This is a genomic window from Ruegeria sp. 6PALISEP08 (assembly GCF_001238295.1).
GTDB lineage: Bacteria > Pseudomonadota > Alphaproteobacteria > Rhodobacterales > Rhodobacteraceae > Ruegeria.
In genome coordinates this window covers 115344-230686 of record NZ_LGXZ01000007.1, presented here as the reverse complement: position 1 = coordinate 230686, position 115343 = coordinate 115344, and the positions used below count along the sequence as shown (strand labels likewise).

Sequence of the window (115343 nt, the reverse complement as noted above, 5' to 3'; positions counted from 1 at the left end):
GCAGTTTCAAAAATGCGCGCCGCCTGAGGGGGGTAACAGCGGCGTTGGGATCGGATGAAAGCTTGAACCCGACCCCAATTCAATCAGATCTTCGCGCGAACCACTGCCCAGGCGTCATCCAAGGCGCCCTTGAAACGTTCAGTGGCAATATCAATCTCATCTTCGTTGATGATCAGCGGCGGCATAAAGCTCATCCGATCGCCAATCGCCCGCAGGTACAGACCCCGATCATGGGCAAAGTTCTGCACAAGCTCACCCACTTTCCAAGAGGGATCGAACGGTTCACGGGATTTTGCATCCTTCATCAGCTCGAAGCCGCAGAACAGACCGACGCCGCGCACTTCGGCCACCAGCGGGTGATCGGCCATCGAGTGGCATTTTTCGAGGAACCGGGCCGAAACCGCGCGGACGTGACCCACCAGATCGATTTCATCGTAAATATCCAGTGCCTCTAGACCGACGGCAGCGCCAACCGGGTGACCGGCATAAGTATATCCATGGCCAAAGGTGCCAACCTCGTCCGAGTTCTTTATCATGTCGGCATACATCTCATCCTTGAACATAAGGGCCGAGATCGGGAAGAACGCAGCGGACAGCGCCTTGGCGCAAGAGATCATGTCAGGCTCCAGCCCCCAGGTCTGTGACCCCCACATATTGCCGGTTCGACCAAAACCGCACACGACCTCATCGGCCAGGAACTTGATGTCATACTTGCGCAGTACCGCCTGCATTTCCCTCCAGTAGCCTTCAGGCGGCATCAGCGCCCCGCCACCCGAAATGGCCGGTTCGGCAAAAAAGGCCGCCACGGTTTCCGGGCCTTCCGCCAGGATCAGCTTTTCGAAATTCGCCGCCATCCGGGCCGAAAACTCTTCTTCACTCTCGCCGTCGATATGGAAACGGTAATAGTTCGGCAGCTCGGTGTGCTTGAACTCGGGCAGCGGCAGGCCGAACTTGGCATGCATGTGCGGTTGCCCCGACAGGGACACCGTCGCCACCGTATTGCCGTGATAGCCCCGCACCCGGCCAATGATCTTGCGACGCTGCGGCTCGCCACGGGCCGTGTTGGTGTACCACAGCAACTTGATTGCAGTGTCGTTTGCCTCGGATCCCGAGCACTGGAACATCACCCGGTTCATTTTGCCCGGCGCCATGCCTATCAGACGTTCACCCAGCTCGGCCACCCGCGGGTGCGAGCGGTTGTAGAAGGTTGGTGCAAAAGGCAGCACATCCATCTGTCGCTTGGCGGCATTCGACAATCGTTCGTTGTGATAGCCCAATGATACACAGCCCAGCCCGGAAAACCCGTCGATGATCTCTCGCCCTTCGCTGTCGTAAATGAACACCCCTTTACCATGCGTGATCATCGTCGGGCCGTCTTGGGCATGTTGGCGCAGGTTCGACTGAGGATGGACGTGGTGCGCCTTGTCCTGTTCGATCGCGCGTCGGGCGTCAACGTTCATGGGGATGCTCCAAATGAAAATCTGCCGGAACTTCACCTTTTTATTGACTGAATTTCAATTTCGAAGTTTTTTGGTTTTCGTGAATTTGATTCAGGCTAAAAACACATGAAACCGCTGCTCGATCTACGGCATCTGCAACTGATCCAGGCAATAAACGAAACCGGTCGGATCACCGATGCCGCCAAGAAACTGGGGGTCACACCATCGGCCCTGTCGCATCGCCTGCGCGAGGCCGAACGTCGGCTGGATGTGCCCCTGTTCACCCGAATGCACAAGAAACTGCGTCGGACACCGGCGGCGGATTACATGGCAATCGTGGCAGAACGCATCCTCACCGATCTGAGCCGCGCGGAAGAGGACGTGCGGCGCATGAATGCCAATGTGCAGCATGTGGTGCGACTGTCGGTCGAAGCCTACAGCAACTATCGCTGGCTGCCCTCCTTCATCAAATTTATGAAATCACGTACCGACGGGATCGATATTCAGATCATGGCTGGTGCGCGCAGTGATCCGCTGACCGGGCTTTTGAACCGGCATCTGGACATTGCGATTACCTCAGGCAAGGTGTCGCAGGCCGGACTCAGCAGCATCAAACTGTTTGACGATCCTCTGCTTTACATCATGCCGCCGTCACATCGTCTGGCAGATCGCCCATATGTGGAAGGTTCTGATATCGTGGGCGAGCCTTTCATCACCTATACCAAGATCCCCGAACCAGACAGGGAATTTGCGCTGTTGTTTCGCCCCACGGACAGCTACCCGAAATGGGCCGCGACCGTTGAACTGCCCGAGGCGATTGTCGAACTGGTTGCCTCGGATCTGGGCACAAGTGTGTTGTCCAACTGGGCGCTTCAATCCGCATTGAAAGAAGGTCGCATCGTTGGTGCCCAGGTTACTCAGGACGGGATTTCCGTGCCTTGGCACGCGGTGTTGCGCTCGGAGGATCTCGAAGAAGGAGATCCGATTTTACAAATCGCCAAGCTGTTGTCGGAATGGTGCGACCTGCCCGGCTGCGGGTTTCATATGAATTGAAGTCAGATCTATTGCAAACTTGTTCCCATTGATGCACGCGAAGGCAGACAGTGAGAGGACGTTGGCCCAATGCCAGGCCGAGGCGGGGCTTATTCCTAGTGATGCAGCCCGTGCGATTGAGGCTTTGTCGACCCAGCTGCTCGACAAGGATCAAATGCAGGCAGACATGCTGATCGTGGGTCGGCCCATCGTCGGACTTATTCAGCAGATGCGCACCACGCTTGGTGATCACGCCAAATACTTTCACTTCCGTGCAACGACGCAAGACATCATGGATACGGCTCTTGCGATGCAAATGAAGATCGGGCTCACAGAGATCGATATGAAGGTACAGCGGCTCATCACCATGTTGGATCGGCATATCGACCATCATGGTGTCACAATGATGATGGGGCGCACCAACGGTCAGCACGCCGTTCCGATGCGCTTCGCCACCAAACTACGAGTCTGGAAATCTGAACTATTGCGTCGACAGAATGCAATTGATGACGCCGCGCAACGCGGGTTGAACGTTCAGATCGGAGGACCGGTTGGCGATCTGAGAGCGTATGAAAATGATGATGGTATGCAAGTCAAAGAAGCGGTCGCCAAGGCTCTGGGTCTGAACGCGGTCGATCCACACTGGCAAAATGCAAGGGACGGAATGGCGGACATTGTGACAGCGCTTGGAACGTTATGTGCGACGATCTGTAAAATCTCGCACAACGTCAATTTGCTATCCTCAACGGACATAGCCGAGATCTCTGAAGGTCGTGAAATCGGCCGCGGCGCCTCATCCGCAATGGCGCATAAGCAGAACCAACGGGCGTCGGAGTTTGGCGAGGCTGTCGGAAGACTGGGCCGTCAACGAGCCGAGCAGATTGGCGAATTGACTTTGCACCAGCACGAGCGTTCCGGCGGCGTCTGGATTGGTGAATGGATTGTGGTGCCCGAGGTTTTTCTTTTGACATCCGGGGCCGTCGATTGGGCGGGAAAACTGTTTGGCAACCTTGAAATTGACACCGATTCAATGTGGCGAAAGCTACCTAAGTCGGCAACAAACACTGAAACCTTAATGCATTGAGACAACCTCTCGGGGCTGTGGGCGCACCGGTCCTTACAAGGATTTATTAATTGTCACTATTGACAATATACTTTACGTAGTTATTTGTCAGATGTGACAATAAACGAGAGAAAACCATGCCCCGCCCCAGCCTGAAAGACCAGCGATCAGAACAGATCCTTGATGCATATCTCACCTGTGTGTCCCGTTTCGGATTGGAGGGGGCAACCCAAGAGCGAGTCGCCACTGAGGCCGGCGTCAAACGACCCATCCTGCGTCACTATTTGGGCAACAAAGACCAGATGACCGGGGCCCTAATAAACCATGTTGTAGACAGGTTTGCGCAGGCGACAATCTCCCTTCGGGGCGCGTTAGAACCAACAGGCACGACAGCAGATCTGATCGATCTGCTGTTTGATAAATCTGTCCCCAATGATCCGCGTGTAATGCTGGCCTACCAGTCGCTTGTCACATCCGTCGCCAATCACCCGTCAATGCGACAACCCCTTGTCGACAGCCTGGAACGGTTCTTTGAGGTGATCGAAGTTGTCTTGAAACGGGCTGCCCCGGATGCCTCTGCCACACAGATCCGCGCAGTCTCTCAGGGGATTGCCGCTACATATGTGAACTTGGATTCCCTGACCCCGCTCAATCCGCCTGAAGCGTGGCGCGAGGAGCTGAAACAGGCGGCACAGATTCTTGCCGCCAGCTTGGGGACGACCGTATGAGCACCCGACGCCTTTTCAACTATACGGCTTTACCAGTTCTTTTGGTTGCGGCTGTACTGGGGCTCTACTGGGTTTGGGGTCTGCTGTTTCTGTGGTGGTTGGTGCCATCGATCATGACAGGCCAGACCGCGCTGGTCTTTGACATCACACGCGATCAGGACCCGATCCTTTTCTGGGCAGTGGCGATCATTTGGGCTGTGTTCGGCTTGATGATGATCGCGGCCAGCCTGTTTCCGACCTACGCCATCTGGCTTGTTTAAGAGGTTTGTAATGACCCGCATGTATCACCGCCTTCCCGTTGACGCCTATACATCACAAGATTGGTTCGACCGCGAACAACAACTGATCTTCTCGCGAACCTGGCGCTATGCCGGGTTGGCTGAGGATGTGCCGGAACCCGGTCATTTCATTTCGGTCCAGGCCGGGCTGAACAACATCTTTATCGTGATGGGGCGCGATCACCGTCTGCGGGCATTTCATAACATCTGCCGTCACCGTGGTACACAGTTGATCCGGGCTGTCGGGAAAACGCAAAAGGCGCTGACATGCCCCTACCATGACTGGACATACGACCTCGAGGGCAACCTTATTTCTATTCCCGATGAAGCAAAGGAATATCCCAATGGGGTCGACAAATCCTGCCTCGGCCTGAAACCCGCCAGTGTCGATATCTGGCGTGGTATGCTTTTTGTGCATCCTGATCCAAATCCGCCAAGCCTTGTTGAGTGGTTCGGTGCGGTTGATCCGCTGTTGGGACCACACAAACCGGAAGAGTTGGTGGAATATCCCGATGCGCGGCAAAGCTATGAGATCAAGGCCAACTGGAAGATCGTGGTCGAGAACTATATCGACGTCTATCACCTGAGCCATCTTCATTCGAACACGCTCCACATGTATGATCATGCACGGGCGGAATACGGCTGGAAAGGTCCGCATTATCACTTCTGGGAACCGCCGGCGTCTGATTATGCAAAGGATTTGGAGAAAAACCTGCCTACACCCCGGGCAATACCGGAACCCCATATTGGCGCCTGGGTGCCAATGCTGTTTCCCGGTATAGGGCTTGGCGCGGGCGAGGATAGCTGGAACATCTTCATTATCACGCCCTTGGGTCCTGATCTGACGCGCGTGGAAAACCGCACCAAACTGGCGAATGCCTCAGGGTGGGAATTTCAGAAACAGGAATGGAGCAGTTGGAGTTTCTGGAAGGATTTCGGCGGCCCGAAATATCCTGACAGCGACGCAATCGGCGAAGATGATCCAATGGCGTCAGGTGATTTCACAGCCGAGGACATATACGCCTGTGAGCAACAGCAAAAGTCTTTGACCAGCCCGTTTTTTGAGGTCGGCCCAGCCGCCAACGGAGAAAGCCCCGTTGTCAGACACCAACAAGCAATCCTGGACTTCCTTGAGACACAAGAGGCCGGAACTTAGCCAGATGCCTTGGGTCAATATCGGATCACTCCTTCAATTGACTGTTCGTACACCTCCATCCACTCCGGCAAATTTGGAAAGTAAATGAAACGCATTTTTGCAACCTTGATCGGTACGATCCTGGCAACCGGACTGGTCTTGGCCAGTCCGTCAGACGAACCCGAGGACCTGGCGGAGCGCTATCTCAATGCAACAGATGAGGCAGCAATCGCCGCGACTTGGAAAGACTGGCACCCGAAGGCAGTGCATACTGTCACAATCAAATTCGGGTTGGGTCAGCCAGATGAGACGTTTTCCTATCCAGTGGCCGATTGGGAAACACTTCCTGATTGGCATCAGGATCCCACAGTGGTCGACGCGAAGCAGGGATACAGGGAAACCAGGCGCAATGCGCCCACAATTGCCTCAGAAACCACCGAGGGCGGCACGCGTGTCACCGCCACGACCCGTGTTGAATACATTTGGGGTGGCACAACCGGAACGCTGAATCAGACGGATGAATTCCTCATCGTCTCTCAGGCCGGCCGGATGACCATCCGTGCGCTCGACACCACGCTTGATTATCGCTGAGGCTGCTATGAACCCCAATTTCTATTCCCTGAAAGTTGCTGAAATCCGACCTGAGATCAAAGGCAAGGCCACAAGCGTGACCTTTGATTTGCCTGAAAACCTGTCAGAGACGTTTCGCTGGCAAGCCGGGCAGCATGTGACCTTGCGCTTTCATCTGAATGGCAAAGAGCAGCGCCGTAGTTACACTATTTCCAACCCACCCGGTGCCCCGCTGCGCATCACGGTAAAACGGGTGGCCAAGGGGCTGGTTTCAAATCACATCGGAGACTACCTAAAGCCCGGCGATACGGTCGATGTCATGCCGCCATTCGGTCAGTTTTCCCTGACACCGGACCCAGTGAATCGTCGCACGCACTATTTCTTTGGCGCAGGCAGTGGCATCACGCCGCTTTTCGCAATGATCAACGCGGTCCTCAAAGAAGAACCTCATTCAGTGGCCCATCTGATTTATGGCAACGCTGATAGCGAGAGCATCATCTTTAGCAAAGAACTGGACAAGCTGAAAACAGATCATGCCAACCAGTTCACACTGCGCCATGTCCTATCCGCACTTTCGCTGTGGAGTTGGGTCAGCCCGTGGCGAAAAGGACGCGTGGATGCCGAAGCTATAAAGGCCGCCGTGACGGAAACCCCGCCTGTAGCGCAAGATGTCCAATACTGGATTTGCGGTCCCGGAGCCATGAATGCGGGCGTAAAGCAGGCGCTGATGGCGCTGGATGTACCCGCGAACCGCATTCACATGGAAAGCTTCGGAGGGACAGCAGTCACAGCGTCCAGTGTGACGGGTAACGCAGCTAATGCACAAGTTGAACTGGGCGGGGCGACACACGAGGTTCCTGTTGCCGCAGATCAAACGCTACTGAATGCAATATTGTCGGCGGGCTTAACACCACCTTTCAGTTGCCAGTCCGGAGTATGCGGCGCTTGCAAAGCGCGTCTAACAAAAGGTCAGGTCCATATGCATGCTCGAATGGCCCTTGAAGACAGCGATGTCACCCGAGGAGATATATTAACCTGCCAGAGTATCGCTACCTCAGATAAACTGAGCATTAGCTTCGACAATTAGAGGCGCGGTTCTAGTAATAAGTTCGCTACCAATTTCGACGAAAACTTAGTTTGAAAGCCGTAAGTTCGTGCGGCGTCGACGTGAATAAGTACCGGGGAATCCGTTTCAAATTGTCCGAAGTGATTGGCCTGTATCCGGTTTTGCCTCTTTCTCTTTGCGACAGACGCGATGCGTAAATAGCTGCCGTTGGTGCGCTGGCAACGAAAGTCAGTATCGTCCCGCTTAGCTACTTTTCGTAGGGCGCGAGCAGAACGTCTGGATTGCGGAATTGCAATACATCCAATTCGTATCGGATCGGTTGTAGTCTTGCAGCGCTTTTAGTGTCGGTGTCATTCCAGTCCCATCGGTTCACGCGTTTTTTCAAAGTGGATTAACTTCTTGAACCGAAAGGGCCGTACCCTTTAGACGCGGGATCAGGAGAAGCTGAGATGACCTTTGTAAGCTCATACATACCACAACAGCTGTGCGCGGATGATCGCGGCGCAGTGCTTTTTGACGGCTTCTCTTCGACAGGTGGACTAAGACCCGAGTGATCTAAAACCACCCTTTTTTGTCCGAAACAGGCCGTCTCTTTCCGAGGCGGCTTTTTCTTTTTCTGGAGCATAGACATGGACCATATCATCGAAACGCTGGAGGACGTCCTCCCGCACATTGTCCCCGACACCGGGATCTTTCATTTCGACCATGATGGATACTCGGTGATCAACTACCTCTACACGCTGGACAACACGTTCGACAGCGCAGTAGCCCGGGAATGCCGAGGGTTGAAATTTAACCCCGACAGCAAACTGATCGCTCGGCCGTTCCACAAGTTCTTCAATCTGGGTGAAAAGCGCCCGGTGCAGGAAGAGCCGTGGGATGCGTCTCATGCGGTTCTGGATAAGCTGGACGGCTCGATGATCCACCCGGCGATTGTCAGGGGTGAGATGGTGTTCATGACCCGGATGGGCATTGCCGCACAGTCCCGGGCTGCATGGGCTGTTGCAGGACCTGAGGTCAAAGCACTTTGCGCCGATATGATCGCGGCAGGTTTCACGCCGATCTTCGAGTTCACTGCGCCCGAGAACCGGGTGGTGCTGGCTTATGATGTTCCGCAGCTGACCTTGCTGGCGATCCGGCATATGTGGACGGGGGCGTACATGCCACACGCGGAGCTGGAGGCCATCGCCTTTCGGCACGGTGTTCCGATCGTCGCGCAGTTCCAAAGCGTCGAGGACCTTCATCGGTTCTGGACTGATGCGCAGGCATTGGAGGGTGTCGAAGGTTATGTCATCGCGTTCGAGGACGGCCACAGGCTGAAGATCAAAGCCGACGCTTATGTCCTGCGTCACAAGGCGCATTCCGGGTTGGCACACGAAAAGAACCTGCTGGCCTGGGTTGCAAAAGGTGCCCTGGACGATGTCTTGCCGTTACTGGCACCGGACGCCGCCGCGCAGGTTCAATCCTACCATGACGATGTCATGAAGGCGGTCGATGTGCAGGCTGGCGAGATTGACGCCTTCGTGTCTGAGCACCGGGACCTGGTGCGAAAGGACTTCGCGCAGAAGGCCAAGGCAGAGCTAAACCCAAGGAAAGGTCAGTGTAACCTGGCGCGCACCAGAAAGGCTTCGACCGTATCGCCGCCAAGGGCACGAATAGCTTCTAATCGGTGGAGACCTTCGATCAGCACGAACCTCTTGTTGTCCGCGCGTATTTGAATCGGGGTCTTCTGGCCGTTCTTCAGGATATCTTCCGCAAGCGTCAGAACTTTATTTTGATCAAGTGTTTTTGCACGCTTCACAGGCACATAGATCAAGTCGAGCGGGTATGGTTTTTTCTCCAGCATAAGTTACTTGTGCAACCTTTCGTGAGTTGGCTCGGATTCGGTATTCTCATCACAATCAAACACTTATACCTGCATCACAGAACAGACCGGACAGCGCAGCGCAGTTCCTGATGCATGATCCAGGTTGCCGGTTCATCCTCACTTTCGATGTGAGAAAACGCCAGGATCTGAGCAGCACCATCAGCCTGCGCCGATCCGGCTTCGGGAAGATCCAGCTCCAGATACTCCGCGATCAATAATCCGATTTTTTTGAAGACCTTGATGGACGCCTCGCGCGACGTGTACCCAGCTGCCTGAGAAAGGTGACCAATAGTCAATCCTTCCTTTCCTGCAATTGAAAGCGCTCTGAGCATTGTCACCTGCGCAGGAGTAAACCTGATCTGGCGCAAAGCCTCTGTATATTCCCTTTCGCTGGGAACAAGGGTGCCGGAGCTTCCCTCCAAACGGCGTTGGGTGCTGCGCTCCCTGTCACGCTCTTCGAGTATTTCTTTTAGAGCTTCGATAGCGATTGCCGGTGTTTCACCGACGGCATCAGCAATCATGGCTTGTGTCTTGGCCGGTGGCTTGGGAAACGCCCGCGCTACGCTGTTGCCACTCAAAATGCCAGCTTTTATCAGGTACTTTCCGAACTCTTCTTCAATAACTCCTGACACGTCAGCATTCCGCGACTTACGAACACTGCGATCCTGAAACGCTCTCTGCTCCAGACCTCGGGTTGACTTCTTTGGACTCCGAAGAGTCACGGGAGGGGCATTTTTACGCATCAAAGAAACACCATTATTGTTATTGCTGCGATGAGCACCACTGACACGATTATCAATTTGACCCCGTAGGACCAGCGACGCGCCTTATCGGCTTTGAGCTTTTTACCCAGATTCTCGTTAATCGAGTTAAGATTCACGGCTTCGTCCTTCCGGATTTGTCAGGAGATGTTGAATTCCAACAGCCTATTGTCTCGGTACATTTTCAGCGCATTTATTGTTCTGACGCTTGAAGGGTTGATTGCATTCCCATCCATCACCTCTTCGGTTCAAATGAGCGTTTGCTGGGATGATGATTGCCATGCATTTGTCTTGGTTCGCGCGGAAACCACGCTCGCATCTCCATCCAGAATAGGCGTCAGACGCGAGGTAAGCATGATCAGGAACGGCCACAGAGTCGCAACCGGTATCCGTTGCCCTGTAACCCCTGAGGCACTCCCAGCCATCCGCCCTGGTCCTGTCAGATAAGCGCCCGTTCTCAGGAACTTCTATTTCAACACAATCCTGGCCCTCTTTGCGAAAACCCCAGTTGCAATGTGTTTCCTGTACGCCAAATCGGGTTTCGACAAACCCGTTTTCAGGTAGAAACACTTCTTCACATTTCTCTTCGACACGTTGGAACAATCGATTGCACTTCCAGTGGTCGCCTGTTGAAGCGAGGTATGCATTTACAGGAACTTCTATTTCCTCACATAGATCCTCAGCACGCTGGAAACCATGGTTGCATGCCCAGCTTGAACCGTAAGAGTTGCCAGTCAAATATGCGTTTTCGGGTGGGTTTTCTCTTAGACAAGATCCCCCCCTGACTTCGATTCCGTCATCACAAACCAACTGATTGGCATTTCCAGTGTTTTGTGAACTTTCAGACGGTACCTGAGCAGAAAGTTGTGCTCCCAAAACCGATACAACTATAGTCAGGCTAAAACACGGAACACTTCGCGTAAGTACAATCGTAGTCAGAAAAAAATGAAGTCCGTTGTCTGATCTATCAGACATCAAACACGCAAGTTATGAGCCAAGTATTTTTCATGTATCGCCTTCTTTCCGGTGTTGGACACCGTCTGGAACTTATCATGTGACAAATGCCAACATTTACGAGTAACGAGTACATTCCGAACACCCCAGCAAAACCCGTTTTGTTGCTGAGCCATATGCTACGGTTTTCTTTAAGGCCATTGGTTCATCGAAGCCGGCAGCATCGCGGCAACAAGTACATTTCACCAATGCACACTTGTGGTTCCTAACCAACATAGAGTCAAGGACGGGATCTGTTGCAAACTTATCCCCATTGACGCGCGCGAAGGAAGACTGTGAGAAGACGCCGGTATAATTCAACCAAGAGCCTGTTCAGGGTTGGATGTGCCGCAAGCTTTTAGAACGGCCAGAGGCGGCGACTTACTGGGCACAACTATCCTGCGATCTCAGCAAACATCCGAAAGCCCGAGATCGTAGCGCCAGAGAATTGCTGCTTCCGGATCTTGTTGACCGCCTCAATGCCATCCAATGTGGCTGAGGTGGTTTCGACCGACTTAAACCCACACATGTGCCGAACACGCCGCGTGATGAACCGATGATCCTGTTCGATCATGTTGTTCAGATACTTGGACCTGCTTGTCTGTATTTTGGTTGGGCACCCAAATCGCCTCAGAATTCTGTTCACGTCTCGAATACCGGCCGCGTTAGCGCCGCTTTGTCGATGACGATCTTGCTCGGGATTCCATTTGCCGCGAACACGTATGTAAGTCTCGTCCATTCTTCAGGGCTTCTGTGTCGGGCGTTTCTTCAATTGCGCTCGCGCGGCGACCATGGGTGAGAATTTTACAACCCATCAGTTGAGAGTAGCGTGGTCAACTTGGACACCGCGCTCAGCCATGATTTCTTCGAAATCGCGATGTGACACCGCGTGCCGCAGGTAGAAGTACACTGCGTACAAAACCGCATCCCTGGGGAAATGGCAGCCTTTCAATGAGATCATGTTGAAACTTGTTCGAAATCTATTCGACGGGAACAAACGTCAGATCACGCATGTTCGTCAATTGGACTTCATAGGTTGCGACACATCCTTCCGAAGCCCAAAAAACCAGCGGGAACAAAGTCCGTCAACCAAACGCCATTATCCGCTTGAAAAAACTGGTGACCTTCCTTTTGCATGCCTTGCGCATCCACCGAAAGCACCACCGGTTTCCCATGACGAGCACCGACACTTAGAGCAGTCTCCTCATCCGCGGAAAGGTGAACTTGGTTTCGACCTTTGGCTTCTAACCCATTGGAAAAAATACTGTCCAAGTTTGATCGCGCCGTCCCATGAAAGAGAAGCTGCGGGGGTTTCAATGGGATAAGACCCAGATCAATAGCAAAGGAATGACCTTGGGCTGCTCTGATGCGGGACTTGTCTGGGCTCAGTGTAAATCGCTTTTTGTCGTTGCCGGAAACAATCTCTTCTAGTTCTTCGCGTGTAAGCTGACGGTTGGCTTTCTTGAGCCTCAGTAGCAAGTCGTTCACATCAGCCCAACCATTATGATCGAGTTTCAAGCCAATCGTTTCGGGCTTATGACGCAAAAGCATGCCGAGAAATTTGCTATCTCTACTCATTAAATTCCACCGGAATTACCGGTCCCTTTTGCTCTGCCGATTACGTAGATGGCTATCCAGCAATCTTGCTATGTCGGTTTTCCCAATCGGGTTTCGGCTAAGCAAGTAGAAAGTGTAATTAGGATGCAGCACGAGGCAATAAGGGCATCTTCCAAGATGCGTGCCCAAGTTTCGCTCCCGCGGCCAAGCTCATTGATCACGCTTGTACGGATGTTCTTCCAACAGAAATCGTCAAAAAATAGGCGTCCTTCAACTTGACCAAAGCAACAGGCTTGCCTTTAATGAATTCCCAGATTTCGCAATCCGTCAGTTTCCCAGCATGTGCAAAGACTTTTGGTCGAGACGGAAACTATTTCTGCGATCTTCATCGTGGGCGCAAAAAACCAATGTCGCGGACACCGCGTTGTCCGTGTGGTGTAGCGAAAGCAAGACGTGGATTCACAAACGAAGTGCAATTTCCGTATTAAAACAGATGTTTGCATGGAGGGTGGCGAGTGGGCCGTTGCAACCCTGACGTGAGGTTGGAAGAAAGTCACAAGATTGCCAAGTGGCACGAAGCCAACATGCCGGTGTCAGAGGTCGCGGATCGGCTGGATCGTGCGCCGTCGACGATCCATCACAAGCTGAAGCGCAATCACGACGATGATAAAGAATTGCCGGAGCTTAATAGGTATTGCGCGATACCCGCGCAAAACATGTTTACGTCGGCGGGCCATTCATCGAAAGATGATCGTGAATCCGAACTTGAAGGCCGCCATCGAAGAGCGCCTGAAGGCTGGTTGCCGCCTTGTGACAGCCCAGCGCCCGACCTTGATCGCCTCGCCGGGAGCTGCCGTTCTGCTCCGGAAAATTCCTGATTCAATTCAACGAAGTGCTGGAAAATCAGACATTCTGAGGTCAGAAGCGGTCGCTGGGTGATCCAAGAGGCAGCTACGGTTTGGAGCCCTACTGCTACGGATGCTGCAATCCGCCCAGATGCCAGAAAAACGCGGAAGGGGAAATTTGTCCTTGGCTCTCGAACAATCAGTGTACCGCAACTTTCAGCCTTGCAGCCATTCCTTCCAGGCCCTTACGTTTTCAGGGAATATACGACCTGCAAGCCGGAATTAAAAAACAAAGCCACGCTAAGCTTATTACTTTGCTTTATTGAAAATATGAACTCCCGGAGTTGCTCCTGTTGGGTCCCCGGCTTCGACAACGACTTCACCGCCAACGATCACGTAGTCCCATCCAGTCGCTTCGCGGAAAGGATCCGTATAGCGAGCATTATCTCGCAGGTTTTCGAGTTTGAAGATTACCAAATCAGCATCTGCTCCCTCCTTGACCCGACCTTTCTGTTCAAAAACGGGAGCAAATTCCGCCAGACGCGCCGCCGGTAAGTAGCTGCCACGCCGGAACGCCTCCATTGTGTCAAATACTTCCAGCTCGCGAACAAACCGGGCCAGAAGACGTGTGTATGAGCCTGCGCCATTGGGTGCTGATTTGATGCTGGAATCGAAAGTGGGCATTGCGTCGGTCGCCACCATCATATCTGGCCACTGCAAGGCTTCGGTCAACCATTCTTCCTTCATGTAATGGTGGATGATGCTGCTATCCGGGCGCTCCTCGCGAATGCGGTTCCAGCTTTCCTCGGTGAACCACTCACCTGTTTCCGCCCACTGCACGTCTTCGTAAGTGATGCCGAATATTGTTTGCCAATCCCGGTCAAAGACATCTGCCTTGATGGTGGTTGAACCCGCTGTGTACGGGAAAATCTCGGCACTGATATCGGCACCTTCGGTATTGGCTTCGTCTATGGCCGTAAGCCAGTTTCCGACATTTCCCATCGCATTGGCGTTGATGTGACAGATATGGAGTTTTACTCCGAGCTCCTGCGCAAGCGGCAGCAAATCCAGCAACGGTTGAATGTCGCCGTTGATCCCGCGTCGGATATGCGCCCAGACCACCGTGTCATTTTCGGCCGCAACCTCAAAGATCATCCGCAATTCTTCGTCGCTGATTGCGGGGGACATGTAATCCAGCAAAAAACCAATCCCGAGGCCGCCATTGTCGAGACCTTGTTGCAACAGAGTGCGCATCTCTTCGATCTGTTCGGGCGTCGCGATCTGACTGAAAGCGGCGCCCGGTACGGCCTGACCAGTTTCGGTCACAATCCACGGCTGATCCTTGCCCTCGATGACCTTGATGCGAATTGCAAAATGGCCAACGGACGATCCATAATTCGCCCGTGCCTGGCCACGAATGAACTCGCCATATTCGGCAACCGGCCACGCGCCTGCTTCAAGATCCAGCGAAGTGGTAACACCATCCTTGACCTGCAGGAGTTCCCCAAACGGGAAGGGCGAATGCGTGTGAAGGTCGATGAAACCCGGCGCAACAATATGGCCGGATGCGTCGATCTCGCGTTTTCCATTCAGATCGTCATCTGAGAGTGTGACAATTTCCCCATCCGCAATTCCGATGTTGAGAACTCGGTCACTTCCGGTTGCCGGATCCAGCACACGCCCATTTTCGATCACGAGATCGTAGCCGGAGCCCTCGGTCGCACGCTCAAACAGATCCGTTTGTGCAATGGACTGAGTGCCGGTCCAGGCCACGACGCTGGCAAAAGCAAGGAGTGCTGAGTTCCAAATTCCCAAGTTCATCAATAGCCCTCTGAAATTGAACAATCATTCTCATGTATTTTTTTACACAGTACCAATATGGCTGGTAATGCCAACCTAAAGCACTGACAAGGATGTGGATGTTCGACGTTTTGACCAAGCTATCTCGGTTGCCGAAACTCAAAAGGCTCAAATGTTGATCGAGCGCGCGTTTTATTCAAAACAGGTTCTCCTGGACGCAAACGGTTGAGCAATCGAGTTCCTTGCTCGCATCTCGGAGCACAACCCCTCTACGCAAACGTATAACGTCGTTGAACGTCGTCGTTTCCACGAGGTGCAACGTCGGTCTTACGGGACTGTCCCATTGGCGCTGATGTCAGACACAGCGTTGCATGATCCAGATCAACGCCACGATCCGCCGTGATTTCTTCCAGATCCCATTATGAAACACTGTAGCGCAGATGGAAGAAAACCGCGTCTAAGATCACGTCTTTCGGAAAATGCGCGCCCTTAAATGAGATCGTCACGGTATGCTCCTGTTATGTTCCAGCACGCGTTACCTGAACTGCATTCAGTCTGGCAGGTTGGGGATGGAGTTTGCGACAGATCCTACCTGGCGTCATTGAAACAGAAGTTCGAACATGACAGGCAAGGAAGGGTTTGACGGTACTGGCGAAGTGCAGATAAATCCTCATATGGCTCATCACCCTATCTTATGGACGTTCCGCCGCTGCCCGTATGCAATGAGGGCACGCCTCGCGTTGGCGAGTTCGGGTATCAAAGTCGAATTGCGTGAGGTTCGGCTAAAGGACAAGCCACTAGCCTTTTTGCAAACATCCGCGTCCGGAACGGTGCCAGCACTTCGCCTGCCAGATCAGGTTCTTGACGAAAGCCTGGATATCATGATCTGGGCGCTGGAACAAAATGATCCACGGCGTCTTTTGGACATGCCTCAGGAAGGGTGGGACCTGATCGCGGAAAATGATGGCCCATTCAAGGTTGCATTGGATCACACAAAGTATGCCACGCGGTATCCGGATGTTGACGAAACAGTAGAACGCAGGAAAGCGGCGAGCTATTTAGTCAGCCTCGACGAACGGCTGGCCGGGCAGTCCTGGATCTTTGGAAATCACCCAACCCTTGCCGATCTGGCACTTTTGCCCTTTGTCCGCCAGTTCGCCCATATAGACAGGGAGTGGTTTGACGCACAGGAATGGCCGAATTTGATTGCATGGCTGGATCGCTTCCTGGCAAGCGGAGCCTTCATGCACATAATGAACAAGTACTCACCATGGGCGGAAGGCGACGCGCCGCTTTGGTTCAGCGGCTAGACACAACATCGCGGACCGGCCCATTCCGGTCTCATGGGCATACATTGAGACGCCGCAGTGCCGCCCGTCGAACCAGCCGTACGCCGCAAGCGTGAGATCTAAGGCTCCAAAAACTCGCATAGCCTCAGTTGAATTGTAGGTCAGGCTATCCTTCGGGACCCAAACAATCCTGTGTCTTACCGTCGGCCTTCAATTTCTGAGCGAGCAAGCTCAGCTCTTTATAGATGATTCCTGCAGCCGGGTGCCAAGCGGCTACATCTTTCTCTTGTTGCGAGACGACAAAGGTGTCGCCTCGTGATGCGGGTCCGGTAAGCGCTCCCAACGGTCCATGGGCGGCAACATTCTCACTGGTGGCTTGAAGCAGCGTAGCGGTCAGTTGCTTTGCAATGTCATCAGGCACTCCCGCAGTAGCCCAGGCCTCACGCGCGATCGCCTGCAAAACCACGGTGAAGTTATTCGAAAACACGGCGGCCGCATGATAAAGGCTTTTGCTATCGGAATTGATCTGAAATGGGATTCCACCAATCTCAGCCAGAAAGTCTTTGACAAAATCCAAGGCAGATTCTTCGCCCTCAATGCCACAAAGTGTTCCCTCGAATTGCTGGATCGCGGTTGCCGGCTCTGCGAACGTAAGTACCGGGTGCACACTGGCAAGTCGCCAGGCTAACTTCTGAAGCGGCGCCATTTTATCTGCCGGATAGAAACCGCTACAGTGAAACGCAACTGGAGGCGGTTCATTGGTATCGTGTTGACCAACAACTTTTGCGAGTTCAGTTGCTGCAATTGAAATCTGAGAATCCGGCACCGCCAAAATCCACAGGTCAGCCGGTGCCAGGTCCGCATATTTCTCCACCGCTCTCCCCGTTCCCGCAATTTGGGCGGCGTTTTCCGCTGATCTAAATCGAGAACTCACTATGCCTTGAACCGAATACTTGGATGAGTGTCGCAAAAGGCCGAGGATGGTTTGACCCACGCGACCGGCACCTACAATATTTACTCTGACTTTTGCCATTCAATGCCTCCCAACCATACGCTCTTGCTTCCTTGTGGAACATCTAAGCGACAGACCGTTTCATCGATACCAATATATCCAAGACAACTACCTTCTGGAGCGGCCCTCTGCTGACATTGAGCGCCATCGCCAGATGCTGCGGATGCAGTTCGCAAAGCAGACATTGGCAATCAAATGACGTTTTTTTTGTCTAGAGCCTTAGTGCTACGCCCACGAGAAATGCCAGAACCAGATCGAAATCTCTAAACTCGCTAACCTCGGTGCTATCCGCAACGGGAGATTGCTGGTGCAGCATCAATTCGCATATGCGAATGGCCAAGCGCGCAATCTGCAAGTATCATTTCTGCGAAAGGCCCCAAGACCAAAGCGCCTATACTTGATCGGATGTAACTACTTCTTCTTATTGGTGCTTGTAAAAGCGCGCCAGTCTTCCTGTGGTGGCGTATCCAATAGAGTTTGGGCGCGGGTGATCATGGCGACTGAGGCAGGATCTCCATTTCGTGCGTGGTCAGCAGTCTCAAATGCAGCAACTGCCTTGTCGAACCGCCCTGCCCGATAGTGTGCAAGGCCCTGTTCATAGGCCTCTATCCAAGGAGATGATCCGTCAAACCCATCCGCCATTGAGATCAGTTCGTAAACCACCAGCTCTTCGATACGTCCAAATACCTTAAGGGTATCCAGCTCGCGCACTATAATTTTGTCAGCCGCCTGGTGTCTTGTTTCTGGGCCGATCAGGATTAACGTACCATACTCCTTATTGGCCCCCTCCAACCGGCTGGCAACGTTCACCACATCGCCAATTGCGGTGTAATTCAAACGCTGCTCCGATCCGATGTTTCCGACCAAAGCCTCGCCGCTGTTCAGCCCAATTCTGACGCGTAAAGGGTTGCCGGCGTCATCCTCAATTCCGGATTTTTCCAAGGCAGCGACAAGGTCCAGTGCTGCGCGACAGGCGTTTTCTGCGTGGTTGACATCCTTGCGCGGCGCCCCCCAGAACGCCATCACAGCATCACCCATGAATTTGTCGATAGTCCCACCGTTGTGAGTTATGGCCGCTGAGGCCGCGCTGAAGAAGGGTTCCATCAGTTGGACGATTTTGGGCCCAAGTTTCTCAGATAAGCCAGTGAAACCCCTAACATCACAAAACAGCACGGAGATTTGCTTGATGTCTCCGCCAGGCTGCAGCTTGATGCCCTCAGCAACCAACATGCGCACGAGATCGGTGGGAACGTACTTTCGGAATGCGGACAGGCCAGCTGCCATGCTGGCGGTTGCCGCAGAGAGATTGGCAAGCTCAGACAATTTTGAGGGTCTGCGCGAAATGCGTTCGACGTCAAAGCGTTCAATTTTGCCAAGGTCTTCGGCGATACGCGCTAACGGATTTGCGACAACACTTCGGATCAGCCAGATCGCCAGTCCGGTTGCGACAACGACCACAACGACCAGAACATAGATCAGGTTTATCAGTGTTTCGTCGATCCCCGAAAGAAAAGCCGATTCTGGAATGACCGTGGCAACACGCCAGCCATAGAATCCCAACGGCGTCAGTGCCACTGCGTAGGGCACGCCGTCGATGACGACGCGTTTCGTCAAACTGCCGGGGGCATTCGCTCCGGACTCACCCAATAGCCTTTCCCCCGAGATCATAGCGACTTCATACAGCTCTCCTTCACCCATACGCGCCGGATTGACCTCATCAGCTTCAGCATCGGGTACCGCAATGACTTTTCCATCAGCGTTCAGAATAAATGCCGCACCAAATTCGCCGGGCGCAAGCGTGGCAAGAAAGCGTGAAAGCCGGTCTGTTTCGATCGCAACGGCGAGAACACCTTGCCGCTGTCGGTTGACGTCAATCGGACCAACAAAAGCATAGATGGTTTTGTCACTCTCCGGGAGGTCGCGCGCTTCAATCCACCCTGCGGAATTAAGGCCTATGAAATTCTCAAACCAGGCATGATCGCGAGGGTCATAAGATGTTTCGGTAAACGTCCGCTCCTCGAACTGAATGTCACCCGGAATGAAGATGTAGCGGTCCCTCCGCAGCATCCGGTCACGAATGTCCTTGTCGATTTCAATCATCTCAAGTCCACCGTCACCTAGACGGTGTGACGCGAAAAAGTTTCCATCCGGCCAGCCGAAGAACATCCACGAGATATTCGGTTGCGCCTGCAATTGTGACAAAAAGACAAACTCTCGCTTGTCGGCCTGTCGCGTCGCGACAACGTTTTGGACAAAGATCGTTCGCACGGCTGCCCAGGCGGCCTCGGCCGACTCGAGCGTCACACCAACTTCGATACGCACGGTGTTTGCAATCTGACTGTTGATTTCTGCTGCGAGCATGCGGCTGTTATCGCGCGCTGTTGCCCACCATAGAGAATGGACAATAAACGTCGACACGCCGATAGACACGGCAACCAGAATTGAGACAGCGACGCCTACGCTAATTCGCATAAAAATCCTGCTTTCAAAGACATGTGCTTCAGTATTGATTTGGGAGAACGAGAAGAGCAAAGTTTTCTTAGAGCCAGTCCCGAAATCTCACGTAACTGTTAGGTGCAAGCCAAGGACTGTGTTGAAGCGGACACCCGAACATTATCCGCAGTACCTGACCTTTGCAATTTTTTCAGACACTTCACGCAGGCGGACTTGCGGCCCAAAGCAGCTGTCCACCGATAGCACAAGATGCTGCGATTGCATTCCGCATTGCTGCCGTTCGTGCAGCGCGCAGCATTTGGCTAGAGTCGGATGACCAGACCGCGGACAAAGCCAATACTTGCGACCTGAGATTTTCACAACAACGTCATCGAGATGCCAGACATCGCCTGGACGGCCCTGCCGCAGTCGCAAGTTTCGAGCAATCTGCGGTCCGAACTTGATCACCTAACGTGGGATCGTTTCGTAAGAAGCGTCGATACCACGTTGCAGCAGCATCTCTTCAACTTCGCGGAAGCTCAAATTGAAGCGGACGCACGGCCACACCGCGTGGGCGAAGATATGAGGAGGAAATCGGTGGCGCTTGTAGCTGATCGACGATGAATTCATCGATGTCACCTACTTCCAAATATGAGCAATCGAACGACGGTTAACGTGACAACACCCCAAAACTTGTTGAATATATGCAGTCTTAAGTTGCCCAAGCCAAACCAAAAAACATCGGTGCCGGGTCTGATGGGATTGCACGGCCAGGCACCTTGAGGCACGGTGTTGTCCAACCTGGAAGGATTTTCATGACCGCTGCAAAACCTGCCAACCCCTGGTTCATATTGCTGGGCCTTGCGCTTGGTGTCAGCATCTCCAATGCCTTTGGTCGATTTGCTTACGGTCTTATTCTGCCATCTATGAAAAGTAGTCTCGGCTGGAGCCTTACTCAATCGGGTTGGCTGAATACGGCCAATTCGATTGGCTATATAATGGGTTCAATTCTAACACTTTTCCTGATCCGGCATATTTCTCCGTCGCGACTATTCGCGGGTGGTACCGTGGCCACCGCACTGTGTCTTCTGCTGACTGGATTTGATGAGAGCCTCGTATTTCAAACTGCCTGTCGTACTTTGGTGGGATTGTTCGGCGCTCTTTCCTTTGTGTCTGGCGGCGTTCTGGCGGCATCACTGTTCCAGAATTGCGCCCGAAGGAATGCACTGGCCATCGCCTTGTACTTTGGCGGCGGCGGAGGATTGGGTATCGCGCTATGCGGCGCAACCCTTCCGACCATGCTGGACGTTTTCGGCCCCAAATCCTGGGACTGGGCGTGGATCGGACTTGGGTTGGCAGCTCTCGCCATTTGCCCATTTTCAATTTGGGCTTCCAGAACGTTGAACGAAACCAAGCATGACGCCGCGCTTCCTTCTATTCCTCCGGTGCGCAAGATGCTTGGCGAACTTGGTGGGTACGCACTGTTTGGAATGGGGTATATCGTGTACGTCACTTTCATTTCTGTCTGGATGAAAGAGCAGCATTCCAGCGCCCTTTTGACCGCCGCGACGTGGATGGTCCTTGGATTCAGTATTATGGCATCTCCCTTTATCTGGCGAGGCGTACTGGCCCGCTTTGCGTCTGGAACGCCATTGGCGCTGATCCTGATCGGAGTTGCACTTGGTTCAGCTCTGCCAATCCTCGTTCCAAATGGATATGGGTTGATTATGTCGGCATTCGTGTTTGGGTTATCGGTCTTTATGCCGCCCACTGCTGTAACCAGCTTTGTCCGCCAGAACGTGGGCCAACAGGACTGGGGTGCAACCATTAGCTTTTTTACAATTGTTTTCGCCGTCTCACAGGCACTGGGACCTATTGGGGCCGGCGTCATCGGCGACATAACCGGAGAAATAGGAGACAGCCTGATCGTGGCATCTGCCGTCCTGCTTGTGGGCGCTCTTTGTGCTGCTGTGCAAAAGCCGCTCAGGTCAGGGGTGGCGTAGTCGTCGTTATCAGAACCAGGCTGAGATACCGCGTTTCATTCCCCGCAGAAGGCCCAGTGGGAAAAGCCCGGAGGAAATGGTTGGACGCCCTCGTTCTGAGTGTCGGCCTTTAATTCTTGCTTGAACAACACTTACGGCCACCGTGCCCTGAATATCATCATTGAACGTGCATAGCTGATCGCGATATTGCGCAAGCAATCGCGCCGCAAGGGCTCTGTCGCAAACTTTGGTCGGTATGCTGTACCTCTGGGTGCTTTGATCCAATTGGTGGTTGGTCTGCGACGATGTTTAGGCGTGTCCGGTGATCGATTTCAAAAGTGCGCACTACCCACAAGCGGTGATCCTGTTCGCTGTCTGTTTCTACGCTCGATACGGCGTCTCGTACCGCGACCTGGAAGAGATTTTGACGGAAGGTGGTGTATCGGTCGATCATGTGACGATGAACCGCTGGGTTGTGAAGTACTCACCCGCAGCCGCGCGCGAGGCACAGAAACGGAAAACCAACACCGCTGAATCCTGGCGTATGGATGAGACATATTTCAAGACCTGTGGGGAATGGATGTATCTGTATCGTGCCGTAGACCGCGACGGGCAAACCCTTGACTTCATGCTTTCCGAGAAGCGAGACACGAAGGCTGCAAAGAAGTTCTTTGCCAATGCTTTGTACAAAAACGGCATCCCGAAACGGATCACCCTTGACAAAAGCAGAAGCAACGCAGCCGGGATCAAAGAGGTCAACAAGACCTTCAAGCGGCTGACCATCCCTGTCAAAATCGATACCGTTTGCTCAAATTACCTCAACAACATGATCGAACAGGATCACCGTTTCATTAAAAGGCGAACCCGCCCGATATTGGGCTTCAAAAGCTTCACCTCAGCTGTAGCGACAATTGCAGGGATCGAGACTGTCTGCTCCTGTAAAATTCGAGCATGCGCTACCAGAACTACGATCGACCTGACAGTTTGGGACAAAGATTGCGACAGAAACTTTGCTCATATCAAGAACTGGAGCGAACGGATGGTCCGACTCAATCGCATGCTGCCGTTACAATCATCTCGACCTTCAACACGTCGCGCGCCAATCTGGCTTCGCCACACGCACGAGCCGGCGCATGTCCTTCCGACACCCAGGCATCCCAAACTTCATTCATCTCGGCGAAATCCGCCATGTCGGCCAGCCAGATCACGCATTGCAGTATCCGGGTTTTATCGCTTCCTGCCTTGGCAAGAAGATCCTCAACTTTAGCGAGAATGTCACGTGTCTGGTCAGCGACCGTGGCTGCATCCGAAGTTTGCCCACACAGATAAGCAGAGCCGTTGTGCTTGACGATCCGGCTCATGCGCTGGCCGGTTTCGATTCGAGTAATCGTCATGTTGGAAGTCTCCTGTTAGAGGACCTTGCGGTCAAAGCGATCGATACGGAATGGCGATAAATTGAAACGGCTATGCCCGCCGGTGACCAAATCGGCCAGGACCTGACCGACCACGGGGGCCATCTGAAAACCGTGCGCCGAAAAGCCGAATGCGTGAAAGGCACGGGCAGCATTCACAGCCGGACCAAGGACTGGCAGATTGTCCGGCATATATGCCTCAAGCCCTGCCCACATCCGGTTGATGCTGGCCTTGTGCATGATCGGAAAGAACTCTGCTGTGGTCCGGCAGGCGGCAGCAAGTTTCGAATAATCCAACCGGGTACGATTGTTGGCGCGATCTGCAAAACCTTTGGCACCGCCACCGATCAGGACCGTGCCATTCTCGAATTGCTTAAAACTGAGCTGGCGACTGACCGCACCAACAACCGGCTTGGCGAAATGCGGCATCCGGGCCGTGATCATCAGCATCGGTGCCGCGTGGCTGAGCGGCACGTTGTCTCCGATCAATAACGCGATCCGGTCCGCCCAGGCACCCGCACAATTGACGACGGTTTCGGCCTCGTAGCGGTGTTGCCGACCTTGCGCCAGCCATACATTTCCGATCCGTCTGAGCCCCAGAACCTCTTCGCTTTCAACCACTTGTGCGCCTAAGTCTTCAGCCGCTCTGCGAAAGGCCGCCGTGGCCTTATAAGGGATCGCATAACCATCCAAATCCGAGATCACGCCGCCCACACAATCGGGATTTACATGTGGCAGACGATCCATCAATTCGGACCGGTCAATAATACGCTCGTGCGTGTATCCCGCCGCGCGCATCTTGTCCTCACGCACCTGTAGCGCGCCCAGATCCGCATCATCCACAGCAATATTGATCAGGGAATGACGACGAAAACCCGTGTCGTGCCCTAAGTCGTCATCCAGAGTCTGCCACATCTCCATTGATGTTTTAGACAGCGGCACTTCGGCCATATCGCGCCCCAAAAGACGCACGCCGCCAGCGTTGACACCCGATGCATGACGCCCGGCATAGTCTTTCTCGACCACGATCACGGATACTCCCTGACGCGCCAGATGGAATGCCGTGGCGCAGCCCTGTATCCCGCCGCCGATGACCAAAACATCCGCCTTCATTCCGCAGCTTCCACCTGTACTGTGTGGTACCGACTTAATTCGTCCAGCGTCAGCAAGCGCTGAGGGCTGCGCAACCGATAGTAACCAATCGTTTCGGGGTGCTCATCGCGCCACTGCGCCAATAGTCCGGCCACCACATGGCCACATTGCCGACCCTGACATGGACCCATTCCGCACCGCGTCAGGGCCTTCAGGGTGTTCGGGTCCTGCGCACCCTGGTCGAACCCTTTTCGCAAATCGTCCAGAGACTGCTCTTCGCAACGGCAGACTAGCGTTTCCGGGTCACGCGGCAGTCGCAATGCATCGGTCGGGCGATAGAGACAATCAATGAAACGCCGAAACGATTTTATCGACGATAAAACGGACAGATCTTTAACCGCCTTTTGATCTCGCTCGGCCCGCGAAAGATGGCCAAGACGGCGCAAAATATTCAATGCAGCCAGACGACCCTCGGCACGTGCGCCATCGGCACCGACAATGCCTGCACCATCGCCGGCCACTGACACGTGCTCAATCGAACTTTGCCCGAAATCATCCGCTGAAACCTGCCAACACATCTGTTCGGAATTCCACTGGTGATCCAGATCCATCGCCCGCGTCATGTTCAGATTGGGTTGCACACCGTGGTGCAGAAATACAGTGTCGGCGGTAATTTCGTGCTGCCTGCCTGCCGCAACGAACCTGAGCCCTTCAGCCTTATTGTCACCGACCACCTTCAACCGCTCGGCGACGGAGTGGATCGCAACACCTGAAGTGCGGATCTCTCGCAGCAATGCCAGGCCTTTGCGCAATTGACCTGAGTGTCGTAGTGCCCGGAGCAGATGCGGCGCAGCATCAAGGTAGTGCTGCCGAGGCGTGGTATCGACCAATGCCGTCACCGGCACTCCTAGACGCAGGTACTGTGCCACGATCAGATAGAGCAACGGGCCTGAACCCGCGAAGATGGCACCCTCGGCCACGATTGCATCTGACTTCAGCATCACCTGCGCCGCTCCGGCGGTCATGACGCCGGGCAAAGTCCACCCGGGGATCGGCATCGGTCGTTCCATCGCTCCGGGACACAACAGCATTTCTCGGCAGCGCAATTCTTGTGTGTTGCCTTCGTGAGAAAACAGGATGCGTCCGTCATCGCCCAAATGCCATGCATCCGCGCCGGTGAAATGCGTCAGGTTGACCTGTTCGAACTCGGAAATCAGGGCCGCTCCGGCGGCATAGTCCGCGCCGAGGGCGGCGACATCCGGAACCGGGCTGTTTGCGGCCGAACGGTATATCTGCCCGCCTGCCCTTGGCGCGCGATCCAGAACAGCCACCTGAACGCCTGCCCGCGCCAGTTCTATGGCGGCGCACATACCTGCCGGACCTGCGCCGACAATCGCACAGTCAAAGGCCTGCATCGTCCGCCTCTGACTCTTCTGTAATACGCTGAGTGGTGACGTTCATACCCTCAGACACTCGCCTCAGGCAGGCCTGTTGGTTCGGAAGACCGTCGATCTCCACCATACATTCGAAACAGACGCCCATCGCGCAATACGCGCTGCGCGCATCGCCTGACAGTGCCGCTCTCCGGGTTTCGACCTGACCGTTTACCGCCATGGCGGACCACACGGTCTGACCCTCGCGCGCGGCGACTTCCCAACCATTTATGGTCAGCGTCACCTGGTCACGGTCGTCATACTGCAAGGATCTGAACATTAGAGCATCTCCGTCGAAAAGCAGGGCAAGGCGCAGGGAGGAGCACGCCTTGCCCAGGTTCAGGGTTATTCGCCGATCTGATCGAGAATCCCCTGCCCCCATTCCTGACCAACGTCCTGCAGGACCTGCGGCCAGACCTGAGCGCGCACATGGGCTGCAGTGGCGGCAAGCTCTTCGTCGGTCAGCGAAACGATCGTGGCCCCGTTGTCGGCCAGCTTTTGTTCAAACGTGCTCTGATCAGCTTCGGCAGTTTCCCAGCGCTTGACCTCGAACTCCATCGCTGCCGTTTCCAGCGCTGCGCGATCTTCGTCGCTCATGTCAGCCAACGTGCCCGAGTTGATGATCATGTACCAAACTTCAAAATGCGTATTGACTGGAACATAAGCCGTGGTCACATCGCGGAATGAGGCATAGTACCCCTCGGCACCCGATCCGACGACACCGTCAACCACACCAGTCTGCACCGCTGTAAACGCTTCCGAAAACGGGATAGGCGACGAGATATAGCCCAATGCGTCGGCGGTCAGCTGAAAGCTCTTGATGCCCGGCACGCGGACCTTGATGCCCTTGGCTGAGGTTGGATCGCCTGGGTTCACAGCGTCGGTGTTCAGTGCCACGCCGCCGAAGTATACCGGATAGGCTGCCAGCATGGTGATGTCCTGCTTGGCGTAGAGATCTTTCATCGCGCCGTGGATTGCACCGCCCGGTCCGTAGATCTTTTTTGCCTCTTCCCAGTTCGCCGCCACATAGGGAAACGCCGAGATCTGCATGCGGCGATCAACGGCCGTGGCTGCGGGCTGAACGGCCATGTCGATGGCGCCAACTGAGATGCGCTCTTGCACCGAGGTATAGTCCCCCAGCGCCGAAGCTGGGAACAGGTTCAATTCAACCGAGCCATCCGTGACGGTGTTCAGCTCTTCTGCGAAGGCGCGCAACTCGTTGTCGATTGTTGCGCCCTGAGGACGGATATGGCTGATCTTCAGCGTATCCGCGGCAGCGATACCGGCGGTTGCCACAACGGCAGCGGCCATACAGGTGGATTTCAGAAAGTTCATCATGGATAAGTCTCCTCCGTGAGTGATGAAGTGGGTGGCTTAGTAGCCAAAGAAGCGGGGCAGCCACATTGACAGGTCCGGCCAGAAGCTGGTCAGGAACACCACGGGCAGATAGCCGAGCAGGATCAGGGTCATGGCGGGGCGGATCACCTTGGTGACCGGCACCTGCCCAATGCGTGCACCCAGATACAGGATCGAGGCATAAGGGGGGGTCACACCTCCCATTGCGGTGTTGACGCCCATGATCGCGGCAAACTGGATCGGGCTGACCCCGATCGCCTGCATCAGAGGCAACAGCAGTGGCGCAATCAGGATAATGGCAGTGACGTCATTGACGACCATCCCTACCAGGAACAGCAGGATGTTGATCAGTACCAGCAGCAGTGCCTTGTTTTCGGTCACTGAAAAGATCGCCTGCACGATGGCTTGTGGAATGCTTTCCAGTACAAACATCTGAGACAGGATCATCGAGAAGAGGATCATCAGCATGATCGCCCCGACCGACGTGGCGGCCTCTCTACCCGCACCTAAGAAGGTGCGAACGTCCAGTCCTTTGTAGATCAGGAACCCGACCGGGATCGCATAGATCACCGCCACGGCGGCGGCCTCAGTCGGGGTCATGATGCCACCGTAAATGCCGCCCAGAATGATCACCGGCATCAGAAGGGCGGGCGTGGCCTTGAAACCGCGCTGGGTTGCCTCGGACATGAAGGCCGCGCCTTTGAGGGGTTCGTTCAGTTTCAAGGGGAACCTGCGGGCCATACGGATGTTGACCGCAGAAAAGCTGGCCATGATCAGCAGGCCGGGCCCAAGCGTCGCCAGAAAACAGGCCAGGATCGACGTATCTGTCACCCAGCCATAGACAATCATGGTGACCGAGGGTGGGATCAGCAGACCCAGAAGCGAAGCATTTGCGATCAGCGCCGTTGCGTATTCGCGAGGATAACCTTGCTTCTCCATCTCTGGGATCAGCAACGGACCAATCGCTGCGACACCGGTCAGGCCCGAGCCCGAGATCGCTCCGATAAGCGCGCAGGACACGGTGGCGACAACGCCCAGCCCGCCTCTAAGGTGGCCGATGAAGATATTGACAAAATTCAAAAGACTTGCCGCTATGCCGGATACGGACATGATCGTTCCGGCCAGAACAAACAGCGGAATGGCCAGCAGCACAGGGTTTCCAAGCTGCTGGAACCCCCACAGCATGTTGCCCTTCATGACCACGTTACCGGCGAAATACATCACCATCAGACCGGCACCGAAACAATAAGGCAGCGGAACGCCCAAAGTCAGCAGAATGACCAAAACCAGTACGGCAAAAAGCGCGATCTCGATCATTTCAGACCTCCTTCAACGGCGGGTTCAGGAATGGGGGAAAACAAGGCGCGCAGATGCATCAGCAGATGCCTGGCCGTGAAGATCATCATCAGGACCAACCCGGCAAACAAAGCGACATCTACATAGAAAGTCGGCAGATACAGCGTCGGGCTTTCGCGCCAGACACGCATTGAGTATTTGGTGAAATCCCATGCCCAGGTTGTCAGCCAGATACCAACGATCAAGCTGATGACCTCACCTATGACCGCAAGAACCTGATGCTGACGTTCGGTAGACAGAAAGATTTCCAGCACATTGGCGCGAATATGTGTGTTTTCACGCGAAGCGTTGACCGCCCCCAACATGTATAGCCACAGGGTGGGATAAAGCAGGCTCTCCTCCAGCCCCATAACCGGAATTTCCAGCACATAGCGCGTGATCACTTGCACGAATTGCCCAAGAGCAACCAGGCAGATCAGCACTGTCAGCAGGACACTTGCAAAGCGCGTCATTTTCCCCTCCCACATGACGAATGCAGGCGGTGCATTCGTGGTGAGGAAGATCACGAGCTCGGGGCATTAAGTCAAAACGATTAAATTGATTGTTGAATAAAGTTTCTTTATGACTTGTTGAAAAATTGAGGATTAACAACAGCGCATGAATCTCAGTTTTCGCCAATTGCAGGCTTTTCGCGAAGTCATGCGGACAGGTTCCGTGTCTGAAGCCGCCCGAATCCTCGGACGGACCCAACCTGCCGTCAGCGCGCTGATTGCCAATCTCGAGGCCGAGTTGGACATCGCCCTGTTCCGCCGGCAACGCGGTAAAATGGCCCCTACCCCCGAAGCCCAGTACTTCATCACCGAGGCTGAAGCCGTTCTGGATCGGCTGTCGCTTTCAACCCGGACAATGCGCGAAATTGGGGCCCTGACAAAGGGGCGTCTGAACATAGCCTGCATGCCGGCGGCCAGCAGTCTTTTGATGCCACAGCTTCTGAGCGAATTCCTGTTGGACAAACCAGATGTACGCGCTTCTTTGATGATGCGTGCGTCACCAGTGATCGAGGAATGGGTTGCCTCTCAGCAATATGACATCGGATTAGGCGAAACCCCGAAACCCACAGCAGCGATTGATACCGTCGATTTCGACATGAGATGCGTGTGCGCGATCCCAAAGGGCGATCCACTGGCCGAGTTGAACGCAGTCGAAGCTGGTCATCTGTCGGGCCAACCAATGGCCGGGCTGCAAGAAGGACATCCTAACCTGGTCGCGACCCAGAGGGCATTCGAGAGTCAAAAAGCTCGTTTCGAACAACGGTTCGAACTTAGGACTTTCAACCCAGCATTGACCCTTGTGGAAAAAGGGCTTTGCTACTGTATCTGCGACCCGATTACTGCTGCTGGATACGTCAACATGCAGCCCGAGCCCAGGCCCGTCGTCTTCCGGGCGTTTCGTCCCCATGTCGTTCTAAACGTTTCAATCATGCAACCCGCGCATCGCCCCCCGTCGGCCCTGGCAAGTGAATTTGTCCAGCAGTTGGGGGCCGCTCTGGAGCGTATCAACAGACAGTTCTGAAAGGTGGTTCTGTTGCACTCTTTTGAGAACGATGACGTGTTTAGGCGAACGCAGTGGAGTTATGAGGCCAGTTCTGCGAATTGCTGAAACAACTCAACAGGCTCAAATCTTTGCAACAGAACCCCACGTCGGAACCTGCGGGCCCTTCAATCCAGACAAAATGTTTGCGACAAATCCAAGTGAATTGTATTTAATGGTCATTTTTTTGGTTTTTTGCACACTTGTTCAGATATAGTCCTACGGTGATTTTTTTGCCCAATTCCGCGCATCCGCCCCACAAGCCAAATGCGCTCGAACATGCTAGGCAAAATATGCCCGCCCTGCCCTGCTGGCATTCTCCGCTCAAAGAAGAACCGCGAGCCGCGTTGTGGGCCTGAAGAAGGTAAGACGCAGCGCATAGCACCTTCTCGAATGACATGTTTGGGTCTCGCAAGAGTACTCTTCAAAGAAAAATCCGCGCAGATGTCTGAACACTTCGCAATTCACTGATGCGGACCCACGCCATCGGGGCCTTCGAGAATTGGCCTGTGAACACGCGATAGTTTTCATGCTCTCTGTTCAAATGCGGAGCATCTCAAAAGGACCACGCGGCCTCAATGAACCGCGTCAGAGATGGCTTCAACAGACGGCATCTTTATTAACCACGCTGTGCGGAGTGAGAATGTGAATTTCAACGTCGGGAATAGAAACGGGCGCGGATGTGCTACCCGCGCCCGTTCAAATATCCTGTCAAAAAAACCTTACCCGTGGGTAAGATCATCTTCCTCGGGCAGAGCGTCAATAAACGCTGCAATCGCCTCTTCCAACGTGTTCCGATCAACCCGGGTAAAGTCGAGATCGTACCTCAGATCAAGCCGCCCGCTTGAAGCCGAGCATTTTGCGATCCCTGCCCTTCCGGACACCTGAAACGTTGTCTTTGCCCGGCGTGGCTTGCTGCCAGAATCTGAAGCGGTTTTTTTCGGAGCCCTGCTCTCTTGCTCGTTCAGAAAAGATCTGAGGATCTCAACTTCCCGGGCACCATCTCGATCCGGCTCACTCATCAGAGTATCGCTTACCCGCCGCACTAGCCCAGGCGTCGCGTCGAACTTACGCTTTAATTCCACACCAACGTTACGCGGAATGCCATTGGGATGCATCAGTACCTTGTCCAGCATCATCAGCAAACTGGCAAAAGACCGAATATAGCTGCGCTTGGTGTAACTGGCTGACTTGAACAACGTTGAAACCGCCTTGTCCACATCCGGGCAATCATTTGCCGGATCGTCAGCATAAGCCCGGGCCAGAGCACCCATTTCCGCGAAAGAGATATCCTTACGGATCAGGTTTTCATCCACCATGCGACGATAGCTGTTGTCGAGATCACTGGCCTCGGAAATACCTGCCGGGATTCTGGCGTATGCCTCTTCTCCGGTTTCTTCATACAACGCCTGATAAGCCGACAAACGGCGCATACCTTGAATCAGTTCAAACCGGCCGTCCGCCCGACGCTCAAGCCGGATTGGGTTGGACAACCCGATTTCCCGAATGGAGGCCTTGAGCTCATCCAATTCAGGATCTGGTCCTGGCTTGCGATCTCGCGTCAGTTTTTCGGACAGAACATCTGCTAAAACCACGTGTTCCGTCACCAAACCCTCGTTCCGCAATCTAACCAGCTCATGCGCAAGGCGGTCGTTTTCTGCGCGAATGGTTTGCTCAGTCGATTGTTGATCCCGGAGCGCGTCGGCGTTTTCAGAAATTGCGGCCGCCATAGGGCCACGCCGTTTCTCAAGGACCTTGTCCGGAACTTTGCCGACAGGAATGTCGTCCATTGCCGGTATGTCGATATCGAACATTCTGCGCTTGCGGCTCATGCGTCATCCTCCAGCTTGTCCCAGGCCGACAGCATGACGTCCCGGAATTCCTCATATACATTGTCAAAAGTCGAACGGGCGCGACGCCAGGTTTCCCGCGTCATTTCACGATAATCCATTTCGTAAACTGAACTGAGGAAGCGTCCGGACTGTTCAACTGCGCGGGTCATCTCAACCGGATGTTCTGCGACGTGCGCGCCGAAGACTTTCTTGAACGCCTCAAACATCGCGAAGTGCAGGGCGTTGCCGGGCTCGTAGCGCGTCAGCAAGAACCTCAACTCGCAAAATGTCTTTGGCAGCCCGATCTTACCCGTGGGTAAGGTTTTATCGAAACCGTAAGCAAGATCCTCCAACGCTTCGGCCAGCTGACCAATAAAGGACGTGGTGGAATCGTATTCCCAATATCCGGGGCCTGACGGGACATAAAGCATGTCGGCGGCAAACACCGCATTCATGGACTGATACCCAATGGCCGGAGGACAATCGAAAATGATCAGATCATAAGCATCATCCGGAATTTGATCCAGATACCGGGACACGGCCGCAAAAAACGACCACTCGGGGTTAAGGTGTCGATACTGCGCCGAGGCAAATTCGACGAAGGCTGCGTTGGCACAAGACGGAATGGCATCAATGGTCGACCACGACGTCTTTTTGATGAAGTCGCCAATTCGAAGATCACCCAGACCCATATCCGTAATTGCAGGCGGCAATTCCCGGTGGGGCAGGGCGGTTCCTGATTGGGCGGCTACGGACCGATTGTTCATACGTTCCGTTTCGCGGATAAGATCGCGCGCCATAATCCCCCAGACCGTGTAATCCTCGGTTACGTCTGTCAAACCCATCGAATGGCTCAGCGTCGCCTGAGGGTCAAAATCCACCACCAGGACGCGATACCCATCCAGAGCAGAAGCGTGCGCAAGATGCAGCGCCACGGTCGATTTGCCGGCCCCACCTTTGAAATTGGCGACAGCGGCCCGAATAGCGCGCTTGCCCTCGGGGCGCGGGGGCATCAGGGACTTTCGATTCACCTTGAGGCGTCGACGCAGCTCGTTCACCTCTTCCAGGCTGAACCACCGCTGACGTCCGTCGGGCTCCACCTCTCCGCCCGGCAAGGACGGATCTGCCGCCAGCTTGCCGCGAAAGGTCGACTGGTTGACCCGGAAGATCAGCTCGGACACCTCCCAGCTGGAAAATCGGCGGAGGGTCTTCTCCATCTCAGGGCTAAAGGTCTGCTGGCGAATCCAACCCTGCAGCTTGAGGGATTGGTTGCGCAATGCATTCAGGTCTTCGTGCGTGTACATGCCTCAGGTCTCATTGTTTGGAACGTTAAATTCAGTTCGTTTCTTATTTACGACCGATTTGCACTTTACGCAAAAGAAAATATGATGAAACTGTAATCTTACCCACGGGTAAGAAAACAAGGCGTTGAGGGGCCAAAATCGATTCGGGTGCATGGCTACGCCGCCCAGCGAATCTCATACCCCCATGCCCCGGCATTTACGGGGGCACGTAGGGCAAGAAACCTACATATAGGGGGACATAAGGGCCCGATAAGGGGACGAGCTGGATGTCCCCCTTCACCAGTAATTCACCAGATTCTTTTTCATTTTTTGATTTTAGGGTCAGCAATTTTCGCCCGGATTCAGACTCTTCTTGACAGAATCGAAGGTTTGGACGCTAATTAGGCCAAGATGACGAAAAGCGTTGGCAAACGGCGCGAACACGGCGGGGTTAACCCGTCTGAGGCAGATAGAGCGGTGAGAACGGGTATGCAGCTGGCGAAACCGGTCGGGCGGAATGCGGCGGCCATAAAATACGATATACTCTCTGCGCTAACCGTTCACGCGTTGTCCGGAGACAAACATCGACAACGCAGTATTCTGCGCATCATTGCCTTGATTACGACTCGGTATAACTGGCGGAGCAATGAATTGTCGATTGGGCGTGAGGAAATTGCACGCCTGTGGACAGTGAATGAACGGACAGTAAAGCGCGAAATGTCTAAATTTCGCGCATTAGGGTGGATAGCGGTCAAAAGACCTGCAGCTCGTGGACGAGTTGCTGTTTATGAAATTGATCTCAAGCAGATCATGATCGACACACAGGACATCTGGCCGGTCATTGGATCCGATTTTCTTGCACGCATGTCGGACGAGCCTGAGCCGGAAACAAACATCGTGCCATTCACCGCGAAACCCGGTCCCAGCGTTTCTGACGAGGCGGATGCGTGGACACAGGTGCAATCAATTCTGCATGGGCGTGATCCAGAACTGTGGGCCAGCTGGTTTCAGCATCTGTCCGAAACCGATCGGGCAGGGGGCTCTGTCACCTTGATGGCGCCGTCGCGGTTCATGGCTGATTATATCTCGCAAAAGTGGAGCCAACGCTTGCTTGCAGCCTATAGCCGGGTTGATCCCAGTATTAGAACGGTTCGTGTGGAATCCGCCGAGTAGATGGGGCGCACTGTAAGGCTGCGCGTCTAATGTATCATTCGGCGCCGGGCTCGGAATCTTCGGCCAGCCATTTGTAAACCAAAGCCGCGCGATCCGAAGAGCTGTTGTGAAGCACCACGTAAAAATCCAGCGGAGCCGATAATGTCTGCGGCAAGAGCTTGCACAGTTTTCCCGTACGGACCAATCCGGCCGTCAATCCTTCCCATCCCAAAACAGCCCCCATGTCATCCTGCGCGGCTTGTAGGGCGATGGTGTAATTGTTTACCCTGTGCCCGGATTTAAGCGACCCCGAATAGCCCAAGCCGGTGGCCCATTCCTGCCAGCCGGTCCAGCCGGTGCCCGGCGCATCCAGGTGGATCAGCGGAACGTTGGCCAGATCCTGTAAATGTTCGATTTTGTTTTGGCGAACAAACTGCGGGCTGGCCAAGGCCATGATCCGATCTCGGAACAGAACATGACACGTGCCGCGTTCCCGATAGGCGTCACCATAGCGGATACTGATATCACACTTTTGCGTGTCGTATCCCAGATCGGTGACGACCTGCGTGACAGAGATATGCCCGTAACTCTTCCAGAACCGCGCCAGGCGCGGTGTCAGCCACAGCGAACTGACGGCTGTACTGGATCGAATCGTGACGCCAGAACGATCATATTGCGATCGCAACTGCCTGAGCGCTTCGCTGATCCCTTCAAACCCGCGTTGCAGAGAGACCAGCAAATAGGCGCCGCTTTCGGTGAGTTCGACCCCTCGGTGGTGGCGGTGGAACAACGCGCAATTGAGTTCGACCTCCAACGCTTTGACCTGATGGCTGATGGCCGCGGGGGTAACGTTCAGTTCGCTTGCGGCCTGTTTGAAGCTGACATGTCGGGCCGCGGCCTCGAAACTGATCAGTGAACTGAGCGGTGGAAGTTCATATGGGCCAATGGGCAAGGTAGTCTGACCTGTATCTGGTGGTTTTAAGTTATTTTCTCTTTTTCAGGATTATTGGCATTAGCTGAATTTGCCCAGAGTGAATATTTTTGCAATTGCGATCTTGGCCCATGAGCGCAAGGATTTGCCCAAAGCAGCGCGTTTTGCGCAGAGTCCCGGTCAAATCGAGTGTCCGCCCCGCGGAACAACGTTGGCCGGGATTTCGGCGCAGCGGAAGAGGAGAATTCAAATGCAGTCACATGCCGAAGTTGTTGTTGTGGGGGGCGGCTGTGTCGGGGCCTCAATCCTGTACGGCCTGACCGAACATGGGTGCACCGATGCCGTGATGCTGGAGCGGACGACGTTGACCTCGGGCTCAACCTGGCACGCGGCGGGTCTGCTGGTGACTTTTGTGCGCTCGCACAACGTGTCGAAGATGACGATGGAAACCATTCGCATCTATTCTGAAGTCGAGGTAAAGATGGGCAGCTCGGTCGGTCTGCGCAAAGTCGGCCAGCTGCGCGTTGCAAACACCGAAAAACGCTGGGACGAGTTCCAGTCGTATATCTCGATTGCCGAAGCCGCTGGCGTGCCATGCAGGCTGCTGACCCCGGAACAGGTTGCCGAGGTTCACCCGCTGCTGAACCAGTCTGAAGATATCCGGGGAGGTATTCTGCATACCGAAGACGGCTATGTGAACCCAGCTGACATCACCATGGCGCTGGCGAAACTGGCGCGTGACGCAGGGGCGAAAGTTTATCAGAACACAGAAGCGCAATCTTATGAAAAGCTGGAGAACGGTCTTTGGAAAGTGACAACTGACAAGGGTGAAATCACCTGTAAGCATTTGATCTTTGCCACCGGCAACTATGCGCGCGAAAACGCGCGGCGGGTGGGGCTGGATCTGCCCTGTATTCCAATCGTGCACCAGTACTGGACGACCGAGACGGTGCCGCTGCTGAAGGAACGCCGCGCGCAGGGCCTGCCGGAGTTCCCGATCCTGCGGGATGAGGATTATGGCGCATATCTACGCGAGGATGTGGGCGGCATTCAGTTTGGTCCTTATGAATTCACCAAAGACCTCAAGCTGTTTGCCGAGGACCGCGTACCGCCTGATTTCGGGGCCGATCTGCTACCCGAGGATTTCGATGCGGTAGAAACCCAGTGGGAACGCGCCATCGAACGGGTGCCGACCTTGGGCGAGGTTGGTATCAAGGCCAACACCCGCGGTCCGTTTCAGATGACCCCGGACGAGCTGCCACTGGCGGGCCCTGCGCCGGGACACGAAAACCTGTGGCTGGCCGAGGGGATGCCGGGCGGTATTCTGTGGGGTGGCACAGTCGGCAATCGCCTGGCGAAATGGATCGTGAATGGCGATCCGGGTATAGACATGTCCGAACTCGACCCGCGCCGCTTTTCGGACTACGCCTCGAAACGCTGGACCATGGACAAGGTGCGCGAGACCTGGGGCACCCACATGGACGCGCATATTCCAGGAGAGGATTTCCCGGACGCGCGCCCGATGAAAACTGTGGGGTCCTATGATCTGCTAACCGCTCATGGTGCGGTCTGGACCAGCTTCAACGGGTATGAGTTCCCCCGCTGGTTCGCCAAATCGCCCGAAGAGGCGATCCCCGAGCACTCTTTCCGGCGCACCAACCATATGGAACTGGTGCAGGCCGAGGTGCGCACAACCCGCGAAGAGGCCGGGTTTATCGAAATGTCGCCGATGACCAAGTTCACCGTGCGCGGTCCCGGTGCCGCGAAATGGCTGGACGGTCTGATGGCCAACAAGCTGCCCAAAATTGGCCGCATGACCCTGTCGCTGATGTTGAACGACAAAGGCGGCATGGATGCTGAATACACCATCGTTCGGTATGCCGAGGATGATTTCTATCTGATCTCGACCCCGAATTGGCGGGCGTACAACTGGGACCAGTTGCAGCGCCTGATGCCCAAGGATGGCTCGGTCGTGATGGAGGATATCTCGGAACAGCTGGGCGTGATTGCTCTGGCCGGTCCAAAAGCACGCGAGATCCTGCAACCGCTGACCGACAACAACCTGTCGAACGAAGCCTTCCCGTGGTTGTCGGCGCAGATGGGTGAAGTAGGGTATGCCAAGGGCGTGCATCTGCTGCGCGTCTCTTACACCGGCGAACTGGGTTGGGAATTGCACCACCCCGTCGGCTACAACCGCCATCTTGTCGATCTGCTTCTGAAGGCTGGGGTGAAGCCGTTTGGTCTGGAAGCGCTGGAGTCCATGCGGCTTGAGAAATCCTATCGCGCGATCAACCGCGAGATTTGCAAGGATATGACGCCATACGAAACTGATCTGGGTCGCTTTGTTGCCATGACCGAAAAGGTCAATGGCGAGATGGTCGAGCGGGAGTTCATCGGCAAGGCTGCGCTGCAAAAGCAAAAGGAAGAGGGCGGTTACAGGACGCTGGTGACGCTGAAACTGCCGTTCTGCGAGACCTCGGTGATGTTTGATGAAGGTGTTTATGCCGATGGCAAGTTGATCGGGCGCGTCACCTCGGGCGGGTTCTCATATTACTGCAACCATGACATCGCGATGGCCCTGGTGCCACAGGACATGACAACGCCGGGCACGAAAATGCAGGTGATGGTTCACAATGAAATGCGCGATGCCGAGGTGATCGACATTTGCGCTGTCGACCCCTCCAGCGCACGCGCGCGGGCCTGAGAAGGAGAGCTGAAATGGCACAAGCAAGAGGACGGTCCGGCCGTGGCGGTGGGCGCGCGGCACGCGTTCAGGCCCGCACCAACCCACCCCCCGTTTATCTGTCGACCCTGAACCGCAAGATTGGACCGATCGATCTGCTGGGCCCCGAAGGGGTCGAGCGTATCCACAATGCCGCCATGACCATTTTGGAAACCACCGGCATTGAATTCCGCGATCCGGTAGCATTGGCTGACTGGAAAAAATTCGGCGCGAACGTGCAGGGCGAACGCGTCCGTATCGGGCGCGATATGCTGATGGACCTGATTTCGTCGGTGCCGTCGGAATGGTCTTATGCGGCACGCAACCCAGAGCGGTCTTTGCGGGTGGGCAATGAGCATTCGGTGTTTGCCAACGCCTATGGCGCGCCATTTGTCTATGATCTGGACGGTGTGCGTCGTCCATCGCAGCTGGAGGATGCACAGAACTTTTTCAAGATGAGCCAGATGAGCCAGTCGATGATGGTTCCGGGCATATTGCCGGTGGAACCGCAGGACGTTCCGGTTCCGCAGCGCCATCTTGAGCTTGTGCATGCCGCGCTGACTCTGACCGACAAGCCAATCAAGGGTTCGGTGTTGTCGGAACAGGCGGCGCGTGACTCGGTGGACATGACCCGGATCGTGTTTGGCGAAGAGTTTGTGGACAATAACGTGGTGATGGCCGCGCTGCTGAACTGCAACACGCCACTGGTCTGGGATGAGACCATGCTGGAAAGCCTGCGCGTTTACGCGGCAGCCAACCAGCCTTGCCTGCTGTCGCCCTTTGTACTGGCAGGGGCTTCGACCCCGGCCAGCCCGCAGGGGGGTGTGGCGCTGCTGATAGCGGAATCACTGGCGGGCATGGCTTACAGCCAGATCATCCGGCGGGGCGCGCCAATGGTTCTGGGTGTGGCGATCATGGGTGTGTCGATGAAAACGGGCGCGCCGATGATGGGGTCGCCTGAACCGGGTCTGATGAACCTGCTAGTAGGTCAGATGGCGCGGTTCTATCAGGTGCCGTGGCGGACCTGCACTATGTGGACCGGGTCAAAGTCGCCCGACATGCAGGCTGGTTTTGACACCGCCAACACGATGTGGCCGGTGCTGCTAGGCGGGGCGAACTATATCGTGCACTCAGCCGGTTTTCTGGAAGGGGCGTTGGGGGTCAGCTACTCGAAATGGGTGCAGGACACGATGCAGCTTGAAAACTTCCACCGCTTTTTCAGCGGGCTTCACGACGAAAATCTGGACTCGTTGCTGGACGACATCGCCCAGATCGGCCCCGGAGGGCATTTCCTGGGTACGGACCACACGCGCGAAAACCCGATGCATATGAACTTCTTGCAAAACAATGACAGTTTTGAACAGTGGGAGGCAGAGGGATCGAAAACGGCCGAGATTGTTGGCAATGAAGCCGCTCGGCGGATGTTGGACAATTATGTGCGGCCACCGATGCCTGACGATCAACGCGGCGCGCTGGACGAGTTTGTTGCCAAAAAGCGCCGGGAATACAGCAGTTAACCCCGACGTGGGCGCTGGCGCGCCCCGTTGCGCCACACAAGGACAGGATCACCTCGATGACGGAAATCTCGACGAAAACGCTCTCACTCGAAGAGGTCAGGGAATTGGCCAGATCGGTCCTTGTGGCGGCAGGCGTGGATGCGCGTGGCAGCGCCGTGCTGGCGGATATCGTCACCCGATCCGAACGGGACGGTCCCCGCAGTCACGGGCTGCGCATGTTGCCGGTTTATGTTCAAAGTTTCACCTCGGGATATGCCAATCCGGCGGCATCCCCCAAAGTCGAGCGTATCGCTCCCGGCGTTTTGCGCGGGGATGGCGACAACGGCTATTACCAGCTTGCTGCGGGCGTGGCGCGGGACGAGCTGATTGCGATGGCGCATGAAAACGGCATTGCCTCGTTCACCTGTGCCAACTGCCACCACCTGGCAGCGTTGCGTTTTGACACCGAGCCGCTGGCCGAGGCGGGGTTGGTGGCGCTGGGTGTCGTGAACTCACTGTCGATGGTGGTGCCGCAGGGCGGTGTGCGCCCGGTTTTCGGGACCAATCCGATGTCTTTCGCCTGCCCGCGCGAAGGGGCCGAGCCCGTTGTTTGGGATCAGGCGTCCTCGATGGTCGCTCTGATGGATATTCGTATGGCGGCGGCAGAGGGGCATGATTTGCCGCGTCCGGCGGGCCTGGCCCCGGATGGTCAGCCCACTGCCGATCCAGATGCCATTCTGGAAACCCGCAGCCTGTTACCCTTTGGTGAGCATAAAGGGGCCGCGATTGCCTTTCTGATCGAGGTTCTGGGCGCAGCACTCGCCGGTGGAACGCTATCGGTCGACAATGCCAAGCGTGTGGAGCATGGCGCCTTGAATATCAAAGGCGGGTCCACTCTGATCGCAATTGATCCCGCGCGCTTCGGGAACCCGGGTTTTGATGATTACGTCAAACGTATTTGTGCCGAAATCGAAGGCAACGGTACGGCCCGCGTTCCGGGTGACGGGCGGTTGAGAAACCGCGCCACTGCGCAGCAACAGGGCGTCGTTGTCAGCACGGAGTTGCTGTCGCAACTGCATGATTTGCAATAGGACCGCTTTTAGATGGCAAAGGTTGCGATTGTCGGCGGCGGTATCGTCGGTATTTCCTGTGCACTGGCGCTGCAGGCTGAGGGGCATCAGGTGACAGTGCTTGAGCCTAACACCGTCGGTGAGGGGGCCAGTTGGGCGTCATGCGGCTGCATAGCCGTAGGTGAAGTTGTTCCGCTGTCGCAGCCTGGCATGATGATGAAAGTGCCTGGGTGGTTGTTGGACAGTGAGGCACCTTTATCGTTGCGTCCAAGTTCAGCGTTGAAATTGTTGCCTTGGTTTGCGCGTTTCACAGCGAATGCGCGCCCATCAAAGATGCGTGCCATCGCGGCGGATCTTGCGCGGCTGACATTCTCGGCTACTGCGGATTTCAAGGCTCAGTTGGGGGATATCGGTCATCCTGAAATGCTGGTGGAACGCCCCATCATCAAGCTGTTTGATGATGACACTGACAAGGCGACCATGGGGGCTGCCTTTGATCTTGCACGCGAACTTGGGTGCACTATTGACGAAATTTCTGGTCACGAAGCCCATGAGCTTGACCCCGCCATAGCACCCGATTTCAAACATGCAGCGTTGTTGCGGGATTGGAGCTTTGTGACCGACCCCAAGCGTCTGGTCGAAGCCCTGCACCAGACGTTTTTAACACGTGGCGGCATAGTCAAACGGGCAGGGGCCGCGGGATTTGACCGCGAGGGCCGACAGGTGCGTTCAGTTAAGCTCACTGATGGAGCTGAGTTATCTGTTGATCAAGTTGTCTTGGCTGCGGGAGCGCGATCAAAAGGCTTGGCGCGTGATCTTGGTGTGCCAATCCGGCTGGAGGGCGTGGCGGGGTACTCAACCGCATTGTCAGATCCAGGCGTGGAACTGAAGCATACGATCTTCTACCCCAAAGGCGGGTTTGGCGTTACCCCTTATGACGGGGCTTTGGCCGTTGCCGGTACAATCGAGTTCGCCAGTTTGGATGCAGAGCCGAACTGGAATCGGGCCGACGTGCTTGTCCGACGGGCGCATCGCGTCTTGCCTGGTCTGAAAACGGAAGCTGCCGAGCGTCGTATCGGGTACCGCCCCTTCACCCCGGACACCAGACCGATCATAGGACGCAGCGATCGCCTGGATAACGTCCATTTTGCTACTGGCCATGGTCAGCTGGGGCTGACATTGGCGGCCACTACGGCCCGGCTTGTGGCGGACGATATGGCGGGGCGACGCCGTCACATCGATATTCAGGCTTTTTCACCCGACCGGTTTTCCTGAACCCGCATCGTACTGCGGTGATGCGTTTTGCAGGTGGAGATGCTTGGCCCAGACTGATGAAGCGCAGGGTATGCGGTGATGGTGTTTGTCGTACCAAATTGCGTCTTTGGGATGGGTATAACAAATTGCTGGATTTTGGATACAATATACGATACCCCATTATCAGAACACGATTCCAGGGGAACGCATGGTCGGAAAGCTGGCTGTCTTGATGGGTTTTTCCCATTGCGACTGTTTCTGCGCAGGCGGATGCAAGTGATGACGTCTTGTTCAGCGTCTCCTTGGATTTTTTCAGACCCACTTGTTCCGGTGGGTTCAACTTTGTCGAATTACGCCACCATGCGGGTTGTGCCGTGAACGCACCGGCCACCCGAAACAACGAGGAAGGTTATCAATAATGTCCCAGAATATCTTCACCGGCACCATGCCAGCCTTAATGACCCCATGCAAAGCCGACCGGACACCGGACTTCGATGCTTTGGTGAAAAAGGGCAAGGAAATGATCGAGGCGGGCATGTCTGCGGTGGTGTATTGCGGATCGATGGGTGACTGGCCGCTGCTGTCGGATGCAGAGCGGATGGAAGGCGTTGAACGTTTGGTCGACGCCGGCCTGCCCGTGGTCGTCGGCACCGGCGCCATCAACTCGAAATCTGCCGTGGCGCTGGCCGCGCACGCGCAGAAGGTGGGCGCGGCGGGGCTTATGGTCATCCCGCGCGTGCTGTCGCGCGGATCCTCTGTCGCGGCGCAGCGTAACCATTTCAAGGCGATCTTGTCCGCAGCGCCTGACGTTCCGGCCATCATTTACAACAGCCCGGTCTATGGTTTTGCCACACGGGCCGAGCTGTTCTTTGCCCTGCGGGCCGAGCACCCCAATCTGGTGGGGTTCAAGGAATTCGGCGGCAAGGATGACCTGCGCTATGCTGCCGAGCATATCACCTCGCAAGACGATCAGGTCACGCTGATGGTGGGTGTGGACACCGAAGTCTATCACGGCTTTGTCAATTGTGGTGCTACGGGGTCGATCACCGGGATTGGAACGGCGCTGCCGAAAGAGGCGTTGCTATTGGCTGCTTTGTGCCAAAAAGCAGCGGCCGGTCATGCCGAAGCCCGTCTGCGCGCGCGAGAGCTGGAAGAAGCCTTTGGTGTGTTGGCCAGCTTTGACGAGGGCACCGATTTGGTGCTGTATTACAAGCATCTGCTGGTGCTGAACGGGGAAGAGGAATACCTCCTGCATTTTGTTGAAACCGACGAATTGTCGGATGCGCAACGCAATTACTGCGAACAGCAATACAGCCTGTTCCGTACCTGGTTCGCCGACTGGTCCAGCCAGGGCGGGGTGATTGCTGAATGCATGTGATCGACAGCCATACTGGTGGGATGCCCACGCGTGTGATCCTGGATGGTGGCCCTGATCTGGGATCGGGGCCGCTGGCAGAACGTGCCCGCCGTTTGGCCACCGAGCATGAAGCGTTCTATAAATCGGTTCTGCTGGAGCCGCGTGGACAGCCCGGCATGGTTGGTGCGCTTCTGGTGCCTTCTGAAGACCCGGACTGCGAAACCGGGGTGATCTATTTCGATGCCGATGCCGTTCTGGGCATGTGCGGACATGGCACCATCGGGCTGGGGGTGACGCTGGCGCATCTGGGCCGGATCGCACCCGGTGCACACCGGATCGAAACGCCTGCTGGCTTGATCTCGATCGATCTGCTGGACGCCAATACTGTACGCGTCACCAATATCGAAAGCCGCCGAGTGCGGGCGTCGGTGTCGATTGAAGTTGCAGGCTATGGGCAGGTGACGGGTGATCTTGCTTATGGCGGGAATTGGTTCTTTATTGTCGACCCCAGCCCGATTGCGGTGGAGACCGGCAACATCCGCGCCCTGACAGATCTGACCATTGCTATCCGCGAAGCCTGTATCGCGCAGGGTTTGACCGGTGAGAACGGAGAAGACGTGGATCACGTGATCTTGCAGGGCGAATCCCCGTCGCAGGGCATTCACAGCCGCAACTTCGTGCTGTGCCCGGACAATGAATACGACCGATCCCCGTGTGGCACGGGCAGCTCGGCTCGTCTGGCCTGTCTGGCGGCGGATGGGGTGCTGGCGCCGGGGGAGGAGATCATACAGGAAAGTGTGATCGGCAGCCCCTATCGGCTGAGCTATCAACCCGGCCCATCTGGTGGGGTTATCCCGACCCTGACCGGTCAGGCGCATATTATGGCCGAGGGCAAATTGATTTTTGCGCAGAACGATCCGTTCCGCGGAGGGATCTACCTGTGACACGCCAAATCCGGGGACCGGTGTAATGCGGCCCCCGGACATGACGAAATAACTGAGAACATCTGGCCATGCAGCAAGACACTAAAGCGGATATTGTTGTGATCGGCGCGGGTATCGTCGGGATCAGCGCTGCGTTGGAACTGCAAAATCGCGGCAAGCAGGTTCTGGTGCTGGATCGCGAAGGTACCGGGGCAGGGGCGTCAAAAGGCAATGCCGGGGCGTTTGCCTTTACCGACATCGTGCCGCTCGCCACGCCTGGGATCATGCGCAAAGCGCCGAAATGGCTGCTCGATCCGCTGGGCCCGCTGTCGGTGCCACCCGCTTATGCGTTGAATATTGCGCCTTGGATGCTGCGGTTCTGGCGGGCCAGTTGGCGGGATCGCTATGCCGCTTCGCTGTCGGCGCAGGCCGATTTGATGGATTATTGCCGCGCGGCGTTGGAGCGTCAGATCAAAGAAGTGGATGGCGAGGCGCTTATACAGCGCGATGGTCAATTGCAGTTGTTCGAAAGCGAAGCCGAGTTCCGTGCCAGCCTGCCCACGTGGGACCAGCGCCGGGATCATGGCATCCCCTTTGATCTGCTGGACAGTCCGGATGAGATTGCCGATATTCAGCCCGGTTTGGATCGTCGGTTTACCCATGCAGGATTTACGCCCACCTGGATGAACACGGTCGATCCGGCCCGTTGGACCAGCCATCTGGCGGCTCAGTTCACCGCGCGTGGAGGTCGTGTTGAAGTTGCAGGCGTCACGTCATTGACGCCAACCGAAGCGGGTGTGCGCATGACGACGGCCAGCGGTGAAATTTCAGCCGGTCAGGCGATCGTGGCGGCCGGGGCATGGTCGCATCAATTGGCGAAGTCTCTGGGGGATCACATCCCTCTTGAGACAGAGAGGGGTTACAACACCACCCTGCCAGAGGGGGCCTTTGACCTGCGGACGCACCTGACTTTTGGTGGGCATGGATTTGTTGTGACACGGATCAATGGCGGTGTGCGTGTCGGCGGTGCAGTGGAACTTGGAGGGCTGAAACTGGCCCCGAATTACAAACGGGCCGACACATTGCTGGCCAAAGCCGGACGGTTTCTGCCCAAGCTGAATCTTGAAGGCGGCACCCAATGGATGGGTTTTCGTCCGTCGCTGCCTGATAGCCTGCCGGTCATCGATCGTGCGGCCCGCGCGCCGCAGGTTCTTTACGCCTTCGGCCACGGCCATCTGGGGCTCACTCAATCCGCAGGCACGGCAGAGCTGATCGCTGATCTGGCCATGGATGCGAAGCCAGGTCTTGACGTGACGCCTTATGCATCCACACGGTTTTGATCCGTAATGGGCGATAAAAATCATATCGACTTCCGGGGCGCTGGGCGCCTGTCACATACCATGACTGAGGAACCAAATGCGTAGCAGCAAAACGATACATGTGATCTCGGCCCATGCCGAAGGTGAAGTTGGGGATGTCATCGTCGGGGGTGTCACGCCACCACCCGGTGACACGATCTGGGCGCAGCGCAGTTTCATTGCGCAGGACCAGACGCTGCGCAATTTTGTCCTCAACGAACCGCGCGGTGGAGTGTTCCGTCATGTCAATCTGCTGGTGCCGCCAAAACACCCCGAAGCGGACGCAGCGTGGATCATCATGGAACCCGAAGACACGCCGCCCATGTCCGGATCGAATTCGATCTGTGTCTCGACCGTGCTGCTGGATGGCGGGATCATTCCGATGCAGGAACCCGAAACGCAAATGGTTCTTGAGGCCCCGGGTGGATTGGTCCGGGTGCGGGCGGAATGCAGCAATGGCAAGGCGCAGCGCATTTTTGTGCAGAACCTGCCCAGTTTCGCCGACAAGCTGTCAGTTCCGCTCGAGGTGCCGGGGGTAGGCGCGATCACCGTGGATACGGCCTATGGCGGCGACAGTTTCGTGGTGGTTGACGCGCAGGCGCTGGGCTTCGAAATCGCTGAACACGAAGCTCGCGATATTGCCCGGCTGGGCATAAAGATCACCAATGCCGCGAATGAACAGCTTGGGTTTTCGCATCCCGAGAACCCGGATTGGGACCATATCTCGTTCTGTGCCTTCTGCGGCCCGCTCAGTGAAACCGAAACCGGATTCACCGGAAAGTCTGCGGTGGCGATTCAGCCAGGCAAGGTTGACCGCTCGCCCACGGGAACGGCGGTGTCTGCACGGATGGCGCTGATGGCGGCGAAAGGGCTGATGAAACCTGGCCAGAGTTTCGAAGCGGTGTCGATCATCGGGTCCCGTTTCACCGGGCGGATCATCGACACCGCGCAAGTTGGGGATCGCGCGGCGATCATTCCCGAAATCAGTGGCCGCGGATGGATCACCGGCATTCATCAGCACATGCTGGACCCGGATGATCCATGGCCGGGTGGCTATCGCCTGTCGGACACTTGGGGTGTTTAAACACGCTGGTGCGTGTCCTGGCTGAGGTCCTGCAGATGCCTAATCTTCGGTTCGGCTTGGAAAAACTGTGAAAAATCGATAGGTCTGACCAAAACCCAGCAGGAATATTCGGACATGGCAGGAAAACGTGCGATCACCAAGCAAAGCTTACCGGATGTCATTGCTGATGATCTGCGCGAACGCATCCTGAGCGGTGAGCTTGCCGAGGGCGAAACCATACGGCAAGAGGCATTGGCCGAAGAATACGCTGTTTCGCGAATGCCGATCCGAGAGGCGCTTAAACGTCTGAATGCCGAAGGTCTGGTACAATGGGCCAACAATCGCGGTGGGTCGGTTACGAAACATTCGCTCAGCGAGATTGGTGAGATTTTTGATCTGCGTATCCTGATCGAAGTAGACCTGTTTCGACGGGCCATTCCAATTATGACATCGACTGACTTTGCGCGATGCGAGGAAATCCTGGCCCAGATGGAGGCGTCATACGACGAAAACGACGTGGGGACGTGGGGGATATTGAACTATCAGTATCACTCGGCGCTTTATGCTGCCTCGCAGCGGAAACTGACCAATGAGTTGCTGGATCGCGTCAGCCTTCAATCTGACCGGTATGTGCGGATGCACCTGAGTGTGATGAAGCAGCGCGAACCTGCCAAAAAGGAACATCGCGATCTGCTGCGGCTGGCGCAAGCGGGCAAGGTGGATGAAGCTTGCGCGCTGTTGGAAAGCCATATTCAACGCACCAAAGACCAACTTCTGGATATGATCGCTTCTAAACGCGCGGCCGAGGAGTCATGAGGTGGGGCTTGTAAGTCGGGTCATTTTGGATACAATATCCACAATCAGAAGATTCTGACAAACGAGGTCACAATGACATTCACCCCGCATGGTAAACATCTGATCGCCGGCAACTGGTTGGCTGGGGATGATTTCTTCGCGTCGCAGCCCGCGCATGGGCCGTCGCACCCGTTTTCGAAAGGGCGTATTGCAGATATCGATGCTGCCGCGCAGGCTGCGGAAGAGGCGTTCTGGAGTTTTGGGTATTCCACCCGCGAAGACCGTGCGGCCTTTCTGAATGCCATTGCGGATGAGATCGAGGCGCGCGCCGATGCAATCACCGAAGTCGGAACGCAGGAAACCGGTCTGCCCGAGGCCCGCCTGCAAGGCGAGCGGGGCCGGACGACCGGCCAGCTGCGCCTGTTTGCTGCACATATCCTGAACGGTGATTACCTGGACCGCCGCCACGACGCGGCATTGCCGGATCGCGCCCCCTTGCCGCGACCTGACCTGAAAATGATCCAACGCCCGATCGGCCCGGTTGCGGTGTTTGGCGCTTCGAACTTCCCGCTGGCCTTTTCCACGGCCGGAGGCGATACCGCTGCGGCATTGGCCGCCGGTTGTCCTGTCGTCGTCAAGGGGCACAGTGCCCATCCGGGTACGGGCGAGATTGTAGCCGAAGCTGTCCTTGCTGCTATCGCACGCTGCAACCTGCATCCTGGTGTGTTCAGCCTGATCCAGGGCGGCGACCGCGCCGTGGGATCGGCGCTGGTGCAGCATCCTTTGATCAAGGCCGTCGGTTTCACTGGGTCTCTGGCTGGCGGTCGTGCTCTGTTTGACCTCTGCGCCGCGCGTCCCGAGCCAATTCCGTTCTTTGGCGAACTTGGTTCGGTCAATCCGATGTTCATTCTGGATGCTGCGCTAGCGAACCGAGGCGAAGACATGGCCAAAGGCTGGGCCGGATCGCTGACCATGGGAGCAGGGCAGTTCTGCACCAACCCCGGCGTGGCCGTGATGTTGGCTGGCGAGGCCGCAGATCGTTTCGCCGACGTTGCACAGGCCGCCTTAGCAGAGGTTCCGGCGCAAACCATGCTGACGGACGGTATCGCTGATGCTTACCGCGCCGGGCAGACCCGCATCGCGGCAAGTGCTGGCGTTCAGGAGGTTCTGACTTCGGTGTGTGACCAGCGCAGCGCCTCACCTTACCTGTATCGGACAGATGCCAAGACCTGGCTGTCGAATGAAGCGCTTGCCGAGGAAGTCTTTGGCCCGTTGGGTGTTATCGTGACCGCCGAGACCTCTGAAGAGATGCAAGCCGTGGCGCGCAGTTTGCAAGGTCAGCTGACCTGCACCCTGCATATGGATGACGCCGATCTGGATACGGCTCGTTCGTTGATGCCGATCCTGGAACGCAAAGCGGGGCGTGTCCTGGCCAACGGGTTCCCAACCGGGGTCGAGGTCTGCGACAGCATGGTGCATGGCGGCCCTTATCCGGCATCGACCAATTTCGGTGCAACCTCGGTCGGGACGCTGTCGATCCGGCGGTTCCTACGCCCGGTGTGTTATCAGAACCTGCCCGATGCGTTGTTGCCGGAACAGATCGGCTGATCTGTCCTGAACGCTTAAAAGACCGCGTGCAACCCGAGCGGGTTCTGATTGGTAAAAGAAACGGCGGCACCCGGATCAGGTGCCGCCGCTTTTAGTCAGTAGGTTACCGAGAGCACCCACAGAGTGATCAGCGAGGACAGGATCGTTTGATCGAGTGTAGGCGTGGCGTCCTCCGATCCTAGTGTTCACAACGTGGCGCGTTCGGCTTTTCCGCTTTGATCTGCCAGCCGCGCAGCAACGGACGCGACTGCGAGATCCTGAAGCCCGACGCCTGTGCCATCGAAAAGGGTGATCTCGTCATCAGAGGTTCGTCCGGGGTGGTCGTTGTTGATGACCGACCCGATGGAGGTAATCCGGACTTTTGTGAGCGTTCCATCAGCGATGGCGTGCTGCGCCTCACCGATCGAGATGGACTGGGCGACCTCATCGGTAAAGACAGTGGCATGGGATACAAGCGCCGCGTCGACCTCTTGTTTGCCTTTGGTATCGGTGCCCATACAGGCCAGATGCGTGCCGGGCTTGATCCAGTCTTTCATCAGCAAAGGCTCAAAGGCCGATGTGATGGTGATGATGACATCTGCCTGCGCGCCCAGCTCTTCTTGCGTGACCGCCTCAAACTCCAGACCGATTTCAGCGGCGACTTCGCCCAGACGCGGCAGCATCTCGGGGTGGGGGTTCCACGCGACCACCTTTTCAAAATCACGCTGTTCAGCTGCGGCGCGCAGTTGGAAGGTGGATTGATGGCCCGCGCCAACCATGCCCAGCACCTTGGCATCCTTGCGGGCGAGGTGCGCGATGGACACTGCCGAGGACGCAGCGGTGCGTACGGCGGTCAGGTAGTTGCCGCCAACCAGTGCCGACAACCGCCCGGTATCGGGGTCGAACAGGAAGACGGTGGATTGGTGGTTGGTTAGCCCCTTGTCCATGTTGCCGGGCCAATAGCCTCCGGATTTGACGCCCAGCACCTGACCGGCGCGGTCGAAGCCGGATTTGAAGCCGTAAAGCGCGTCGGCATAGCCGATGGCCTCACGAATGACGGGGAAGTTATAGGCGTCACCACGCGCCATGGCGGCGAAGACGTTCTGTACCGCGTCAAACGCTTCGGCGCGGCCGACCAGTTGCTGGCAGAGGTCTTCTCCAACGATGAGCAGGGGTTTATCGGGCATATCTTTCATGATCCTTCTCTCGCCTTAGAACGCCTTGCCGCGCGCAGAAACGGGCCATAGGGTTTCGACCTTGCCGCCCCGCACGCCCACATACCAGTCATGCACGTTGGCGGTCGGGTCGCAGTGGCCGGGCACCAGATGCAGCTTGTCATTGACCTTCAGAACGCCCCCGGGGTCTGCAACAACGCCATGCTCGTCGGAACATTTGACATATTCCACATCGGTGCGTCCGAAGATCACCGGTAACCCGCTGTCCACGGATTGAGCCTTTAGCCCTGCATCCACGATGGCCTTGTCGGCCTTGGCGTGGCTCATCACGCTGGTGAGGATGAAGAAAGCGTTTTCCCATTCTCCCCGGTCAATGCGGTTGCCGTCTTTGTCGAGGATGCGGCCATAGTCGGCATCCATGAACGCGTAAGAGCCGCATTGCAATTCATTGTAAACGCCCGAGGTGCTCTCGAAGTAATAGGACCCGGTGCCGCCGCCACCGACGATGTCGCAGTCCAGCCCTTTGGCCTTCAACCCGTCCACAGCGTCTTTCACCTGTGCCACGGCGATGTCGATCTTGGCCTTGCGATCCTCGTAAAGGTCCATGTGCTGCATCGCACCCTGATAGGCCTGAATGCCGGCAAACTTCAGCCCTGGGGCCGCGTCGATGGCCTTGGCAATGGCGATTACATCCGCCGTGGTGGTCACGCCGCAGCGGCCCGCGCCGCAGTCGATCTCGACCAGACATTCAATTTGGGTGCCATGGCGCTCAGTCGCCTCTGACAGGTCGGCCACGTTATCGATATCGTCGACACAGCAGATCGTGCGCGCACCCAGCTTGGGCAGCCGCGCCAGCCGGTCGATCTTGGCCGGGTCTCGCACCTGATTGGACACAAGCACGTCCTTGATGCCACCGCGGGCAAAGACCTCGGCCTCGGACACTTTCTGACAACAGACACCGCAGGCACCGCCCAGCTCGACCTGAAGCCGCGCCACGTCGACGGATTTGTGCATCTTGCCATGCACCCGGTGGCGCATTCCATGGGCTTCGGCGTAATCGCCCATTTTCTTGATGTTGCGTTCCAAAGCGTCCAGATCCAGCACCAGCGCCGGGGTCTGTATCTCGGACGCGTCCATTCCGATGGCTGCGGGGATGTCAAAGCCAACCTCAAGCTGGTCAATGTTCACAGGCTTGTTCATGTTTTCCTCCTCAGCCCTGGGTCCAGGGCAGTTTATCCAGATCCACATTACCGCCGGTGATGATCACGCCGACGCGTTTGCCTTTGAATACCTCGGGGTGTTTCAGGATAGTCGCCAGAGGCACCGCGCAGCTGGGCTCCATAACGATACGCAGGTATTTCCAAGTGATCTTCATCGCCGCGATGATCTCGTTCTCGCTGGCGGTGTGAATGTCGGTCACAAAATTCGACACGAAGTGCCAGGTGTTTTCCTTCAGCGGCACTTTCAGCCCGTCGGCGATGGTAACCGGCGCGTCATCAGCGATGATGTGACCGGCCTTGAAACTGCGATAGGCATCATCGGCCTGTTCCGGTTCTGAGGCATAGATCTTCACCTCGGGTGCTAGATTTGAGAACGTCAGGCAGGTACCCGAAATCATGCCACCACCACCAATGGGAGCGACTACCGCGTCCAGACCGTTGGTCTGTTCCAGCAGTTCCGCCGAGCAGGTCGCCTGACCCGCGATCACGCGGGGGTCGTTATAGGGGTGCACAAACTCGCCACCCGTGCGTTCCTGCACTTCGGCAAATACTGCCTCGCGCGAACTGGTCGAGGGTTCGCATTCGGTGATAATGCCGCCGTAGCGGCGCACTGCATCTTTCTTGGCCTGCGGTGCGGTGCGCGGCATCACGACGTTGCAGGGGATACCTCGCCGACCTGCCGCATAAGACAGGCTAAGCGCATGGTTGCCTGAGGAATGAGTACAGACCCCGCGCTTGGCGGCTTCGTCCTTCAGGCCGAAGACCGCGTTACAAGCCCCGCGCACCTTGAAGGCCCCGGCCTCCTGGAAGTTTTCGCATTTGAAGAACAGCTGCGCGCCGGTCAGTTCATCAAGGTAATCGGACCTTAAAACCGGGGTGCGGTTGATATGGGGTTTGATCCGCTCATGCGCCTCGCGCATATCTGCAAGGGTCAGGCAATCGGCTGTGGTCATCGCGTCCAACATCAAATTCCTCCTTACGCTGCAGATTGCATGGGGGTGGCGTGGCCCACGCGGAAATACGCCTGCGCCGCCGCCACACCGCTGCCCAACTCGATCGGGTAATCCAGATCGGCCATAGCCATTTCGATGGTCGCCAGACCAGACAGAACCATCACATCCGTGAGGCTGCCCAGATGGCCGATGCGGAAGGCTTTGCCGTTCATCTCGCCCAGACCAATGCCAAAGCTGACGCCATAGGCATTGAAGGCGTGATCCGTCAGGGCATTGCTGTCGAAGCCGTCGGGTACAAAGATCGCGCTGACAGTGTCCGAGTAGAGATCCGGCGACTGCGCCACCAGTTCCAGCCCCCAGGCAGACGTGGCCTTGCGCACGCCTTCGGCCAGACGGAAATGGCGGGCATAGACGTTATCCAGCCCTTCCTCGAACAGCATCTTCAGGCTTTCACGCATCCCGTAGATCAGCTGCAGTGGTGGAGTGTAAGGGAAACCACCGGATGCGTTGGCGTTCATCATGTCGCGGAAGTCAAAGAAAGTGCGTGGCAGGTTTGCCGTCTCCATCGCGGCCAGCGCCTTGGGGCTGACACACAAGATCGCCATGCCAGTGGCCAGCATGAAGCCCTTTTGCGAGCCGGACACAGCAATATCAACGCCCCAGTCGTCGAATTCAAACGGCATCGACGCCAGCGAACTGACGCAATCCACAAACAGCAACGCCGGGTGCGTGCTGGCGTCCATCGCCTTGCGCACCGCCGCGATATCCGAGCGCACGCCGGTGGCGGTTTCGTTATGGGTCACCAGAACCGCCTTGATCTCATGGCTATTATCGGCGGCCAGAGCCTCGGCAAATTTCTGTGCCGGAGCGCCACTGCCCCAAGGGCATTCGATGATCCGCACATCCAGCCCATGCCGTTGACACAGGTCGATCCAGCGGTGGCTGAACATGCCATACCGCGCCACCAGAACCGCGTCACCCGGGCTGAGTGTATTGGTCACCGCCGCCTCCCACCCGCCCGTGCCGCTGGCCGGGAAAGTGATAACCTGGCCCTGATCTGTGCCGAACACCTTCTTGGTGTCTTCAAGTACCGGCGCGAAAGTTTCGACAAAATCCGGTGCGCGGTGGTCCTGGGTCTGAACCTGCATCGCAAGACGCAGACGGTCGGGGATGTTGGTGGGCCCCGGAATGAAAACTGGGTTCTGTTGAGACATCGCGTACTCCTCCGAATTGGTAATATGATCTTACCAAGGTGGGGGATTTGCAATTTTCTCGAAAAAGTTTTTCACTCAGTGAAAAACTAACTTAACGCCTTGAAAGAAATGAAAGAGATGATTTTTCATAAATGAGGAAAGAAAACTTGGTTTTGAAAAAAATGCTGCGACCCTAAAATCAGCCCCCTAATCACACAGGAAAATACCGGTGCAGAATCACAAAAAACCGCGCGGACGACCCAAATCAATCTTCAAGGAAAGCTCGGCAGGAACATTGCAGTCCCTTGACCGGGCGTTGGAAACATTGACGACGGTGGCTGCGCTGGAGCGGTGCACGCTCAGCGATCTCAGCAGGGAAACCGGTGTGCCAACGGCCACAACGCATCGCATCCTGACCACCCTGTCCAATCGTGGCTATGTCAGTTTTGATGAACAGCGCCAGGAATGGATGATCGGGATCGAAGCCTATCGGACCGGCACTTCTTATCTGAAACGCAACAATGTGGTCGAGATCGGTCGGCCGATCCTGCGCAAGCTCATGCGCGACTCGGGCGAGACTGCAAATATGGCGATGCCGGATGGCAAGTATGTGGTTTTCGTCAATCAAATCGAAACCAGCAATCCGATCCGTGCCTTTTTTCCACACGGTGCACGGGCACCTATGTACGCGTCAGGAACCGGCAAAGCCCTGCTGGCCGAAATGACCTCAAATGCGCTTGATACATTTTTGTCTGATATCACCTTCGAGCCCTACACGGATCGCACCCATCGGTCTGAGACATCGTTACTGGAAGACGTCTCTCTAATCCGGCAACGCGGCTGGTCGTTTGATGATGAAGAGCGGTACGCGGGCATGTCCTGCACAGGCGCTGCCATTTTGAACCAGTTTGGTATCCCCTGCGCAGGTGTTTCGGTTTCAGGCCCGACGGCACGGATCAACAAGTCCAACGCCGCCTATTTCGGTGAAATGGTCCTTGAAGCAGCGCGAGAGATCACAACGGCTATCGGCGGTCAGGCGCGTTGATGCCTGGCCGTTTTGTACGCGGCTGAGTGCTACAGTGATGGTCCTAAACAGATCGGCAGCAGCTTGGTGTGGTCTTGGTGTCTTTTGGGGCTGCGGGTCTTGTCAGATGACACGGATCGTCCACGGCCGAATGACAAGTGGCACATGGGCGAAGTCGTAATCATGATCTGTAGTAAGAAGCACTGGGTGAGGCGGGCGATATGCATTACCCTTCGCATACGCGCTAAGGAGTAGTTGCGATGGGCACCTTGGTTGTCACTGAAGCAGAGTTGAGAAATTGTCTTCCGATTGACAAAGGGTCGCTCGGCGCAACCGAACAGTCCTTTTCGTGGATTTCGGAAGGGCGTGTTTCAATGCCGCCTGTTATGCATATCGACGTTGATGAGGATAGCGCTGTCGACACAAAGGGTGCTTTTGTGAATGGCCTTGAGCATCTTGCTGTCAAAATCGCCACCGGCTTTTTTCGGAACCCGCAGATCGGACTGCCCAGTTGCAGTAGTATCATCGCTTTGATGAGCGCAAAGACAGGTGCCTTTGATTGTATATTCCTAGACAACGGATATTTGATGAACCTGCGCACCGGACTGGCCGGTGCGGTGGCTGCAAAGCACCTGGCACCCCAAGAAATCAAAACTGTCGGCGTGGTCGGCACAGGCGTACAGGCCCGATATCAGATTGAAAGCCTCGCCCTTGTGCGTAGATTCGAACGCCTTCTGGTTTTTGGGCGCAACACGGCATCTGTTTCGAGATACTGTGCAGAAATGGCAAATCTTCTTAGAATTCCGGTGGAACCTTGCCAGTCCCTCGCGGAGTTGGTGACGTCTGCGCAAGTTGTCGTCACTACGACCCCTGCGACGGAACCAATCATCATGGCCGAATGGCTTCACAGTGACTTGCACATCACTGCTATGGGGTCGGATTTACCTGGTAAACAAGAACTACATTCGAACGTACTCGAGCGCGCAAACGTTGTGGTTTGTGATGTGATTGATCAGTGTGTCATCGGCGGCGAGCTTCAGAATTTAGGCGAAGGCAGTAGAAAAGTATTAGAACTCGGTTCAATCATTTCAGGAGCGGACCAATTTTCGCGCCCAACTGGTGCCGTGACGATCTGCGACTTGACGGGAACTGGCGCACAGGACACCGCGATCGCGGTAGAAGCCTTTTACCGTGTGAAGGCTGCTAAACTGGGAACTTCGCTCTGAAAAGAGTTAGAAGCTGATATCCACTTCCACGTACCGGACGGCAGCTTCCGCCTGCTTACCAGATGTTACAGATTTCACTGAATGACCGTTCCTGAGCCCTGGGCAGTCGTTCAAATGCTATGTGGCGTGTCTGAAATTCAGGCGTAATCATAATCATCGCAACCAACGACGCAGACTATGCGTGCTGGTTAAACTGCCGTAACTTGACCACATGCCAAAGCCAGAGATCAGAAAGCTTGCTGCTATCGTTTCGATCGATGTCGTAGGGTACTCGGGCCTTATGCAAAGAGACGAAGCAGGCACTCTGGCGCGGCTCGGCATGTACTTTGACGGCATCGTTTCACGTCTGGTCTCGACTCATAACGGGCGTGTAGTCAAATCGATGTGCGACGGCCTACTGATTGAGTTTCCTACTGCTGTTGATGCGGTCGCTTGCGCGCTGGAAGTACAGACGGTTATGGCAGACCGTGAAGCCGATAACCCGAGTAAACAAAAAATCACCTTTCGCATTGGAGTAAATCTTGGTGATATTGTTGTCATAGGCGACGATATCTTTGGAGACGGTGTCATTCAGGCGTCCCGACTTCAAGAAATTGCCAAACCCGGTGAGCTCTGCGTCTCCGGGAGCGTTTTGGACCAAGTCAAAGAAAAGATTGAGCATTCGTTTGTAGATATTGGCCATCGAAAGCTGAAAAACATCGTTCAGCCTGTCCGCGCCTATCGCTCGACTTTGACAGCTTCCGGTGAAGAGGCGAAGCCAATTGGGTGGCCTTTCCTCACAGCGGCGAAAAGTGAACCGGTCACTGCAGGTGGATGTCTGTGCGGCGCAATTCGGTATCAGGTCTGGTCTCTGCCAGTTGCAGTCGGTTTTTGCCATTGTAGGCATTGCCAACTGGCTCTTGGCTCTCCTGTGAATGCATGGGCGATTTTTGAGAAGCCAAATGTGATTTTCGAGGGTGAGAAACCCGGTTTGTATGCTTCTTCGAAGCTCTCTGAGCGAGCCTTTTGCAAGAATTGTGGGACGAGCATTTATACCGACATTAGCGACATCGGGTATTATTCAATCCGGGTTGGAACACTGGACAACCCAGCCGATTTTCCGCCCGAACTGCACTATGGGGTGGAAAGTCAAATCCCGTGGGTCGACATACATGACGACTTACCCAGAATTAGAACAGAAGAAGATCCGCGGATGTCCTCTCGTTGGGTTTCTGTAGGCGAGCCAAGTTCTGGACCAACACCGTCGTCTTCTGAGACGCGCGTTGCTAACAGGCAAAAAAGAAAGAAGTCCGATCAGACCTGAGACAGTGAGTAACGGCAACTTTGCCCGCGGTCCCGACCTCCAAATTGATTGCGATTTTGCGGTTGCAGCTAAAGTCCGGAATGCGGGCTGCGACCGTAGCATTTGAAAACCGTGCTCAAGGTCGACTTTGGGCCGTTGGATGTATCGTGGAGAACGGGGCAGGGGCTTGTGCTGCGTCTGCACCGAGGTCTGCTGTGAGCCCAATTTGACTGATGCTGCGCGGTGCTCCAATGAAGGCGACGCGCAGAAAGCGGACTTTACAAAGCTCTGTTGATCTCCCTTAGTTGCCCTTTGACACAACCCATTGGCGACTGCGTTCACCGGAATTAGAAAACAATCCGGGTTCTTACACCGAACAGAGTAATTTGGTCCTGATTGGGGCTCAGAAGCGGGTCGGAAATGAACTGTACCGATGGCGTGATCTGCAATCCGGGTGAGATTGAAAACCGGTAGAATGCTTCGAGCGTGAACTGGTTACCGTCTATGCCTCTTGCCTCGGCCCAGTTCAGGCCCACCCCGGCCAAATCGGTATTGCGACCATAGTAGCCCAGACCCGCAGAGACGGACCGGTCATAAAGTGCTGCGGTCCCCTTTGAGGCCCCAGCCCGAAAGAACGGCATCCACTTATTGTCAATAAACCATGCGGCAGAAAACGCAGCACCGTAGTCTTCCGCTCGACTGCCATCGTCAGCCGCATCCGCATGCCAGAGAGTCAAATGGACATTGTCGAAGTAGATGCGATCAAAGCCGGAAGTGTATCCAAGTTCGAGTGATTTGAAGAGATTGCCATCGCTGAACACATCAAAGTTTGGATCAGACGGGTCAGCATTTGCGTCTGAAACGCTGGCAACAGCGTAAAGGTTCTCGCTCAGCTTTACCCCACCGGCAATGCCAAGACCTTGGTTGGGCGTGTTAATTGTCGGATTGGTATTGAAAGACAGGTTTTGGAAACCACTGTAGGGGCTTACCAACCCATAGATGTCCACAAAGTCCGTTACATCAATCTGCCCGAATTGCAGCGTCCACGAACCGTTCTCCGCCCTTTGGGTCCAGAACAGATTGGTCAATAGCAACCCATTATCGTTGAAGGCTGTCCCTGTGATTGAAAGCGCTCCACCATCTAACCCAAGGAATTGCGGGGCAACATCGGTATAACTGTGCCGGTCTTCGATCTTGAACGTCAGAGACCCTCGTTCAGTTGCCTGCCAACTGCCGTAGAAACGCGCAATTCCGCTGACCGCCTCGCCGGTTCCCAGATCAGCATTCGTAGTTTGACCCAATGCCAAGTAATCAATGTTGAACCGAAACCCACTCTCCGCCAGTCGATCTTTCCACTGAAACCAACCCGGTGCGATGTTGCGCGGAAAATCGGAACGATATCGTGGGTCGGTTAGCCCATCTCCGGGCTCTAGATCAGCTTCGACCGAAGAGGGCCCAGACAGACCTTGAGCCGACGCTGCACCAGCGAAGGCAATGCTCAAGGCGGCAACTAGAAGTCTAATCATTCAGACGCCTTTGCCCCGCCGGTCTTGCGATTTCCCGCCGCCCGGATACGATCAGCGGCACGCTGCTTCCATTCCAGCCTGTCTGCCTCGGATTCCAGAGTTTCGACACGTTCCGTCTCTAACTGGAAAGTCGCATTCATAGGCATAAGGCCGTCCACAACCATCATATTATGAACAGAAGGATCGATAGTCAGCTTACCGGTCAGCCGAACGGGTTCGTGGAAATAGCTGGGCGTCCAGTCGCCATTCAGCCGTACACGGATCATTTGGTTGGGCGGGGGAGGAGGCATGTGGCTGCACATCCCTCTTTCTGGCACCAAATACGCCACAGATCGCCCGTCTGGATCGCTCGGGCCCGGAATGGCAAAGCCCGCGATTGTTATTGTTTGACCATCGAGTTGAGGATTTCCGCTCGTTCCTGCCTTTCTTCGACGTTCCGTTACAACCTCCCGCTGATCGAGCAGCCAGTCTACATCAATTCCTTCAGCTGCCAATGCATCCTCAGTTTCGATCAAAAGCGCTTGCCATTTCTGCCTCTCTTCTTCGCTGCCACTATCCTGCTGTAGCCTGCCGCGCAGCCGTACGACGTAAAGGACATCGTCGAACTGTTCCGCGCTAAGTTCGCGATAGGGGTCTTCAAAGACCTGCGCGGACGGGTCAGGCAGGTCAGACCAGTCCAACGCGGTTCCTGGCGTCGCCATGACAGGATGACCACACCAAACCAACCCTGCAAATACTAACGAGCGAAACCAATGGTGCATAAATACTCTCCGGCTGTTTAGACAGGTCAATCCAGTGTGTTTTTGTAGATGACGCCGTCCTTCATGATCAGGCGGATCGTATCTGGGCTTTCAGGCCTCGGATCGGCACCAAACCACTGATCACCCGTGCCAACAACCGAGAAGTCTTCTAGTGGGTTGCCGTCGATCAGCAGAATATCCGCATAGGCGCCTTCCTCGATAACGCCCAGTTTTCCGGCGGTATATGGGTTCATAAAATCCCCTGACAGAGCGACAACTTCTCCGCCCGTCGATGTCAGTGTCACCATGGACGTGTAGGGGCCGAAAAAATCATTGTTTAAGTGTTTTTCGTAGGCAATCTGGATATTGCACGCCTCTACCGAACCAACACAGTCTGTCTGGAAACCCCGCTTCACCGGGCATTCTTTCATATTGTCGATATAGCCTGCAAATGTGGCCGAGGCAGACTTTGCCTTGGCAAGGCTCGCCGGAACATTCGCCACAGCTGGAATGTCGAGAAGGCCGGGGTCAAATGCCGTTAGGTTTGTTGTAATGTACGCGCCCTTCTCGTTCATGACTTCGGCAATTTCGCAGTCAAAAGAAAAACCATGTTCGATTGACATAACACCTGCGTCGAGCGCGCTCAGGATTGCTTCCTTGCGATAGGAATGCGCCATGACATAGCTGCCATATTCATTCGCGACCTGGACGGCGGCTCTGATTTCTTCGGGCGACCCGGCCAGCAATTGCCAAGGGTCGAATGCCGACACGACACCACCGGATTGCATAAATTTCAATTGCGTCGCGCCCATACGAAAGTTGTTACGTGCGAATTTGTAGACGTCATCAACGCCACTGATCTCCTGAGCCATGTTCAACCGACCCATGTTTGTCTCTGAACCAGGTGGAGCTGTGAAATTTGCGAAGTCAGCGTGACCACCGCGTGTTCCGATAAACGCCCCAGATGGATAGTAACGAGGACCCTCGATTTGCCCCGAGTCTATCGCCCTACGTAGTCCACCATTAGCGCCACCAGCATCCCGGACAGTGGTGAAACCCTGCATCAAATACATCTCGGCCATACGCGCACCGTGTATGGCAAAGTCCTCCCAGGTCGTGTTGGCTTCCATCGCAGGCAAGGTCGGCCCCATCAGCATGAGATGCGCGTGCAGTTCAATAAACCCGGGGGTCAGTGTCCTCCCTTCTCCGTCAATAACCGTAGCATTGGGGGCATCAATCACTTCAGTTGATACGGCCTTAATCAGGTTGCCCTCGACCAATACGCTGGCATTCTCGATGCGCTGTTCACTCACTCCATCGAAGATGTGCACGTTGGTAAACAACGTTTGGGGTTCTTCCTGATCCTGAGCCTGCGCGGACGCTGAAAAAGCAAGACCTGCAGCGACAATTACCGTCGAGCAAAGCGACATTCGTAGACCGGACATAAGTACTCCCTTCATATTCGTGTTTTGCAAACTGTAGTCCGAAATATCTTGGGTCGGTTGCCATTTTTGAATTAGAATGTTCGAATGTGATTGTAAAAATGGCCACCGACAAAAAATACTAATCATCACAAGGGTGACGAGCTTGCCTTTCAACTCCACCTCACAAGAGCATAGCGAAGGCTTTATTCGCCTCTCCTTAGCTGCTCCGTTTTTGCAATATCTCACCGAACGCAAGATCAATCCGCAACCAGCATTGGACCAGGTCGGATTGAAGGCCGAACTGTTGTCTGACCCATCCGTGTTTGTTCACTCAGAGCTGGTCTACGGTTTGGTGAATGCCTTCTCAGACGTGTCCGGGGATCGATACCTTGGATTGAACGTAGGGGAGACATTTGACCTGCAAGAGTGGCCCCCGTTCGCTCAAGCCCTGCAATCGACAAAAACGCTGTTCGAGTTTTTTACCCGCTTTATTGGGCTTGTACCGCAGGAGTCCAATTCTGTGCGGCACAACCTTGTCATTGAAGCAGACAAAGCGACGTATCGTATCGATAGGCAACAGGAACCAACTGTCCCACCCATTCAGGTTACCGGTTTTGGTGCCGCAATCTATGTACGTCTATTGCAGACCGTCGTTGGAGATTCTTGGGATTCTTCCCGTGTGCGATGGGAAAGCAGATACATCAATGGTCTGCCTATCGACTACAAGGGGATCGAGATTGGCCTTGGGTCTGATCCCGGCATGCAAATTAGTTTTCCTGTGGAATGGTTATTTTTGCACCATGTCTCAGAGGTCTCTGCCTGGCCCATAGCCTCGCCTCGACAGGAGGGAGAAGTGACCGTGGTGGCAGCTTTGCGATCTGTCTTACGCGAAAAACTGGATGAAACCGATTTGGGACCAGAGGTGGTGGCTGGATTTCTGGGAATACAGCCGGAAAGGTTTCTGAAAGCGCTTCAGCGGCAAGGCACAACGCTATCCCGCGAAATCAAACGGCTCCGTGTTGATGTCGCCAAGGAGCACCTCAAAGAAGACCAGATGACGATTGCGGAGATTGGTCTGATGCTCGGTTATTCTGACAAGTCCCACTTCACTCGCTTTTTCCGAGGCCAAACCGGAATGACACCGACCAAGTTCCGAAGCAAGTAAAGGTGGTCGAACCAAATGAATGCTTAGAAGACGAGGTGCTCGTCGGATCAGTTTGGAAAAGTTGTATTGCGGCGCGAAAGGAAAAGCCGACGATTCGAATAGGTCGGCCGCCACCGTCGATACTAACTTCGCAACAGGCAGTTTCTTTGAATATTTCGGATTCTACAATGCTTGGCTGCGAATAGTCCTTAATTACCCGACCTTCGACGGCTGCTTTGTCCCGCAATTCGTGAGTGTGACAGGCCTCCTTTCTCGCGAGTGCAGCGAATGGCGGCAAAGCCATGTTCTGTAACACCATGCCGATTTTCTCGGCCCGCACCTCACGCAGATCGCGCGCAGACAACTGATTGACGTCCTGGCCTTCGATGAACAGCTGGCCGGATGTGGGTTCAATCAGGCGGTTCACGTGGCGAATCAGGGTCGATTTACCCGAACCGGACAAACCCATGATGCAGAAAATCTCGCCTCGACCGACCGTGAATGTAGCGTCCTTTACACCTACTACACAGTCAAATTGATCGCGCACCTCGAGCTTACCAAGATCTTGTTCCTGAACGATTTTTATTGCTTCTGCGGATCGCTTCCGGAAAATTTTCCACAGATTTCGACAATCGATGACGGCGTCATCATGAGAGTCTTTCACCGACTCCTCCCAACCTGGAAAGGGTGTGAATACTACATATTTTTTTGTTGTACACACTTTGTATTTCTATTAAGCCGTCCACTTAGTGAATTCACAGCGGTGAATCAGTCATCTCTATGGCGCGAAAGGTCCTGAGGGAGGTCAGACATGAAAGACGCGTCGCGGCGCAGAAAACAAAAGCTCTTTGAACACTTGAAAGTGTCAATCCTGACATTGCGCCTGCAACCCGGCGCTGATCTGGACGAAGCGACACTATCGGAGGAGTTTGAACTGTCCCGCACTCCATTGCGCGAAGTGTTCCGGCAACTGGCAGGTGAAGGTTATCTTGAGCTGCGACAAAACCGCGGAGCCCGAGTATCGGGGATGTCCTATACCACCTTGCGGGATTTCTTTCTGGCGGCACCGATGATCTATGGCGCAATCCTGCAGTTGGCCGCCAAGAATGCAAAGCCCACTCAGATAGACCTGTTAAAGCAGGCGCAAGATACATTTAAATCGGCGCTGCATTCCGGTTCGGGTGCGGATCGGGCAATGGCGAATAACCAGTTCCATGAGGTCACCGGCGAAATGGCCGATAACGTCTATCTGTTGCCATCCTTCAAAAGGCTACTGATCGACCATGCCCGAATTGGCATGACGTTCTACCGCCCCCAGGACCAAGTTATGGCCGATAACCTGTCGCAAGCCAGTTCCCAGCATGACGCCATCATCGCCGCCATCGAGGCGGGTGATGAGGCAGCGGCTGCGCAGCTGGCCATTGATCACTGGAATCTCTCACGCGACCAGATCGAGCTGTTCGTCACGCCGTCCGGGCTCGACCTGCCGCTGGGGACTGTGGCGCGCAAAACCCCTGCATGAGGACGTAAATGACTCCCCTGTTCAAATTTGAAGGAATCTACACCCCGGTAGTGACCCCTTATTGCGAGGATGGCAGTGTCAACTGGGATGCTCTGTCGGAGGTGATCGAATTTCTAATCGAAAATGGTGTGCACGGTCTGATTTCGGGCGGATCTACTGGTGAGAACTACTCTCAGACCGTGACCGAACGCCTCGAGTTGGCCAAATTCACCCATGACCGCCTGAAAGGCCGCCTGCCTCTGGTGGTCGGCACGGGGGCAATGATGACGCCAGATTCTATTTATCTGGCTGCAGGTGCGCGTGAAATCGGGGCGGATTCAATACTTCTGGCCAGTCCTGCTTATTCAGTACCGACTGATCGGGAAAACGCGTTGAACGCGCTGGCCATCGACAAGGCGGCTGATCTTCCGGTGATGCTGTACAACTATCCGCACCGGACCGGCACCATGATGGGCGAGGAGTTTCTTGATCGTGTGGGCCGCAGCCGGAATTTCTGCGGCATCAAGGAGAGCTCGGGCGATATCAACCGCGTGCATCTATTGGCGCGGGATTACCCACATATCCAGCTGGGCTGCGGCATGGATGACCAGGCGCTGGAGTTCTTTGCCTGGGGTGCGCCCTTCTGGGTTTGCGGCGGGTCGAACTTCCTGCCGGCGGAACATGTGGCGCTGTACAATGCCTGCGTCGTGGAAGGAAACTTTGACAAAGGTCGCCGTATCATGAGCGCGATGCTGCCGCTGATGCACGTGCTGGAACAGGGCGGCAAGTTCATCCAGACCATCAAACACGGCGTCACCATGAACGGGATCGATGCGGGCATAATGCGCCCGCCGCTGCGCGGTCTGAACAAGGATGACAAACGTGCATTGGAACAGGTCACACGCGTGTTGAAACGCAAAATCGCCGACATCGTGGCAGAAGGATAAGAGACATGGATCTGCTGACACAGGACGAATACAAATCCATTGCCACGGGTCTGGACTTGCCCACCGGCGCATTCATCGATGGCAGCTTTCGTCCGGCCATCTCAGGCAAGACCTTCACGACCATCAACCCTGCCAGCGGCGAAAAACTGACCGATATTGCCGCGTGCGATACCTCAGATGTGGACTTTGCCGTCGAGAAAGCACGCGAGGCGTTCGAGGATGGCCGTTGGTCGAAACTGCACCCCTCCGAGCGCAAGGACGTGCTGATCCGATTGTGCAAACTCATGACCCGCAACGCACGCGAACTTTCGGTGATGGAGAGCATCGACAGCGGCAAGACGATCTTCGATTGTGAAACCGTGGACGTGCCCGAGACCATCCACTGCCTGAAATGGCACGCAGAGGCAATCGACAAGATCTACGATCAGGTCTCGCCGGCGTCTGACGATCATATCGCCATGGTTATCCGCGAGCCCATTGGTGTCGTGGGGCTGGTGCTGCCGTGGAACTTTCCGCTGTTGATGCTGGCATGGAAAATCGGCCCGGCCCTTGCTGCGGGCTGTTCGCTGGTCATCAAACCAGCTGCTGAAACCACCCTGACCGCGCTGCGCGTGGCAGAGCTGGCGATGGAAGCCGGTGTGCCTGCCGGCGTGCTGAACATCCTCCCCGGAAGCGGAGCCGATGTGGGTGAACCCATCGGGCGACATATGGATGTCGACATGGTCTCGTTCACCGGCTCGACAATGACGGGCAAACGCTTTCTTACCTATTCGGCGGAATCGAATGCCAAAGAGGTCGTGCTTGAGATGGGCGGCAAGAACCCGGCCATCGTGATGGACGATGCCGAGAACCTGGACCGCGTCGCCCAGCATCTGGTCAATGGCGCGTTCTGGAATATGGGTGAGAATTGCTCGGCCAGTTCGCGCCTGATCGTGCATAAAGATGTGAAGAACGAATTGCTGGACCGAATTGCACATCACGCCAAGCAGTGGAATATCGGTGACCCGCTGAACCCGGAAACGCGCATGGGTGCGTTGGTTTCTGAAGGTCATTTCAACAAGGTGTGCGGCTATCTGGAACAGGCAGAAAACGTCCTTATCGGCGGCAAAGCCGATAAGGGCTTTGTTGAGGCGACGGTCGTCGAAGTATCTGATAACGAAGCCATTCTTGCCCGCGAAGAAATCTTTGGCCCTGTGTTGTCAGTCATCGAGGTATCCGGCTTTGACGAGGCTATCTCGGTCGCCAATGACACGGAATACGGGCTCTGCGCGTCGATCTTCACCGCCAATGCAAAACGCGCCATCCGAGGCGCCCGTGCCCTGCGCGTCGGAACCGTCACAGTGAACAGTTTTGGCGAAGGAGACATCTCGACACCGTTTGGTGGCTACAAGCAATCCGGCTTTGGCGGGCGCGACAACTCGATCCATGCCCATGATCAGTACACCCAGTTGAAGACCATCTGGATAGATCTGGCAGATGATGCGGATGAGGCTGTGGATTGAGCCGGTATGACGCCAAACGCCTGCCCCGACAAACGGGATCGGCGGGATGGAATGCAATCCTGCCGCCACAGACACCTCTACCCGAGCTCGACGACGATCTGACAGCAGATATAACGATCATCGGAGGCGGGTTCGCGGGCCTAAGCGCCGCGCGGCGATTGCACCAGATCGACCCATCTCTGAAAGTCGTCCTGTTGGAGGCTGGGCGCTTTGCCGAAGGGTCCGCCGGGCGCAATTCAGGCTTCATGATTGATCTGCCGCACGATCTGGCCTCGGAGAATTATACGAGCGCGGGGTTGGAGGCGGATCGGGCCAGTATTGCGCTGAACCGGCAGGCGATTGCTTTTGCTTCCCAGGCTGCGGCAGAGTGCGAATTGTCGGAGGAGATGTTCGATCCCTGCGGCAAGATCAATGCTGCCGCAACACCGGCGGGTGACCGGCATAACGCCGATTATGCCGCGCATCTGGCGCGTTTGGGTGAGCCTTGCGAGATGTATGATCAGCACCAGATGCGGGCTTTGACGGGCAGTCCACATTATACTTCGGGCCTGTTCACGCCAGGGACGGTGATGATCCAGCCTGCCGCGTATATCCGGGCGCTGTCGGCACAGTTGGCGCGCCGGGTCAGGGTCCATGAGAATTCAGCAGTGACCGGATTCAGCAAGCAGAGCAGCGGCTGGGTGGTCGAGACCGGGAAGGCGCGGGTGTCGACAGGGCGAATCGTGCTGGCCAATAACGGGCATCTTGAGAGTTTCGGCTTCTATCAGCGACGCCTGATGCACGTATGCCTCTATGCTTCGATGACGGAACCGCTGAGCGAGGCGCAGATCGCAACGCTGGGCGGGCAGCCACGCTGGTCGGTGACACCTGCGGACCCAATGGGAACCTCGGTGCGGCGGGTTTCAGGTCGCTATGGAGATCGTATTCTGATCCGGAGCTGTTCCAGCTTTCACCCGACGATCGAGACCAGTTCGATGCGTCTGCGCAATGCTGGTCGGGTACACGACCGCAAGTTCAAGGAACGCTTCCCGCATCTGCCTGATGTACGGATGGAACACCGCTGGGCCGGAATGCTGTGCCTCAGCCGTAATGGATCAGCCGCATTCGGTGAGCTTGAGACGGGCGTTTATTCTGCCTGCTGCCAAAACGGTTTGGGCCTCGCCAGAGGGACATTGCAGGGTATGGCCGTGGCGGAATTGGTCACTCAGGGCGGGTCGGACATCGCCGACCACTTTCTGGCCCAACCGATGCCGCCACGTCTTCCGCCGGAACCGTTCGCGTCGCTGGGGGCAAACAGCTATCTGATCTGGAAAGAATGGCGATCCGGGGCTGAATAGCCGTCGGACCGTTTATGGCAGGCTGAATTGCGTCATCCGTCCGCCATCCACCGTGTAAACCTGACCGGTGATGAAACCGGCCTCGTCCGAGGCCAGAAACGCGAAAAGTGCCGCCACCTCATCCGGCGCGCCTGTCCGGCTCACCGGATGAATGCGGTCGATTGCCCGGCGGAAGGCGTCGGGGTCATCTATGCTTTGGATGAAATCAATGTTCAGTTCAGTGTCGATCCACCCTGGTACTGCGCTATCCGAGAAGGACAACCCGATCAAATTGGCAATGCTGCAGCTTTCGAAAAGTCCCGCCGTCATGCAATGATTGCAAGGCGCATATGTGTTTTTTGATGGTGTTTTCGTCTCAAAGTTTCACCTATCTATGCGTCGTTATGGCAGCTCCTGTAGAGGATCGGAACAATGAACAACGTTGTAAAAGACACACTGGGTATCGCGGCTTTGGTGGCAGTAACCGGAGTATTTGTTGGTCTGCATTCTTGGATGTACGTCCTCTGAATACCCATCGCCGCAGGTTCTGCGCCGGGCAGGCCAGCTGCGAGCGACAAGTTAGGGGCTTTGATGCTCCGAACAATGAGAAAGGCGCCCGAACCCGGGCGCCTTTGTACATTTTCGATCTTCGTACTAGCGGCTTAGCAGCAAGTCCGGCAACCACAGGGCCAATTCAGGAATGAATGTCGTCAGCATCAGCGTCGGCAGCCAGGCAAACACGATGAAAACCAATGTCGGCCACAACATCTTTGAGACCGGCGTATCGCAGATTTGAGCCCCAAGATAAAGCAACGGAGCCGTCGGCGGCGTGATATTGGCCATCCCAAGATTGACACCGATGATCGCGGCAAAATGGATCGGATCAACTCCGACACTTTGGGCGATCGGCAGCAGGATCGGAGTTGCCAACAAAAGGCCCGAGATGTCGTCCATCAGCATCCCGATCAGGATCATCACCACGTTGATCATCAAGAGGATAATGACCGGGTTGTCCGAAACAGAATAAACCATGTCCTTGGCCAGTTGCGGAGCGCCCTGCGAGATCAGATTGTCCGACACGATCAGAACCATGAAAATCATGACCATGACCACACCAATGGTCACGCCTGAGTTCTGGATCGTCTGCGCCAGGGTCTTCCAGGTCAGGCCACGATAGAAGTAGATCGCAACCGGGATCGCATAGCAAACCGCGATGCCTGCGGCCTCTGTCGGGGTCATGATGCCGCCATAAATACCACCCAGAATGATAATCGGCATCATCAGTGCAGGCCCGGCCAGGCGGCCTTGACCCAAGAGAGCAGGCATGAACGGATCAGGACGAGCCGTCAGTTGGATATCGTCATACTTCCGCAGCATGAACTGGTTGGTAATGATCAGAAGCGTAATCAGGATGATCGCGGGGATGACCGTAGACAGGAAGCATTTCAACACGTGTTGCTGTGCCACCCAGCCATAAAGGATGTGCGACGAGCTGGGCGGGATCAAAAGGCCTAAGGGGCTTGCCGACACGATCAGTGCCGCGGATTGCCCTTTCGGATAGTTCGCCTTTTTTAGGTGCGGCATCATGATGCCACCGATACAGGTTAGCGTCGCATTGGCACTGCCCGAGATCGAGCCGAAGACACCGCAGGCCAGCACGGATGCCGCGTTCAAACCACCTTTGATGTGACCGATGAACATCTCGGCCAGCGCCACCAGGGGGGCTGCAATCCGGCCTTTCTCCATGATGCCGCCGGCAATCATGAAGAGCGGAATTGCCAGCAGCACCAGAGAGCGGATCCCGGTTGCACCGGTCGGCAAGTAGCCCGTAATGGACTGATCCCCAACCAGTGCAATGAAAATCAGAACAGCTCCAAACGCCACATAGACGCTGACGCCCAGCAAGAGCATCAGACAGACAATAATAAGACTTCCGCCGATAATCATTTCGCGGCTCCTTTAAGGGTTTCGGACCGCAAAGGAAGACCGAGCCCCTTTCGGATATGCACGTAAAGATATGCAGCTGTGAACATCGCCATGAAGCCAAATGCGCACATGATCGCGATACGCCAGGTAACAAAAGGAATGCGCAACACCGGCGTCGACCTCAACCGTGGGAACGAGAAGTCGTCCAGCAGCGACACGTAGCAGGCATAAACCATAAAGAGGATTATAAGCAGTTCGACCAACAGCACTACGAATCCGCGCCACCAGATCATCCGAGGGTTATGGATCACGATGCCCAAGATGTCGGCGTTGATGTGCAGGTTGCGTGCAGATGCCAGAACCGCTCCGGCAAAAAAGCCCACGATAGAGAAGGCCAAAAGCCATTCTTCGTAAGCAAAAAGATCGCCGCCAAAACCGTATCTGATCACAACAACAGCACCAAAGGTGAAGGCCATCAGGAAGCCACTGGCCATCACGATCTGTCGCATAACAAATGCGATCAATTTCATGGGATACCCAATGATCGGTGGAAGTTCGTCCGTGACTTTCTGCGGTTTTTCGGCGTCGTCGTCGCCGACATACGTCGTCATGTCATCTTTCTCAATCGACATGCCTGTCCCCCCGCTTTTTTCTTTTTTGTGAGTAAATAGCGAAAGGGCCGGCAATTTTGCCGGCCCGATTGATTGTGCTGACTATCAGTTTTTGCTGGCCAGCAAACGGTCGATCACATCCTGGCCAACGTTCTGGGCCATCATCGGCCAGATCTGTTCCTGGATATGTGCGGCCATCGCGGCCTGTTCTTCGTCGTTCAGGGACAGGATGGTATAACCTTTTTCGACCAACTTCTCTCCAAACGCCGCATCGTTGTCGCGGTTATACTGGAAGAAGTCGTCCGACGCCTTGGTCATGGCTGACTGCAGGGCTTCGCGCTGCTCGTCATTCAGCTTGTCCAGAGTACGCTGCGACGCGTAGAACGTCGTCAGTTCCGAGATAGAGTTATACTCGATAAAGTGGGTGCCAACATCCGACTGGGCGAAGATAGAATAGGTTGCCGTTTTGGTGCAGCAGATCGCGCCATCAACAATACCTGACTGGATCGCAGGGAAGATATCGCCCCACGCCATGGTCGTGGCCTGGAAACCAAGCGCTTCCACCATGCCTTTAACGGCGGGCGACGACCATACACGAATGTTCATGCCTTTATCGTCGAACGTGTTCCAGTTGGTCGGCTCTTGAGTAGCCACGATGCCAACAAACCCTTCAGGGTTCTGTGCCATAACGCTCACACCGTACTCGTCGGTGATCTCCTGCAGGATCTTGTTATATTCGGAGTCCATGTTGCGCATGATGTTGTCCATGTCATCCCAGCCACCCACGAGGAACGGCATCGACAGGAACTCAAGGCGCGGGTCGGTGTCGGCATAGATGAATGCCGCCGCCAGATCGATATTACCCCGCGCCACATCTTCAAAAAGCGCCTCGCCCGAGCCAAGCTGGTTGGCCGGGAAAACTTCGATTGTCAGTCCGACATCAGCGGCAGCAACATCAGCGGCCACCTGCTCCATCATCTTGGTGCCCTGGTGGTCAATCGGGAACACACCGGCAAAGCGCAGTTTCATATCTTCTGCCAGCGCTGCGGTGGACATCAGCGCGCTTACGGCGCCAAGCATCAGGCCCTTGGTGACATATTTGAATTTCATCTAGATTTCTCCCAGTTTGCGGTTCTTATTTCGTTTGGCATCTTTTGCTGACCGCTGCAAATTATTGCGTTTGGTCACACTATGCGAACACATATCGCAGTGCAATTTGATTCAAGGCTTGTTTTTGCTTGGATCGGGTTCCTCTCTATTTAGGATTTTTTCGGGGTGAGGTTTCTGGTGCCTGCGAGCGTAAGCTCGATCCATTATCGTCTCATCAAACCGATTGGCCGACCAATTTCGGCAGGGCGGGCGATCGGTTTGTGTTCAGCCGCCAACGCGGCGATTCGGGTTTGAATGTCTGCCGGATAGGGGGCGGAGCGGCGTGTGCCGTGATCGACATTCATGAGAACCTGTTCCATCACGCAGACAGTTGTTTGATCTTTCAGCTTTATCATCGATCCCGCGATATGCAGGCGTTTAGCATCGGAATCCAATAGTAGAAACCGGCAGAGAAACTCATCGCCTGCCAAAAGCTCACCCAGGTAGTGGACGTGGTTTTGGAGTGCAAATGGCCCGGCGTTACAGGCCTTCACGAAACTGGGGCCAATACCCAGTTCTTCGTCCAGCATGACGTCCAGTGCTTCGTCAAAGGCCATCACGTAGTAAGCCAGATTCATGTGGCCATTGTAGTCAATCCACGCTTCGGGTACCTGACGAATTTCTGATGTAACTCCGTGGGTCATGGGGTGCCGTCCGCAAACCCGCTGAGAAACGCATGCAGGTTGTCACCCAATTCGTTACAGAGGTACCCTCCTTCCTGAACAATCACTGTCGGGAGACCGAGTGCGGCCAATTCTTTTCCGATCTCGGAAAAACCGGAGGTCGATACCGTCAGCCCACCAAAGGGGTCGCCCTCGTAGGCGTCGAGGCCAAGCGCAATCACAACAGCGCCCGGCGCGAAATTTCGCACATGAGCCAGGCCGTCCCGCAGACCCTTCATGAATCCGTCGGTCCCGGTACCGCGTGGCAGCGGAACGTTCAGATTGTAACCGTGCCCTGCACCTTCTCCGACCTCGTGCGCGTGGCCCCAGAAAAACGGATAGAACCGGGCGGGATCCGCATGGATGGACAGTGTAAACACGTCGTCGCGCGCAAAGAAAATGCCCTGCGTGCCGTTGCCGTGATGCAGATCAACATCGATGATTGCAACGCGGTCGTGGGTCTGCCGCAGAAACTGGGCAGCAATGGCACTGTTGTTAAGGTAGCAAAAGCCACCCGCGAGATCGATGAAACAATGATGCCCCGGCGGGCGGCACAGCGCGTAGGCCACGTGATCCCCGTTCAGAACGACCTCAGCCGCGGACGCGGCGCAATTTGCGGACCAGCGCGCCGCCTCCCAGGTATGTTCACCAATCGGGCAGGACATGTCGGTGATATGAAATCCGGCCTGTCCCACCGCTGACAATGGATAGCTGGCGGTGCGGCGATCCGGGTGAATGTTCGGGAAGATCTCGGGCGTCGCATCGGGAATGCGCTTCCAACGCTCATGAACCGTTGACAGAAATTTCAAATAGACGGGACTGTGAACCGCCGCGATGGGGCCAAGCCCGTGATCCATCGGCACATGCAGGTCATGCCCACCGGCAGCCACGCCCGAAAGCAGTTTTTCTAACCGCTCGGGTGTTTCGGGGTTGGGTTGCATGACACCATTCACCAGGAAACCGCTTGGATTGTGTTGGCTTTGCCGTTTCTGATCCGAAAACACCTTCATGTGTCAGAACCCCACCTTGTCTGCGCCTTTGAGGCTGAGCATCTTGCGTGTCTCAGCCGGAGTTGCGATTTCATATCCCAGCTCTTCCAGAACGCGCCGGATTTTTCTGACCTGCTGGGCGTTGCTGGTGGCCAGTTCCCCGCGCCCGATCATCAGGCTGTCTTCGAGGCCTACGCGTACATGCCCGCCCAGAATGGAGCTCATCGTGGCGAGCGGCATCTGCTGCCGTCCTGCCGCAAGTGCCGAAAACTCGTACGCATCGCCCAGAAGACGGTCAGCAGTTTCCTTGAGGCTCATCAGACTGTGCGGGCTTGCATCGATCCCACCAAGAACCCCCATGACGAATTGAAGAAATACCGGTCGCACAAGGCGATTTTGCTTCAGGTAGAAAGCAATCGTCTGGATATGGCCCACATCGTAGCATTCGCATTCAAATCGCGCGCCCGCCTCATCACCAAGCATCCGAAACACGGTTTCGATGTCATGAAACGTGTTCTTGAACACTGTGTCACGGGTGTTTTCAAGAAAACTTTCCTCCCAATCATAGGCCCAGTCCGAATATCGGTCCTTCATCGGGAAAAGCCCGAAATTGACTGACCCCATGTTCAGCGAACACATCTCGGGTGCCAGTTCGGCGGGGGCTGACAAACGCTGTTCCACGCTCATCTGGGAACTGCCGCCGGTGGTCAGATTGATGACCGCATCTGTTGCGTTCTTGATCCGGGGCAGGAACTGGCGAAAGACGTTGATATCAGCACTTGGGCGCCCGGTTTCCGGGTCGCGCGCATGCAGGTGTAGGACAGACGCGCCTGCCTCAGCGGCCTCGATTGCCGAAGTCGCGATCTCGGCGGGCGTCACCGGGAGGTAGGGGCTCATGCTCGGGGTGTGGATCGAGCCGGTGATGGCGCAAGTGAGAATGATCTTTTGTGCCATGGCTAGCACTCCAATCCGCATTCTCGGGAAAAGGCCCCGAGACTGTCGTCAAGAATGTTCAGGATTTCATTGATCTGAGGTTCAGTCACAATCATCGGTGGACACACAAGGAAGTGGTCGCCCTCCACCCCGCCACGGGTGCGGCGCGAATACGTGATCAGATTTCGGTCGTAACAAAGCTCCACAAGCCGCTCATAGGCGTTCAGGTTCTTGGGCAGCGGTGCCATCGTTTCACGATCCGAGACAAGTTCGAATGCGGTCAGCAAGCCCTTGCCGCGTACATCACCAATGAAGGCATAGCGCTTCATCAGGTCCCGAAGGCCCTCCATCAGCACATCCCCCATGATGCTTGCATTGGTCATCAGGTCATGCCGTTCGATCTCGTCCAGAACCGCAAGCCCCGCCGAACAGGCCAGCGGGTTTCCCGCATAGGTATGCCCGTGCGCGAACCCGCCGGTATCAAGCACCGTGCCGACCATTCCTTCGTCGGCGATCATTGCCCCTAACGGCGCATAACCCGCACCAAAGCCCTTGGAAAGCGCCACGAGGTCCGGACGCACATTCCAATGATCGGACGCCAAAAACGCCCCAGTGCGTCCGACGCCTGACATCACCTCGTCCATGATCAGCAGAACGCCGAACTCGTCACAAATCTCGCGCACTCTGGCGTAATAACTGTCGGGCGCCACCAGTGCCCCAGTGGACGCGCCGCCTACGGGTTCCATCGCAAAAGCCAGAACGGTTTCGGGCCCCTGAGCGATGATCTCATCTCGCAGCATCTCGGCATATTTCAATCCCCTGTCATGGTCTGACAGGTTGTCACGATCCAGATAACAGGTCGGCGCAGGGATTTTCGGCATATCTTTGTACAGCGGCCCAAAGGCATTTGTCAGCGGCCCGTAGCCGGTGATTGCCAGCGCCCCCAGCGTGGACCCGTGATAGGAGGGAAAGCGCGAGATCACTTTCCAGCGGCTTGCCTGATCTGACGCGACGGCCCATTGCCGCGCGAATTTAACGCAGGATTCAACCGCCTCGGACCCTCCAGAGACAAAGAACACCTTGCTCAACCCATCCGGCATACGATCAGCAATCGCTGTCGCCAGATCTTCCGCTGGTGCGTTTTCGAAATGCAGCCGGTAGGCAAAAGTGGCGCTGTTCATCTGCGCCATCATCGCGTCCAGAACGCGCGGGTTGGAATGGCCGATATTGCTGACCATGGCACCGGATGATCCGTCGATAAACCGTTCTCCGTTCTTCGCCCAGATATAAATCCCTTCGGCGCGCTCGACTTCGGGGCGGCGCGTACGGTTCTGGTAAAACAGGTTCGATGTCTTCAAAGGGCTCCTCGCTTCGGTATTTTTGGTAGAACAACGCCAAGCATAACCTTGTGTTTAAAAGTGACATGGAGCAAATAGATAATGCGAGTTATTATTATTGATGAGATCAATGATGAACGCCACTGATCAGGAAAAGCTGATCCGGGAACTGGATTGGAACTTGCTGCGCACCTTCATGTTCATTGTGCAGGAAGGCAGTATCACGCTTGCGGCAAAACGCCTTATGCGCCGCCAACCCTCGGTCAGCCAGGCTCTCAAACGGTTGGAGACCCGGTTGGGCACGCCATTGATCGATCGCAGCCCCTCGCATTTTCGCGTCACCCCGGCGGGGCAGAGCCTCTATAAGGAATGCTTGGAAGTGTTCGGCAGCCTGGCGCGGACCATTCAGAGTGCACAGAGTACCGAGGACACCGTGACAGGCACGGTCAAGCTCGCCTTGCTCAGCCGAATAGAAAACGAATTCTTCGATCAGGTCCTTTCGGATTTCCACCGACAATTTCCCGAAGTCAACTTTGACATTGAGGTCATGTCGAGCAAGGACGTGCGCCAGGCCGTGCTGACCAAATCTGCGTCTCTTGGGGTGTGCCTCGTACATGACGCACACTCGAACCTAATGCATGATGTATTGTTCCGCTCATTTTTTGGGTTCTATTGCGGACCCAGCCATCCTTTGTTCGGGCAACGTGACCTTTCGCTGGACGATTTGCGAAATCACTCGTCTGTGTCCTTTCGGACCGATCAACTTTGGGATGCGCTGCGTCCGGTGGCGTTGCTGCGCGCGCAGCATAAGCTGGATAACAGGGTAATCGGCTACACATCCGATCTGGGAGAGGCCCAGCGTATGATCAGCGCGGGCCTTGGGTTTGGGCCGCTCCCCAACCATGTTGCTGAAAGGTTTGTCAGGCGTGGCAAGCTTTGGCGATTGCCCCCATATGAAAACACGCTGGCGATTGATATTCATCTGGTTCACCATAAGGATGCCCGCCTGAACCGGGCGGAACACGCCCTTCTTGAGATGTTTCGTGCGCGACTCAACAGCGTCCCGCTCACCGAGCGTAGCCGCAATCTGGCTGTGGCCGGGTAATGGGCAGACCGCAGCAAATGCTAGGAAAGGCCAAGCCGTGACCTCAAATGACGCCCTGACGCTACTGGCCTGCCAGATCGAGGTCCCGGCTACGGAAAGTGCCGCAGCGCGGGACAAACATCTGGAGATATCAGCCGCCAAAGTCCGCGCCCAATTGAAGGCGCGGCCGGCCGACCTTGTGGTTCTGCCCGAGCTTTCAAGCATCGACTATTCCCGCGCGGCCTTCGACCGGCTCAACAAGATTGCAGAGCCGCTGGAGGGCGCATCCTTTGAAACCTGGCGGGCTGTGGCAATCGAGTTTGGCGCGCACGTGTCCTATGGGTTTGCGCGCAAAGGGACGCAGGGCACCCATATATCTGTTGCGGTGGTATCACCCGCAGGCTTATTGGTCGGGTACTATGACAAGCTCCATCTTTGCCAATATGGTGCATCGATGGAAAAGGAATATTTCGTATCAGGAGGTCATGTATTTACGTTCGAAATCAACGGCATAACGATTTCTCCCATCATTTGCTACGACATACGAATACCCGAACTGTCGCGCGTTCTGGCATTGAAGCACGGTGTTGATCTAATCCTTCATAGCGGTGCATATTACCGGGATGAATCTTTCAATACCTGGCACAGCTTTGCCAAGACCCGCGCAATGGAGAACCAGATTTACTTTTTGTCCCTGAACCGTGCCGGAAAGACGTGGGGCAATTCGATCTTCTGCCTGCCTTGGATGGATGAGAACATTCCGCCGCAACGATTTGCCGACACGGATGAAGATTTCCGCCATTTGACAATCAATCGCGAACATCTGCTGAAGGCGAGAGAGAACTACACCTTTCTCAAAGACCGTTTGGCGGATTACGACACGCTTTGACAGAACGGGGACTTTAGTTCTCGCAGAAGTTTTGCAGACCAACTCAAACTCGATCGAGCCGGGTCCGTTGCATTAACGTAATAGAGCTGCGTTTATCGTCGGTAGTGCTCACCGTTCATGCAGTTTCCTGGAACAGGTTTTCGACAAAGATGATCTCGTTGATCACTCTGGTCTCACAATTCTCGAACTGGCCTTTTCGAATGGTGCGGAAAGTTTCGATGCCAGCGAGCGCGGCCTTCGCTCCTGCCAATGTCTGGAACCCGCGCATGGGCCGCAATCGCTGCTTCAGCGCGGCGTGATCGCTTTCGATCCTATTATTCAAATACTTGCGGTCAATGTGCCTGATCGTATCTTCAGGCCCGAGGCGGTCGTTGATCTCGCGGATCACCTTTGCGTAGCTGTGCGCCTTGTCGGTGACGATCGTTTGCGGTTGGTACTGTCGCACGGTATCTCGGGCCTGGCGCAAAAACGCCCTTGCTGCCTTGGCATCCCTCCGCGCCGTCAGGCGGAAGTCGATCAGTTGCAAACTTTTGGCTGTTGACGAGGTCGGATGCTGCGGGTGAATGACTTTCGGTATACTCAGCCGAAAGTCAGTTCATGATTTCCTTCAAAGGCGCGCAATATCCGAAGGATGTGATCCTGTTCGCGGTGTTTTTCTATGTCCGATACGGCGTGTCATACCGGGATCTGGAAGAAATCATGACCGAGCGCGGTGTTTCAGTGGACCACACCACGCTAAACAGATGGGTAACACGGTATTCTGGTGCAATCGCTGAGGTAACACGTCGCCGCAAAGGGCCATGTGACCGTTCGTGGAGAATGAACGAAACTTACATTAAAGTTAAAGGCGCGTGGGTCTACCTCTATCGAGCTGTCGACAAGCACGGCAAGACCCTTGATTTCATGCTTTCACGGCGTCGCAACAAACCAGCCGCCACCAAGTTCTTCGCCAGGATGTTGGAGATCAATGGATTGCCAAGGAAGATTGTGATCGACAAGAGCGGTGCCAACACCGCCGGGATCAAGGCGATCAACAAAATGCTCAAAGGCTTTGGCTGCCCGATCCCAATTGAGATGGTGGGGCGGAAATACTTGAACAATATCGTGGAACAGGACCACCGTTTCATCAAGACACGCACGCTGCCAATGCTGGGGTTCAAGGCCTTCGCTTCAGCGGCCGCAACGCTCGGCGGAATCGAAGTGTCGCACATGATCCGCAAGGGCCAACTCACGCCTGGACTCTGTCCGTTTAAGCAGTTCGCTGAGCTCGCCACCTGACTTACAAGCGATTGCTGAAACAACTCAACGGGCTCAAATCTTTGCAACAAAACCTCATCACCGACAAATTGCGCAGCTTTATCAAACCGATCAAGACACTGGTCCCGGACGCTGACCACGGAGCCCACAACGGCCTCAACAACGCGATCGAAGTGTGGCACAGGCCGACCCGCAAATGGGAGAAAATGTTCGGGCGGTTCAAATCCCACCGACAGGCTCAAAGGTTTCTATCCGCGCACGACCAGATCAATTTGATTTTCCGACCGCGTCGCTATCAACTCACCGCAGATTCATACCGCCACGCTCGCACCGATGCTATCAACCTTTGGACCGATTATACCGTTGAAATGAAGGCGTGAGACAGCTTTCGCTAGCCCCCTCACAATCTGCCCTAAACAACTCGGAAATTCCTCCGTTACGATACAGCCTCAGTTCTCCGAAAAACCCTGACGACAGACAAACAGTATCGGTGTTGTCGCATTGACTGTCCCAACATTGATACGCAACACTCACTGTGGAGCAACCGAAGCTCTAAGCAATTCCTGCGAGTATTCATGCCTGGGGTTTCCCATCCGTAGAGTTTCGGAGGACATGACTTCCACAATCTCGCCGTTTCTCATGACAGCTAGTTGGTCACACATATGCGCAATTACAGGAAGGTCATGGGATACCATCAGATAGGTCAGTCCGTGTTTCGTGCGCAGGTCAGCGAGCAAATTCAGAACTTCGGCCTGAACGCTGACATCCAAGGCCGACGTGGGCTCATCCAATAGCAGGATATCTGGCTCGCCTGCCAAGGCCCTTGCAATGGCAACGCGCTGACGCTGACCACCAGAGAGCTGGTGCGGGTATCGAAACCGGAACCGTTGCCCAAGGCCGACATCATCCAACAGACCCGCCACACGTATGTCGATATTGTCCAATCCGTGCAGATGCAGAGTTTCGCTGAGCACCTGATCAACTGTGTGCCGCGGATGAAGCGAGGCGTAAGGATCCTGAAACACCATTTGCACCGTCCGGAAGAATACGCGATCCCGTTTCGCTCCGGACAGCGCCTGACCTTCGACCTCGATGGTACCGGACCATTGCGGCGCAAGGCCCGTTATTGCGCGCAGGATGGTCGATTTACCGGATCCGCTCTCTCCCACAAGACCAAAGCTTTCGCCTTGCATGACACTGAGGTTGGCACCTTTGACCGCATCTACGCGGTCATGTGTTTGGCCGAACCAGACGTCCAAATCTTTGATTTCCAGTGCAGTCATCTCACCCCCTGACACTTGGCGCACTCGACCAGGACGGATCACGGGTCAGGACGCTCAGATGGGTGCGGGTGTCATCAAGTCGGGGAAGGGAATTCAACAGTCCTTGGGTGTATGGGTGTTGGGCTTGGTGCAGCTTGTTCGCTTCGCAGACTTCGACAATCCGGCCTGAATACATGATGAGAACGCGGTCGCAGAACTCGGACACGAGGTTCAGGTCGTGACTGATGAAGATCAGCCCCATGCCCCGTTCCTTGACCAACCCGTCCATGATGTTCAGAACCTGCCTCTGGACGCTGACATCCAGTGCTGAGGTCGGCTCATCCGCGATCAGAATCTTGGGATTGGGGATCAGCATCATCGCGATCATGATACGCTGTCCCATACCTCCGGAAACTTCATGAGGATAAGCGCGCATCACCCTCTCAGCATCACGGATCGACACATTCTCCAGCATCTCGATAGCCATCTTCCGTGCACGAGACTTGGAGCCGGAATTGTGTTGAAGATAGGCCTCCATAAGTTGCTCACCAACGGTGACCACCGGGTTCAGTGAGAATTTAGGGTCCTGCATGACCATGGAAATCTGCTTCCCCCTGACCTCGCGCATCTCGCGTTCGCTTAACTTCAGCAGATCGCGACCTTCCAGATTGACGTGACTGGCCTCTACTATGCCGGGCTTGCGGATAAGGCGCAGGATAGCCCGACCCGTCATTGACTTGCCGGAACCGCTTTCACCGACAATACCCAGCCGTTCGCGTCCCAGCGAGAACGATACGCCGCGTACGGCGTCGAACACGCCCTGACGGGTTGGGAAACGGACCCAAAGATCTTCGATGTCCAGCAAACTCATTGTCCGTCATCCTTCGGGTCCAGGGCGTCCCTCAAGCCGTCACCCAGCAGGTTGAAAGCCAGCGATACCGTAAAAATCGCGAGCCCCGGCACAGTGGCAACCCACCAGTGGTCCAAAATAAATCTGCGACCCTCTGATATCATCGCCCCCCATTCAGGACTGGGCGGTTGTGCGCCCAGACCGAGGAAACCCAAGCCAGCCGCCGCCAGAATAATCCCAGCCATATCCAGCGTGACGCGCACGATCAGCGACGAAATACAAAGTGGCCAGATATGGCGCGTGATGATGCGCAAAGGCCCTGCACCTTGCAGGCGGATCGCGTTGATGTAGTCAGTCGATCGGATGGTCAGCGTTTCGGCCCGCGACATACGTGCATAGGGAGGCCAAGCCGTTAACGAAATTGCAAGCACCGCATTTTCGATCCCGGCGCCAAGGGCTGCAACAAATGCCAGCGCCAGAACCAGACGCGGGAAAGCTAGGAATATGTCCGTGATGCGCATCAGGACCACATCGGCCCAACCTCCAGCATACCCCGCAACAGTCCCCACCAAAAGACCCGCAACTGGGGCGATCAAAGCAACCAGAGCGACGATGTAGAGCGTGATACGTGCTCCATAAATCAATCTAGACAGTATATCCCGCCCTAAACTGTCGGTGCCCAAAAGATGCCCCACGGTCCCTATGGGCTGAAGACGGCTGGCAAGATCCTGAGAAAACGGATCATGCGGGGCCAGAACAGGGGCAAATACGGCGGTGAAAACAAGAAGTACCAGAATGGTCAAACCAACCATAGCCATGGAATTCGTTCGCAGTGTTAGCCAGCCCTTATACAGACTGGACAATCTGGCGTGACGGCGTGACGTAGGTGCGTCGGCCAGCAGCCATTGTCGCAAAGTCAAATCGCTCATTTCGACCTCGGGTCAAAGAAACGGTAGAGAAGATCAGAGAATATATTCAGACAGATAAAGATCAGCCCGACCACAACTGTTCCGCCCAGAACAGCGTTCATGTCTGCGCTCAGCAAAGCCGTTGTGATGTAACTGCCGATGCCTGGCCAACTGAAGATGATCTCGGTCAGAACGGACCCTTCAAGCAGGTTGGCATAGCTCAGCGCGATGACCGTGATCAGTTGCACCCGGATATTCTTGAATGCATGGCGCCAGATCACTTGCCGTTCCGACAGGCCTTTGACCCGTGCGGTGATGACATATTCGGCCGAAAGCTGTTCCAGCATGAAGGAACGGGTCATCCGGCTGATATAGGCCAACGAGTAATAGCCGAGTAAAGCCGCCGGCAAGATGATATGGGTTAAAGCATTACGGAAGACATCCCAGTCTTGAACGATAGCGCTGTCCAACAGGATCAAACCCGTACGCGTTGGCACAACATCTTCGTAGAAAATGTCCAGCCGTCCGGGACCACCAACCCAACCAAGAACCCCATAGAACACCAGCAGACCCATCAAGCCCAACCAGAAGATAGGCATCGAATAGCCGACAAGCGCGACAACCCGAGCGATCTGGTCAATCCACGAGCCACGCTTGACTGCGGCAATCACCCCTAACGGAACGCCGAGAAAAATGCCGATCAGAACACCCAGAGTGGCGAGTTCCAACGTGGCGGGGAAAACCCGGGCGATGTCCTCGGATACAGGGCGCGCATTCAGCAGTGAGTTTCCGAAATCTCCGTGCAGAACATCCCAAAGATAGTAAAAGAACTGCACCAACAATGGCTTATCGAGGCCAAGTTGTTGGTAGACCGCATCATATGTCGATTGTGATGCACGTTCACCAACAATGGCCAGCACCGGATCAATCGGCATCACGCGGCCGATGATGAAGGTTACGAACAGCAGCCCCAGCATTGTTATTGCGATGGTACCAAGAGTTTTCAGAATACTCTTGATCCAATGGATTAGAGGCGCCGAACGGCGCCCCCCTGTTGGTCTTTCGGCCAGTGCCATTTACTTGGTCACCTGCCAGTATGACGCCGACGTAATCGCCTGCCCGGTCGAGAAATCCGTCACATTGTCACGCATCGCCGATTGTTCAATCTGCTGGAACATGATGACAAAAGGCGATGTCTCACGGAAATCTGCCTGAATTGTCTTATACATGTCAGCACGCTTTACTGTGTCGTTTTCCACAACGGCAGCATTCGTCTTCTCGGTCAGACCATCTGTATCCCAGGAATTCCGCCAGGCCAGCAAACCGGTGGCATTGGCCTCGTCTGAATTGTCCGGATTGTACGCAAACGTACCGGCGTTTGTTTGCGGGTCAGGGTAATCCGGCCCCCACGCCCCAAGATAAACGTCCAGTTCACGCGAGCGGTAACGCGCCAGAATCTGCTTGGCGGTTCCGACCGTGATGTTCATCTTGATGCCGACTTGTCCCAGCGCGTTTTGCATGGCCTGCGCAATCTCAATGCGCTCCTGTGCTTCGCGCACGCCGACCTCAATCTCAAGCCCGCTTACACCGGCCTCATCCAGCAAGGATTTGGCTTTCTCGATATCAAAGTTAAACGGGGCCTCGTCGGATGCGCCCAGATATGTCTGAGGTAGAAAGTTCTGATGGATCGTGTACTGACCCTTCAGGAAACTGTCGCGCATCCCTTCATAGTCAATGAGGTACTTAAAGGCCTGCCTAACCTGAGGTTTGCTCAGTTCGGGATGCTTCTGGTTCAGCGATACATACATCAGACGGCCTTTCAGCTCGTCTGCGATTTTGACCCCATCCACCGATGAGGCACCAGCCACATCTTCGGGGTTCAGATTGCGGGCAATGTCGATGTCCCCGCGTTCCAGCAATAGACGCTGACTGGCGCTTTCTTGAACGTGGCGCACGACCACACGCTCCATGGTCGGGGCACCCAGATAGAAGTCGGGGTTGGATTTCAGCGTTACGCTTTCATTCGGCTTCCAGCTGACCAGACTATAGGCACCCGATCCAGCGGTGTTGGTTTTGAGCCATTCATTGCCCAAATCGCCATCTTTATCGTGCTCCATCACTGTCTTTTTATCGACGATCCCGCCAATTGTAGAGGTCAGGCAGTTCAGGACAAAGGATGTCGCATAAGGCTTGTCCGTGGTGATGGTCAACGTATCGCCATCTGCAACGATTGTTTGCTCAATGTTTTCAGGCGTGAATCCAAACTGTGTTAGGATAAACGCCGGAGTTTTGTTCAGAATGATCGCGCGGCGCAGCGAAAACTGAACGTCCTCGGCGGTCACAGGGTTACCAGAGTGAAACGTCAGCCCGTCCCGGATTTTGAATGTGATGGACGTTCCGTCCTCTGACACGTCCCAGCTTTCGGCAATATCCGGCTGATATCCGGCATCCAAGTCCAGCGGGTCGAAATTCACCAGTTTCTGATAAACATTCCTGCTGACATCGGACCCGGCAAATTCAAAGCTCTCGGCTGGGTCCAGTGTGGTGATGTCGTCAATGCGATTTGCGATAACCAGCATATTTGGTGGCGTTTCAGCCATCGCGGAAGTCGAAGTCACGGCCAGCGCCATTCCAAGCGCCGCTCCGGTAAGCAATCTACTAAATGCGTTCATGTTGTCCTCTCTGTCACTATGTCTTTCATCGACGGTCACGCCCCCCAGGTCTTTTCGAGAACACGTAACCAATTTTCGTGGCAGAGCTTCTTGATGAGCTCTTTACCATAACCATGGCGCTCCATGGCATTTCGTAGTTGGGGCAGCATGGATACATCTGTCACATCCTCCGGCACCATTGCCCCGTCATAGTCCGACCCAAGCCCAACCCGATCCTCACCCAATATACCGATCAGGTGATCAAGGTGCCGCAGAACCTGCGTCAAAGGCACATCTGACAACATCCGCCCATCTTCACGCAGAAATGCTGTGGCAAAATTCAGGCCAACCATTCCGTCGCTTTCAGCAATTGTGCGAAGCTGATCATCCGTCAGATTGCGCGCGTGCGGGCATATGGCATGGGCGTTGGAATGGGTTGCCACCAATGGAGCCTCAGAATACCGCGCCACATCCCAAAAGCCCTTTTCAGTAAGATGTGACAAGTCCAGCATGATGCCGAGCGCATTGCAGCGCCGAACAAGCCTGAGACCATGATCGGTCAACCCGTCGCCAGTATCCGGCCCTGATGGGAATTTCAGCGGTACTCCGTGCCCGAAGATGTTCGGTCGGCTCCAAACCGGCCCAATTGACCGCAGGCCCGCGGCGTAAAAAACGTCTAGCGCATGCAGATCGGTGTCGATCGCCTCGGCACCCTCAATGTGAAAAATGGCGGCTATACGGCCTTGCGCCATGCACTCCCGGATGTCAGCGACCGAACGAACCACCTGCAATGCGCCCAATCGCTCCAGTTCGAGCAGGATTGCGATCTGGCCCAACGCGGCAGGCAAGGCATCTTCGGCATCAATCTGATCTGGAAGCGGCAGGTCATAACTCGGCTCGACCATCTTTTTCATCTTGGCGGCCAAATCCATCGATGATGGAACCCAGATCGCAAAGAAACCTCCGGCAAAGCCTCCACTTCGGGCTTTGACCAGATCAATCGCGCCATCAAGAGCTGTAAGGAAGCGACCAGCTTCTGACAAACCACCCGCCGAGGCAAGTTTCGACAATACGTCGTTATGCCCGTCAAAGATCAGCGGAGACGTTTTCACCATTGCACCACATGCTTCAGTATCATTTTGACACATGCTAGCAGACGGGATCATCATAATTGCAAAAAAGTTCAATGAGTTTTACTCATAGAGGTAGACGAAATCATGAGGCCGCAGAGAAATGGGAAAACCTCGCAATTGGCACTCGCTGCCGGAATACCAAGCATTGCGAGCACTCATGCAGGCCGGAACAACGGCGGCGGCGGCACGACAACTGGGTTTGTCGCAATCTGCGGTCAGCCGTTCGATAGGCAGCCTTGAAACGCGGCTTGGAAAAATGCTCTTCGAGCGGGATGCGGGCAGGTTACGCCCAACGCAAGAGGCGGTCAGGCTCAACATGCGGCTTGATCCATTGTTCGAATCTTTGGACCGGATCGACGGTCCGGCCGAAGCTGTGCAAGAAACACTGCGTCTGGTCGCACCACCTAGCTATGCGCATCGATATATCGTTTCTCTCATCGCAAGCTTTTTGCGGGCAAACCCCGGGTTTTTCGTCAATCTGGAAGTAACCACTTCTGAATTGGTCACTCTCGGCGTCCTAGAAAATCGCTTTGATCTAGCAGTAACCGGTGTTGAACAAAGCCGTGCGGGCATCAAACTCATTCCATTTCGGGTATCTCCTGCTGTTTGTGTTATGCGACCAGAGCATCCACTGGCAACGCGCGGCACACTCACACCGTCTGACCTTCATGAACAGGATCTGATCGCCTTGACATATCGTCATGGACGGCGCGGACAACTAGATCGGTTGTTGCACCAGGTTAGAGCCGAACCCAGAATTGTTGCAGAAGTTTCGACCTCTTTCGCTGCCGCTGACATGGCGCGAGAAGGTCTGGGCTTGGCGGTGATCAACCCATTTCCGGTGTACATGTATCGATCCCCCGAACTAGCGTTTGTCCGGTTTGAATCCCCCATGCGATATCGCGGTCATTTTGTGGTTTCAGACCAAAGGCCCGTTCCAAGGATCGCCCGCGCCTTTATGCGGCATCTCCGGCTGAACACACCTCCTGATCCCTTTTCGGATCGTAGTTAGAAAGCGTACAGACCCACCCAAATCCGTTTTCTGTTTCCACCATCGCCACTGCGGTGGGGATTCTCCGAAGCAGATCGACGATCCAGAGAAACATTTGGGTTAACTGATTCAATACAGACTTCATGAGTTCTTCTGACAAATGGATGATTGGAAAATTGAACACCGCGCGTTTTGCTCAGGGTATGTCACGCAGCCAGAACACTGGACAGGCGTTCAACCAACGCTCGCTTAACGATCGAAAACTTCGGGGTCTGCGCAATTTCATCTAGCGTCGTGACCCACAGAGGCACTTCAATTTCAGGACCACCCTCAACCGAAAGGTGAAGCCGAGGGTCCGCATTCCCGATAAATGTGGGTAAAAACGCTTTGCCTACCCCGGACGCGGCCATCTGCTGAAGCACTAAAAAACTATCTGCGCCGTTAGTCATTTCATCCGCACTGACATGTTCGACCAACCATTCGGCCGGGAGCGAGCGGCTCAACGCCCCATCAAGCCGCATCCATTTTCGGTTGGGAGAGCCGTCGTCAAAAACTCCGAATGACAGCGTGCCTGCACGATCCCCAACAAGCCCGTCTTCAAGGTTTATCGTGGGCCGCACAGCGATGTCCGCTGTCAGCCTCGATAGATCGTGATGGCTGTTTCCGCTCAATAAAGTCAGCTCCAAGCCGGGGTACAACTGCGATATTTCGTTTAGTATTTGAGGCAATACAAGCTGGCAAAGACTATCCGTGGAAGCAATGCGTACGCGACCTACCGGGGACCGGTCCGCACCCACAATTGCCCGCTCTACTGCCAGCACGGCGTCTTCGACGCTTTCCATCGCCGAGAGAATTGTGCTGGCCTCGGGGAGGGCGGAATACCCTGATGGGCTTTTCTGAAAAAGCACGCAGCCAAAGCGTTCTTCAAGGGCAGCAACTCTGCGCAGAACTGTTGCATGCGTGACACCCAAGGCCCCAGCGGCCGCATTCAGTGATCCGTGTTTTCTTACGGCAAGAGCGTATCGAATATCGTCCCAGTTTTGGTTGTTCATAAATTAACAGGGGACGATGAATAACAAACAATTACAAGAAAATTCGTTCAAGGTAGTATTCGGTGTATAGAACAGGGAGACATACCATGATGAAGAGATTTGGCATCTTCGCGGCAGGTCTATTGTCTGTAGCCGCCATCGGCACAGCCATCGCGCATGAAAGCGAAAACCCGGCTGTGAAAGCTCGGACCTCGATAATGCAACTCTATTCTTTTAATCTTGGCACTCTTGGCGGCATGGCCAAGGGAGAGGCGGAATATGATGCCGAGGCCGCAACACGGGCCGCAAATAACATCGTCGTTCTGACGCAGATCGATCAATCCGCGATGTGGCCCGCCGGATCCGATAATGTGGCCGACCCGTCCACCCGCGCATTGCCTGCCATTTGGGAGAATTTCCCGGATGTAGGCGCCAAGGGGCAGGCTTTGGCCGAGGCCGCGGTTGCGATGCAGGCTGCGGCAGGACAAGATGTCGACGCGCTTAAGGGGGCGATGGGTAATCTGGGCGGCGCCTGCTCAGCATGCCATAAAGCCTACCGAGCACCGAAAGACTAAAGGAGCGCTAGCTGTGCGGCGTTTTTTCATTTTCGCCGCGGTTGTTGCAGTTCTGGTCGGGCTGGCCGGTTTGGTGCTGACCCGACCGCAGACTGTTGATCGGACCCAACTGGACGGCGTTACCCCTGATCTCGCAAGGGGCGAGACCCTTTTTTACGCTGGAGGTTGTGCATCGTGCCATTCAGCCCCGGATGCCGTCGGAGAAGATAAGCTCGTCCTCGCGGGCGGTCGTCGGTTTGAGACGGATTTCGGCACGTTCGTAGCCCCGAACATATCCAGTGATCCAAAGGCCGGAATTGGGTCGTGGTCAGCGCTGGATCTGGCCAATGCCCTGATCCATGGGACCGGGCCCAAGGGGCAGCATTATTACCCGGCGTTTCCTTATACGTCCTATGTCAACATGACGGTGGAGGATGCTGCATCGCTGCATGCATTCCTCGCCACCCTGCCAGCGGCAGCCACTGAAAGTATCGCGCATGAGGTTGGATTCCCTATCAATATTCGACGCGGGGTGGGTGGCTGGAAGCACTTGTATCTAAAGCCGGGTTGGGCGGTTGATGGCGATCTGACCAACCAGCAAATACAAGGCCGGTATCTGGTGGAGGCGCTGGGACATTGCGCCGAATGCCATACACCGCGAGACGGATTGGGTGGATTGAATCGCGATCTCTGGCTGACAGGCGCACCAAACCCAAGCGGAAAAGGTCGTATCCCCGGGCTGACCGCGGACCAGCTTGATTGGTCCGAAGCCGACATTGCGGAATACCTGAAATCCGGTTTCACACCAGATTATGACAGCGCCGGCGGCGAAATGGTTGAAGTTATCGAGAATACTTCTCGCCTAAGCGACGACGAGCGTTTGGCGATCGCCGCTTATCTCAAAGCCGTTCCTGTGCCTCAGAGTGAGCCCCCGTCAGAGTAACAGGTGTTACAGGCCGCGATGCGGATACCAAGGCTGTTGCCCCTGTTCGCAGGCCGAATGCGCAGAGGCTTTTTTCTTTTCTGCCAAACACCTGTTTTAGGTCTTGAGCACGCGAACTCACCCATCGTTCAGGTTTTCTTTGACGTTGGATCGACGGTCGCGGCCGAATGACACTTAAAGTCGTTCTTTGGCCCATCCCGATTTCCACCGCGGTACTGGCCCTTAAGCTGCTGGCTTTGTGGTCGACAGGTTCAGTGGCACTGCTGTTAGACGCGATGGAATCCACGGTGAACGTAGTGGCTGCGCTGCTTGCGTGTTTTGCCGTGCGGGTTGCCTCGCTGACCAACTGAATGCTTCGAATTCAGCGGACCTCGTCCATGCGCACACAAATACAACGGACATCATCCGTGAAGAATTCCAGTGACTTCTATCACATGCTCTCTAAACTCTGGGCAGTTGTAAGTCATGATTTGACACAGGAGCTTGGGAGCAAGTGGGGGACAAAAAGGCATCGGGGACAACGGCAAGTCCCACGCCATCGTCTGCCCAAAGTGCGGATCTAAGCGCCGCTGACCAGCAAGCGCGGTTTGAAGCCACCGCACAGGTTATGCGTGCGATCTCTGAGGCCAAAGACGACGTGCAGCCAGTTTGCGATCTGATTGTCGCGCTCGCCAAGAATCTCTGCGACGCTGTTTTTGCCGGCCTGGTCCTTGGGCGAAAAGGTGACACGCTTCAGCGGCTCGTGGCCAGCGTCAACCTGCACCCGGACATTCAACAACTCTGGCTTGACGGCAAATACACAATGGAGCCGGGCAATTCTCTGGTGACCGAAACCATCCTCAGCGGCGAGACCAAGCGCGTTGTTGATATGGGAGACACTGACTTCCACAAATCCGGTGATGAGCGCTTTAAGCTCATCGTCGACACGCACGGGTGCCGCAGCAATCTGTTTGTTCCCCTGATGCTGGATGGCGCTGCAATCGGGTGCCTGATGTTGGCGCGTGACGAGGTGCGACCCTATACCGACGATCAGGTCAAGCTGGTCGAAACCTTTGCCGCCCAAGCGGTTATCGCCATTGAAAATGTTCGCCAGTTTCGCGAATTGCAGACACGTCTGGCGCGCGAAGGCGCGACGCGGGAAGTCCTTGAGACAATCAGTCGTTCGCGGGACGATGAGGCTCCGGTGTTTCAGACAATCCTGGAAAACACCGCCCGGCTTTGCGAAACAGATGTCGCCACATTGAGCCTTTTGAACGAGGCGGGAACCCATCTCGAATATGCGGCCCATTTCGGGGATCAATTGGCGACCTATGAGGTTGGCGTAGATCGCTGGTCACTGGACTCACACCTCCAGATCGCCGAATCCGTGCGAAAGGCGCGCGTCATTCACAATGTCGATTTGCGTAAAACTGAACCCTACATCAATGGCGATCCATGGCGCCGCCAGCTTGTAGACGAAGAAGGTGTCCGCTCGTTTCTGACGGTGCCACTCTTGTCGGCAGATGGCACGCCCGTGGGCGTCATCGGAATTTACCGACGCGAGGTTCGGGCCTTTACAGACGACGAGATTTCTCTGGTTGAGGGATTTGCCGCCCAAGCCGTGATCGCGTTGGACAACACACGACAATTGAAAGAGCTGCACACGCAATTGGAGCGTCAGACGGCAACGCAGAAAATTCTAACGGTCATTAGCCAAAGCCGTGATGACGATGCACGCGTCTTTGATTCAGTGCTTCAGCAGGCCACCAAGGTGTGTGGCGCAGATCAGGCAGTACTTATTCTGATCAACGCTGCCGGGACCCACGGGCGGTTGGCCGCGAATTGGGGGCATCAGCAAACTGAGTTTGATGTTGGAGATGAGTGGCCATTGGACGACTCGATTCCCGTGTCTACCGCGATACGGACAGGTAAGGTTGGTCGCATTGATGATTTGACTGAAACTGACTTTTTCCGCTCGGGCCATCCTACGGCTGTCATGATGGTTGAGACCGAAGGCATTCGATCACGTGTTGTTGTTCCCCTTCTGCAACAAGATCGGGCCATAGGTGCCATCGCGGTCAGCCGCAGGGAGGTACGTCCGTTTGCTGACCCTGACGTGCAGTTGATTGAAGAATTCGCCAAGCACGCAGTCATTGCCATCGAAAATACGCGCCAGTTTCGTGAAGTTCAGGAACGACTTGAGCGGGAAGAAGCATCGCGTGAAATCCTCGAAGTCATCAGCCGCAGCCGCGATGACGATAGCCCTGTCTTCAATAGCATACTCGCAAACGCCAGCCGTCTGTGTAACGCGCCGCTGGCCTTCCTGTGCGTCGCTGATCACGAACGTGGTCTTGCTACAATTCCGGCTAATATCGGTGCGCGAACGGATTTTAGTGAGGCCCTGAAGGGGTTCGTGGAACCCTTGACGCGTACCGAACTCGTTGCGATCCGCCCCATGATCGATGGCCAGGTCATCCGGCAAGATGATATCGCAGATGATCCACTTTATTATCGGGATCGCGACCCAAAACGGGTTCAGATGGTTGAGGTCGAAGGTGCCCGCTCGGTTCTTGCGGTGCCGTTGATGAAAGACGACACGGGTCTTGGGGTGATCGTTCTCTATCGCCGTGAGGTTGCGCCCTTTTCGGATGACGATGTCGCATTGGTCCAAACCTTTGCAGCCCAAGCCGTGATCGCAATGGATAACGTACGTCAGTTCCGGGAGGTGCAGGACCGTACGGCAGAAGTCACGCAAGCTTTGGAGTATCAGACCTCAACATCCGAAGTGTTGCGCGTCATTTCGGCATCTCCCAATCAACTGTCCCCTGTTCTGGATGCCATTCTCAAAGAAGCGTCGCGTATCTGCGAATTGCAGGATGCCTATGTCGCGATGCTGAACCCGAACGATGGGCTCTTTCATGTGCACTCAACACTCACTCAGGACACGGCCTTTGCAGAATACGTCAAGTCCCACCCGATTTCGCTAGAAGAGAACGGTGTAAGCGGACGTGCGATCCTGTCGAAGCGCACAAGCTATGTCGAAGATGTCGAGGCGGATTCGACCTACACTTGGTTGGAAGAAAGCGGTGTAGGTGAATATAAATCTTTGCTTGGGCTTCCTTTGGTCAAGAACGGCGAGGTGGTGGGTGTAATATCTCTTGGCTCGCCAGTGGTCTCGGGTTTTTCCGCCAAGCAGATCAAGTTGTTGGAAACGTTCGCTGATCAGGCCGTCATCGCGATTACCAACGCAAACCTTTTCCACGAGTTGGAGGAACGCACGGAAGAAGTCACGCAGGCGCTGGAGTATCAGACCGCCACGTCAGACGTGTTGTCTGTGATATCTCGATCACCGAATGAGCTGGAGCCGGTGCTGAAGGAGATATTGAGGGTCGCCAGCCGGATTTGCGAGCCAAAATACGCGGCGATCTCGATTCTGAACCCACGGGATAAGCTCTACCACACTGATATCACGCTTGATTTTGATAGCGACTTCATGAGGTTCATCAGCTCCCACCCGGTTCCCGCAGGGCACGGGAGCGGGATTGGACAGGCCGCTGAATTGGGAAGAACAGTCTACTACGAAGATACGGAAGCAGACGATTACACCTGGAAAGAGGCTGCTCGCATCGGCAAATACCGCTCGCTTCTGGGTGTCCCGCTGGTCAAGGACATGGTTGTGGTCGGGGTAATTGTGCTCTGCCACGACAAAGTCGCACCATTCGACTCAAAACAAATCTCTCTCTTGGAAACGTTCGCCTCGCAAGCGCTGATTGCCATCAACAACACCCGGCTCTTTGAAGAAGTGCGGGCGCGCACTGCCGAGGTCGAAGAGGCATTGAAGTATCAGACGGCGACGTCCGAAGTGCTCGACGTCATCTCTCGCTCGCCCAACGATCTGCCACCGGTTCTGGATGCTATCCTGCAGGTTTCCTCACGTATCTGTTCCCCGGAATATGCGTTCTTTGCGATGAAGGATGCTGACGATGGCCTTTATCGCGTGGCCATTTCCCACAACGTCAGTGATGCTTTTCTCGAATTCCTGTCGAATAACCCGATCGCGCCAGAGGAGGGTTCTTGCATCGGGCGCACGGCCCTGCATGGCAAGACAGTCTATATTAAAGACACCCGTGGAGATCCGTCTTACACATGGAAAAAGGCGGCGGAGATCGGTGACTACCTTACGACGCTCGGGGTTCCCTTGGTCAGCGATGGCGTAACCGTTGGTGTTATTGTCATGGCGCACAGGCAGGCGGCGGCGTTTAGCGTCAAACAGGTCAGCTTGCTGGAAACCTTCGCGTCCCAAGCCGTGATCGCCATCAACAACACGCGACTGTTCAAGGAAGTGCAGGCGCGCACCGCCGAAGTCGAAGAGGCGCTGGAACAGCAAAGGGCCAGCGCAGAGATACTCAGCGTTATCAGCCAGTCGGTCGAAGACACGCAGCCGGTGTTCGAGAAGATTCTCGAAAGCTGTAAAGTGCTTTTTGGCGGCGAAGAACTGGATGTGCTTCTTGTTGATGATGACGGTCTCTTGCAGGTCGAAGCGTATATTGGTGACTTCCGTGAAGAAGTCGAAAAGACCTTTCCGGCACCGTGGCAGATAACGCCTGTTGCGCATGCGTTGCGGACCGGAGAAGTCGCCAATTATTCCGATTGTGCCAACAATTCCGATACGCCTGTCGTGCTTCAAAAGATAGCCCGTATTGCAGGATACCATTCGGTCGCATTCGCCCCAATGATGTGGGAAACGAAAGGCATCGGCGCGGTCGGTGTCGCACGGCGGGACAATCCTTTTCAAGCCAAGGAATTGCGCGTTCTGAAGGGTTTTGCTGACCAAGCTGTCATCGCCATCCAGAACGCGCGGCTGTTTCATGACACGCAGACTGCGCTGTCGCGCCAGACCGCCAGCGCGGATGTGCTGAGGGTGATCTCCGAATCCCCCGCCGATACAAGGCCGGTTTTTGAAAAGATTGTTGGCCTCGCAACCACGCTGATCGATTGTGATCTATCGGTTGCCCTGCAAGCCAATAAGACAGAACTCTGGCAGGTCGCTGCCGCTACTCCAGATGGTGTCGAAAAGATCACGTGGACAAAGCGGCTCGCTATTGATCCTGAAGATAATTTACCGTCACGGGCGATCAAAAGCGGCAAGACACTGAATATGCCTGAATGGAACAATGATGACCTGCCTTCGCGTGACCAGGAAATCAATCGTAAGAAGGGGTTCAAGTCGTCTCTGACCGTGCCTTTGATGCGCGGGAAAGAGTGTTTTGGAGCTCTGGCGTTCATTCGAAAGACGCCCACAGTTTTCAGCGATGATGACGTTGCCATTGCCGAGTCGTTTGCCGATCAGGCTATCATCGCGCTCGAAAACGTACGGCTGTTCAACGAAACGCAGGCATCATTGGCACGTCAAACCGCAAGTGCGGACATATTGCGTGTGATCAGCCAGTCGCCCGATGATATCAAACCTGTCTTTGAGGCTATTGCCGAAGCAGGTGTGCGGTTGGTCTCGTCCGATATGGTCGCAGCTATGACTGCGCAAGACAACACGTTCGAGGTTCTCGCGCGGGTTACCGGAGAAGGCGTGGAAACCCTGGAAGGAAACCAGAGCTTTTCCATCGATCCCGATCCAATGTCCAGCTTCCCAGCACAGGTTTTGCACGAGAAAAAGATGCTCCACCTGCCGGATTGGGACGCGCTTGACCTCTCGCCATTCGAAAAGGTCACATACGAGCGGCACGGAATCCGGGCGGCTCTGTTACTTCCCCTTATGAAGGGAGCGGCGTGTCTGGGTGTGCTGGTCTTTGCCCGGCAAACGGCTGGCGCATTCACCAAAGACGAAATCGACCTTGCGTATTCATTCGCCGATCAGGCTGTGATTGCGATTGAGAACGTGCGCCTTTTCCGTGAGGCCGAAGAAGCCCGTGAGGTGGCCGAGTCTGCCAATGAAGCCAAAAGCGCCTTCCTTGCCACCATGTCCCACGAAATCCGCACACCGATGAACGCCGTCATCGGGATGAGCGGGCTTTTGATGGATACCGAGTTGGATGCGGAGCAAAGCGATTATGCCAACACGATCCGCGACAGCGGCGATGCGCTGTTGGCCATCATCAACGAAATCCTCGATTTCTCAAAAATCGAAGCTGGGCAGATGGATATCGAGAACCATCCGTTTGACCTGCGTGAATGCATCGAAAGCGCGCTTGATCTGATCAGCGGTAAAGCCGCTGAGAAGCAGCTTGATCTGGCCTATGAGTTTGACGACGCTCTACCCCTTGCAATCAGTGCTGACCTGACCCGGTTGCGACAAATCCTGCTGAACCTGCTATCCAACGCCGTGAAGTTCACTGAAAGCGGTGAAGTGGTGCTCTCTGTTGAACAACCCGCCAAGAACCGCGGATCGCTTGAGTTGACGTTTAAAGTCCGCGACACCGGTATTGGCCTGAGCGAGAAAGGGATGAGCCGTCTGTTCCAATCCTTCAGTCAGGCAGACAGCTCAACAACCCGCAAATATGGCGGCACCGGCCTCGGATTGGCAATTTCCAAACGTCTTGCAGAACTCATGGGTGGCACCATGTGGGCAGAAAGTGACGGCGAAGGGCATGGTTCGACCTTTACGTTTACGATCCGGGCCAAACCCTCCAAACCGGTCAAAACGTCATCACGCGATCTGGTAGGCGTCCAGTCCGAGCTTGAAGGAAAACGCATTCTTATGGTGGATGACAACACCACCAACCGTAAAATCCTGTCCCTGCAGACCGAGAAATGGGGCACTCAAACCACCACCTGTGAAACCCCATCCGAGGCGCTAACCGCGCTCGAGAAGGCCGAAAAGTTTGATTTGGCCATTCTCGACATGCACATGCCCGAAATGGATGGTGAGGAGCTCGCCCAGAAAATTCGCGCCAAGCATCCGGACTTGCCGCTGATCCTCTTCAGTTCTCTCGGTCTACGTGACATGGACCTTGAAGTCGGCCTTTTTGCGGCCAACCTCGCCAAACCGCTGCGTCAGTCGCATCTTTTTGACACGCTGGTCACGCTGTTTTCGACCGAAGATGCCCCCGTGAAACCGACCAAACCGGCGGGCAAACCCCAGACCGATCCAGAGATGGCCAAACGCCACCCTCTGCGTATTCTGCTGGCTGAGGATAATTTGGTGAACCAGAAGCTTGCGCTTCGCTTGCTTGAACAGATGGGTTACCGCGCGGATCTGGCCAGCAACGGCGCTGAGGCGGTCGAAAGCGTGAACCGGCAAACATACGACGTCGTATTGATGGACGTGCAGATGCCTGAAATGGACGGGCTCGAAGCCTCACGCCGCATTAACAATGATTTTCCCGGAGAAGACCGACCGCGTATAGTCGCCATGACTGCCAACGCCATGCAAGGCGACCGCGAGATGTGTTTGGATGCCGGGATGGACGATTACATCGCCAAACCGATCCGCCTGCCTATTCTTATCGAAGCCCTTTTGAATGTTCCCAGGAAAAGCAAGTAATCCATGACAAACGGACCAATTGATCTTGATATCTTCGCTGAGCTCAAGGACGCGACTGGCGACGAATTTGCCGCCGAGCTTGTAAACACCTTTCTTGACGAGGCCCCCGGCATGATTGCCGAATTGAAAGCGGCTGCCGACGCATCCGATGCCGATGGATATCGCCGCGCAGCTCATTCCATCAAATCGAACGCAAACACTTTTGGTGCGACTGCGCTGGCGGAGTTGGCAAGGAAAATCGAACTAGGGGGCATACCCGCAACTGGCGATCCTACGGATGCCAAAGCACTGGAGGCCTCTTTCGCTAAAGCTGCTGCGGCCTTGCGGACCCTGAACAATGACTGATGCACCCGGCCATCTCCTCATTGTTGATGACAACAAGGTCAATCGGCTGCTCCTGTCTCGCAATGTTGAACTGTTGGGGCACAAAGCCTCTGTCGCGGAGAACGGTCGCGTCGCGATGGAGATGCTGTCGAGTCAGTCATTTGACCTGCTTCTACTTGATATCGAAATGCCCGAAATGGACGGGTTTCAGGTTCTGGAGGCAATCAACGCGGACCCCGATCTGCGCGAATTGCCGGTGCTTGTGACTTCTTCGGTCGAAGGGCTCGACAATATTGTGCGCTGCATCGAGTTAGGCGCAGAAGACTACTTGCCCAAGCCAGTGAACAAGACACTTCTCAGCGCTCGCGTCTCCAGCGGCCTTGAAAAGAAGCGACTGCGGGACGAACAAAGACGCCTGCTTGAACGCTTCGCAACAACCGAGGTTGCGCAAGACCTGCAAGAGTCCGGTTTTGCCATCGGCGGCAAACGTGCAAATGCATCAGTCCTCTTTTGTGATATTCGCGGTTTCACGACCCTGTCGGAAAACCTTGCACCTGAGGCAACAATTGATCTGCTCAACACTTTTTACACGCTGATGTTCGAGGCGGTGACCAGCAATGGCGGCATTGTCAGCCTGATGCTGGGTGACGGATTGATGGCTCTCTTCGGTGTTCCGCAGCCGCTGAACAATACTGCGCAAAGTGCGGTTGCCGCAGGACATGAAATGCATAGCATGATCGAGATGCTGAATCACGACCGGCTCGCTGATGGCGAAGAGAGCCTCAGGATCGGCATCGGTATCGCTACAGGCGAAGTCGTCGCGGGCTATGCCGGCACTGACAACCGGGCGACCTATACCTGTATCGGATCCACGGTAAATCTCGCGGCCCGATTGGAAGCTGAAACCCAGAACACTGGAAGCCGGATTTTGGTTGATCAAGAGACCCTGGATCTGCTGGACGGGGCTGATGTACAGAAGACATTTGGCAAGACCCAGATCAAGGGCTTCTCTGATCCGTTCGACATTCACGCGTTGTGATCTTCCCGCAGGAATACCGGTTCTCGGATATCATTTCTTGCAAACGTGCATTCGACTAAAGAAGCCTGCCATTGCAGCCATTCGATCTCGTTTCGAGAGATCAGGTCGTGATTTTTCGCCCGGCCATTTGCCACATCGACGACATGTTCCTGACCACCGAATTCGACACAAGTAATTTTTGGCATTTTCTTTCCTTGTTCACGGTACGGGAACTGATGGGCTCAGCTGTCAAAATCCGACCCTTCGGTGCGCAGGATATCCTTGATCTCGCTCAGGTGAGATTCGGCCTGACCGGGGAAACCCTCGAGTTCTAAGGATGTTTTTTCGGCGATTTCGTCAGACAGGACCCGCAGCCGCAGACCGGTTTGCACGGCCCGGATATAGGTTTCAGCCGCGCGTTCGAAATAATACAACCGGTTGAACGCATCGGCCGGGTCGGAACCGAACACCAGCACACCGTGGTTGCCCATGATCATTGTCTTTTTCTTCGGGTCCTGAAGTGCTGCGGCACAGCGTTCTCCCTCTTCTTCAAAGGTCAGCCCGCCAAAGTGATTATCCACCAAATAGCGTTTGAAGAATGTTGCGGTGTTCTGGTCGATTCGCGGCAAGGTGCTGTCGGCCAGAGAGGCGAGAACTGTCGCAAAGATCGAGTGGGTGTGCATCACGCAATGCGCATGTGGACAGCGTCGGTGGATCGCGCCATGAAGGCCCCAGGTTGTCGGATCAGGCGCGCCGGGCCGGTTCAGCGTGTCGGGATCGTCGGCGTCCAGCAACAAAAGGTCTGACGCGCGGATACGGCTGAAATGTACCTGATTGGGGTTCATCAGGAACTGCGTGCCATTGTTATTTACCGCCAAGCTGAAATGGTTGGCCACCGCTTCGTGCAGACCCAGGTGTGCTGTCCATTGAAAGGACGTGGCCATGTCGATACGCAGATCTCAATGGTCGATGTGCTTGGTGTCGGAAATAGATTTTGCGGTGGCCATGTTTTCGTCCATCCGGGATGGGTGTGCCTGACACCACCCGGTCAGGCACTGTTTGTGTCAGCTTGACTTGTGCATCTGCCCCTTGGCGTGCATTTCGCGCTTGCGGTTCCGGGTGCGTTTCGTGGCGTTTTCGGACCCGTCATGATAGGTGCCGAACCACTTGTCCCAGGGCATTTCCGCGTTGCCATAGTTGCATTCGTAATAGCGGTGATGCAGCTGGTGGAAAAAGGCACCCAGCAGCAACGCCTGACGGTCACGCGCCCAAATCGCCTCATACCCTGAATGTGACGAGGCTGCGCCGAGCATCAGCCAATAGCCCAGAAACAGCATGTGAACCGGGTGGCTGGGCAGGATCAGAACGATCAGGATCGCACTGAGGAAACCAAACGATTCAACCGGGTGCATCGACATGCCGGACCATGGGCCGGTGTTCACGTTGCGATGATGAACGGCGTGCACATGACGGTAGATGAACGGCTGGTGCAGGAACAGGTGCACCACGTAGAAATGTAAGCTTTGCCAGATGGCAAGGATCGGGAACAGCAGGACGAACCAGATCGGATGCGCGGCAAAGCTGAGCGTGCCGATATAGTTGTTGGCGTACATCCAGCGCAAAAAGCACTCAAAGCCAGACAGGAAGGTCGCGCCGAAGACCATGGAGTAAAACATGTTGTCCCAGGTCTGATAGCCGAATTTATACAAGGCGTTCTTGCGCTTCATATATGGGCGCGGGTCGTACTTTAGCAGCTTGCCCTGCCCGTCAATTCCGTAGAACCAGAAATGCAGGCCACCCGCGACGATCAGCAACAACACCCAGTTGCGCACAAAGACATGCGCCATCCAGTCAAAAGCAAATCCAGTCTGATCCGGGCCAACCGGCTGCAGCCAGAAGCCCACCAGAAACGCCAGTACCAGAAAGATCGAGCGATCCGAAAATTGCAGCCAGTTCTGCCAGGTCCATTTTGTAAGCGCACTTAAGTTTGGCGGCCAGTTCCAATAAGGTGCGAATTTCACCGGCAGTTCGGGGTGCCAATGCCATTCCCGGCTCACCGGGCCGGGTTCGGTTTTGGGTTGCGTTTCCGCATTTGGGTTGGTGTCGGCTGTGGTCATGTCCTGTCCTTTCCTGAAAACGTAGTGGTTTCAGGAGAGGCGCGGGGGCGGCTCATAGGGGTATTTGCGTGATGCTTTGCAATTCATCGGCACTACTCGTGGAACGGGCGGCGCTTATCCAGCGCCTCGCGCAGCTTGTCATGCTCGCCGGGTTTCATGGCAATACTGGTGGCTGCATCGGGATAACTGCCATTCAGCACGGCCGTGCGATAGGCATTTAAGCCTTTCATACGTTCGGCCTCCAACTGAGCGCGGACACTGGCCATGTCAGCGAATGCCTTAGCATGACGTGGCGGGTGTTCGGTGTCGCCACAGGCATCATCCTGAAACAGGAAGATGACGTCCGCAGCCCCGCCCGATCCGATGGAATGAGTGATCAACCCGGTGCGCGGGCTGATCTCGGCAATCGCCTGGTCCGCGACGCATTCCAGTTCGACGGCATAGGCACCGGCATCCTCCAGACGACGCAGATCGTCGGCCAGTTGCATCGCCTCATCCGCTGTGCGGCCATAGGCGCGTAGCCCGCCAATCTGTGTGGACAGGCGCGGCACCAGACCCAGATGGCCCTGAACGGCCAGCCCTTCATCGGCCAGCAATTCAACCGCCTTGAAACTGCGCAGGGTGTAAACCGCATCAGCCCCCGCAGCAGCGGCGCGAATACCGGCGCGCAGGATGTCCTGATGGGTCTCATAGTCGCTGGCCATCAGGGCGGCGGTGGTAAAGGTGTCGGGCGCGCCGGCGCGCACCTCGGCCAGATCATGATCGACAATCGAAAGATGGTCGATCCCGGCGGCTTCGGCAGCGGCTGCCTCAATCCGGTTCACGGCGGTGGTCTGGACAAACTTGCGCTTGCCCTTGCCCGCTTTGATATCCGCAACCGTTAGGTTGCGCGTCGCGGGAAACCCGCCAAAGGTGTAGATCCGTTTCATGACAGCCACCGTCCTGACTTATTCAGCCGCCTTGAGCTGCGTGCCCTGCGGGATCACCTCGTAACCCGGCTCTTCGGGTTCATCGTCCAGCATTTCCGGCGGGAAACCGGGCGCGCGAATATCCAGCCCTGTTGCCTCTTCCAGACGTTTGATGATGTTGGGCGAATAGCAACGTTCGCCAAAGCGTTCGATACCGTCCTCGAAGATCTGCACCAGCATCGGTGAGATTTCCAGCGGCACATTGTGGCGATCAGCCACCTGCTGGAACAGGCCCGCGTCCTTTTTCACCAGATCCATAGTGAACGAGATATCGCGCGACCCGTTCAGGATCACCTGGCTTTCTGTTTCATGCACAAAGGACGTACCCGAAGAGATCTTCATCGCCTCATATGTAGTGTTCAGGTCCATACCTGCCGCCTTGGCGGTCACCAGCGCCTCGCAGCAGGTGACGAGGTTGGCGGTCGCCAGATAATTGGTCACGACTTTCAGAACCGACGCAGAGCCCAACTCGCCCGTATGCAGGATGCGGCGCCCCATCATGGTCAGGAAGGGCAGAATACGTTCGAACGTGGCGCGATCACATCCGGCAAAGATCGAAATGTTGCCTGTATCCGCGCGATGGCACCCCCCTGAGACTGGGCAATCGACGGCCGCCCCACCGCGTTCCATCACCATGGCACCCAGGCGTTTGACCTCAGCTTCATCCGTGGTGGACATTTCCATCCAGATCTTGCCCTCTTTCATTTCAGGCAACATTTCCTGCATGACCGTATCCGAGGCTGCAGGCGATGGCAGACAGGTGATAACTGCATCACAATCGCGCATCAGTTGCGCGGGGTTTTCACCGCGCTTTGCGCCGCGCGACACGAAGTCATCAACAAATTCCTCATTGAGATCATGCACTGTCAGGTCGATGCCGTTGCGCAGCAACGAGCCCGACAGCTTGCCACCCACATTTCCAAGACCAATGAATCCAACTTTCACTTGCGCGTTCCTTTCTTCAGTACGATCCGCCAATTTGCGCCACTGACATTCCGGAATGTTAAATACCAGTTGAAGCCTTGCTCAAAACGAATAAAACGGGCGAAGATAGGCAAAAATATTTGGTGCTAAAAGTGTCAAAATCGCCCAACCTGATATGGCTTCGATCCTTTGAATGCGCAGCACGGCACATGAGCTTTACCGCCGCCGCCGTTGAACTTGGTATAACTCAGACCGCGCTGAGCCTGCATGTCCGCTCGTTGGAGGCCCAGTTGGGCTGCCCTTTGTTTTTTCGCGCAGCGCGCAATCTCAGCCTGACGGAGGTCGGGCAGGCCTATGCCTTCTCTGTTCGGCGGGCTTTGGGTGACATCGACCTGTCAACGGCAAGCCTGTTTGGGACCAGTCAGTCGCAAGAGCTGATCGTGCGGGTGCCTATATCCACGGCAACCTTGTTTCTTGCTCACAGGTTGCCTGAATTCTCTCGTCTTTATCCGGAATTCTCCATCAGACTTGTTTCGAACATCTGGGCAGAATCCGCTGGGCGCGAAAACGTCGATGTAGAGTTGCGATTGGGGAAGGGGGGGTGGAGTGATGCGCCGTTCCGGAAGATTTCGGATGAGCGTGTTGTCCCCATCGCGGCCATCGCTCTGGGGGCAGATAAAGTCCCGGCCAGTGAGCTATTGAACATGCCCCAGATTCAAATATTGGGGTTTCAGGACATGTGGCCCGAATATCTCTCGGCGTTTGATGAACAGTACACAGCCGCATCCCCATCCGTGGCTGTGGATACGACAATTGCAGCAGTCGATATTGCAGCCGCTGGCGGTGGCTGCGCACTGATTCTTGAGAGATTTGCCAAGACGGCCATCGCAACAGGAAGAACCATCGCAATTGTCGGAGATGCCGCTCCGATAGAGCAGAGCCACTATCTTGTCGGGGGGCAGAAATCCCAATCCAACGACGCTGCCAAGAAGATGTTCGAGGTCTGGATTGAACAGATATTTGCGTGATTGCCTTTCTACCTTTGAAAGAATACCGACAGTTAACTGAGTGCCTTGCTTTTCCGCGTGGTCCGTCACGCGAGATTTTTTTACTCGATCTTGTTGCGCACGGTATGAATGACCGATCTCGAGTCTGCATTGCCGCAATAAGCGTTGAAGCAATCCGGCGGATTTCGTGCTGTGAGCGCGCACAGCAAAAATTCGACACTTCAGAAACAGAACCTACAAATCACCTCTTTCGGAAAATACGCACCCTTGAATGAGATCGTCACTGTCAGCTCCTGTGAAATTCGAGCATGCGCTACCAAAACTACGCTCGACCTGACAGGTGGGAACGAAGTTGGCGACAGAACTTGCATACCTCTATCAACCCTCGATGTCCGACACACGCGCAATTGCAGAAGCGGATGTGATCTTTATCAACAGCCTTGGTATTGAGACCGGATACGTTGCAATATTTTGAGAAGCGATACGGAGGTTCTGGCCGCCCCGTTGAAGGGTCATCTATGTGTCTATTCGAAGCGCGTCGCGCTGAAGGGTGACAGAACAGTGTTGTTTCGCGCGCCCGTGATGACATCCGCCACGAATTGGCCGGTTTTCGGTGCCATCATCAACCCGTAGTGGCTGTCGCCGAAGGCGGCTATGAGGCCGGGTAGACCGTTGATTTCACCGATGCAGGGCAAACTGTCGGGCAGGCTTGGCCGTTGACCTGACCAAGTGGACGTTTGTTTGTCGTTGAGATCAGGCAACAGCGCGCGGGTCAGTTTGACCACGCCGTCCAGCCGCTTGTGATTGATTGGAGTGTCCAACCCGGAAAATTCTGCGGTTCCGGCCACGCGCAGACCTTTGAACATCGAAGAGGCGACGAACTTCATGTCCATAAGGGAGGGCTGGAACTGCCGGCCCGAAGGGTTGCCAAGGAATTTGCAAGTGTCGACGGTGATGCCGAATTCGGCCAGGAAACTGATAAACAGGGCGGTCGCGGCCTCGGGATAGGCCGGTCAAGTAATCCGGTCATGCCAAAGTCTCAACACTGGCCGTCAACGAATTGGTTGTGGCTGGATCCATAGACTGCCTTCCCGTCAGAGCTTTGCGTCCCTGTCTGAAACCATTCGGACGGATAATGTCGATACCGCAACCAATGGGTTACGCATCGAAATTGGTTTTTTTCCAAACCGCATGATGCATTTAACTGCTGACAGCCATCATGACCCGACCATCGACCCCGGCTGAGACAGATCAAGTCGGTGATCCGGATCCTTGGGAAATCTTGGCGGTGCACCGAATGGAAGCGACTGTTCGTTACTCAAGTGGCAGAGGTTTCGTCCTGAGAAACACTGCAGGACATGGCCAAAACGATTAATGATCAACGCAATTCTGGCGGGAAGGTGCGTAAAGCATGGTCAGGCGATCCGGGCGCTGCGGCCAATGCTGTCAATTCTTAATGTGATGCACACCTGGTCGGGTGTTGTCGCTGTCAGTCGCTGTTTTTTATCTGTGTTTGCCGAACCCTGGCCTAACGTTTTTACCATGGCGGGTTCAACGCGCGTCATGCCCCGGGGTACTGCGCTTGCCAAACGGCTGATGGACAAGTTCGCGGGGGTAACATCACGAATACCAATTCCCCCCAAATCATGGCTGAGCTTACGTCAGAACACGCATTTCGAACTTCAACCCTGTTTTAAGAGTCAACGGACGACATGAACTGAGCAATCAGCGTGCCGTACGACACGTGCAGCCGTCGAGCCCAGAGAGTAATCCTGCAGGCCAGGGCGAAAACTTGCGATCACGATGCAATCGAAATCGTGTGCGTCGGGATAGTCGAGAATACCGCGCCCCGCATGCCCCTCGACAACGTCGATGCGCGCGTCGTTTACGTATCCGATCAAGGGTTTAAGCTTTTCCGTAATTGCGGCCTTGGCGACTTCAAGATGGTTCTCAGGCAGCAGATCGCTGGTGTATTGCGGCAGGTGTTCAACCACATGCAACAGCGTCAGAGTGCCGGATGGTTGTGCGAGAGCACGCCGAACGCTGATGGATTGGACCACATCTCGATCAGCGACCAGCGACACCGGATAAGAATGTTCTGGTACATCTTTCAAACTCCGTGTGAGAAAAAATCAACGACCTGAAGCCAAGGAGGGCGCGGCTTCAGGCCGTTGAAAGGAAACCCGCGGATCGAGGAGATCCGCCGCGAGTTTGGGGAGCGAAACTTCACGCTACTGCAAACATGTCTTTGTATTGGTCACGCAGAATGTTCTTTTGAACTTTGCCCATTGTGTTACGGGGCAGTTCTTCCAGCAGGATCAGCTTGCGGGGGTGCTTGAACCGCGCCAGGCTGTCGTGCACGGCACCCATCATGGCATCCAGATCGGGGATCTGGCCCGGTTCGGCAACGATCACACCCAGAACGGTTTCACCAAAGTCGGGATGCGGCACACCCACAACTGCACTTTCCAAGACACCGGGCTGATCATCCAGCACCAGTTCGATTTCTTTGGGATAGATGTTGTAGCCGCCCGAGATGATCAGGTCCTTGTTGCGACCGACGATATGAACATACCCTTCATCATCGATACGACCCAGGTCACCCGTGATGAAGAACCCGTTCTCGCGCAGCTCGGCTGCGGTCTTCTCAGGCATCCGCCAATAGCCTTTGAATACGTTAGGACCGCGCACCTCGATTTCCCCGATTTCTCCTTGGGGCAGGGTATTGCCATCAGAATCACAGATCTTCAGCTCGACACCGGGAAGCGGAAACCCGACGGTTCCGGCACGGCGCTCGCCGTCATACGGGTTTGAGGTGTTCATGTTGGTTTCTGTCATGCCATAACGCTCGAGGATGCGGTGGCCGGTGCGGCCTTCGAACTGCACATGGGTTTCCGCCAGCAGTGGGGCCGAGCCCGAAACAAACAGCCGCATATCCGCAGCCAGTTCTCTGGTGAACCGCTCATCATCCAGCAGGCGTGTGTAGAATGTTGGCACTCCCATCATTGTGGTAGCATTTGGCATCCGGCTGATGATTTTATCCAGGTCGAATTTGGGCATGAATACGATGCTGCCGCCCGCTGCCAAAGTGACGTTGGTCGCCACAAACAGTCCGTGAGTGTGAAAGATCGGCAGCGCGTGCAGCAGCACGTCGACGGATGTGAAACGCCATTCGTTGACCAGTGTTTGCGCATTCGACAACAGGTTATTCTGTGTCAGCATCGCACCCTTCGAGCGACCCGTTGTGCCCGAGGTATAGAGGAAGGCGGCCAGATCATCACCATCGCGATCGACGGTTTCAAAGCTGGCAGGCATGGTCGCAGCCTGATCCATCAATGTGCCGCTTCCATCAGCATTCAGGGTTTCCACCTTAGCGCCCAACTGTGTCCCCACCGGGGTGAGCTTTTCTTCGCTCTTGCTGTCACAAACGATCAGGGACGCACCGCTGTTTTCGATGAAATAGGTCAGCTCATCCACCGTATAGGCGGTGTTGAGTGGCAGGAACACCAGACCAGCTTGCGCACATGCAGCATACAGCGCCAGCGCCTCGGGCGACTTTTCGATCTGCGCGGCGAGACGATCACCGGGTTTCAGGCCCAGTTGGGTGGCGACATGCGCAATCTGCGCGGCGGTGCTCAGGAAACCCTGATGCGTGATGGTTGTCCCGTCTAGCAGGTGCAAAAAAGGTGTATCTTTATCGGCATGAACGCCGAACAAGCCATCATAGAGAGGGTTAGCCATGAAGTTTACCTTTCTTGTGTCATGGTGAGAGAGGCGGACGCAGCGAGGGATTTTGCCTCGGCTGAAGCGATCACCTCGCGGGTATTGGCGAATTGCTCGTGGTTTTGGGAAACGCGGGACAGGTCATACAGATAGTTGACCATGGTGCCGCCGGACTGCGCCCGCCCCTTTTCCGAGATATCGGCATCGGCATGAACCGCGTGGACCAGCGCGCCATTGCCCAGATGAAACCGGGCTACCGGGTCGAACGGCATATTGCCCCTGCTTTTGACGTTCAGCAGATAATGTGCCGCCAGCGCCTTCATCTGGTCAGGCTGTTCGACATCCCATTTGAAACCCTTTTCTGAGAGCCATTTGGTCAGACCCGGAATGGGCGAAAGGGTGACGAAGGTTTTCAGCCCCGACAATTCTGCTGCCAGATCCGAAGCTACCTGTTTTATCAACGAATTTCCGAATGAGATGCTGGCAAGGCCCGCCTGACAGTTGGAAATGGAGTAAAACACCGCCGTGTCGGCCTGATCCTCCGGCATCGGGTCACGGTCTTCGGCGAGCAGAGCCTGGACCGATCCCGGAATGCCGCTGTTCAGTGCGACTTCGACGAAGATCAGCGGTTCGTCGGGCATTGAGGGGTGGAAGAAGGCGAAACACCGCCGGTCTACGGGTTCCAACCTGCGGCGCAGGTCGTCCCAGCTGTCTATGGCATGCACTGCCTCGTAGGCGATGATCTTTTCCAGAATATGCGCTGGGCTTTCCCAGTTGATTGGGCGTAGGACCAGAAATCCTCGGTTGAACCAGCTGGCAAACAGGTGCCGGAAATCCAGATCCAGCGCTTGCAACTCGGGTTCTTTACCGCCCAGCCGAAGCAGATCGGCGCGCATCTGCACCAGCGCGCCAGTGGCCCCGGGTACGCGGTTCAGCCGCCGGATCATTTCCTGCCGGGCTGGTTCTACCGCAGCCGCAAAGCTGCGATAGGTCGCTTTCGAGGGGTCACGCTCGTATGCGTCCAGCGATGACCGCACCGCATCGGGGTCGATATTCATAGCCGTGGCGAGATAGCGGAAGAACTCCAGCTTTTCGTCATCCGCCAGCGCGTCGAACCGGGTCAGTATTTCCTCGGCCAGAGCCAGCCCCGAGGTTTCCCCGGCGGACCCAACCAGCGCGCCGGCCAGTTCAGTCAGCGGGCGGCCATCCAGGGCCGCGCCCGCCGCGCCGCGGCGGTAGCGCCGCTCGAACACGGTGGACAGAAGATCCGCCAGCAGGGTCATATCGCCGCTCCCATCACCATATCAGGCAGCCATGTGGCCAGACCGGGGAACAGGCACAGCAAGACAATCGCAATCACCATGCAAGCCACAAAGGGGAGAGAGCCTGTCAGGATGGTTTTCAGCGAAATGTCGGGCGCGATGCCGTTGATCACATAGAGGTTCAGGCCGACAGGGGGTGAGATCAGGCCAATCTCCATATTGATGGTCAGCACAACCGCGAACCAGATCGGGTCGAAGCCAGCGGTAGTGATGATCGGCAGCAGGATCGGTGCTGCCATCAGGATCACCGCAACGGGGGGCAGAAAGAAGCCGGCGATCAGCAGGAACACGTTGACCGCACCCATCAGAATCCAGCGGTTCACATCCAGCGTACCGATCCATTCGGCAATCGATTGCGTGATGAACAGCGAGCTGAGCATGTACGAAAACACACCGGCGGCGGCGATGATAAACAGGATCATCACGCTTTCTTTGGTGCTGTCGCGCAGCACAACCCAGATGTCCTTTGGGTTCCACAGCTTGTAGATGATCATCGCGATCAGCAGGCAGAGCAAGGCGCCCACGGCTGCGGTTTCCGACGGCGTAGCGATACCGCCATACATGGCATAGAGCACGCCCAGAATGATGCCGAGGAAGGGCAACACGCGTGGCAGGATCTCGAACCGCTCGGCCCATGTATAGCTCCCGGAACCCAGTCGGGTCGCGTCACCCGATTTCCATGTGGAATACAGCGACCAGGCCATGAACAGACTGACCAGCATCAGGCCTGGGATCACACCGGCCAGGAACAGGCGACCAATCGATGTCTCGGTGGCGATACCGTAGACGATCATGGTGACCGACGGCGGGATCAGGATGCCCAGCGTACCGCCTGCAGCGATCGAACCAGCAGCAACACCGTCGGGATAGCCGCGCTTGCGCATCTCGGGGATGCCCATCTTGCCGATCGCGGCACAGGTTGCGGGCGACGAACCGGACATGGCGGCGAACAGGGCGCAGGCACCAAGGTTCGAGACAACGAGACCGCCCGGAACACGGGTCAGCCAGCGTTCAAGTGCTTCATACAAGTCCGCTCCGGCCCGCGTTGAGGCGATGGAGGATCCCATGATGATAAACATCGGGATCGAGAGCAGGGCGAAGTTGTCGAGCTTACCGAAAAGGATTTCCGGCATCAGTTCCAGCGACCGGGGGCCGTCGAAGATGATCAGGAACCCGGCCGAGACGATCAGCAGGCCGATAGCGACCGATACGCCTGAGAACAGAACGAGAATGGTGGCAATGGCGACTACAGCGCCGAGCAGAAGAGGGTCCATCGACTTTACTCCAGTCCGAAGGGTTTATCGATGCCAAGCAGGACGGCGACGAGGTCAGCAATCAGTTGCAACAGCAGCAGTCCAAAGCCGACGGGGATGGACAGGTAGGGAATCCACAGGCGAACACCCCAGACAGTGTCGGATTTCCAGCCACGCTCCCACGCGAAGTGCCAGTATTCATAGCCGTAGAACAGCATGACCGAGATGATGGCGATAGACAGGACCGAGGTCAGGATCGCCATAAAGAACCGTGCGCGCGGGGCCAGCGAGATTGGGATCAGGTCGACATTCACGTGCCCGCGCAGACGCTGCACATAAGGCAGACCAACCAGTGTGGCGGCGATGACAAGATAGATAACCGCTTCGGTCTGCCAGATGGTCGAGCCATTCAGGACAAAGCGCACGATGATCATCTGACAGGTGATGGCGACGGCTGCGACGATCATGCCTGCCGAACACCAACCCGCCAGAGTTGACAGTGCTGCGACAAAGCGAAGGAAGGGATTGTTCCCGGTGTGGGAAGCAACGGCAGAGCTGTGGCCAGCCATTTGCGCCTCCTGTGATTGAGATGCAATTAAGTCTGAAGATCAGAGAAGTTCAGATGAGATAAAGCAGGTTCCGGGCGACGGCAACGCCGCCCGGAAGTGGGGGTCACTCGACCGCCAGCGCCTTGTTCAGCAGGTCCTGACCATCAGGAACCTCTTCTACAAAGGCTTTGTAGGATGTCTCTTGCGCCAGTGTGCGCCATGCTTCGAAATCTTCCGGGCTCATTTCCGCGATTTCGACGCCGGCTTCTTTAAAGACCTTGGCCGAGTTGGCATCCTGTTTCTTGGCTTCTTCCAGATAGAAGGCCTCTGCTTTTTCCGAGGCAGCCAGCAGGGCGGCCTGCTGTTCTTCGTTCAGGCCATCAAAGGTGGACTTGTTCATCAGCAACGGCTGGTACATGAACCACAACGCCACTTCGCCCGCAGGAGTGTAGCAGGCAACCTGCTCGTAGATGCGGTAGCTGACGAAGGAAGACGACGACGTGTTGGCGGCTTGCAGAACGCCGGTCTGCATGGCGTTGTAGATTTCTGACGATGCCATCGACGCGATTGATGCGTCAGCACCAGCCAGCATCTGTTCGAACGACTTGCCCGCCGCGCGGGTTTGCAGGCCCGCTATGTCTTTGGGATTGGTAATGCATTTGTCCTTACCGGCAAAACCACCGGCCAGATAACCGTGGACCAGAACCATCACATCGTCCTCGGCCATCTTTTCTTCCAGCGCTTCCATGAAAGGAGAGGCGGCCAAACGAGCCGCATGGTCATGGTTCTTCACCAGACCCGGCATCAGAGTCAGGTTATAAGCAGGCTGCTGTCCACCGGCATAGCTAAGCGGCAGAACGGTCATGTCCAGCTGGCCACGGCTGAGCGGCTTGTACTGCTCGCGCGGTTTGAACAGTGATTTCGATCCGAAAATCTTGATCTCCAGATCGACATCTGCTGCGGCAACCTCATCCGCAACGATCTGGGCGACCTGATGTCGGATGTCTTTGTTCGACCACTGATGCGACAGGCGCAGTTCTTCCGCGGAACCCAACGTGCCCACGGATGCAAGCGCCAAAGCAGCGACGGCTGTTTTGAACATGGCTTTCATTTTTTTCCTCCCTTTTTCAACCCGGGCTTGCCGGGGATAACCAGAAGCATACGGGTAGTATGTTTTTTAAGTCAACATTTTTGTATACAAGATTTGAAATCTTGAGTTCTCACCCATTCGTGAGTAAAACCTAATCCTATGGACCAAAGACTTGCCGATACCATCGCTCAGGACCTTGAAGAGTTGATCTTCGACGGTACCTTTTCGGATGGAGAACGTCTGGATGAAGTCAAACTGTCAGAGCAATTCGGAGTATCCAGAACACCACTTCGAGAAGCATTTCAGAGGCTTGCCTTGTCGGGGTTGGTTGACCTGATCCCGCGTCGCGGTGCCTTTGTCAGACAGCCTGGTCCCGTAGAACTGATGGAGATGTTCGAAGTCATGGCCGAGCTCGAAGCCGCTTGCGGTCGGCTTGCCGCGTTGCGTATTTCTGATGAAGCAATGAAAGACCTAACTGACGCCAACGCGAGATGTCAGGAGGCCGTCGATGCAGTTGATCCGGACACATATTACCTCGAAAACGAACGTTTCCACAAAATCATATACAACCAATCCGGCAACTCGTTTCTAGAGCAAGAAGCGTCAAAGTTGCACAGACGGCTCAAACCCTTCCGCCGACAACAGCTTAGGTTTCGGGGCCGTATGGATCAGTCAATGTCCGAGCATGAGAACATCGTGCGCGCGCTGGACAGTGGCAACCCTGAGGAAACGGCAAATGCGCTGCGCGATCACGTGGCAGTTCAGGGTGAAAAGTTTCATAACCTGATGGCAACGCTCAAGTGACATAGCTGAAAAGCCCATTAGTTTCTTCACACGGTTTTTGATACCTCACTGTCGAAGTGCGACCGGGCCGCGAGGGGTCGTCGCTGGGTATTGTTCTGCGGTGGGTGCGCATGGGGCGCTCTTCGTCTCAGGCCATAGCGTTTGAGTGTGACCCCTTGATTACTCGGGCAGTGCGCCAACCCATGCCGCAGGCCAGCCAGCGGCAGAGGGCTATCGCGAACGCGACGTTCTGGTGATCACTGAAGATGGCAACGAGAACATTACCGGTTATCCTTACGGGACAGAGTTCAACGTCGTCGCTTAGTAAACGCGGTTGAACCCAAACTCAGCCGTGATCTCCTTTTGATCACGGCAAGAGACACCCGAGTGAAGATAGAAAAACGCGGCGGGGAGGATAACGTCCTACGGCTTTCTCGCCGCTATGAATGAGGTCAATGGCAGACCCTCAAATGTTTGCCGATGCGGGCCATTTCCTCGCTAAGATCTGGCCCAAAGCTTTGCAACAAATTCGGTCGTATGTTGTGGACCTGAAGCGGGTGGGTGCAATCGAATGGCTTCTTCAGAATCCAACCGGATCATCCTGCGTCACCCTTCATAAGAAGAGTATTTTCAGCCGAGCACAAACGATGACGGGGCTCAGTCAGCCTCGCGAGCTGCCTGGTTTTTTCGCGGTGACGTAGTCCGGCGGCCAGAATGCAATGGACAGTTAAGAGAGCCACAATACTCCTCCCTTGCCGATGAAGCGTGTCTGATGCAGAATTATCGCGGAAAAAGGGCTTCTGGTTCACCACCAAATCAGCCTGATGCCATGCTTTGGGAGGAGTGCGTCATGACGTCCAAGCCCGAAAGGTCAACACAACCAGACAACACGACGCCTCAGCAGGCGATGCCCAAGGTCAATAAGCTGACTGCGGGGGATATCACCGCATCGCTGAAAGCCGGTTTTTCGGACTTTCTGGCACGCCCCATCATGAGCAGCTTTTTCGGGCTGTTCTATGCGGTCTTTGGATTTCTGTTGGTTTGGGCCCTGGTGTGGCTGGGAAAGATCTGGATGATTATCCCTGCCATAGTGGGCTTTCCGCTGGTTGCGCCATTTGCCGCCGCCGGGCTTTATGAGATGAGTCGCCGGTTACAAACCGGCGAGAGTTTCGGTTGGTCTGAAATCCTCACCGTCATGGCCGATCAGCGAAAGCGCGAAATGGGCTGGATGGCTTTTGTCACCCTGTTCATTTTCTGGGTTTGGGTTTACCAAATTCGACTTTGGCTGGCGATCATCCTGCAGAACGCGTCCTTTTCGAATTTTGAGGGGTTTCTCAACACGGTTTTCTTTACACCTCAGGGCTGGACCTTTCTTGCTGTTGGTACCTGCGTCGGCGCATTTTTGTCGGCTGCGCTGTTCTCGGTGACTGTTATTGCCATGCCCATGCTGCTTGATCGGGAAACCAATTTCGTTTCTGCCATGCTCACCTCTGTTCGTGTCGTCACAGAAAACCCGGTGGTCATGCTCAGTTGGGCGGCGATCATCTCCTTCACCATGCTGGTGTCGCTGATACCGGCATTTCTGGGCCTGATCTTCACACTGCCGATCCTTGGTCACACCACATGGCATCTCTATCAACGCGCTGTTTCACCCGCACAGACGTGATACGCCCAGATTTAGCTCTTGAGTGAGCGAGCACTTCTGACACAGCCGTCGGATCACCTGATCTGGTAATAGAAGGACAGTTTTCGGCTGACACCGCCTGGAGGGCGGGGAAAGGGGGCAGCGGTCCGGACCTGTTCCTTGGCGGCGCGTTCTATATCTGGCGAGCCGGAACTTTCAACTACATCTACCCATGCCAAACTGCCGTCGGGGCTGATCTCAAAGAACACGCGCGCATAGCCGCGAGCCGCGACATAGACGAGTGGCGCGCGGTTCAAGTGAACCAGAACCTGGCCAGCATAGTTCGTTGAATCCGAGTTGCCCGGCCCGCGCCCCCCGGAACGGGTGCTGCCCCTGTTTTGCCGGAAGACGTCCACACCTTCTCTTCGATAAGCGGTGAGGGGCGACTCGATTGTCTGCTCTGGAAAGCGCAGGTTGTCAAAATTGTTGAACCGGTCAAGTGCTCTGGGAAGTGCCGCTTGTGGATCGCGGTTCGGCGGGCGGGGCCGCAGCGACGAGACCACGGCCTGCTCGGACTCGCTGGTCTCTGTTTCAGGTGCGGGCAGCACCGCATCTTCTTCTGAAGATTCCGGGGCCGCATCTGGTGTGACGGGTTCTTGAGTTTGAATGTCTTCCGGGACGACCGGAGACAGCTCGGGCGGAAGTGCGGCAAGCTGTTCCTCGGACACCGGTTCTTCGGCAGATGAAGGTTCGACCGGATCGACCTCTTCGCTCGGCGGAGCCTCTGGCGTTTCGGTGACGGGATCGGACGCCGCGGTTTGACCTTCGGCATCTTCACCCGTGTCGTCCGCGCTCTGGTCCACAGGTTCAGTGACTGCCTCGTCGGGTGCCCTCGGCTGAATGATCGTCGAAGAGCCGGTGTCCGGCGCATATGTCTGTTGCGGGTCGGGTGACGCAACACGGGCGTCGCTTGTGGGGATCTCGGCCTCTTGTGGCTCGATCGGTGGTTCTTCAGGAGGGAGCGGGGCCTCAGCCGGTTTTGGCTGAACTGGTTCAATCGCGGTATCAGCAAACTCTTCGAAGCTGTTGCTCAACTCGACTGAGTCCGTGCGGCTTTCACTTGGACGCGGGTTTGACAAGCTTGGTACCGTCATACTTAGGCCGAGGAAATGAGCCAGAACTGAAATCGAAATCGCAAGGAATGCGACGAATAAAGACCGCCTGATCATTCGAGCGCCTGCTCGGTCACCAGAAATACCGAAGCCGCCCCTAACCGTCGCAGACTGCTGGTGATCTCCATCAATCGCGGCGCGGACGCGTTCCTGTCCGGAATGATCCGAACAGGCCCAGTGTCATGATTTGCCATGAAGGTTTCGGCATCTATCGGCCTGCCACGAAAGCTCAATGCCCCGTCCTGATGCAGGACAAGTGCATCCGGTGGTTCGCGACCTTCAAGATCAGCGGTGTTCACCAAATCCAAGTCGGGGTCCAGTGGTGGCGCTATTGTGCCCGCGATCAGGAAAAAGACCAGTATCAGGAAAACGACATTGATCAGTGGAATGGTCGAGTCGCGGTTTCGGCTGGTTCGGATGTGACGGATCATAGTCTTACTCCAACACCCGTACTGTCAAACCTTCGCGCCCGCGCAATCGAACAAGAAGGTCCACAAGGCGTTGTGCAGACGTGTCAGGATCAAGGTTGACCAGAACCTGACCAGTTAGGGCCTGATCCGCCATGTCCTCAAGCGATATGGGTTGACCGTTCAGGACCACGCGCGTGGCTCCGAGTTGGACGAAAAAACGTTCGGTTGGCTCGGCCTCGCTTTCTCTGCCCGTGGTCACGCTGCTGAGTTCAATCTCGCTGAATCTCGAAAAAGTCGAAGACAACATGAAAAACAGCAACAGCAGAAAGATCACGTCGATCAGGGGCGTCATCGACATGCGCCGCCGGACAAATGGCGCGGTGTTACGCATGTTCCGGTACAACGGAAACCGCTGTGGCCCCTGTTGCGCTGTCAATCGAGGGACCCGGGACCAGAACCGTGCGCAATGCCTTGTCCGCAAAGACACGCTCGCGCGCTGTGCGGCTTTCAAGCCAGGACAAAACCATCGAAGTTGGCATCGCAACGGCCAACCCTACGGCGGTGGTTATAAGGGCGACCCAGATCCCGCCCGCCAGAACCGACGGATCTACCGATGACCCCGCAGTTTGCAGACTTTGAAAGGCGCTGATCATGCCCAGAACCGTGCCGAAAAGACCCAACAGAGGTGCAAGTTGCGCCACGGTGTCCAGCAGGCGGAAACCGCGTTCCAGCCCGGCAAGAACCAGACCGGCCTCGGCATCCAACCGGTCGTCGGCCCCGGGAAGGTCGGATGCATCCATCGCGGCGCGGACAATGGGGGCAAGGTAGCTGCTGCTGTCAGCCAGCCGTTCACGCGCTGCAGCCCGGTCGCCTGCGTCCCAGGCCGCAAGTGCCTGGGACAGAACCTTGTGCCGCCCGACACCGCAGGCGGCAAACTGCCAGAGTTTGTAAAGAGTGACAGCCAGTGTCAGGACGGACATCGCGATCAAGATCGCGACAACCGGCCCACCAAGTGTAAAAATTTCACGAAGTGCGTTCAACGGGTTCATCCCAAAAGCTCCATGTCTACCCGGCTGCTGAGCGTCAGGGCCTTTTCGCATATCTCGCTTTCAGAACCGGCCACCACGCATGAGTTCGTGCCATTGATCAACGCTTGCCCGACTGTGTCACACGCTCTGTTAGGCAGGTCGAATTGGCGGACACGAGGTCTGCTTGCCGGTAATTCACGGAAATCGAATAGAGAAAGGCTTATTACACCACCCTCAGCATCAAAAACGACAGTTTCAAAAACTGCGCCATCTATCGAATGCTCGGTTTCATTTTTGACCAAGAACGTCAACCTGCACGATCCGGAGACATCCTGTATTGCGTTCAACTCAACGATTAGATTGCCTGGCG

The 115343-nt window shown here is 55.5% G+C and carries 102 protein-coding genes and 6 pseudogenes (1 of these 108 only partly in view); 48 read left to right on the top strand and 60 right to left on the bottom strand.

The genetic code is table 11. From position 1 onward, the window contains the following. Window positions 1-83: 83 nt before the first annotated feature. A complete protein-coding gene (locus ALB80_RS12690; protein ID WP_050604442.1) occupies window positions 84-1460 on the bottom strand; it encodes an aminotransferase in 1377 nt (458 codons plus the stop codon). Window positions 1461-1565: 105 nt separating this feature from the next. Between ALB80_RS12690 and ALB80_RS12685 the strand changes: the two genes are divergently transcribed. The 8 genes and pseudogenes from ALB80_RS12685 to ALB80_RS22680 form a co-directional block, all read left to right on the top strand. Beyond that, on the top strand, window positions 1566-2492 hold the full coding sequence (locus tag ALB80_RS12685; RefSeq protein WP_050604441.1) for a LysR family transcriptional regulator: 927 nt from the start codon (window positions 1566-1568) through the stop codon (window positions 2490-2492). Window positions 2493-2523: 31 nt separating this feature from the next. Further along, window positions 2524-3555, top strand: a complete 1032-nt coding sequence (locus tag ALB80_RS12680) for a lyase family protein (protein WP_083445297.1) — start codon at window positions 2524-2526, stop codon at window positions 3553-3555. Window positions 3556-3671: 116 nt separating this feature from the next. Then, window positions 3672-4262, top strand: coding sequence for a TetR/AcrR family transcriptional regulator (locus tag ALB80_RS12675; protein WP_050604439.1), 591 nt, complete (start codon window positions 3672-3674; stop codon window positions 4260-4262). Continuing rightward, entirely contained in the window at window positions 4259-4522 is a 264-nt protein-coding gene (locus tag ALB80_RS12670; RefSeq protein ID WP_050604438.1) for a hypothetical protein, read from the top strand. Before ALB80_RS12675 ends, ALB80_RS12670 begins: the two co-directional genes overlap by 4 nt. A gap of 10 nt (window positions 4523-4532) precedes the next feature. Then, complete coding sequence (locus tag ALB80_RS12665; protein ID WP_050604437.1) at window positions 4533-5696, top strand: aromatic ring-hydroxylating dioxygenase subunit alpha; 1164 nt, start codon at window positions 4533-4535, stop codon at window positions 5694-5696. A gap of 84 nt (window positions 5697-5780) precedes the next feature. Beyond that, window positions 5781-6266: a hypothetical protein gene (locus ALB80_RS12660; RefSeq protein ID WP_050604436.1), complete on the top strand. Its 486-nt coding sequence runs from the start codon at window positions 5781-5783 to the stop codon at window positions 6264-6266. 7 nt (window positions 6267-6273) lie between these two features. After that, window positions 6274-7332 carry a 2Fe-2S iron-sulfur cluster-binding protein gene (locus tag ALB80_RS12655; protein ID WP_050604435.1) on the top strand — a complete coding sequence of 353 codons (1059 nt, stop codon included), beginning with the start codon at window positions 6274-6276 and terminating at the stop codon, window positions 7330-7332. A 608-nt stretch (window positions 7333-7940) separates the two neighbouring features. Next, window positions 7941-8639, top strand: a pseudogene (locus ALB80_RS22680) (RNA ligase); the annotation flags it as partial. A gap of 269 nt (window positions 8640-8908) precedes the next feature. On the opposite strand, the gene ALB80_RS21870 reads toward ALB80_RS22680, so the two are convergent. The 4 genes and pseudogenes from ALB80_RS21870 to ALB80_RS12630 all read right to left on the bottom strand — a co-directional run bounded on the left by ALB80_RS21870 (window position 8909) and on the right by ALB80_RS12630 (window position 12510). Continuing rightward, complete coding sequence (locus ALB80_RS21870) at window positions 8909-9157, bottom strand: ParB N-terminal domain-containing protein (RefSeq protein WP_083445296.1); 249 nt, start codon at window positions 9155-9157, stop codon at window positions 8909-8911. A 74-nt stretch (window positions 9158-9231) separates the two neighbouring features. Continuing rightward, the gene (locus ALB80_RS12645) at window positions 9232-9921 is read right to left on the bottom strand and encodes a hypothetical protein (RefSeq protein WP_157054203.1); all 690 of its coding nucleotides are present in this window, start codon (window positions 9919-9921) and stop codon (window positions 9232-9234) included. A 1405-nt stretch (window positions 9922-11326) separates the two neighbouring features. Beyond that, window positions 11327-11893 (bottom strand): annotated as a pseudogene (locus ALB80_RS21865) (transposase). 68 nt (window positions 11894-11961) lie between these two features. Beyond that, entirely contained in the window at window positions 11962-12510 is a 549-nt protein-coding gene (locus ALB80_RS12630) for an RNA 2'-phosphotransferase (RefSeq protein ID WP_050604430.1), read from the bottom strand. A 521-nt stretch (window positions 12511-13031) separates the two neighbouring features. Between ALB80_RS12630 and ALB80_RS21860 the strand changes: the two genes are divergently transcribed. Further along, window positions 13032-13367: a helix-turn-helix domain-containing protein gene (locus ALB80_RS21860; protein WP_083445295.1), complete on the top strand. Its 336-nt coding sequence runs from the start codon at window positions 13032-13034 to the stop codon at window positions 13365-13367. A 276-nt stretch (window positions 13368-13643) separates the two neighbouring features. On the opposite strand, the gene ALB80_RS12620 is transcribed toward ALB80_RS21860, so the two are convergent. Together ALB80_RS12620 and ALB80_RS22195 are read right to left on the bottom strand one after the other, a co-directional pair. Further along, window positions 13644-15155, bottom strand: a complete 1512-nt coding sequence (locus ALB80_RS12620; protein ID WP_050604428.1) for an amidohydrolase family protein — start codon at window positions 15153-15155, stop codon at window positions 13644-13646. 401 nt (window positions 15156-15556) lie between these two features. After that, a pseudogene (locus ALB80_RS22195) lies at window positions 15557-15640 on the bottom strand (IS6 family transposase); the annotation flags it as partial. Between the two features lie 168 nt (window positions 15641-15808). On the opposite strand from ALB80_RS22195, the gene ALB80_RS12615 reads away from it, so the two are divergent. Beyond that, window positions 15809-16444, top strand: a complete 636-nt coding sequence (locus ALB80_RS12615; protein WP_050604498.1) for a glutathione S-transferase — start codon at window positions 15809-15811, stop codon at window positions 16442-16444. Between the two features lie 145 nt (window positions 16445-16589). Here the strand turns inward: ALB80_RS12615 and ALB80_RS12610 are convergent, their stop codons facing one another. Continuing rightward, entirely contained in the window at window positions 16590-17456 is an 867-nt protein-coding gene (locus tag ALB80_RS12610) for a Rossmann-like and DUF2520 domain-containing protein (protein ID WP_083445294.1), read from the bottom strand. 390 nt (window positions 17457-17846) lie between these two features. Next, window positions 17847-19907 (bottom strand): adenylate/guanylate cyclase domain-containing protein, encoded by a 2061-nt coding sequence (locus ALB80_RS12605; RefSeq protein ID WP_050604426.1) that lies wholly within the window; start codon window positions 19905-19907, stop codon window positions 17847-17849. A 776-nt stretch (window positions 19908-20683) separates the two neighbouring features. Here ALB80_RS12605 and ALB80_RS12595 point away from each other — a divergent pair. Together ALB80_RS12595 and ALB80_RS22675 are read left to right on the top strand one after the other, a co-directional pair. Beyond that, window positions 20684-21871, top strand: coding sequence for a YbfB/YjiJ family MFS transporter (locus ALB80_RS12595; protein ID WP_050604424.1), 1188 nt, complete (start codon window positions 20684-20686; stop codon window positions 21869-21871). Window positions 21872-22172: 301 nt separating this feature from the next. Beyond that, window positions 22173-22778: pseudogene (locus ALB80_RS22675) on the top strand (IS6 family transposase); the annotation flags it as partial. A 121-nt stretch (window positions 22779-22899) separates the two neighbouring features. Here ALB80_RS22675 and ALB80_RS12585 read toward each other — a convergent pair. The 7 genes from ALB80_RS12585 to ALB80_RS12555 form a co-directional block, all read right to left on the bottom strand. After that, window positions 22900-23244, bottom strand: a complete 345-nt coding sequence (locus tag ALB80_RS12585; RefSeq protein ID WP_050604422.1) for a RidA family protein — start codon at window positions 23242-23244, stop codon at window positions 22900-22902. A gap of 15 nt (window positions 23245-23259) precedes the next feature. Next, the gene (locus ALB80_RS12580) at window positions 23260-24375 is read right to left on the bottom strand and encodes an FAD-binding oxidoreductase (RefSeq protein ID WP_050604421.1); all 1116 of its coding nucleotides are present in this window, start codon (window positions 24373-24375) and stop codon (window positions 23260-23262) included. Next, on the bottom strand, window positions 24372-25769 hold the full coding sequence (locus tag ALB80_RS12575) for an FAD/NAD(P)-binding oxidoreductase (protein ID WP_050604420.1): 1398 nt from the start codon (window positions 25767-25769) through the stop codon (window positions 24372-24374). Before ALB80_RS12575 ends, ALB80_RS12580 begins: the two co-directional genes overlap by 4 nt. After that, window positions 25756-26067 carry a (2Fe-2S)-binding protein gene (locus ALB80_RS12570; RefSeq protein WP_050604419.1) on the bottom strand — a complete coding sequence of 104 codons (312 nt, stop codon included), beginning with the start codon at window positions 26065-26067 and terminating at the stop codon, window positions 25756-25758. Before ALB80_RS12570 ends, ALB80_RS12575 begins: the two co-directional genes overlap by 14 nt. 65 nt (window positions 26068-26132) lie before the next feature. Beyond that, on the bottom strand, window positions 26133-27125 hold the full coding sequence (dctP, locus tag ALB80_RS12565; RefSeq protein WP_050604418.1) for a TRAP transporter substrate-binding protein DctP: 993 nt from the start codon (window positions 27123-27125) through the stop codon (window positions 26133-26135). A gap of 36 nt (window positions 27126-27161) precedes the next feature. After that, on the bottom strand, window positions 27162-28460 hold the full coding sequence (locus ALB80_RS12560; RefSeq protein ID WP_050604417.1) for a TRAP transporter large permease: 1299 nt from the start codon (window positions 28458-28460) through the stop codon (window positions 27162-27164). After that, window positions 28457-28951, bottom strand: coding sequence for a TRAP transporter small permease (locus ALB80_RS12555; RefSeq protein WP_050604416.1), 495 nt, complete (start codon window positions 28949-28951; stop codon window positions 28457-28459). Before ALB80_RS12555 ends, ALB80_RS12560 begins: the two co-directional genes overlap by 4 nt. Before the next feature lie 145 nt (window positions 28952-29096). Between ALB80_RS12555 and ALB80_RS12550 the strand changes: the two genes are divergently transcribed. After that, window positions 29097-30011, top strand: a complete 915-nt coding sequence (locus tag ALB80_RS12550; protein WP_050604415.1) for a LysR family transcriptional regulator — start codon at window positions 29097-29099, stop codon at window positions 30009-30011. A 740-nt stretch (window positions 30012-30751) separates the two neighbouring features. Here ALB80_RS12550 and ALB80_RS12545 read toward each other — a convergent pair. Both ALB80_RS12545 and ALB80_RS12540 read right to left on the bottom strand, forming a co-directional pair. Further along, window positions 30752-31861, bottom strand: coding sequence for a ParB N-terminal domain-containing protein (locus ALB80_RS12545; RefSeq protein ID WP_050604414.1), 1110 nt, complete (start codon window positions 31859-31861; stop codon window positions 30752-30754). Then, on the bottom strand, window positions 31858-33165 hold the full coding sequence (locus ALB80_RS12540) for an AAA family ATPase (protein WP_050604413.1): 1308 nt from the start codon (window positions 33163-33165) through the stop codon (window positions 31858-31860). The genes ALB80_RS12545 and ALB80_RS12540 overlap by 4 nt, the downstream gene beginning before the upstream one ends. A 468-nt stretch (window positions 33166-33633) precedes the next feature. On the opposite strand from ALB80_RS12540, the gene ALB80_RS12535 reads away from it, so the two are divergent. Further along, window positions 33634-34317, top strand: a complete 684-nt coding sequence (locus ALB80_RS12535) for a DnaA N-terminal domain-containing protein (RefSeq protein WP_050604412.1) — start codon at window positions 33634-33636, stop codon at window positions 34315-34317. A 34-nt stretch (window positions 34318-34351) separates the two neighbouring features. Here the strand turns inward: ALB80_RS12535 and ALB80_RS12530 are convergent, their stop codons facing one another. After that, on the bottom strand, window positions 34352-35248 hold the full coding sequence (locus tag ALB80_RS12530) for a LysR substrate-binding domain-containing protein (RefSeq protein ID WP_050604411.1): 897 nt from the start codon (window positions 35246-35248) through the stop codon (window positions 34352-34354). 229 nt (window positions 35249-35477) lie between these two features. Between ALB80_RS12530 and ALB80_RS12525 the strand changes: the two genes are divergently transcribed. The 10 genes from ALB80_RS12525 to ALB80_RS12480 all read left to right on the top strand — a co-directional run bounded on the left by ALB80_RS12525 (window position 35478) and on the right by ALB80_RS12480 (window position 48873). Then, a complete protein-coding gene (locus ALB80_RS12525; protein ID WP_050604410.1) occupies window positions 35478-37931 on the top strand; it encodes an FAD-dependent oxidoreductase in 2454 nt (817 codons plus the stop codon). Between the two features lie 14 nt (window positions 37932-37945). Beyond that, the gene (locus ALB80_RS12520) at window positions 37946-39466 is read left to right on the top strand and encodes a trimethylamine methyltransferase family protein (protein ID WP_050604409.1); all 1521 of its coding nucleotides are present in this window, start codon (window positions 37946-37948) and stop codon (window positions 39464-39466) included. A 56-nt stretch (window positions 39467-39522) separates the two neighbouring features. Then, on the top strand, window positions 39523-40536 hold the full coding sequence (locus ALB80_RS12515) for an Ldh family oxidoreductase (protein WP_083445292.1): 1014 nt from the start codon (window positions 39523-39525) through the stop codon (window positions 40534-40536). A gap of 12 nt (window positions 40537-40548) precedes the next feature. Then, window positions 40549-41790 (top strand): FAD-binding oxidoreductase, encoded by a 1242-nt coding sequence (locus ALB80_RS12510; RefSeq protein ID WP_050604408.1) that lies wholly within the window; start codon window positions 40549-40551, stop codon window positions 41788-41790. Between the two features lie 397 nt (window positions 41791-42187). Further along, window positions 42188-43147 carry a dihydrodipicolinate synthase family protein gene (locus ALB80_RS12505; RefSeq protein ID WP_050604407.1) on the top strand — a complete coding sequence of 320 codons (960 nt, stop codon included), beginning with the start codon at window positions 42188-42190 and terminating at the stop codon, window positions 43145-43147. Then, window positions 43138-44070: a proline racemase family protein gene (locus tag ALB80_RS12500; RefSeq protein WP_050604406.1), complete on the top strand. Its 933-nt coding sequence runs from the start codon at window positions 43138-43140 to the stop codon at window positions 44068-44070. Before ALB80_RS12505 ends, ALB80_RS12500 begins: the two co-directional genes overlap by 10 nt. 68 nt (window positions 44071-44138) lie before the next feature. After that, window positions 44139-45389 (top strand): FAD-binding oxidoreductase, encoded by a 1251-nt coding sequence (locus tag ALB80_RS12495; RefSeq protein ID WP_050604405.1) that lies wholly within the window; start codon window positions 44139-44141, stop codon window positions 45387-45389. A 76-nt stretch (window positions 45390-45465) separates the two neighbouring features. Then, window positions 45466-46491: a proline racemase family protein gene (locus ALB80_RS12490; protein ID WP_050604404.1), complete on the top strand. Its 1026-nt coding sequence runs from the start codon at window positions 45466-45468 to the stop codon at window positions 46489-46491. 114 nt (window positions 46492-46605) lie between these two features. Beyond that, the gene (locus ALB80_RS12485; RefSeq protein ID WP_050604403.1) at window positions 46606-47286 is read left to right on the top strand and encodes a GntR family transcriptional regulator; all 681 of its coding nucleotides are present in this window, start codon (window positions 46606-46608) and stop codon (window positions 47284-47286) included. A 72-nt stretch (window positions 47287-47358) separates the two neighbouring features. Further along, on the top strand, window positions 47359-48873 hold the full coding sequence (locus tag ALB80_RS12480) for an aldehyde dehydrogenase (NADP(+)) (RefSeq protein WP_050604402.1): 1515 nt from the start codon (window positions 47359-47361) through the stop codon (window positions 48871-48873). Window positions 48874-49058: 185 nt separating this feature from the next. Here the strand turns inward: ALB80_RS12480 and bhcD are convergent, their stop codons facing one another. The 4 genes from bhcD to bhcA are packed head-to-tail and all read right to left on the bottom strand — an operon-like array spanning window position 49059 to window position 53414. Continuing rightward, window positions 49059-50048, bottom strand: coding sequence for an iminosuccinate reductase BhcD (bhcD, locus tag ALB80_RS12475; RefSeq protein WP_050604401.1), 990 nt, complete (start codon window positions 50046-50048; stop codon window positions 49059-49061). A 15-nt stretch (window positions 50049-50063) separates the two neighbouring features. After that, window positions 50064-51227, bottom strand: coding sequence for a 3-hydroxy-D-aspartate aldolase BhcC (bhcC, locus tag ALB80_RS12470; RefSeq protein WP_050604400.1), 1164 nt, complete (start codon window positions 51225-51227; stop codon window positions 50064-50066). Between the two features lie 10 nt (window positions 51228-51237). Next, window positions 51238-52212: a beta-hydroxyaspartate dehydratase BhcB gene (bhcB, locus tag ALB80_RS12465; protein WP_050604399.1), complete on the bottom strand. Its 975-nt coding sequence runs from the start codon at window positions 52210-52212 to the stop codon at window positions 51238-51240. Between the two features lie 11 nt (window positions 52213-52223). Beyond that, entirely contained in the window at window positions 52224-53414 is a 1191-nt protein-coding gene (gene bhcA / locus ALB80_RS12460; RefSeq protein ID WP_050604398.1) for an L-aspartate--glyoxylate aminotransferase BhcA, read from the bottom strand. Window positions 53415-53622: 208 nt separating this feature from the next. Between bhcA and ALB80_RS12455 the strand changes: the two genes are divergently transcribed. The 3 genes from ALB80_RS12455 to ALB80_RS21850 all read left to right on the top strand — a co-directional run bounded on the left by ALB80_RS12455 (window position 53623) and on the right by ALB80_RS21850 (window position 56946). Further along, window positions 53623-54438: an IclR family transcriptional regulator gene (locus ALB80_RS12455; RefSeq protein ID WP_050604397.1), complete on the top strand. Its 816-nt coding sequence runs from the start codon at window positions 53623-53625 to the stop codon at window positions 54436-54438. Window positions 54439-54677: 239 nt separating this feature from the next. Further along, the gene (locus tag ALB80_RS12450; protein WP_050604396.1) at window positions 54678-55643 is read left to right on the top strand and encodes a hypothetical protein; all 966 of its coding nucleotides are present in this window, start codon (window positions 54678-54680) and stop codon (window positions 55641-55643) included. Window positions 55644-55854: 211 nt separating this feature from the next. After that, window positions 55855-56946 carry a GFA family protein gene (locus ALB80_RS21850; protein ID WP_083445291.1) on the top strand — a complete coding sequence of 364 codons (1092 nt, stop codon included), beginning with the start codon at window positions 55855-55857 and terminating at the stop codon, window positions 56944-56946. A 326-nt stretch (window positions 56947-57272) separates the two neighbouring features. On the opposite strand, the gene ALB80_RS12440 is transcribed toward ALB80_RS21850, so the two are convergent. The 3 genes from ALB80_RS12440 to ALB80_RS12430 are packed head-to-tail and all read right to left on the bottom strand — an operon-like array spanning window position 57273 to window position 60789. Beyond that, entirely contained in the window at window positions 57273-58451 is a 1179-nt protein-coding gene (locus ALB80_RS12440; RefSeq protein ID WP_050604394.1) for a carbohydrate porin, read from the bottom strand. Continuing rightward, window positions 58448-59212 (bottom strand): DUF3299 domain-containing protein, encoded by a 765-nt coding sequence (locus ALB80_RS12435; RefSeq protein ID WP_050604393.1) that lies wholly within the window; start codon window positions 59210-59212, stop codon window positions 58448-58450. Before ALB80_RS12435 ends, ALB80_RS12440 begins: the two co-directional genes overlap by 4 nt. A 26-nt stretch (window positions 59213-59238) precedes the next feature. Next, window positions 59239-60789 carry an amidohydrolase family protein gene (locus tag ALB80_RS12430; protein WP_253276875.1) on the bottom strand — a complete coding sequence of 517 codons (1551 nt, stop codon included), beginning with the start codon at window positions 60787-60789 and terminating at the stop codon, window positions 59239-59241. Between ALB80_RS12430 and ALB80_RS12425 the strand changes: the two genes are divergently transcribed. Next, window positions 60779-61780 (top strand): AraC family transcriptional regulator, encoded by a 1002-nt coding sequence (locus ALB80_RS12425; protein WP_172677888.1) that lies wholly within the window; start codon window positions 60779-60781, stop codon window positions 61778-61780. The genes ALB80_RS12430 and ALB80_RS12425 overlap by 11 nt on opposite strands. Here ALB80_RS12425 and ALB80_RS22670 read toward each other — a convergent pair. Next, window positions 61722-62423 (bottom strand): ATP-binding cassette domain-containing protein, encoded by a 702-nt coding sequence (locus tag ALB80_RS22670; RefSeq protein WP_253276874.1) that lies wholly within the window; start codon window positions 62421-62423, stop codon window positions 61722-61724. The genes ALB80_RS12425 and ALB80_RS22670 overlap by 59 nt on opposite strands. Window positions 62424-62570: 147 nt before the next feature. On the opposite strand from ALB80_RS22670, the gene ALB80_RS12420 reads away from it, so the two are divergent. The 4 genes from ALB80_RS12420 to ALB80_RS12405 are packed head-to-tail and all read left to right on the top strand — an operon-like array spanning window position 62571 to window position 67046. After that, window positions 62571-63281: a GntR family transcriptional regulator gene (locus ALB80_RS12420; RefSeq protein WP_050604390.1), complete on the top strand. Its 711-nt coding sequence runs from the start codon at window positions 62571-62573 to the stop codon at window positions 63279-63281. 8 nt (window positions 63282-63289) lie between these two features. Further along, window positions 63290-64207, top strand: a complete 918-nt coding sequence (locus ALB80_RS12415; RefSeq protein WP_050604389.1) for a dihydrodipicolinate synthase family protein — start codon at window positions 63290-63292, stop codon at window positions 64205-64207. Window positions 64208-64212: 5 nt separating this feature from the next. Then, a complete protein-coding gene (locus ALB80_RS12410; protein ID WP_050604388.1) occupies window positions 64213-65709 on the top strand; it encodes an aldehyde dehydrogenase in 1497 nt (498 codons plus the stop codon). Beyond that, window positions 65706-67046: an FAD-binding oxidoreductase gene (locus tag ALB80_RS12405; protein ID WP_050604387.1), complete on the top strand. Its 1341-nt coding sequence runs from the start codon at window positions 65706-65708 to the stop codon at window positions 67044-67046. The genes ALB80_RS12410 and ALB80_RS12405 overlap by 4 nt, the downstream gene beginning before the upstream one ends. A 12-nt stretch (window positions 67047-67058) precedes the next feature. Here ALB80_RS12405 and ALB80_RS12400 read toward each other — a convergent pair whose 3' ends face one another. The 8 genes from ALB80_RS12400 to ALB80_RS12365 all read right to left on the bottom strand — a co-directional run bounded on the left by ALB80_RS12400 (window position 67059) and on the right by ALB80_RS12365 (window position 74653). Beyond that, window positions 67059-67355: an SDR family oxidoreductase gene (locus tag ALB80_RS12400; RefSeq protein WP_050604386.1), complete on the bottom strand. Its 297-nt coding sequence runs from the start codon at window positions 67353-67355 to the stop codon at window positions 67059-67061. 324 nt (window positions 67356-67679) lie between these two features. Next, a complete protein-coding gene (locus ALB80_RS12395; RefSeq protein WP_050604385.1) occupies window positions 67680-68972 on the bottom strand; it encodes a TRAP transporter large permease in 1293 nt (430 codons plus the stop codon). Next, entirely contained in the window at window positions 68969-69583 is a 615-nt protein-coding gene (locus ALB80_RS12390) for a TRAP transporter small permease (RefSeq protein ID WP_083445288.1), read from the bottom strand. The genes ALB80_RS12395 and ALB80_RS12390 overlap by 4 nt, the downstream gene beginning before the upstream one ends. Window positions 69584-69667: 84 nt before the next feature. Then, a complete protein-coding gene (gene dctP / locus ALB80_RS12385) occupies window positions 69668-70672 on the bottom strand; it encodes a TRAP transporter substrate-binding protein DctP (RefSeq protein WP_050604384.1) in 1005 nt (334 codons plus the stop codon). 203 nt (window positions 70673-70875) lie between these two features. Then, window positions 70876-71355 carry a thioesterase family protein gene (locus ALB80_RS12380; RefSeq protein ID WP_050604383.1) on the bottom strand — a complete coding sequence of 160 codons (480 nt, stop codon included), beginning with the start codon at window positions 71353-71355 and terminating at the stop codon, window positions 70876-70878. Then, entirely contained in the window at window positions 71352-72383 is a 1032-nt protein-coding gene (locus ALB80_RS12375; protein WP_050604382.1) for a histone deacetylase family protein, read from the bottom strand. The genes ALB80_RS12380 and ALB80_RS12375 overlap by 4 nt, the downstream gene beginning before the upstream one ends. 3 nt (window positions 72384-72386) lie before the next feature. Next, on the bottom strand, window positions 72387-73316 hold the full coding sequence (locus tag ALB80_RS12370) for a 3-keto-5-aminohexanoate cleavage protein (protein ID WP_050604381.1): 930 nt from the start codon (window positions 73314-73316) through the stop codon (window positions 72387-72389). A gap of 2 nt (window positions 73317-73318) precedes the next feature. Beyond that, on the bottom strand, window positions 73319-74653 hold the full coding sequence (locus tag ALB80_RS12365; RefSeq protein ID WP_050604380.1) for an aspartate aminotransferase family protein: 1335 nt from the start codon (window positions 74651-74653) through the stop codon (window positions 73319-73321). Window positions 74654-74762: 109 nt separating this feature from the next. Between ALB80_RS12365 and ALB80_RS12360 the strand changes: the two genes are divergently transcribed. Both ALB80_RS12360 and ALB80_RS12355 read left to right on the top strand, forming a co-directional pair. Further along, entirely contained in the window at window positions 74763-75737 is a 975-nt protein-coding gene (locus ALB80_RS12360) for a LysR family transcriptional regulator (protein WP_216597679.1), read from the top strand. Between the two features lie 37 nt (window positions 75738-75774). After that, window positions 75775-76605, top strand: a complete 831-nt coding sequence (locus tag ALB80_RS12355) for a carbon-nitrogen hydrolase family protein (protein WP_050604378.1) — start codon at window positions 75775-75777, stop codon at window positions 76603-76605. A gap of 115 nt (window positions 76606-76720) precedes the next feature. On the opposite strand, the gene ALB80_RS12350 is transcribed toward ALB80_RS12355, so the two are convergent. Continuing rightward, complete coding sequence (locus tag ALB80_RS12350; RefSeq protein ID WP_172677887.1) at window positions 76721-77131, bottom strand: DDE-type integrase/transposase/recombinase; 411 nt, start codon at window positions 77129-77131, stop codon at window positions 76721-76723. A gap of 71 nt (window positions 77132-77202) precedes the next feature. Here ALB80_RS12350 and ALB80_RS12345 point away from each other — a divergent pair, with 71 nt between their 5' ends. Both ALB80_RS12345 and ALB80_RS12340 read left to right on the top strand, forming a co-directional pair. Beyond that, window positions 77203-77883 carry an IS6 family transposase gene (locus ALB80_RS12345; RefSeq protein ID WP_050604377.1) on the top strand — a complete coding sequence of 227 codons (681 nt, stop codon included), beginning with the start codon at window positions 77203-77205 and terminating at the stop codon, window positions 77881-77883. Window positions 77884-77891: 8 nt separating this feature from the next. Next, window positions 77892-78242: pseudogene (locus tag ALB80_RS12340) on the top strand (DDE-type integrase/transposase/recombinase); the annotation flags it as partial. 150 nt (window positions 78243-78392) lie between these two features. Here ALB80_RS12340 and ALB80_RS12335 read toward each other — a convergent pair. The 6 genes from ALB80_RS12335 to ALB80_RS12310 are packed head-to-tail and all read right to left on the bottom strand — an operon-like array spanning window position 78393 to window position 84648. Then, window positions 78393-79145 carry an ABC transporter ATP-binding protein gene (locus tag ALB80_RS12335; RefSeq protein ID WP_050604376.1) on the bottom strand — a complete coding sequence of 251 codons (753 nt, stop codon included), beginning with the start codon at window positions 79143-79145 and terminating at the stop codon, window positions 78393-78395. A gap of 1 nt (window position 79146) precedes the next feature. Then, on the bottom strand, window positions 79147-79995 hold the full coding sequence (locus ALB80_RS12330; protein ID WP_050604375.1) for an ABC transporter ATP-binding protein: 849 nt from the start codon (window positions 79993-79995) through the stop codon (window positions 79147-79149). Then, on the bottom strand, window positions 79992-80903 hold the full coding sequence (locus tag ALB80_RS12325; protein WP_050604374.1) for an ABC transporter permease: 912 nt from the start codon (window positions 80901-80903) through the stop codon (window positions 79992-79994). Before ALB80_RS12325 ends, ALB80_RS12330 begins: the two co-directional genes overlap by 4 nt. After that, the gene (locus tag ALB80_RS12320; protein ID WP_050604373.1) at window positions 80900-81958 is read right to left on the bottom strand and encodes an ABC transporter permease; all 1059 of its coding nucleotides are present in this window, start codon (window positions 81956-81958) and stop codon (window positions 80900-80902) included. The genes ALB80_RS12325 and ALB80_RS12320 overlap by 4 nt, the downstream gene beginning before the upstream one ends. Next, the gene (locus ALB80_RS12315) at window positions 81959-83554 is read right to left on the bottom strand and encodes an ABC transporter substrate-binding protein (RefSeq protein WP_050604372.1); all 1596 of its coding nucleotides are present in this window, start codon (window positions 83552-83554) and stop codon (window positions 81959-81961) included. A gap of 35 nt (window positions 83555-83589) precedes the next feature. Next, window positions 83590-84648 (bottom strand): dipeptidase, encoded by a 1059-nt coding sequence (locus tag ALB80_RS12310; protein WP_050604371.1) that lies wholly within the window; start codon window positions 84646-84648, stop codon window positions 83590-83592. Window positions 84649-84766: 118 nt separating this feature from the next. Here ALB80_RS12310 and ALB80_RS12305 point away from each other — a divergent pair, with 118 nt between their 5' ends. Further along, window positions 84767-85678 (top strand): LysR family transcriptional regulator, encoded by a 912-nt coding sequence (locus tag ALB80_RS12305; RefSeq protein WP_050604370.1) that lies wholly within the window; start codon window positions 84767-84769, stop codon window positions 85676-85678. Between the two features lie 185 nt (window positions 85679-85863). On the opposite strand, the gene ALB80_RS12300 is transcribed toward ALB80_RS12305, so the two are convergent. Then, complete coding sequence (locus ALB80_RS12300) at window positions 85864-86709, bottom strand: LysR family transcriptional regulator (protein WP_083445286.1); 846 nt, start codon at window positions 86707-86709, stop codon at window positions 85864-85866. Between the two features lie 86 nt (window positions 86710-86795). On the opposite strand from ALB80_RS12300, the gene ALB80_RS12295 reads away from it, so the two are divergent. From ALB80_RS12295 to ALB80_RS12270, 6 genes are all read left to right on the top strand, one after another. Then, window positions 86796-87263: a cytochrome c gene (locus ALB80_RS12295; RefSeq protein ID WP_050604368.1), complete on the top strand. Its 468-nt coding sequence runs from the start codon at window positions 86796-86798 to the stop codon at window positions 87261-87263. 13 nt (window positions 87264-87276) lie between these two features. Further along, window positions 87277-88185 carry a cytochrome c gene (locus ALB80_RS12290; protein ID WP_050604367.1) on the top strand — a complete coding sequence of 303 codons (909 nt, stop codon included), beginning with the start codon at window positions 87277-87279 and terminating at the stop codon, window positions 88183-88185. 167 nt (window positions 88186-88352) lie between these two features. Then, window positions 88353-88535, top strand: coding sequence for a cation transporter (locus tag ALB80_RS12285; protein ID WP_050604366.1), 183 nt, complete (start codon window positions 88353-88355; stop codon window positions 88533-88535). 143 nt (window positions 88536-88678) lie between these two features. After that, window positions 88679-95662, top strand: coding sequence for a GAF domain-containing protein (locus tag ALB80_RS12280; RefSeq protein ID WP_157054199.1), 6984 nt, complete (start codon window positions 88679-88681; stop codon window positions 95660-95662). A 3-nt stretch (window positions 95663-95665) separates the two neighbouring features. Continuing rightward, window positions 95666-96007 (top strand): Hpt domain-containing protein, encoded by a 342-nt coding sequence (locus ALB80_RS12275; RefSeq protein WP_050604364.1) that lies wholly within the window; start codon window positions 95666-95668, stop codon window positions 96005-96007. Continuing rightward, window positions 96000-97025 carry an adenylate/guanylate cyclase domain-containing protein gene (locus tag ALB80_RS12270; protein WP_050604363.1) on the top strand — a complete coding sequence of 342 codons (1026 nt, stop codon included), beginning with the start codon at window positions 96000-96002 and terminating at the stop codon, window positions 97023-97025. The genes ALB80_RS12275 and ALB80_RS12270 overlap by 8 nt, the downstream gene beginning before the upstream one ends. Here the strand turns inward: ALB80_RS12270 and ALB80_RS12265 are convergent. From ALB80_RS12265 to ALB80_RS12245, 5 genes are all read right to left on the bottom strand, one after another. After that, window positions 97013-97210: a hypothetical protein gene (locus ALB80_RS12265; RefSeq protein WP_050604362.1), complete on the bottom strand. Its 198-nt coding sequence runs from the start codon at window positions 97208-97210 to the stop codon at window positions 97013-97015. The two genes, ALB80_RS12270 and ALB80_RS12265, sit on opposite strands and share 13 nt — an antisense overlap. Window positions 97211-97246: 36 nt before the next feature. Beyond that, entirely contained in the window at window positions 97247-97948 is a 702-nt protein-coding gene (locus tag ALB80_RS12260; protein WP_050604361.1) for a class II aldolase/adducin family protein, read from the bottom strand. Window positions 97949-98068: 120 nt separating this feature from the next. Continuing rightward, window positions 98069-99121: a sterol desaturase family protein gene (locus ALB80_RS12255; protein WP_050604360.1), complete on the bottom strand. Its 1053-nt coding sequence runs from the start codon at window positions 99119-99121 to the stop codon at window positions 98069-98071. 92 nt (window positions 99122-99213) lie between these two features. After that, window positions 99214-100050, bottom strand: coding sequence for a 3-methyl-2-oxobutanoate hydroxymethyltransferase (locus ALB80_RS12250; protein ID WP_050604359.1), 837 nt, complete (start codon window positions 100048-100050; stop codon window positions 99214-99216). A gap of 18 nt (window positions 100051-100068) precedes the next feature. After that, a complete protein-coding gene (locus ALB80_RS12245) occupies window positions 100069-101067 on the bottom strand; it encodes an NAD(P)-dependent oxidoreductase (RefSeq protein WP_083445284.1) in 999 nt (332 codons plus the stop codon). An 89-nt stretch (window positions 101068-101156) separates the two neighbouring features. Between ALB80_RS12245 and ALB80_RS12240 the strand changes: the two genes are divergently transcribed. Together ALB80_RS12240 and ALB80_RS22825 are read left to right on the top strand one after the other, a co-directional pair. Continuing rightward, on the top strand, window positions 101157-102041 hold the full coding sequence (locus ALB80_RS12240; RefSeq protein WP_371255980.1) for a LysR family transcriptional regulator: 885 nt from the start codon (window positions 101157-101159) through the stop codon (window positions 102039-102041). A 331-nt stretch (window positions 102042-102372) separates the two neighbouring features. Next, window positions 102373-102495, top strand: coding sequence for a hypothetical protein (locus ALB80_RS22825; protein WP_256364019.1), 123 nt, complete (start codon window positions 102373-102375; stop codon window positions 102493-102495). 49 nt (window positions 102496-102544) lie between these two features. Here the strand turns inward: ALB80_RS22825 and ALB80_RS12235 are convergent, their stop codons facing one another. From ALB80_RS12235 to dctP (ALB80_RS12205), 7 genes are all read right to left on the bottom strand, one after another. Further along, complete coding sequence (locus tag ALB80_RS12235) at window positions 102545-102913, bottom strand: FAD-binding oxidoreductase (protein WP_050604356.1); 369 nt, start codon at window positions 102911-102913, stop codon at window positions 102545-102547. 807 nt (window positions 102914-103720) lie between these two features. Next, window positions 103721-104134, bottom strand: coding sequence for a universal stress protein (locus tag ALB80_RS12230; RefSeq protein ID WP_253276873.1), 414 nt, complete (start codon window positions 104132-104134; stop codon window positions 103721-103723). 112 nt (window positions 104135-104246) lie between these two features. Next, complete coding sequence (locus tag ALB80_RS12225; RefSeq protein ID WP_050604354.1) at window positions 104247-105761, bottom strand: malonyl-CoA synthase; 1515 nt, start codon at window positions 105759-105761, stop codon at window positions 104247-104249. A 5-nt stretch (window positions 105762-105766) separates the two neighbouring features. Then, window positions 105767-107026, bottom strand: a complete 1260-nt coding sequence (locus tag ALB80_RS12220) for a malonyl-CoA decarboxylase (protein ID WP_050604353.1) — start codon at window positions 107024-107026, stop codon at window positions 105767-105769. After that, complete coding sequence (locus ALB80_RS12215; protein WP_050604352.1) at window positions 107023-108339, bottom strand: TRAP transporter large permease; 1317 nt, start codon at window positions 108337-108339, stop codon at window positions 107023-107025. Before ALB80_RS12215 ends, ALB80_RS12220 begins: the two co-directional genes overlap by 4 nt. A 5-nt stretch (window positions 108340-108344) precedes the next feature. After that, window positions 108345-108887 (bottom strand): TRAP transporter small permease, encoded by a 543-nt coding sequence (locus ALB80_RS12210; protein WP_050604351.1) that lies wholly within the window; start codon window positions 108885-108887, stop codon window positions 108345-108347. A 103-nt stretch (window positions 108888-108990) separates the two neighbouring features. Continuing rightward, window positions 108991-109977: a TRAP transporter substrate-binding protein DctP gene (dctP, locus tag ALB80_RS12205; protein ID WP_050604350.1), complete on the bottom strand. Its 987-nt coding sequence runs from the start codon at window positions 109975-109977 to the stop codon at window positions 108991-108993. Window positions 109978-110115: 138 nt separating this feature from the next. On the opposite strand from dctP (ALB80_RS12205), the gene ALB80_RS12200 reads away from it, so the two are divergent. From ALB80_RS12200 to ALB80_RS12190, 3 genes and pseudogenes are all read left to right on the top strand, one after another. After that, the gene (locus ALB80_RS12200) at window positions 110116-110760 is read left to right on the top strand and encodes a GntR family transcriptional regulator (RefSeq protein WP_050604349.1); all 645 of its coding nucleotides are present in this window, start codon (window positions 110116-110118) and stop codon (window positions 110758-110760) included. A gap of 178 nt (window positions 110761-110938) precedes the next feature. Continuing rightward, window positions 110939-111064, top strand: a pseudogene (locus tag ALB80_RS22665) (creatininase); the annotation flags it as partial. A gap of 525 nt (window positions 111065-111589) precedes the next feature. Then, entirely contained in the window at window positions 111590-112405 is an 816-nt protein-coding gene (locus tag ALB80_RS12190) for a DUF2189 domain-containing protein (protein WP_050604347.1), read from the top strand. Window positions 112406-112458: 53 nt separating this feature from the next. Here the strand turns inward: ALB80_RS12190 and ALB80_RS12185 are convergent, their stop codons facing one another. The 5 genes in view from ALB80_RS12185 to ALB80_RS12165 are tightly spaced (at most 31 nt apart) and all read right to left on the bottom strand, a layout consistent with a single transcriptional unit that may run on beyond the window. Beyond that, the gene (locus ALB80_RS12185) at window positions 112459-113592 is read right to left on the bottom strand and encodes an energy transducer TonB (RefSeq protein ID WP_050604346.1); all 1134 of its coding nucleotides are present in this window, start codon (window positions 113590-113592) and stop codon (window positions 112459-112461) included. Further along, window positions 113589-113966 (bottom strand): biopolymer transporter ExbD, encoded by a 378-nt coding sequence (locus ALB80_RS12180; protein WP_050604345.1) that lies wholly within the window; start codon window positions 113964-113966, stop codon window positions 113589-113591. Before ALB80_RS12180 ends, ALB80_RS12185 begins: the two co-directional genes overlap by 4 nt. 4 nt (window positions 113967-113970) lie before the next feature. Further along, entirely contained in the window at window positions 113971-114297 is a 327-nt protein-coding gene (locus tag ALB80_RS12175) for a biopolymer transporter ExbD (RefSeq protein ID WP_050604494.1), read from the bottom strand. A 31-nt stretch (window positions 114298-114328) separates the two neighbouring features. Further along, on the bottom strand, window positions 114329-114994 hold the full coding sequence (locus tag ALB80_RS12170) for a MotA/TolQ/ExbB proton channel family protein (RefSeq protein ID WP_050604344.1): 666 nt from the start codon (window positions 114992-114994) through the stop codon (window positions 114329-114331). Next, window positions 114991-115343, bottom strand: the 3' portion of a protein-coding gene (locus ALB80_RS12165; protein WP_050604343.1) for a hypothetical protein. Its footprint extends 82 nt past the window's final position; the window shows 353 of its 435 coding nt (coding positions 83-435); its start codon lies beyond the right edge, outside the window — the gene reads right to left on this strand; its stop codon occupies window positions 114991-114993. The genes ALB80_RS12170 and ALB80_RS12165 overlap by 4 nt, the downstream gene beginning before the upstream one ends.

Bases quoted from the DNA above. Each gene is read 5' to 3' on its own strand.
- ALB80_RS12690 (WP_050604442.1), bottom strand. From the start codon at position 1,460: ATGAACGTTGACGCCCGACGCGCGATCGAACAGGACAAGGCGCACCAC.
- ALB80_RS12685 (WP_050604441.1), top strand. From the start codon at position 1,566: ATGAAACCGCTGCTCGATCTACGGCATCTGCAACTGATCCAGGCAATA.
- ALB80_RS12680 (WP_083445297.1), top strand. From the start codon at position 2,524: ATGCACGCGAAGGCAGACAGTGAGAGGACGTTGGCCCAATGCCAGGCC.
- ALB80_RS12675 (WP_050604439.1), top strand. From the start codon at position 3,672: ATGCCCCGCCCCAGCCTGAAAGACCAGCGATCAGAACAGATCCTTGAT.
- ALB80_RS12670 (WP_050604438.1), top strand. From the start codon at position 4,259: ATGAGCACCCGACGCCTTTTCAACTATACGGCTTTACCAGTTCTTTTG.
- ALB80_RS12665 (WP_050604437.1), top strand. From the start codon at position 4,533: ATGACCCGCATGTATCACCGCCTTCCCGTTGACGCCTATACATCACAA.
- ALB80_RS12660 (WP_050604436.1), top strand. From the start codon at position 5,781: ATGAAACGCATTTTTGCAACCTTGATCGGTACGATCCTGGCAACCGGA.
- ALB80_RS12655 (WP_050604435.1), top strand. From the start codon at position 6,274: ATGAACCCCAATTTCTATTCCCTGAAAGTTGCTGAAATCCGACCTGAG.
- ALB80_RS21870 (WP_083445296.1), bottom strand. From the start codon at position 9,157: ATGCTGGAGAAAAAACCATACCCGCTCGACTTGATCTATGTGCCTGTG.
- ALB80_RS12645 (WP_157054203.1), bottom strand. From the start codon at position 9,921: ATGCGTAAAAATGCCCCTCCCGTGACTCTTCGGAGTCCAAAGAAGTCA.
- ALB80_RS12630 (WP_050604430.1), bottom strand. From the start codon at position 12,510: ATGAGTAGAGATAGCAAATTTCTCGGCATGCTTTTGCGTCATAAGCCC.
- ALB80_RS12620 (WP_050604428.1), bottom strand. From the start codon at position 15,155: ATGAACTTGGGAATTTGGAACTCAGCACTCCTTGCTTTTGCCAGCGTC.
- ALB80_RS12615 (WP_050604498.1), top strand. From the start codon at position 15,809: ATGGCTCATCACCCTATCTTATGGACGTTCCGCCGCTGCCCGTATGCA.
- ALB80_RS12610 (WP_083445294.1), bottom strand. From the start codon at position 17,456: ATGGCAAAAGTCAGAGTAAATATTGTAGGTGCCGGTCGCGTGGGTCAA.
- ALB80_RS12605 (WP_050604426.1), bottom strand. From the start codon at position 19,907: ATGCGAATTAGCGTAGGCGTCGCTGTCTCAATTCTGGTTGCCGTGTCT.
- ALB80_RS12595 (WP_050604424.1), top strand. From the start codon at position 20,684: ATGACCGCTGCAAAACCTGCCAACCCCTGGTTCATATTGCTGGGCCTT.
- ALB80_RS12585 (WP_050604422.1), bottom strand. From the start codon at position 23,244: ATGACGATTACTCGAATCGAAACCGGCCAGCGCATGAGCCGGATCGTC.
- ALB80_RS12580 (WP_050604421.1), bottom strand. From the start codon at position 24,375: ATGAAGGCGGATGTTTTGGTCATCGGCGGCGGGATACAGGGCTGCGCC.
- ALB80_RS12575 (WP_050604420.1), bottom strand. From the start codon at position 25,769: ATGCAGGCCTTTGACTGTGCGATTGTCGGCGCAGGTCCGGCAGGTATG.
- ALB80_RS12570 (WP_050604419.1), bottom strand. From the start codon at position 26,067: ATGTTCAGATCCTTGCAGTATGACGACCGTGACCAGGTGACGCTGACC.
- dctP (WP_050604418.1), bottom strand. From the start codon at position 27,125: ATGATGAACTTTCTGAAATCCACCTGTATGGCCGCTGCCGTTGTGGCA.
- ALB80_RS12560 (WP_050604417.1), bottom strand. From the start codon at position 28,460: ATGATCGAGATCGCGCTTTTTGCCGTACTGGTTTTGGTCATTCTGCTG.
- ALB80_RS12555 (WP_050604416.1), bottom strand. From the start codon at position 28,951: ATGACGCGCTTTGCAAGTGTCCTGCTGACAGTGCTGATCTGCCTGGTT.
- ALB80_RS12550 (WP_050604415.1), top strand. From the start codon at position 29,097: ATGAATCTCAGTTTTCGCCAATTGCAGGCTTTTCGCGAAGTCATGCGG.
- ALB80_RS12545 (WP_050604414.1), bottom strand. From the start codon at position 31,861: ATGAGCCGCAAGCGCAGAATGTTCGATATCGACATACCGGCAATGGAC.
- ALB80_RS12540 (WP_050604413.1), bottom strand. From the start codon at position 33,165: ATGTACACGCACGAAGACCTGAATGCATTGCGCAACCAATCCCTCAAG.
- ALB80_RS12535 (WP_050604412.1), top strand. From the start codon at position 33,634: ATGCAGCTGGCGAAACCGGTCGGGCGGAATGCGGCGGCCATAAAATAC.
- ALB80_RS12525 (WP_050604410.1), top strand. From the start codon at position 35,478: ATGCAGTCACATGCCGAAGTTGTTGTTGTGGGGGGCGGCTGTGTCGGG.
- ALB80_RS12520 (WP_050604409.1), top strand. From the start codon at position 37,946: ATGGCACAAGCAAGAGGACGGTCCGGCCGTGGCGGTGGGCGCGCGGCA.
- ALB80_RS12515 (WP_083445292.1), top strand. From the start codon at position 39,523: ATGACGGAAATCTCGACGAAAACGCTCTCACTCGAAGAGGTCAGGGAA.
- ALB80_RS12510 (WP_050604408.1), top strand. From the start codon at position 40,549: ATGGCAAAGGTTGCGATTGTCGGCGGCGGTATCGTCGGTATTTCCTGT.
- ALB80_RS12505 (WP_050604407.1), top strand. From the start codon at position 42,188: ATGTCCCAGAATATCTTCACCGGCACCATGCCAGCCTTAATGACCCCA.
- ALB80_RS12500 (WP_050604406.1), top strand. From the start codon at position 43,138: ATGCATGTGATCGACAGCCATACTGGTGGGATGCCCACGCGTGTGATC.
- ALB80_RS12495 (WP_050604405.1), top strand. From the start codon at position 44,139: ATGCAGCAAGACACTAAAGCGGATATTGTTGTGATCGGCGCGGGTATC.
- ALB80_RS12490 (WP_050604404.1), top strand. From the start codon at position 45,466: ATGCGTAGCAGCAAAACGATACATGTGATCTCGGCCCATGCCGAAGGT.
- ALB80_RS12485 (WP_050604403.1), top strand. From the start codon at position 46,606: ATGGCAGGAAAACGTGCGATCACCAAGCAAAGCTTACCGGATGTCATT.
- ALB80_RS12480 (WP_050604402.1), top strand. From the start codon at position 47,359: ATGACATTCACCCCGCATGGTAAACATCTGATCGCCGGCAACTGGTTG.
- bhcD (WP_050604401.1), bottom strand. From the start codon at position 50,048: ATGAAAGATATGCCCGATAAACCCCTGCTCATCGTTGGAGAAGACCTC.
- bhcC (WP_050604400.1), bottom strand. From the start codon at position 51,227: ATGAACAAGCCTGTGAACATTGACCAGCTTGAGGTTGGCTTTGACATC.
- bhcB (WP_050604399.1), bottom strand. From the start codon at position 52,212: ATGTTGGACGCGATGACCACAGCCGATTGCCTGACCCTTGCAGATATG.
- bhcA (WP_050604398.1), bottom strand. From the start codon at position 53,414: ATGTCTCAACAGAACCCAGTTTTCATTCCGGGGCCCACCAACATCCCC.
- ALB80_RS12450 (WP_050604396.1), top strand. From the start codon at position 54,678: ATGGGCACCTTGGTTGTCACTGAAGCAGAGTTGAGAAATTGTCTTCCG.
- ALB80_RS21850 (WP_083445291.1), top strand. From the start codon at position 55,855: ATGCCAAAGCCAGAGATCAGAAAGCTTGCTGCTATCGTTTCGATCGAT.
- ALB80_RS12440 (WP_050604394.1), bottom strand. From the start codon at position 58,451: ATGATTAGACTTCTAGTTGCCGCCTTGAGCATTGCCTTCGCTGGTGCA.
- ALB80_RS12435 (WP_050604393.1), bottom strand. From the start codon at position 59,212: ATGCACCATTGGTTTCGCTCGTTAGTATTTGCAGGGTTGGTTTGGTGT.
- ALB80_RS12420 (WP_050604390.1), top strand. From the start codon at position 62,571: ATGAAAGACGCGTCGCGGCGCAGAAAACAAAAGCTCTTTGAACACTTG.
- ALB80_RS12415 (WP_050604389.1), top strand. From the start codon at position 63,290: ATGACTCCCCTGTTCAAATTTGAAGGAATCTACACCCCGGTAGTGACC.
- ALB80_RS12410 (WP_050604388.1), top strand. From the start codon at position 64,213: ATGGATCTGCTGACACAGGACGAATACAAATCCATTGCCACGGGTCTG.
- ALB80_RS12400 (WP_050604386.1), bottom strand. From the start codon at position 67,355: ATGACGGCGGGACTTTTCGAAAGCTGCAGCATTGCCAATTTGATCGGG.
- ALB80_RS12395 (WP_050604385.1), bottom strand. From the start codon at position 68,972: ATGATTATCGGCGGAAGTCTTATTATTGTCTGTCTGATGCTCTTGCTG.
- ALB80_RS12390 (WP_083445288.1), bottom strand. From the start codon at position 69,583: ATGTCGATTGAGAAAGATGACATGACGACGTATGTCGGCGACGACGAC.
- dctP (WP_050604384.1), bottom strand. From the start codon at position 70,672: ATGAAATTCAAATATGTCACCAAGGGCCTGATGCTTGGCGCCGTAAGC.
- ALB80_RS12380 (WP_050604383.1), bottom strand. From the start codon at position 71,355: ATGACCCACGGAGTTACATCAGAAATTCGTCAGGTACCCGAAGCGTGG.
- ALB80_RS12375 (WP_050604382.1), bottom strand. From the start codon at position 72,383: ATGAAGGTGTTTTCGGATCAGAAACGGCAAAGCCAACACAATCCAAGC.
- ALB80_RS12370 (WP_050604381.1), bottom strand. From the start codon at position 73,316: ATGGCACAAAAGATCATTCTCACTTGCGCCATCACCGGCTCGATCCAC.
- ALB80_RS12360 (WP_216597679.1), top strand. From the start codon at position 74,763: ATGATGAACGCCACTGATCAGGAAAAGCTGATCCGGGAACTGGATTGG.
- ALB80_RS12345 (WP_050604377.1), top strand. From the start codon at position 77,203: ATGATTTCCTTCAAAGGCGCGCAATATCCGAAGGATGTGATCCTGTTC.
- ALB80_RS12335 (WP_050604376.1), bottom strand. From the start codon at position 79,145: ATGACTGCACTGGAAATCAAAGATTTGGACGTCTGGTTCGGCCAAACA.
- ALB80_RS12330 (WP_050604375.1), bottom strand. From the start codon at position 79,995: ATGAGTTTGCTGGACATCGAAGATCTTTGGGTCCGTTTCCCAACCCGT.
- ALB80_RS12325 (WP_050604374.1), bottom strand. From the start codon at position 80,903: ATGAGCGATTTGACTTTGCGACAATGGCTGCTGGCCGACGCACCTACG.
- ALB80_RS12320 (WP_050604373.1), bottom strand. From the start codon at position 81,958: ATGGCACTGGCCGAAAGACCAACAGGGGGGCGCCGTTCGGCGCCTCTA.
- ALB80_RS12315 (WP_050604372.1), bottom strand. From the start codon at position 83,554: ATGAACGCATTTAGTAGATTGCTTACCGGAGCGGCGCTTGGAATGGCG.
- ALB80_RS12310 (WP_050604371.1), bottom strand. From the start codon at position 84,648: ATGGTGAAAACGTCTCCGCTGATCTTTGACGGGCATAACGACGTATTG.
- ALB80_RS12305 (WP_050604370.1), top strand. From the start codon at position 84,767: ATGGGAAAACCTCGCAATTGGCACTCGCTGCCGGAATACCAAGCATTG.
- ALB80_RS12300 (WP_083445286.1), bottom strand. From the start codon at position 86,709: ATGAACAACCAAAACTGGGACGATATTCGATACGCTCTTGCCGTAAGA.
- ALB80_RS12295 (WP_050604368.1), top strand. From the start codon at position 86,796: ATGATGAAGAGATTTGGCATCTTCGCGGCAGGTCTATTGTCTGTAGCC.
- ALB80_RS12285 (WP_050604366.1), top strand. From the start codon at position 88,353: ATGACACTTAAAGTCGTTCTTTGGCCCATCCCGATTTCCACCGCGGTA.
- ALB80_RS12275 (WP_050604364.1), top strand. From the start codon at position 95,666: ATGACAAACGGACCAATTGATCTTGATATCTTCGCTGAGCTCAAGGAC.
- ALB80_RS12270 (WP_050604363.1), top strand. From the start codon at position 96,000: ATGACTGATGCACCCGGCCATCTCCTCATTGTTGATGACAACAAGGTC.
- ALB80_RS12265 (WP_050604362.1), bottom strand. From the start codon at position 97,210: ATGCCAAAAATTACTTGTGTCGAATTCGGTGGTCAGGAACATGTCGTC.
- ALB80_RS12260 (WP_050604361.1), bottom strand. From the start codon at position 97,948: ATGGCCACGTCCTTTCAATGGACAGCACACCTGGGTCTGCACGAAGCG.
- ALB80_RS12255 (WP_050604360.1), bottom strand. From the start codon at position 99,121: ATGACCACAGCCGACACCAACCCAAATGCGGAAACGCAACCCAAAACC.
- ALB80_RS12250 (WP_050604359.1), bottom strand. From the start codon at position 100,050: ATGAAACGGATCTACACCTTTGGCGGGTTTCCCGCGACGCGCAACCTA.
- ALB80_RS12235 (WP_050604356.1), bottom strand. From the start codon at position 102,913: ATGGACATGAAGTTCGTCGCCTCTTCGATGTTCAAAGGTCTGCGCGTG.
- ALB80_RS12225 (WP_050604354.1), bottom strand. From the start codon at position 105,761: ATGGCTAACCCTCTCTATGATGGCTTGTTCGGCGTTCATGCCGATAAA.
- ALB80_RS12220 (WP_050604353.1), bottom strand. From the start codon at position 107,026: ATGACCCTGCTGGCGGATCTTCTGTCCACCGTGTTCGAGCGGCGCTAC.
- ALB80_RS12215 (WP_050604352.1), bottom strand. From the start codon at position 108,339: ATGGACCCTCTTCTGCTCGGCGCTGTAGTCGCCATTGCCACCATTCTC.
- ALB80_RS12210 (WP_050604351.1), bottom strand. From the start codon at position 108,887: ATGGCTGGCCACAGCTCTGCCGTTGCTTCCCACACCGGGAACAATCCC.
- dctP (WP_050604350.1), bottom strand. From the start codon at position 109,977: ATGAAAGCCATGTTCAAAACAGCCGTCGCTGCTTTGGCGCTTGCATCC.
- ALB80_RS12200 (WP_050604349.1), top strand. From the start codon at position 110,116: ATGGACCAAAGACTTGCCGATACCATCGCTCAGGACCTTGAAGAGTTG.
- ALB80_RS12190 (WP_050604347.1), top strand. From the start codon at position 111,590: ATGACGTCCAAGCCCGAAAGGTCAACACAACCAGACAACACGACGCCT.
- ALB80_RS12185 (WP_050604346.1), bottom strand. From the start codon at position 113,592: ATGATCAGGCGGTCTTTATTCGTCGCATTCCTTGCGATTTCGATTTCA.
- ALB80_RS12180 (WP_050604345.1), bottom strand. From the start codon at position 113,966: ATGATCCGTCACATCCGAACCAGCCGAAACCGCGACTCGACCATTCCA.
- ALB80_RS12175 (WP_050604494.1), bottom strand. From the start codon at position 114,297: ATGACGCCCCTGATCGACGTGATCTTTCTGCTGTTGCTGTTTTTCATG.
- ALB80_RS12170 (WP_050604344.1), bottom strand. From the start codon at position 114,994: ATGAACCCGTTGAACGCACTTCGTGAAATTTTTACACTTGGTGGGCCG.